At 40.3% G+C, this 115,343-nt stretch carries 89 protein-coding genes and 7 tRNA genes (1 of these 96 only partly in view); 54 read left to right on the top strand and 42 right to left on the bottom strand.

Features of this window, described 5'->3' with window-relative positions:
• Positions 1–203 precede the first annotated feature (203 nt).
• The 10 genes from ACFI4Z_RS08310 (at position 204) to ACFI4Z_RS08265 (ending at position 7,271) form a co-directional block, all read left to right on the top strand.
• Positions 204–279 (top strand) — tRNA-Phe (locus ACFI4Z_RS08310).
• A 69-nt stretch (positions 280–348) separates the two neighbouring features.
• Positions 349–424 (top strand) — tRNA-Thr (locus ACFI4Z_RS08305).
• Between the two features lie 49 nt (positions 425–473).
• Positions 474–549, top strand: a tRNA-Phe gene (locus ACFI4Z_RS08300).
• Positions 550–605: 56 nt separating this feature from the next.
• Positions 606–681: transfer RNA gene (locus ACFI4Z_RS08295), tRNA-Thr, on the top strand.
• Between the two features lie 51 nt (positions 682–732).
• Positions 733–808 (top strand) — tRNA-Phe (locus ACFI4Z_RS08290).
• 94 nt (positions 809–902) lie between these two features.
• A tRNA-Thr gene (locus ACFI4Z_RS08285) sits at positions 903–978 on the top strand.
• Positions 979–1,193: 215 nt separating this feature from the next.
• A tRNA-Phe gene (locus ACFI4Z_RS08280) sits at positions 1,194–1,269 on the top strand.
• 316 nt (positions 1,270–1,585) lie between these two features.
• Positions 1,586–2,995 carry a TolC family protein gene (locus ACFI4Z_RS08275; protein ID WP_462670172.1) on the top strand — a complete coding sequence of 470 codons (1,410 nt, stop codon included), beginning with the start codon at positions 1,586–1,588 and terminating at the stop codon, positions 2,993–2,995.
• On the top strand, positions 2,992–4,191 hold the full coding sequence (locus tag ACFI4Z_RS08270; RefSeq protein ID WP_462670171.1) for an efflux RND transporter periplasmic adaptor subunit: 1,200 nt from the start codon (positions 2,992–2,994) through the stop codon (positions 4,189–4,191). The genes ACFI4Z_RS08275 and ACFI4Z_RS08270 overlap by 4 nt, the downstream gene beginning before the upstream one ends.
• A complete protein-coding gene (locus tag ACFI4Z_RS08265; protein WP_462670170.1) occupies positions 4,188–7,271 on the top strand; it encodes an efflux RND transporter permease subunit in 3,084 nt (1,027 codons plus the stop codon). The genes ACFI4Z_RS08270 and ACFI4Z_RS08265 overlap by 4 nt, the downstream gene beginning before the upstream one ends.
• A gap of 93 nt (positions 7,272–7,364) precedes the next feature.
• On the opposite strand, the gene ACFI4Z_RS08260 is transcribed toward ACFI4Z_RS08265, so the two are convergent.
• A complete protein-coding gene (locus tag ACFI4Z_RS08260) occupies positions 7,365–9,404 on the bottom strand; it encodes an alpha/beta hydrolase family protein (protein WP_462670169.1) in 2,040 nt (679 codons plus the stop codon).
• Between the two features lie 253 nt (positions 9,405–9,657).
• On the opposite strand from ACFI4Z_RS08260, the gene ACFI4Z_RS08255 reads away from it, so the two are divergent.
• A complete protein-coding gene (locus tag ACFI4Z_RS08255; protein ID WP_462670168.1) occupies positions 9,658–11,010 on the top strand; it encodes a magnesium transporter in 1,353 nt (450 codons plus the stop codon).
• Between the two features lie 183 nt (positions 11,011–11,193).
• Positions 11,194–12,105: a tetratricopeptide repeat protein gene (locus tag ACFI4Z_RS08250; protein ID WP_462670167.1), complete on the top strand. Its 912-nt coding sequence runs from the start codon at positions 11,194–11,196 to the stop codon at positions 12,103–12,105.
• 139 nt (positions 12,106–12,244) lie between these two features.
• On the opposite strand, the gene ACFI4Z_RS08245 is transcribed toward ACFI4Z_RS08250, so the two are convergent.
• The 3 genes from ACFI4Z_RS08245 to ACFI4Z_RS08235 form a co-directional block, all read right to left on the bottom strand.
• A complete protein-coding gene (locus tag ACFI4Z_RS08245) occupies positions 12,245–13,240 on the bottom strand; it encodes a GGDEF domain-containing protein (protein ID WP_462670166.1) in 996 nt (331 codons plus the stop codon).
• Between the two features lie 180 nt (positions 13,241–13,420).
• On the bottom strand, positions 13,421–13,798 hold the full coding sequence (locus tag ACFI4Z_RS08240; RefSeq protein ID WP_462670165.1) for a DP-EP family protein: 378 nt from the start codon (positions 13,796–13,798) through the stop codon (positions 13,421–13,423).
• 22 nt (positions 13,799–13,820) lie between these two features.
• Positions 13,821–17,069: an nSTAND1 domain-containing NTPase gene (locus ACFI4Z_RS08235; RefSeq protein WP_462670164.1), complete on the bottom strand. Its 3,249-nt coding sequence runs from the start codon at positions 17,067–17,069 to the stop codon at positions 13,821–13,823.
• A gap of 225 nt (positions 17,070–17,294) precedes the next feature.
• On the opposite strand from ACFI4Z_RS08235, the gene ACFI4Z_RS08230 reads away from it, so the two are divergent.
• From ACFI4Z_RS08230 to ACFI4Z_RS08215, 4 genes are all read left to right on the top strand, one after another.
• On the top strand, positions 17,295–17,723 hold the full coding sequence (locus ACFI4Z_RS08230; protein WP_058560003.1) for a hypothetical protein: 429 nt from the start codon (positions 17,295–17,297) through the stop codon (positions 17,721–17,723).
• Entirely contained in the window at positions 17,720–17,914 is a 195-nt protein-coding gene (locus tag ACFI4Z_RS08225; protein WP_058560002.1) for a helix-turn-helix transcriptional regulator, read from the top strand. Before ACFI4Z_RS08230 ends, ACFI4Z_RS08225 begins: the two co-directional genes overlap by 4 nt.
• Positions 17,915–17,996: 82 nt before the next feature.
• Positions 17,997–18,713, top strand: coding sequence for a DUF1499 domain-containing protein (locus ACFI4Z_RS08220; protein WP_462670163.1), 717 nt, complete (start codon positions 17,997–17,999; stop codon positions 18,711–18,713).
• Positions 18,714–18,850: 137 nt separating this feature from the next.
• Positions 18,851–21,025, top strand: a complete 2,175-nt coding sequence (locus ACFI4Z_RS08215; protein ID WP_462670162.1) for a TonB-dependent receptor plug domain-containing protein — start codon at positions 18,851–18,853, stop codon at positions 21,023–21,025.
• A gap of 306 nt (positions 21,026–21,331) precedes the next feature.
• Here ACFI4Z_RS08215 and ACFI4Z_RS08210 read toward each other — a convergent pair whose 3' ends face one another.
• Positions 21,332–22,726, bottom strand: coding sequence for a pre-peptidase C-terminal domain-containing protein (locus ACFI4Z_RS08210; RefSeq protein WP_462670161.1), 1,395 nt, complete (start codon positions 22,724–22,726; stop codon positions 21,332–21,334).
• Between the two features lie 320 nt (positions 22,727–23,046).
• On the bottom strand, positions 23,047–23,205 hold the full coding sequence (locus ACFI4Z_RS08205) for a DUF2986 domain-containing protein (RefSeq protein ID WP_462670160.1): 159 nt from the start codon (positions 23,203–23,205) through the stop codon (positions 23,047–23,049).
• A gap of 184 nt (positions 23,206–23,389) precedes the next feature.
• On the opposite strand from ACFI4Z_RS08205, the gene ACFI4Z_RS08200 reads away from it, so the two are divergent.
• Positions 23,390–24,880, top strand: coding sequence for a dipeptidase (locus tag ACFI4Z_RS08200; RefSeq protein WP_462670159.1), 1,491 nt, complete (start codon positions 23,390–23,392; stop codon positions 24,878–24,880).
• 142 nt (positions 24,881–25,022) lie between these two features.
• Here the strand turns inward: ACFI4Z_RS08200 and ACFI4Z_RS08195 are convergent, their stop codons facing one another.
• Both ACFI4Z_RS08195 and ACFI4Z_RS08190 read right to left on the bottom strand, forming a co-directional pair.
• Positions 25,023–25,367 (bottom strand): energy transducer TonB, encoded by a 345-nt coding sequence (locus ACFI4Z_RS08195; protein WP_462670158.1) that lies wholly within the window; start codon positions 25,365–25,367, stop codon positions 25,023–25,025.
• Positions 25,368–25,610: 243 nt separating this feature from the next.
• Entirely contained in the window at positions 25,611–26,414 is an 804-nt protein-coding gene (locus ACFI4Z_RS08190; RefSeq protein WP_462670157.1) for a hypothetical protein, read from the bottom strand.
• A gap of 400 nt (positions 26,415–26,814) precedes the next feature.
• On the opposite strand from ACFI4Z_RS08190, the gene ACFI4Z_RS08185 reads away from it, so the two are divergent.
• The 5 genes from ACFI4Z_RS08185 to ACFI4Z_RS08165 all read left to right on the top strand — a co-directional run bounded on the left by ACFI4Z_RS08185 (position 26,815) and on the right by ACFI4Z_RS08165 (position 36,525).
• Positions 26,815–27,435 carry a DUF1449 domain-containing protein gene (locus tag ACFI4Z_RS08185; protein WP_462670156.1) on the top strand — a complete coding sequence of 207 codons (621 nt, stop codon included), beginning with the start codon at positions 26,815–26,817 and terminating at the stop codon, positions 27,433–27,435.
• 55 nt (positions 27,436–27,490) lie between these two features.
• Complete coding sequence (locus tag ACFI4Z_RS08180; protein ID WP_462670155.1) at positions 27,491–29,593, top strand: flotillin family protein; 2,103 nt, start codon at positions 27,491–27,493, stop codon at positions 29,591–29,593.
• Between the two features lie 71 nt (positions 29,594–29,664).
• Positions 29,665–35,607: a DNA repair ATPase gene (locus ACFI4Z_RS08175; protein WP_462670154.1), complete on the top strand. Its 5,943-nt coding sequence runs from the start codon at positions 29,665–29,667 to the stop codon at positions 35,605–35,607.
• Positions 35,608–35,646: 39 nt separating this feature from the next.
• Positions 35,647–36,000 (top strand): biotin/lipoyl-containing protein, encoded by a 354-nt coding sequence (locus ACFI4Z_RS08170; RefSeq protein WP_462670153.1) that lies wholly within the window; start codon positions 35,647–35,649, stop codon positions 35,998–36,000.
• A 141-nt stretch (positions 36,001–36,141) separates the two neighbouring features.
• Complete coding sequence (locus ACFI4Z_RS08165; protein WP_446887563.1) at positions 36,142–36,525, top strand: hypothetical protein; 384 nt, start codon at positions 36,142–36,144, stop codon at positions 36,523–36,525.
• Positions 36,526–36,795: 270 nt separating this feature from the next.
• On the opposite strand, the gene ACFI4Z_RS08160 is transcribed toward ACFI4Z_RS08165, so the two are convergent.
• Positions 36,796–37,884 (bottom strand): type 1 glutamine amidotransferase domain-containing protein, encoded by a 1,089-nt coding sequence (locus ACFI4Z_RS08160; protein ID WP_462670152.1) that lies wholly within the window; start codon positions 37,882–37,884, stop codon positions 36,796–36,798.
• Between the two features lie 49 nt (positions 37,885–37,933).
• Complete coding sequence (locus ACFI4Z_RS08155; RefSeq protein WP_462670151.1) at positions 37,934–38,686, bottom strand: hypothetical protein; 753 nt, start codon at positions 38,684–38,686, stop codon at positions 37,934–37,936.
• 179 nt (positions 38,687–38,865) lie between these two features.
• Between ACFI4Z_RS08155 and ACFI4Z_RS08150 the strand changes: the two genes are divergently transcribed.
• The 4 genes from ACFI4Z_RS08150 (at position 38,866) to ACFI4Z_RS08135 (ending at position 44,138) form a co-directional block, all read left to right on the top strand.
• Positions 38,866–39,585, top strand: coding sequence for an ABC transporter ATP-binding protein (locus ACFI4Z_RS08150; RefSeq protein WP_462670150.1), 720 nt, complete (start codon positions 38,866–38,868; stop codon positions 39,583–39,585).
• Complete coding sequence (locus tag ACFI4Z_RS08145) at positions 39,578–42,061, top strand: ABC transporter permease (RefSeq protein WP_462670149.1); 2,484 nt, start codon at positions 39,578–39,580, stop codon at positions 42,059–42,061. The genes ACFI4Z_RS08150 and ACFI4Z_RS08145 overlap by 8 nt, the downstream gene beginning before the upstream one ends.
• A gap of 81 nt (positions 42,062–42,142) precedes the next feature.
• Positions 42,143–42,832, top strand: coding sequence for a response regulator transcription factor (locus ACFI4Z_RS08140; protein ID WP_099296917.1), 690 nt, complete (start codon positions 42,143–42,145; stop codon positions 42,830–42,832).
• Between the two features lie 10 nt (positions 42,833–42,842).
• Positions 42,843–44,138, top strand: a complete 1,296-nt coding sequence (locus ACFI4Z_RS08135) for a sensor histidine kinase (RefSeq protein ID WP_462670148.1) — start codon at positions 42,843–42,845, stop codon at positions 44,136–44,138.
• A 220-nt stretch (positions 44,139–44,358) separates the two neighbouring features.
• Here the strand turns inward: ACFI4Z_RS08135 and ACFI4Z_RS08130 are convergent, their stop codons facing one another.
• From ACFI4Z_RS08130 to ACFI4Z_RS08105, 6 genes are all read right to left on the bottom strand, one after another.
• A complete protein-coding gene (locus tag ACFI4Z_RS08130) occupies positions 44,359–45,024 on the bottom strand; it encodes a hypothetical protein (RefSeq protein WP_462670147.1) in 666 nt (221 codons plus the stop codon).
• 120 nt (positions 45,025–45,144) lie between these two features.
• Complete coding sequence (locus ACFI4Z_RS08125; protein ID WP_462670146.1) at positions 45,145–45,282, bottom strand: DUF2256 domain-containing protein; 138 nt, start codon at positions 45,280–45,282, stop codon at positions 45,145–45,147.
• Positions 45,283–45,414: 132 nt separating this feature from the next.
• On the bottom strand, positions 45,415–45,969 hold the full coding sequence (locus ACFI4Z_RS08120) for a TFIIB-type zinc ribbon-containing protein (protein ID WP_099296913.1): 555 nt from the start codon (positions 45,967–45,969) through the stop codon (positions 45,415–45,417).
• Positions 45,970–46,151: 182 nt separating this feature from the next.
• Positions 46,152–46,310 carry a DUF2256 domain-containing protein gene (locus tag ACFI4Z_RS08115; RefSeq protein WP_462670145.1) on the bottom strand — a complete coding sequence of 53 codons (159 nt, stop codon included), beginning with the start codon at positions 46,308–46,310 and terminating at the stop codon, positions 46,152–46,154.
• Positions 46,300–47,814, bottom strand: coding sequence for a cryptochrome/deoxyribodipyrimidine photo-lyase family protein (locus ACFI4Z_RS08110; RefSeq protein WP_462670144.1), 1,515 nt, complete (start codon positions 47,812–47,814; stop codon positions 46,300–46,302). The genes ACFI4Z_RS08115 and ACFI4Z_RS08110 overlap by 11 nt, the downstream gene beginning before the upstream one ends.
• Positions 47,815–47,816: 2 nt before the next feature.
• Entirely contained in the window at positions 47,817–49,130 is a 1,314-nt protein-coding gene (locus tag ACFI4Z_RS08105; RefSeq protein WP_462670143.1) for a DASH family cryptochrome, read from the bottom strand.
• A gap of 116 nt (positions 49,131–49,246) precedes the next feature.
• Between ACFI4Z_RS08105 and ACFI4Z_RS08100 the strand changes: the two genes are divergently transcribed.
• Complete coding sequence (locus ACFI4Z_RS08100; protein ID WP_462670142.1) at positions 49,247–49,858, top strand: flavin reductase family protein; 612 nt, start codon at positions 49,247–49,249, stop codon at positions 49,856–49,858.
• 328 nt (positions 49,859–50,186) lie between these two features.
• Here the strand turns inward: ACFI4Z_RS08100 and ACFI4Z_RS08095 are convergent, their stop codons facing one another.
• The 4 genes from ACFI4Z_RS08095 to ACFI4Z_RS08080 form a co-directional block, all read right to left on the bottom strand.
• A complete protein-coding gene (locus tag ACFI4Z_RS08095; RefSeq protein WP_462670141.1) occupies positions 50,187–51,653 on the bottom strand; it encodes a hypothetical protein in 1,467 nt (488 codons plus the stop codon).
• A gap of 316 nt (positions 51,654–51,969) precedes the next feature.
• The gene (locus ACFI4Z_RS08090) at positions 51,970–52,488 is read right to left on the bottom strand and encodes a tyrosine-type recombinase/integrase (protein WP_462670140.1); all 519 of its coding nucleotides are present in this window, start codon (positions 52,486–52,488) and stop codon (positions 51,970–51,972) included.
• Between the two features lie 336 nt (positions 52,489–52,824).
• The gene (locus ACFI4Z_RS08085; RefSeq protein ID WP_462670139.1) at positions 52,825–53,967 is read right to left on the bottom strand and encodes a hypothetical protein; all 1,143 of its coding nucleotides are present in this window, start codon (positions 53,965–53,967) and stop codon (positions 52,825–52,827) included.
• Between the two features lie 10 nt (positions 53,968–53,977).
• Positions 53,978–61,162: an NBR1-Ig-like domain-containing protein gene (locus tag ACFI4Z_RS08080; RefSeq protein WP_462670138.1), complete on the bottom strand. Its 7,185-nt coding sequence runs from the start codon at positions 61,160–61,162 to the stop codon at positions 53,978–53,980.
• A gap of 294 nt (positions 61,163–61,456) precedes the next feature.
• On the opposite strand from ACFI4Z_RS08080, the gene ACFI4Z_RS08075 reads away from it, so the two are divergent.
• The 3 genes from ACFI4Z_RS08075 (at position 61,457) to ACFI4Z_RS08065 (ending at position 63,629) form a co-directional block, all read left to right on the top strand.
• Positions 61,457–61,735: a hypothetical protein gene (locus tag ACFI4Z_RS08075; RefSeq protein ID WP_462670137.1), complete on the top strand. Its 279-nt coding sequence runs from the start codon at positions 61,457–61,459 to the stop codon at positions 61,733–61,735.
• Positions 61,736–62,159: 424 nt separating this feature from the next.
• Positions 62,160–63,107, top strand: coding sequence for a Shedu anti-phage system protein SduA domain-containing protein (locus tag ACFI4Z_RS08070; RefSeq protein ID WP_462670136.1), 948 nt, complete (start codon positions 62,160–62,162; stop codon positions 63,105–63,107).
• Positions 63,108–63,158: 51 nt separating this feature from the next.
• Positions 63,159–63,629 carry a hypothetical protein gene (locus ACFI4Z_RS08065; RefSeq protein ID WP_462670135.1) on the top strand — a complete coding sequence of 157 codons (471 nt, stop codon included), beginning with the start codon at positions 63,159–63,161 and terminating at the stop codon, positions 63,627–63,629.
• Between the two features lie 197 nt (positions 63,630–63,826).
• On the opposite strand, the gene ACFI4Z_RS08060 is transcribed toward ACFI4Z_RS08065, so the two are convergent.
• Positions 63,827–64,099, bottom strand: a complete 273-nt coding sequence (locus tag ACFI4Z_RS08060) for a hypothetical protein (RefSeq protein WP_462670134.1) — start codon at positions 64,097–64,099, stop codon at positions 63,827–63,829.
• A gap of 67 nt (positions 64,100–64,166) precedes the next feature.
• On the opposite strand from ACFI4Z_RS08060, the gene ACFI4Z_RS08055 reads away from it, so the two are divergent.
• The 3 genes from ACFI4Z_RS08055 to ACFI4Z_RS08045 all read left to right on the top strand — a co-directional run bounded on the left by ACFI4Z_RS08055 (position 64,167) and on the right by ACFI4Z_RS08045 (position 68,561).
• Complete coding sequence (locus ACFI4Z_RS08055) at positions 64,167–64,820, top strand: hypothetical protein (protein WP_462670133.1); 654 nt, start codon at positions 64,167–64,169, stop codon at positions 64,818–64,820.
• 312 nt (positions 64,821–65,132) lie between these two features.
• Positions 65,133–66,848, top strand: coding sequence for a hypothetical protein (locus ACFI4Z_RS08050; RefSeq protein WP_462670132.1), 1,716 nt, complete (start codon positions 65,133–65,135; stop codon positions 66,846–66,848).
• Between the two features lie 3 nt (positions 66,849–66,851).
• Positions 66,852–68,561, top strand: coding sequence for a hypothetical protein (locus tag ACFI4Z_RS08045; RefSeq protein ID WP_462670131.1), 1,710 nt, complete (start codon positions 66,852–66,854; stop codon positions 68,559–68,561).
• Between the two features lie 310 nt (positions 68,562–68,871).
• Here ACFI4Z_RS08045 and ACFI4Z_RS08040 read toward each other — a convergent pair whose 3' ends face one another.
• Entirely contained in the window at positions 68,872–70,254 is a 1,383-nt protein-coding gene (locus ACFI4Z_RS08040; RefSeq protein WP_462670130.1) for an FG-GAP repeat domain-containing protein, read from the bottom strand.
• 196 nt (positions 70,255–70,450) lie between these two features.
• Here ACFI4Z_RS08040 and ACFI4Z_RS08035 point away from each other — a divergent pair, with 196 nt between their 5' ends.
• A complete protein-coding gene (locus tag ACFI4Z_RS08035; protein ID WP_462670129.1) occupies positions 70,451–72,373 on the top strand; it encodes an alpha/beta hydrolase family protein in 1,923 nt (640 codons plus the stop codon).
• 67 nt (positions 72,374–72,440) lie between these two features.
• On the opposite strand, the gene ACFI4Z_RS08030 is transcribed toward ACFI4Z_RS08035, so the two are convergent.
• Both ACFI4Z_RS08030 and yghU read right to left on the bottom strand, forming a co-directional pair.
• The gene (locus ACFI4Z_RS08030) at positions 72,441–73,739 is read right to left on the bottom strand and encodes an MFS transporter (RefSeq protein ID WP_462670128.1); all 1,299 of its coding nucleotides are present in this window, start codon (positions 73,737–73,739) and stop codon (positions 72,441–72,443) included.
• 53 nt (positions 73,740–73,792) lie between these two features.
• On the bottom strand, positions 73,793–74,629 hold the full coding sequence (gene yghU, locus ACFI4Z_RS08025; RefSeq protein ID WP_462670127.1) for a glutathione-dependent disulfide-bond oxidoreductase: 837 nt from the start codon (positions 74,627–74,629) through the stop codon (positions 73,793–73,795).
• Positions 74,630–75,036: 407 nt separating this feature from the next.
• On the opposite strand from yghU, the gene ACFI4Z_RS08020 reads away from it, so the two are divergent.
• Positions 75,037–76,074, top strand: a complete 1,038-nt coding sequence (locus tag ACFI4Z_RS08020; RefSeq protein ID WP_462670234.1) for an endonuclease/exonuclease/phosphatase family protein — start codon at positions 75,037–75,039, stop codon at positions 76,072–76,074.
• 73 nt (positions 76,075–76,147) lie between these two features.
• Here ACFI4Z_RS08020 and ACFI4Z_RS08015 read toward each other — a convergent pair whose 3' ends face one another.
• Positions 76,148–76,477 carry an SUI1 family translation initiation factor gene (locus ACFI4Z_RS08015; RefSeq protein WP_099296903.1) on the bottom strand — a complete coding sequence of 110 codons (330 nt, stop codon included), beginning with the start codon at positions 76,475–76,477 and terminating at the stop codon, positions 76,148–76,150.
• 143 nt (positions 76,478–76,620) lie between these two features.
• Here ACFI4Z_RS08015 and ACFI4Z_RS08010 point away from each other — a divergent pair, with 143 nt between their 5' ends.
• The 4 genes from ACFI4Z_RS08010 to ACFI4Z_RS07995 all read left to right on the top strand — a co-directional run bounded on the left by ACFI4Z_RS08010 (position 76,621) and on the right by ACFI4Z_RS07995 (position 80,571).
• Positions 76,621–76,926, top strand: a complete 306-nt coding sequence (locus ACFI4Z_RS08010; RefSeq protein ID WP_099296902.1) for an STAS domain-containing protein — start codon at positions 76,621–76,623, stop codon at positions 76,924–76,926.
• The gene (locus tag ACFI4Z_RS08005; RefSeq protein WP_462670126.1) at positions 76,926–78,572 is read left to right on the top strand and encodes an ATP-binding SpoIIE family protein phosphatase; all 1,647 of its coding nucleotides are present in this window, start codon (positions 76,926–76,928) and stop codon (positions 78,570–78,572) included. The genes ACFI4Z_RS08010 and ACFI4Z_RS08005 overlap by 1 nt, the downstream gene beginning before the upstream one ends.
• 68 nt (positions 78,573–78,640) lie before the next feature.
• Complete coding sequence (locus tag ACFI4Z_RS08000; RefSeq protein ID WP_462670125.1) at positions 78,641–79,300, top strand: GAF domain-containing protein; 660 nt, start codon at positions 78,641–78,643, stop codon at positions 79,298–79,300.
• Between the two features lie 80 nt (positions 79,301–79,380).
• Entirely contained in the window at positions 79,381–80,571 is a 1,191-nt protein-coding gene (locus tag ACFI4Z_RS07995; protein WP_462670124.1) for an amino acid aminotransferase, read from the top strand.
• A gap of 330 nt (positions 80,572–80,901) precedes the next feature.
• Here ACFI4Z_RS07995 and ACFI4Z_RS07990 read toward each other — a convergent pair whose 3' ends face one another.
• From ACFI4Z_RS07990 to ACFI4Z_RS07950, 9 genes are all read right to left on the bottom strand, one after another.
• Positions 80,902–81,735, bottom strand: a complete 834-nt coding sequence (locus tag ACFI4Z_RS07990; RefSeq protein WP_462670123.1) for a Tim44 domain-containing protein — start codon at positions 81,733–81,735, stop codon at positions 80,902–80,904.
• Positions 81,736–81,915: 180 nt separating this feature from the next.
• The gene (locus ACFI4Z_RS07985) at positions 81,916–82,695 is read right to left on the bottom strand and encodes a DUF3379 family protein (RefSeq protein ID WP_462670122.1); all 780 of its coding nucleotides are present in this window, start codon (positions 82,693–82,695) and stop codon (positions 81,916–81,918) included.
• Positions 82,695–83,252, bottom strand: coding sequence for a sigma-70 family RNA polymerase sigma factor (locus tag ACFI4Z_RS07980; protein ID WP_462670121.1), 558 nt, complete (start codon positions 83,250–83,252; stop codon positions 82,695–82,697). The genes ACFI4Z_RS07985 and ACFI4Z_RS07980 overlap by 1 nt, the downstream gene beginning before the upstream one ends.
• 63 nt (positions 83,253–83,315) lie before the next feature.
• On the bottom strand, positions 83,316–84,950 hold the full coding sequence (locus ACFI4Z_RS07975; protein ID WP_462670120.1) for a BatD family protein: 1,635 nt from the start codon (positions 84,948–84,950) through the stop codon (positions 83,316–83,318).
• Entirely contained in the window at positions 84,944–86,839 is a 1,896-nt protein-coding gene (locus tag ACFI4Z_RS07970) for a vWA domain-containing protein (RefSeq protein WP_462670119.1), read from the bottom strand. The genes ACFI4Z_RS07975 and ACFI4Z_RS07970 overlap by 7 nt, the downstream gene beginning before the upstream one ends.
• Entirely contained in the window at positions 86,839–87,822 is a 984-nt protein-coding gene (locus ACFI4Z_RS07965) for a vWA domain-containing protein (protein ID WP_462670118.1), read from the bottom strand. Before ACFI4Z_RS07965 ends, ACFI4Z_RS07970 begins: the two co-directional genes overlap by 1 nt.
• Positions 87,815–88,252 carry a DUF4381 domain-containing protein gene (locus tag ACFI4Z_RS07960; protein WP_462670117.1) on the bottom strand — a complete coding sequence of 146 codons (438 nt, stop codon included), beginning with the start codon at positions 88,250–88,252 and terminating at the stop codon, positions 87,815–87,817. The genes ACFI4Z_RS07965 and ACFI4Z_RS07960 overlap by 8 nt, the downstream gene beginning before the upstream one ends.
• Before the next feature lies 1 nt (position 88,253).
• Positions 88,254–89,198: a DUF58 domain-containing protein gene (locus ACFI4Z_RS07955; RefSeq protein WP_462670116.1), complete on the bottom strand. Its 945-nt coding sequence runs from the start codon at positions 89,196–89,198 to the stop codon at positions 88,254–88,256.
• 3 nt (positions 89,199–89,201) lie between these two features.
• On the bottom strand, positions 89,202–90,158 hold the full coding sequence (locus tag ACFI4Z_RS07950) for an AAA family ATPase (RefSeq protein ID WP_462670115.1): 957 nt from the start codon (positions 90,156–90,158) through the stop codon (positions 89,202–89,204).
• Between the two features lie 286 nt (positions 90,159–90,444).
• On the opposite strand from ACFI4Z_RS07950, the gene fadI reads away from it, so the two are divergent.
• A complete protein-coding gene (fadI, locus tag ACFI4Z_RS07945) occupies positions 90,445–91,755 on the top strand; it encodes an acetyl-CoA C-acyltransferase FadI (RefSeq protein WP_462670114.1) in 1,311 nt (436 codons plus the stop codon).
• On the top strand, positions 91,755–94,007 hold the full coding sequence (gene fadJ, locus ACFI4Z_RS07940; protein ID WP_462670113.1) for a fatty acid oxidation complex subunit alpha FadJ: 2,253 nt from the start codon (positions 91,755–91,757) through the stop codon (positions 94,005–94,007). Before fadI ends, fadJ begins: the two co-directional genes overlap by 1 nt.
• 138 nt (positions 94,008–94,145) lie before the next feature.
• Here the strand turns inward: fadJ and ACFI4Z_RS07935 are convergent, their stop codons facing one another.
• A complete protein-coding gene (locus ACFI4Z_RS07935) occupies positions 94,146–94,532 on the bottom strand; it encodes an MmcQ/YjbR family DNA-binding protein (protein ID WP_462670112.1) in 387 nt (128 codons plus the stop codon).
• A gap of 193 nt (positions 94,533–94,725) precedes the next feature.
• Here ACFI4Z_RS07935 and efpL point away from each other — a divergent pair, with 193 nt between their 5' ends.
• Positions 94,726–95,298 (top strand): elongation factor P-like protein EfpL, encoded by a 573-nt coding sequence (gene efpL / locus ACFI4Z_RS07930; protein ID WP_462670111.1) that lies wholly within the window; start codon positions 94,726–94,728, stop codon positions 95,296–95,298.
• Positions 95,299–95,645: 347 nt separating this feature from the next.
• On the opposite strand, the gene ACFI4Z_RS07925 is transcribed toward efpL, so the two are convergent.
• Together ACFI4Z_RS07925 and ACFI4Z_RS07920 are read right to left on the bottom strand one after the other, a co-directional pair.
• The gene (locus ACFI4Z_RS07925; protein WP_462670110.1) at positions 95,646–97,880 is read right to left on the bottom strand and encodes a putative bifunctional diguanylate cyclase/phosphodiesterase; all 2,235 of its coding nucleotides are present in this window, start codon (positions 97,878–97,880) and stop codon (positions 95,646–95,648) included.
• Positions 97,881–97,932: 52 nt separating this feature from the next.
• Positions 97,933–100,653 (bottom strand): insulinase family protein, encoded by a 2,721-nt coding sequence (locus ACFI4Z_RS07920; RefSeq protein WP_462670109.1) that lies wholly within the window; start codon positions 100,651–100,653, stop codon positions 97,933–97,935.
• Positions 100,654–100,826: 173 nt separating this feature from the next.
• On the opposite strand from ACFI4Z_RS07920, the gene sixA reads away from it, so the two are divergent.
• From sixA to ACFI4Z_RS07905, 3 genes are all read left to right on the top strand, one after another.
• Positions 100,827–101,303 carry a phosphohistidine phosphatase SixA gene (gene sixA / locus ACFI4Z_RS07915; protein WP_462670108.1) on the top strand — a complete coding sequence of 159 codons (477 nt, stop codon included), beginning with the start codon at positions 100,827–100,829 and terminating at the stop codon, positions 101,301–101,303.
• Positions 101,304–101,394: 91 nt separating this feature from the next.
• Entirely contained in the window at positions 101,395–101,745 is a 351-nt protein-coding gene (locus ACFI4Z_RS07910; RefSeq protein ID WP_462670107.1) for a RidA family protein, read from the top strand.
• 94 nt (positions 101,746–101,839) lie between these two features.
• Complete coding sequence (locus ACFI4Z_RS07905) at positions 101,840–102,577, top strand: SDR family oxidoreductase (RefSeq protein ID WP_462670106.1); 738 nt, start codon at positions 101,840–101,842, stop codon at positions 102,575–102,577.
• Positions 102,578–102,579: 2 nt separating this feature from the next.
• On the opposite strand, the gene ACFI4Z_RS07900 is transcribed toward ACFI4Z_RS07905, so the two are convergent.
• Positions 102,580–103,503 (bottom strand): AEC family transporter, encoded by a 924-nt coding sequence (locus ACFI4Z_RS07900; protein WP_462670105.1) that lies wholly within the window; start codon positions 103,501–103,503, stop codon positions 102,580–102,582.
• Between the two features lie 37 nt (positions 103,504–103,540).
• Entirely contained in the window at positions 103,541–104,098 is a 558-nt protein-coding gene (smrB, locus tag ACFI4Z_RS07895) for an endonuclease SmrB (protein ID WP_394193095.1), read from the bottom strand.
• Between the two features lie 126 nt (positions 104,099–104,224).
• Between smrB and prmB the strand changes: the two genes are divergently transcribed.
• Entirely contained in the window at positions 104,225–105,160 is a 936-nt protein-coding gene (gene prmB / locus ACFI4Z_RS07890) for a 50S ribosomal protein L3 N(5)-glutamine methyltransferase (protein ID WP_462670104.1), read from the top strand.
• A 65-nt stretch (positions 105,161–105,225) separates the two neighbouring features.
• Complete coding sequence (aroC, locus tag ACFI4Z_RS07885; RefSeq protein WP_462670103.1) at positions 105,226–106,323, top strand: chorismate synthase; 1,098 nt, start codon at positions 105,226–105,228, stop codon at positions 106,321–106,323.
• 59 nt (positions 106,324–106,382) lie between these two features.
• Here the strand turns inward: aroC and ACFI4Z_RS07880 are convergent, their stop codons facing one another.
• The 3 genes from ACFI4Z_RS07880 to ACFI4Z_RS07870 all read right to left on the bottom strand — a co-directional run bounded on the left by ACFI4Z_RS07880 (position 106,383) and on the right by ACFI4Z_RS07870 (position 109,488).
• Positions 106,383–107,219: a mechanosensitive ion channel family protein gene (locus ACFI4Z_RS07880; RefSeq protein ID WP_462670102.1), complete on the bottom strand. Its 837-nt coding sequence runs from the start codon at positions 107,217–107,219 to the stop codon at positions 106,383–106,385.
• Positions 107,220–107,351: 132 nt separating this feature from the next.
• Positions 107,352–108,620, bottom strand: coding sequence for an HlyC/CorC family transporter (locus tag ACFI4Z_RS07875; protein ID WP_462670101.1), 1,269 nt, complete (start codon positions 108,618–108,620; stop codon positions 107,352–107,354).
• Positions 108,621–108,681: 61 nt separating this feature from the next.
• Entirely contained in the window at positions 108,682–109,488 is an 807-nt protein-coding gene (locus tag ACFI4Z_RS07870) for a cytochrome C assembly family protein (protein WP_462670100.1), read from the bottom strand.
• A 255-nt stretch (positions 109,489–109,743) separates the two neighbouring features.
• Here ACFI4Z_RS07870 and ffh point away from each other — a divergent pair, with 255 nt between their 5' ends.
• The 7 genes from ffh to tyrA form a co-directional block, all read left to right on the top strand.
• Positions 109,744–111,123 (top strand): signal recognition particle protein, encoded by a 1,380-nt coding sequence (gene ffh / locus ACFI4Z_RS07865; RefSeq protein ID WP_462670099.1) that lies wholly within the window; start codon positions 109,744–109,746, stop codon positions 111,121–111,123.
• Between the two features lie 259 nt (positions 111,124–111,382).
• Complete coding sequence (gene rpsP, locus ACFI4Z_RS07860) at positions 111,383–111,631, top strand: 30S ribosomal protein S16 (protein ID WP_058561214.1); 249 nt, start codon at positions 111,383–111,385, stop codon at positions 111,629–111,631.
• 17 nt (positions 111,632–111,648) lie between these two features.
• Positions 111,649–112,185: a ribosome maturation factor RimM gene (gene rimM, locus ACFI4Z_RS07855; protein ID WP_135473944.1), complete on the top strand. Its 537-nt coding sequence runs from the start codon at positions 111,649–111,651 to the stop codon at positions 112,183–112,185.
• Positions 112,185–112,952, top strand: a complete 768-nt coding sequence (gene trmD, locus ACFI4Z_RS07850) for a tRNA (guanosine(37)-N1)-methyltransferase TrmD (RefSeq protein WP_462670098.1) — start codon at positions 112,185–112,187, stop codon at positions 112,950–112,952. Before rimM ends, trmD begins: the two co-directional genes overlap by 1 nt.
• A 33-nt stretch (positions 112,953–112,985) precedes the next feature.
• Entirely contained in the window at positions 112,986–113,345 is a 360-nt protein-coding gene (rplS, locus tag ACFI4Z_RS07845) for a 50S ribosomal protein L19 (protein ID WP_087530754.1), read from the top strand.
• 193 nt (positions 113,346–113,538) lie between these two features.
• Entirely contained in the window at positions 113,539–114,408 is an 870-nt protein-coding gene (locus ACFI4Z_RS07840) for an MYG1 family protein (protein WP_462670097.1), read from the top strand.
• A 278-nt stretch (positions 114,409–114,686) separates the two neighbouring features.
• On the top strand, positions 114,687–115,343 hold the 5' portion of the coding sequence (tyrA, locus tag ACFI4Z_RS07835; RefSeq protein ID WP_462670096.1) for a bifunctional chorismate mutase/prephenate dehydrogenase. 477 nt of this gene lie beyond the right edge of the window; the window shows 657 of its 1,134 coding nt (coding positions 1–657); its start codon is at positions 114,687–114,689; the stop codon falls past the right edge of the window.

The following is a 115,343-nucleotide window of genomic DNA, read 5'->3' as shown; positions in this document are numbered from 1 at the left end:
CTAAAAGCGCTCTAAAAAGCAGCATTTCTTGTGTTAATTAATCACATTGATGTAAAACTGTTCAAACAGTTTGGCTCTACAAAAAAAAAGTTGACTTGCAGGGGCAAAACCAGTTTAATACGCCGCACGCCCAAACAGCTCAGTCAGAAGAGTGCTAGGGATGTATATTAAAAATATATGTAGTTTTAGTTAAATCTGAGACTGCCTCGATAGCTCAGTTGGTAGAGCAGAGGATTGAAAATCCTCGTGTCCCTGGTTCGATTCCGGGTCGAGGCACCATTATTTAGTAATAGTGTTTAAGTGATAATATAAACGTTATTACACGTGCCAAAGCACACGATTTAGTGTGCCGACTTAGCTCAGCTGGTAGAGCAACTGACTTGTAATCAGTAGGTCAACCGTTCGACTCGGTTAGTCGGCACCATTTATTTAGTTATCTGTTCAATTGAACATTTAACAAGCACTGTTTAAGTGCCTCGATAGCTCAGTTGGTAGAGCAGAGGATTGAAAATCCTCGTGTCCCTGGTTCGATTCCGGGTCGAGGCACCATTTATTAAGTTGTCAGTCTTTAAAACTGACACGTGCCATAGCACACAGTTTAGTGTGCCGACTTAGCTCAGCTGGTAGAGCAACTGACTTGTAATCAGTAGGTCAACCGTTCGACTCGGTTAGTCGGCACCATTTATAAAAGTAGAATGTATTTTTAAATATGTTTTACAGCACTATTTAAGTGCCTCGATAGCTCAGTTGGTAGAGCAGAGGATTGAAAATCCTCGTGTCCCTGGTTCGATTCCGGGTCGAGGCACCATTTAATTAAAAGCTTCGCAATAGCGAGGCTTTTTTAATTAAGAAAGTTAATCAATCTTCAAAATTGATATGTGCCATAGCACACAGTTTAGTGTGCCGACTTAGCTCAGCTGGTAGAGCAACTGACTTGTAATCAGTAGGTCAACCGTTCGACTCGGTTAGTCGGCACCATTTATTTAGATAATTTGAACAGAGCAACTGACTTGTAATCAGTAATTCATTTAAGTTATCCGTTCAACTCGATTAGTTGGCACCATTTATTTAGATAATTTGAACAGAGCAACTGACTTGTAATCAGTAATTCATTTAAGTTATCCGTTCGACTCGGTTAGTCGGCACCATTTATTTAGTTAATAGTTTAGGCTGTTAACAAGCACTGTTTAAGTGCCTCGATAGCTCAGTTGGTAGAGCAGAGGATTGAAAATCCTCGTGTCCCTGGTTCGATTCCGGGTCGAGGCACCATTTATACTAAAGCCTTGCATCCGCAGGGCTTTTTTGTTTATTATTTTAAATCCTCTAAGCTCTTCAATTCCCCCAAACTTCCAAGCGCTTATTCTGATTATTGAAATTCAAATGTTCGAATAAACATCAGGGTTTTTCGTATTTATTGAGTTGGTTGATAAATGTAAATTATTTTGTGATCAACATGTTAATTTTTGGCGTATTGATACAACTTATAATTATATCGCTAAATATGTAATGTTATGTAAAGTGAATTGAGCGATGCTCAATAAGCTGTTTGAATAACGCTCATAAATAGCATTAACTAGGTTTAAATATGATTTGGCAACATAAGCCATCTTTATTAGCGATAAGTATTGTGCTGCTCAGCGGCTGTGCGAGTACTTTGAACCCACAAGAACGAAAGCAAGTACCTAATGCAATCCCAGTCCAGTGGCAACAAGCTACTCTTGAGTCGGTTACTCAAGTGGATCATGCATGGTTTGATGATTTAGCCACACCAGCTGTTGAGCAACTGGTTTTTAGTGCGCTTAAAAACAATCAGCAACTCATTCAAAGTCGTTATGATGTAGAAATACAAAAACAACAACTCATTGTTTCAGGCTCTGCATTATGGCCGAGCTTGGATATATCCTCTCGCGTAGGTCGTAGTAAAGGGAACCGTCCTGTTAGTTATAACAACTCAAGCTCTCTCACCTTGGAGCTTGGCTATGAGATTGATTTATGGGGCAAACTTTCTGACGCAAAACGCAGAGATAATCTAAATTACTTAGCCCAGCAAGCACGTTATGAGCAGCAGAAACAGCAATTAGTTGCTGATGTTGTCACCAGCTGGTTCAATCTTATAAGTGCTGAGCAACTACTTGAGCTATTTAAACGCAGAGAAGCCAACACACAACAGAATTTGGAGATCATTGAGTCAGGTTATCGCCAGGGTTTGAACCAAGCATTGGATGTTTATTTAGCACGAAATGAGTTAAATAATGAACGTTCGCGTATTGCCACTCAACAGGCCAATTTAACTAAAGCTGCGCGTACACTCGAGCGCTTACTTGGCGATTACCCACGCGGAGCGCTTGAAGCAAATCAACAGTTGCCTGTGATAAAAGAGAATGTCCCTTTAGGTATCCCTTCTGAGCTAATCACTCGCAAACCAGCATTACGGGCCCGCTGGTATCAATTGTTAGCCGCTGACGCCTCATTGGCTTACGCCCATAAACAGCGGTTTCCAAGCTTGAACTTATCGGCAGGGCTTAGCGACAGTACTGACAGAGTGAGTGATTTATTTTCGCCATCGAGTCTTGCATGGTCATTAATCGGTGGCATTTCAGCGCCTATTTTTGCAGGTGGTCGGTTAGAAGCTAACGAAGAGATAGCAAGATTAAACACGCAAAAGCAAGAGCAAGCTTATCTTAATACTTTATATGATGCATTCGGTGATGTTGAAAATGCCATTGCACTGCAACAATCTTTACAGGAACGTTATCAAAGTACGTTACAAGCCCAAGAGAATGCATTGGCTGCAGAGCAATTATCATTTGAGCAATACCAAAGTGGCTTAGTGAGTTACACCACAGTATTAGATGCACAAGCACGTTCGTTTGATGCACAAAGCTCACTCATAGACATAAAAAACCAGTTATTAACCAATCGAATCAATTTACATGTTGCCCTAGGTGGCGATTTTGCAAAATCAAGATCCGCACAGGATGAGCAAGCATTATGAAAATCAATAAACAAAAAATAATTATTCCAGCCGTTATCATTGTTGCGACTGTATTGTTAATGATGTTTATCAAAGGTAACCCCCCTAAAGCATCTCGCTTTTCAGCCCCGCCCAAAGCTAAAATCAATGTTGCAGTAGAGCAACTGAAACCAGTTGATTACACAGTAGAAATTGATAGCTTTGGCACGGTGAAACCGCGAACTCAAAGTATGTTAGTGGCGCAGGTAGCTGGGCAAATTACAGCGATCAATGAGCAGTTCCGTGAGGGGGGATTTTTTGCTGAAGGTGATGTGTTATTGCAGTTAGACGACCGAGATTTAAAGGCTGAAGTGAAGTCAGCTCAAGCCAACCTTCTCAATGCAGAGCAAAACTTGTTTGAAGAGCAAGCACGAGGGCGCCAAGCCCTGATTGACTGGCAGCGTTTAGGAAATGAATCTGAGCCGAGTGTGTTAGTACTCAGAAAGCCTCAACTAGCAGCAGCTCAAGCCCAAGTGCTGTCTGCACAAGCACAATTAGAAAAAGCACAGCTTAATCTTGAGCGTACAAAAGTAAAGGCTCCATACGCAGGACGGGTCTTAAGTCGTACTGTTGATCTTGGCCAAGTTGTATCTAATAACATGCAATTAGCAACTATATTTGCGACTGACAGTGTAGAAATTCGCTTGCCATTGAAAAATAAAGATCTGCCTTTTATAAACTTGCCAGAGCAATACAGTGATGGAGCGGCGGATACGCGTGGTTCAGCCGTTAATTTTACGTCTAATTTAATTGGCGAGCAAAATTGGCAAGGTCAGCTAATTCGCACTGAAGGCGCCATAGATGAAAGCGCACAGCAGCTTTACGTTGTAGCCAAGATTAACGACCCATACAAATCAACCAGTAATAATCAATATCCGGTAAAAATTGGGCAGTATGTAAAAGCTAAAATTAATGGCAAAGTTGCCGAGCAAGTATTGGTCATTCCAAACAGTGCTATATACCAAGGTACTTATGTTTATGTTGTTGAAAATGGTGTGCTACAACGTAAAGACATTGCTTTAGCATGGCAAAATGCACAACAAGGTATTGTTAGCAAAGGGCTTGAAGCGGGTAGTCAGCTTGTGCTTACGCCGCTGGGTCAGGTGAGTTCAGGTACGCCTGTGCAAATCATTGGTGAGCAGACGAAGAAAGCCCAAAAACGAGGAGAGCAGCCATGATAGCTTGGTTTACCCGTAATCATGTGGCTGCCAACTTATTACTGATAAGTATTGTGCTGGGTGGATTATTTAGCTTATCGTCCAAGTTACCGTTAGAAGTATTCCCTTCATTTGTTTCTGATCGTATTAATATCAGTGTTAGCTTACGGGGTTCAACCCCTGAAGATGCTGAAAAAGGTGTTACGATACGCATAGAAGAGGCACTTCAAGATCTTGAAGGGATAAAACAGATATCGAGTCGCTCGTCTGAGGGCTCATCGCAAGTGAGTGTCGAGGTTGATACCGGCTATGATGAGCGCGAATTACTAGCGGATATAAAAAGCCGTGTTGATGCAATCAATACCTTTCCAGCGGATGCAGAAAAGCCAGTAATTGGTTTGATACAGCGAAAACGCGAAGTCATCGCGGTGACCGTCTCAAGTGATTACAACGAAAAAGAAACACTAGAATATGCCGAGCAAGTGCGCGACGATTTACTGCGTATACCCGCCATTACACAGGTTGAATTAAGTGGTGTACGTAATTATGAACTCGCCATTGAAGTGAGCCAAGATACACTGCGCCAATATGATTTAACATTGGCACAAATCTCCAATGCTATTGCCAACTCCAGTTCTGATATCTCCGCGGGTAATTTAAAAACTGAGGGGGGAGATGTACTTATTCGTTCAAAAGGGCAGGCTTATCGTAAAGATGAATTTGCTAATATTGTTATTAAAAACCAAGCTGATGGCACAATTATTCGCTTAAGCGATATCGCAACTGTCAATGATGATTTTGAAGAAACCCCGGTGCGAACTCGTTTTAATGGTAAGCAGGCTGCGTTTATTGATGTGTATCGTATTGGCCCGCAAAGCGCGATAGAAGTCGCTGATGCGGTTAAAAGCTATATTACCAGCGAGCAAGCAAATTTACCGCAAGGGTTTTATTTAAGCTACTGGGATGATGATTCCGAAGTCGTAAAAAGCCGTATCGCTACCCTAACGAGTAATGCCTTACAGGGCGGTATTTTGGTGCTGGGCTTACTGACTTTATTTTTAAGACCCGCGATTGCTTTTTGGGTGTTTATTGGTATTCCAGTGTCGTTTATGGGCGCATTTATGGCCATGGCTGCATTTGGCGTTACCATTAACGTTATCAGTTTATTTGGCTTTATTTTAGTGCTGGGGATTGTGGTGGACGACGCCATTGTCACGGGGGAGAACGTCTATACCCACTTAAAAACAGCTAAATCGGGAGAAGAAGCTGCCATTAAAGGGACGCAGGAAGTGGCAACGCCAGTGACATTTGGTGTATTGACGACGGTTGCTGCATTTTTACCTCTGGGTTTTATTGAAGGGGCGCGAGGTGCTATTTTCGCCCAAATACCTGTGGTGGTAATTCCTGTTTTACTATTCTCACTTATAGAGTCTAAATTCGTTTTACCTGCGCATTTGAAATACATTAAATTGCGTCATCAAAAAGGTGAGGGCTCTAAGTTAGAGCGATTACAACAGCGATTTGCAGATGGGTTTGAGCACGCTATTTTAAAGTATTATCAGCCTGTACTTGGCCTAGCACTGCGCAATAAGCTGGCTACAGTGAGCTTGTTTATGGGGGTTTTCTTAATCATCCTAACCATGATCACCAGTGGGTGGACTAAGTTTATTTTCTTCCCGCGTATTCCCAGTGAAACTGTGCGGGTTAATTTAACCTTCCCAGCGGGGACACCGTTTGAAGTGACCAATAAATACATTATTGATATGTCAGATAAAGCCCGAGAGCTGCAAAGTAAATACCGAGATGAAGAAACGGGTGAAAGTATTATTCTTAATATTTTGGCCAGCACAGGTGGACGAGGTGGTGCAGCTAACTCAGGCAGTGTTCGTTTTGAAATTACCCCAGCTGAAAAACGAGAGTCTGATATTGGCTCACGAGAGTTAGTAAAAGAGTGGCGGCAACTCATCGGTGTTATCCCAGGTGCAGAAAGCCTTACGTTTAGAGCTGAAATTGGCCGAAGTTCCAGCCCAATCGATATTCAATTATCTGGTAATTCTATTACAACGTTACAAACGGTTGCAGAGCAAATAAAGCAGCGGTTGGCAACGTATCCAAGCGTATTCGATATTGCAGATAGTATGTCGGATGGGAAGGAAGAGCTGCAAATCGAGCTGACAGAGCAAGGTCTGGCGCTGGGGTTAAACAGGGTTGATGTATCAAGACAAGTGCGTAACTCATTTTTTGGTGTCCAAGTACAGCGAATTCAACGGGGTCGTGACGACGTACGTGTAATGGTGCGTTTACCGATTGATGAAAGGCGCTCCGTGGCAGACTTAAAAGATATACTAATTCAAACCCCTAGCGGCGGAAGAGTGCCGTTATCGCATGTGGCGACTTTAGTGCCGGGTCAAAGCCCATCTACAATCAGTCGAATTGACCGTTATCGCACGCTCAATGTCTCAGCCGATGTAGAAAAAACCGATACTAATATGACAGTTTTGCAAGCGGATTTAAAAACGTATTTAGATGAACTAGTACAGCAATACCCAGGTATCAGCCACTCGCTAGAGGGCGAAGCCAAAGAGCAACGTGAATCGTTTGGTTCGTTACTATGGGGCATGGTATTTGTATTTTTTGTTATCTATGGTTTGCTGGCGATTCCATTTAAATCCTACTTACAACCATTAGTCGTCATGAGCATCATTCCATTTGGCATGATTGGCGCTGTCATCGGGCATTGGATCATGGGGATGGAGCTCACCATTATGAGCCTGCTCGGTATGTTGGCATTGATTGGTGTTGTGGTGAATGACTCTTTAGTATTGGTTGATTTCATCAATAAAAAACGCAATGAAGGGCTTGAGTTAATGGAAGCAGTGAAAACAGCCGGTGTTGCACGTTTTCGCCCTGTTATGTTAACCAGTTTAACGACCTTTATTGGCTTAATGCCGTTGCTGTTTGAAAAAGCCACACAAGCACAATTTTTAATACCGATGGCAGTAAGCCTTGGTTTTGGTATTATCTTTGCGACGTTTATCACGTTGTTGCTGGTGCCTGTGAACTACATGCTTATGGATCGGTTCCAAGGTTGGTTTAAGTAAAGTGCTCAATTATTATTTAATAAAGTAGATAAATAAAATGCCGCAACTAAGCGGCATTTTGATATTAAAGTTTAAATATTTCAGTATATTGAATTATTTTTTATAGCGCTCAAACCATGCTAGCGTGTGCTCTACTTTTGAGATCATACGAGATGGGCGTCCTGCAATACCATGGGGCGAACCCGGTACACGAATAAGCACCGTGTCTACTTTTTTTAACTTCAGCGCTTGATAAAACTGCTCAGATTCTGAAATCGGCGTACGGCGGTCTTCTTCACCTGTCATCAGTAAGGCTGGTGTTGTCACATTGCCAACTAATGATAAGGGTGAACGCTGCCAATAATGATCCACATTATCCCAAGGCATGCCTGGGAATTGATTGCGGATTTGGCCTAAATAACTGTCAGCCGTTAAGGTTTTACTCAGCCAGTTAATTACCGGCTTGGTGATTGCCGCCGCGTTAAAACGGTCGGTTAAGCCAATGGCGTAAGCTGCGGCAATACCGCCTGCAGAGCCACCGGCAATAAATAAGTTTTCCTCATCAATAAACCCCTTGGCTATCATGGCATCAACCGCTGAATTATGATCGGAAAAATCTTCTTTTGAGCTATATTTTCCATCGAGTAATAAGGCAAAGTCTTTACCGTAACTGGTTGAGCCTCGATAATTGACATACACCACCACATAACCTTCACTGGCATATCGTTGTAGCTCAGCTGTAAAACTTGGACCGTAGGCAAGGTGTGGGCCGCCGTGAATTTCAAGTAATAAAGGATACTTTTTGGTTTTGTCGAAATCTGGTGGGGTAATGTACCAACCTTGAATATTTTCATTATCAAATGATGACTTAACGTTTAACTCATGGACTTCACCCAATTGCTTGTGGCCCAATAAGTCTTCATTTAAAGAGGTTAAGGTTTTGCTTTTTCCTTTGTATAAATAGGCTAAATCAGCAGGGCGCTGACTACTGCCTTGGGTATAGGCAATTGCTCCATTTTTAGCGAGACTGAAACTACCACTGATATACGGACGACCGATTGAAGTGCCTGACAGTGAATCAACGAGGTCCGTTACTTTACCGTTGAATGATAACTTTGCCAGCTTGCGCTTACCAAAATCGTCATATTGAACAACAAAATCACCTTTACCTGACCATTTGTAATCAGCAACGGAGCGGTCAAAGTCATTACTGACATTGGCAATTTTTTTACTACTTTTAGTAATGACATTAAGCGTTGAATTTATATACGGAACAGGTGCATTATCACGGGCAATAAAAGCGATTTGTTTGCCATTTGCTGAGTAAGTAGGTCTAGACTCTCGGCCAGGTATTTGAGTTAACTGAGTATAAGTGCCTTCGTTAATATTAACTTCATACAAATCAGATTCAGTGGTGCGGTACTCCCAATCAGCATGTTGATCTGATGAAAAAGCAATGTTGCTATCATTAGGAGACCATGCAAGTGGCCCATAATGCTGAAAATTGCCCGTTGTTAACTGCCTAGCTGTGCCGCCATTAGCGGGTACAATAAATACATGACGATAAGCTGGTTCTAAAAAGCCTGAACCATCCGCTTGATAGCGCGCTTTTTCATAAACCTTTACGGGGTCTGACCAAGATGCTCCTTTTGGCTTTTTAGGTAATTTAACTGACTTTACAAAGTCTGTTTTACCAGCAGCTACATTCATGGTAAATGCGATATTGTTGGCATTATTAGACCAACTTAAACTGCGAATTGACTTAGGGAGCTGCGTTAATAACGCTAATTTGTCTTGTTCTAACCAATAAACATAAAGTTGATTACTTCCGCTTCGATTAGAAGTAAACGCGATTTTTTTAGAATCAGGTGACCAAGTCGGTTGCCCGTAATTGTGTTCATCAGCGAGTAATGGGTAATGCTGATTTTGTTTTACATCGTACATCCAAATACTGCGTTTTGCAGAATCTTGCATGATGTCATAGCCACTTCTTAGGTAAAGTATTTTCTTACCATCAGGGCTTATTTGTGGATTGTTCACATACTCTAGCTGGAAAATGTCTTCGGCAGAGAAGGTGTCATTTGCGTAAAGGTTTACGCTGTAGGATGCACATAGCAGCGCCGAACTTAACGTTAGTAATGCATTTAATTTCATAGTTTTTCATTTTTGTATAATAAAACACCATCCTATGACGCCCCAATTTTTTGAACAAGATAATTGAGATTAAAGAGCACATCGTTAAGTTAAGTGGTAATGCATAATTAAATTACAATTGACGATATTTTTTAAAGTTTGGTTTTATTAAGCGTTGGACCTGCATTACGCCGAGTCAGTTAAAAATATAATAGCCAATTTTAGCCACCCTAAGTTAGACTCATGTTATTACAATTTTTTATCGAGCTTTAATATGATTGAGTATCCTGTTGATCAACTCCCTCAGCTTATTGATGAGCTATTACAGTGCGACACCACAGCACGAAAAAACAAATTATTAGCAGATGCTAAAGAAAAGCTCTCCACCGAGCATTTATCGCTATTATTCGAAGCCTTGCCAAAAGAGCAGCGCTTGGAAGTGTGGGAATTACTTGATGAAGACACCCAGCACGAAATTTTCATCAACCTAGGCGGTGATAGTTGTCGCTGGCTATTACAAACCTTAGATGAAACCCAAGGTTTTAAATTATTAGACGAAGTAAGCGTTGCTGAGTTACTTGAGCTGGAAGAGTTTATTCCTGAGCGATTTGTTGCATACGCTCGCCAGCAACTCGATGAAGTACAAACCAAGCAGTATGAATTAGCACAGCAATTTAATCCTGAGCAATTGGGTCACTGGCTTGATTTTGATGCTTTAAAAGTATCAGAAAAGCTCACCGTAGGTGGCGCACAAAAGATTTTACATAAAGGATTACCGCAATTTACCGAGGTCATTTATTTAGTCAGTCGTAAAGGCAGTTTAATAGGTGAAGTGAGCGTAAACGCTTTATTTAAAGCGGATGACGCAGATTCATTATTAGATTATGCCAACTTAGATGTAGCTTCGCTGCACGCAGATGATGACTTATACGAAGCGGCTGAAGTGGTGATCCACAGTGAAAAAATGGCCATGCCTGTGGTTAATGCCGATAATAAACTGCTTGGCCGATTAAAAGTCTCATCGGCTTACGAATTACGCCAAGAAATGACTGACGAAGCCGCAGCTAAAGCCGGTGGTTTACGCGAGGATGAAGATTTGTTCTCAAGTGTTGCAAAGTCAGCAAAAAACCGTGGCATTTGGTTAGGTATTAACTTGGCCACGGCCTTTTTAGCCTCGTGGTTTATTGGCTTGTTTGGTGCCACTATTGAGCAGGTAGTGGCCCTTGCGGTGTTAATGCCAGTGGTTGCCTCAATGGGCGGTATAGCGGGTAGTCAAACACTTACCGTAATTGTGCGTGGTTTGGCACTAGGGCAGGTGACAGATTCGAACCGTAAGGCATTACTTAAAAAAGAATTGCGAGTAGGGGCAGTTAATGGCTGTGTATGGGCCATCGTGATTGGTGTGCTGACTAACCTTTGGTTTGATGATGTGATGCTGAGTATCACAATCACAGTTGCGATACTTTTAAACTTAATTGCTGCATCGCTGTCTGGGGTAATAATCCCCTCTATACTCGATAAGATGAAAATAGATCCTGCGTTATCAGGGTCGGTAATTTTAACCACAGTAACGGATATTGTCGGGTTTGTTACCTTCTTAGGTTTAGGTAGTTTATTGCTACTTTAATGTATCAAAGTGAATAAACTTCAACGCATGTGTAAATAAAACGAGCGTAAATGGTTGGATAAAGCAGCCATTTACATCGAAATCATATTTTTTGCTGTTGTTTGAGTTTTCACTCAGCAGCTTGATTAACACACCATTAATTTATGCTATGGTAGGGCTAACTATTTACGGGCACAAAATGTAATGACTAAAGCACTTCTTTCTTTACCATTATTTTATTTATTTATATGTAAAATTGCATTTGCTTCTGAGCACTTTAGCGATCACGAACAATACTGCTTAGCCTTATCTACAGATAATTGCATAGAACACATTGAAACCGCGTTAGAAAATGAGCCGCAATATACTAAATCATGGTATAAGCTTAAAACGCTTCAAATTGATTACCTATATGACACCTTAAACTTTGATGAAATTATCGTTCAAGTTGAGCCATTAGTTGATTTAGAATCAACTCCTACGGTATTCAAAACACAGTTATATTTTTACTACGCCAAAGCAATTTCACGCACAGACAAAGAACAGGCCATAATTTATGCTAACAAGGCCATGGCGAAGCTCGAAAATATGTATAGTGCGTTTGAAAACCCCTTTAGATTACTCGAACTGGCAAATTTACATTATGTTTTTGGTGATAAGGAACGCTCGTATAACTTGCTTTTGAATATTGGTAGCCGGTTTGCAAAAAGCAGAGACCCTATTTTTCATTTTGAGCTTAATGCCAATAAAGCCAATGTGTTTCATAGCTGGGGGGATTTAGAGAAAGCACTCAAATTTCGCTTACTGGCACTTGAGGCAATTATTAATACCGATCATAAAAGTAAAATAACGTTGGCAATTGGCAATGTTGCCCGTACTCACCAATTACTAGCGAATTATGATTTAGCAATAAAATACTATGCTGACTCGTTTGCTTACATGCAATACCCTAAAAACACGGGTACTCATGCGGTTTATACATTAAGAAGTGCTGAGGCGCATTGGCAAAGTAAACGCCGCGATAAAGCGGCAGCTATGTTGAGTGAGGTAGATCAAACGCAACTAAAAGATGGGCATTTGAATCTCTACATGAAACTAAAAAAAGACTTAAACTAGCCACCCTAAAAAGCCCACTGCACTTTTTTAAATTAATAAAAAACACCCATTACACTTTGTTCTTATAGTGTAAGAGGTGTTTTTCTCAGCGTATTTAAAATTTAGGGTGTTTGCGTTTTATTATATGACAAAAACCGTATTAAGCACTGGTAATGACTTTATTTCTACCGTCTGTTTTTGCTCTGTAAAGTGCGGTGTCTGCAGCGCAGATTAATGCTTCACTGGTGCGGTATTGATTATTAAATTCGCACGCAATACCTTGGCTCACACTAATTTTTACACCAGGTGGTAGGCCAATATCATTAAATGTCATTGCATTTATTTGTTGCTGAATACTTTTAGCAACCACGTTAGCACTTTCGCGGTTGCAACGCGGTAGTATAATAGCAAATTCTTCACCGCCGTATCGCGCTGCTAAACAATCTCGAGAAGGCACACAGTTTGATATAACTTTAGCTATTTTCTGTAGGCATTTATCGCCTTTAATATGACCATAGGTATCATTAAACTTTTTAAAGTGGTCTACATCAACCAGTATACAGCTCAACGCTTGTTTACTTTGAATGCTGTCAGCCCAGTATTTTTTTAATGACTCATCGAGCGTTAATCTATTCGCTAAGCCTGTTAAATGATCGGTGGAAGCTTGTATTTTCAATTTATTATACATTGCTTTATGTGAGCTAAGATCGTGTAGTATACACACATATAATTTTTGTGCTCTAGCTATACTATTTGGCATGCTTGACAATGATAAGTCTGCTTCAATAATACTGCCATCGGCTTTATTTATTTTTACTTCGTTAGGGCCAAAGTTAAGTCGCGTGTCTTTTATGTCTAACCAGTTTAATAATGTATACATGTATTTATCGCGATCAGTATTATATAAAAAATCTAATATACTTTTACCAATCAACGCTTGTTGTGAATCCCCCAGTAATTGAGCTGCAACCGGGTTAACAAACTCAAAACTACCGTGCTGATCAATCACAAAAATACCTTCGGCAGTGCCATTAAATAATTCAATTAAGGCGCCAAATTGCAGATGAGAAAGTGAAGAACAAAGGCTACTGCCGACTTGATTTGTTTGTGCATGTGTAGACAACAGTTGGCTGTTATTATTAGTTTTGTTAGACACGTTAATTCCTTTACGCTTTGCTATACGTTTTTGGTGTCTACTAATTTATGAAAAAAACAGCAAATATACCTTCTGGTAACCTTCTGGTTTTAAGTTGTTGATTTTAAAGTTTTATAAATAGTTCACAGGTTCTTAAAAAACCTGTGAACTGTATAAACTTAGTGAGTACTAGCGCCTTAATTAAACCTCTTCTTCATTTTCCACTTGAGGATCACGGCTTTTATAGCTCTTTCCGTTGCACTCTACGATGAAAATCATACACACTACACCAGTATTTTTATCTGTATCAGCAATATGTATTGACTGGCCGTTCTCAATCAAAGAGAAACTAAAATCTTGAGCGCAGTCGCCTTCAATATTTGTAAACCTTGCCTCTGTAAATGCAAAACCTTGCTCAATTGTTGCATCATCTAACGTGTAAATCCCTAGGCTGTTTCTTTCGTTAACTTTTCCACCGCCAGATACTTTTTGACCATTTTTATAATAAGTAAATACGGCTTCATTATTACTATCTAATTTAATGCTTACCGTAAAGTTATGGATTTTATTCTCGCTCATGTTACTTCCTTTTTAATGTAGTTTATAATGTGAAATCACTAATTCCTAAATCAATAAGTTTGCTTTTTAATGTGTCTAGTTTGCTCGCTTTATTTAAGCAGGTGTATGCTTGAATGAGAGGGTAAATTTTATTTATACTTTTACTGTCATGAGTTCTTTCATTGCTCGTATTTATAATTTTATTGCATGCTGCCAGTTTCTCAAGTTTATTGCTAGCAAGTTTTGCTTTTATTATATTTATTTTTACAAAGTTTAAATAGTTTTCAGCTTTGCTGATGTCATTAATTTTCTCTTTAAAATCGGAGCTATTTTCAAGCTTGGCTAAAAGCTCTTTCGCTTCATCAAAATATTTACGATTAATAAAGTAGTGAACCAGGCTAAGTTGGATGTTGATAATACTTGTGTTTGAAAACCCCTGCTGATTGACATAACCTATAATTTCTTCGAGTCTGTTACTCGTTTTGTTGTTTTCTAATAGCATCAACTGATATGCAAGAGACCGATAGTATTTTCGTATGAAGTTTTTATTTTCTGGATCTTGAGTTATTGCTTGCTCTATTGCATCCGTTGCTTTCACTGCTTTTAAATAGGCGCTATTTTTTTGCGGGAAGTAACTTAAAAGATAGCTTTGTTGCATGTAGGTATTAGTTAATAAGTTTAGTAAGCTAGCATCCTCAGGCTTTATAGCTAATAAGGTATTTAGCTGAGCTATTGCTTGGTCAAGCATATTAAATGCTGCGTTAAAATCACCTAAATTTTCTTCAACTTTAGCAAGCCAGCTAATGGTGTCGGCTTTATCGCGCAATAAGTTTTTATTGTTTGGCTTTAGTTCAAGGGCTTTGTTTTTAAGGGCGAGCGACTCTGTAAAGCTTTGTTTTGCTGCGTTATAGTTAAATTGCTTTAAATACAAAGACCCCAGCGAGTTATGCGAATATGATAACTCCATAATCGAGTTAAAGTCATTCGGTGCTAACGAGTACATGGTTTCACTATAAGCATGGTATTTTTTAAATAATGGCTCAGTGGCGGCGTAGTCACTGTTATCATAATTAAGTTGACCCAACCAAAAGGCATTAGCCCCTGCAAGCGTGAGTAGCTCTATGTTGTTTGGTTGGGTTTTTAATAATGCCTCAAGACGAGTGCGGGCGTTTTCAAAGGCGGTAAAGGCTTCGTCTGTTTTGCCGCGGGAATAGGCCACTTCTCCCATGGCCTCAAGGGTTTGTGCATATTGAAAGCGGTTGTTAAAGTCAGCTTGGTTATCGGTGAAATTAAATAACGAGTCGTTATGCTGTTGGTTAGTAAAATATTCCAACGCTTTATTACTTATACCATCGAGTAAGTCCATACGTTTTACGCTACGTAGTTTGTCAGCAAATTCACCCACCATAAAGCCGAGTAAACTCTCTGCTTCTAAGCGTTTTTGCTGGGCTACTTGCTCAGCGTGGTAGCTGCGCACACTCATTGTAATAGCAATGACACTGATAACAAAAAACACCCCAGTGGTTAATTGTAGTAAGCGTTTATTACGTTTTGTTTTTTTGTTTGAAGCTTTAAGCAGTGCAGCTTCAGAGTTTGATATTTTAAACAGTGGGCTATTAGCAATACTTTTCGCTTCTTGTAGTGGTTTACCTTGAGCTAATAAAAAGTCAGGGTGTTTTTGCTCGTTTAGCCAGCGCTCAGCAGCGTGTTGCAATCGGCTTTTTATCGCAAGGCTTTCTTGGTGTTCATTTATCCAATCTATGGCGCGCTGCCAATGACGCAGTAATGCTTCGTGGGCTAAGCTAAAGCAGGCTTGCTCATTTTTAAGGTGTGATACAAATAAGCGGCTATCGACCATCGCCTGTACTAACTGGTTTTGCGCTGAGTTGCTTAGCTCATCCCAACGTGCTGCGCGGCTGGTGAGGGTTTCACCATCGGCGTTTAAGGTAATTAACCTTGATAGTATTAAACCCAGCTCAGCTTGTTGTGGTTTGGGTAATTGCGTAAATACTTGTTCGGCTTTTTGACCTATTGCGCCTTCAATACCGCCTAATGCTTGGTAGTGTGAAACCAATAACTCATCATTTTCACTGCGTTGTAAATATAATTGTTGCAAGGTGTATTGTAACATTGGTAGGGCGTCTGGGTTATTGGCGGTATCGTTACAGAGTATTTCATCCAGTGGTGTTTGGTGTTCAGGATCAAGCTGCCATTTAAGGCCAGCAGCTAAAGCGGGAAGGCGTATCATCTGTTTGAGTTCAGCGCGCGTTGGTGCAAGTAAATCAAAATGAGCACCGTTGGCTTTGCCCGCCATTAAGCTTGGTTGGCTGACAATATGTGGATAGAAGTCATTACGACAGGCACTAAATATAATCATGCAATCGCTGCTAGCAAACAATTCTATAAGGCTAAGAAACTGACTGCGCTCTTGCTCGCTAAATAACGCTGATGAGAGTAAGACTTCAAGGCGGTCAATAAACAAAAATAAGTACGGTTTTAAGTGGTTTGTTTTTTGTTTTAATGCGTGTTTACATTGCTCAATAACTTGCTCTGGTGACGTTATTAATAATTCGCACAACGCATCTGCACTAATATCAGCGAGCACAGGGGTATCGTTAACGTCTAAATCTAGCAAAGTCGAAGCTAAATCGAGCAGAAGTCGGCCTTTATTAATATCGGCAAAATCGAGCTGACAGTAAGATTCAACTCTAAAACCATCGTAGCCTGCGCTATTCATTAATGCTGGTAAAACACCAGCGTTGACTAATGATGACTTGCCAGAGCCACTTGAACCAAGCAATAAACAAAATGCACGGCCATAACTTATTTGCGCAGACGTACGCTGTAGTAATGTGGCGATTTGTTTAGTACGACCAAAAAATACAGTGGCTTGCTCAGGCGAAAAAGCACTTAAACCAACAAAGGGCGAGTCACCTTGCCAAGGGATGTTACTTGCTTTTTGTTCGTCATCAAGCACAAAGCGAATAGGAGCTATAACGCGATAACCTCGTTTACGAATGGTTTCAATAAACTGGGGACTGCTTGCTTTATCATCAAAGGCTTTTCGTAATTGGGTGATAATTTTATGCAGCGGGTTATCGCCTACGTCTACGTTTTGCCAACAGTGGCTAATAATTTCATCGCTAGTAAGTAGCTCACCTTGTTTTTCACATAGCAATAATAGAACGTCCATCGCTTTGGGCTCTAGTTGCTTGACCTTTTCACCTAAACGAAGGGTATTTGTAGCTGGGGTAACTTGCCAGTCACCAACAAAAAAAATAGGAGAACTCATGTATCACTCATTATTAGAAGCACTGTTAGCGTTGATAACTCTATCATGCACTGTGTATTTAGGTTAATACAATACTATGAGATTAACAGCAAGTGAGCGGCTGCTATTGCAACTAAAAAAATAGTAAAAAGTCATGTTTTATAATCTTTAAGTAAAGCTTGCTTGACTTTTTACTTGTTCTGCCTATTATTAAGTCAAGTTAACTTTACTTCTAAGGTGGAAAACATGAAAAAGTCAGCACTTACATTTGAACAGCGCAATAAAAAGAATAACCTTAACCTTGCTAAATGGACGTCGGCGTGGGTAATTACACTCGCGATTGCTTCATTTGGCCCACATATTTTATGGCAAGAAGATGCGCTTTTTAGCGTGGTCGCGATTGCTATTAATGTGGTTGTAGGAATAATGATGATCATGGCAAATAAGCGCCAAATTAAAGGAATGGACGAGCTGCAACAGCGGTTACACTTAAATGCCATGGCGATTACATTAGGCGCAAGCTTAGTTTTTGGTTTGGCTTATTCTGTGGTGCAATCGAGTGGGTTGCTGCAATTTAAGGAAGATATTTCACATTTAGTATTGTTTATGGGACTGACTTATTTGATCAGTGTACTAGTGATGAATAAGCAATTAAATGATGGAGATGAAGAATGAAAAACCGCTTGAAAGTGTTGCGAGCAGAGCATAACTACACTCAAGCGAAACTCGCCGAATTATTAGATGTGTCGCGCCAAACAATTAATGCAATAGAGAAAGGTAAGTTTGATCCTAGCTTGCCTTTAGCATTCAAAGCCGCTCGTTTATTTAATTTAACAATTGAGGACATCTTTCAAGATGAAGAATAAACTACACTTAGTTGATCCTAATCAGCATAATTAAGGTATTGTTATGATTGTGTATATTTATCGAATAGTACGGAGCAGTTAGATGAAGAAGTTAAGTAGCGTGGTGTGTCTGTTAGCCATTTTGTTAGTGGTGTTGCCAGGGCCTTTGTATAAATGGCAGTTAATTGAGTTAGGGACTGCATTTACCGGGATCCGCTATGGTGTGTTTGCTGCAATGGCAGGGGCTGTGCTACTTGTGATTCAAGCTGGCTTTTTTCGTAAGCAAACAAATTGGGCTGTGTTTGGTGTAAGCTGTGTGTTTGTGGCTGTGGCAATTGTTATGCCTCTAAGCATTATGAATAAAGCGAAAAGTGTGCCTCCAATACATGATATTTCTACCGATGTAATAACACCGCCGGAATTTATTGCTATTGCACCGTTACGTGCCGATGCGCCAAACCCTGTTGAATATGCAGGTGCAGAAACAGCAGCACAACAGTTAAAAGCCTACCCTGAACTTGCCACGCTTAATTATAAAGAAAACACCAAGCATGTGATTCGTGTTTCTATCGATACTGTAAAAAGCTTAGGCTGGGAACTTGTTAATTCTGACGTTGAGCAAGGTATTATTGAAGCTACTGATACAACAACGTGGTTTGGCTTTAAAGATGATGTAGTGATAAGAGTCGTTGCACATGGTGACTCAAGTGCGTTAGATATTCGCAGTAAATCACGCGTAGGCAAAAGCGATTTGGGTAAAAACGCCGAGCGCATTAATCAATTTATTGCCCTATTGAATAAAGAGCTGACTGCGAAGTAAATATACTCATTAGCATGCTGCCCTTAGGTAGCATGCGGTTTAATTACAAAAAGGGTGCGACAATTTGTCGCGTGTTCACATTAATAAACACGCTATATACTTTGAGCACCTTAAACCTGTTGTGATTAAAGAATAAAATGAGCAGCAAATTATCACTTTCTAACTCTCACTACCCACTCACTCCTTTAGCACTGTGTATCGCAAGTTTACTTACTCCCTCAGCCTTTGCTGATGATTCAATTGAGCACATTGAAGTGCAGGGCCAACACTTAAATTCACACGCTAATTTAGGCACTGCAGATCAGCTTTTAAATGACTTAGGTGTCGATTTTTCAGCTGCGGGTGGTGTGTCTAACTTACCTATTTTAAATGGAATGATGGGCGATAGAGTCAAAGTGTTAGTGGATGGTGCAGATTTAACTGCTGCGTGTGGTAATCAAATGAACCCGCCTTTGTCTTATATTTCAGCTAACCAGATTACGTCATACCAAGTGGTGGCGGATGTATCACCCGTAAGTGCGGGCGGTGATAATATTGCAGGTGTTATTCATGTTAATTCTATTGCTCCTCAATATAGTGAAAGCGAAGAAATTAACTGGCATTCAGGGTATGCCTCGGCACAGTATCGCAGTAGCAACAACGCAAAAGCGATTGGACTTGGTGCACGGCTGGCCAGTAATACCTTTAGTTTAAATTATCAAGGCTCTTTTGAAGATGCCAAAAGCTATGAAGATGGTAACGGCGATTTGGTACTAGATACGCTTTATAGAGTGCAAAACCACGCACTCACAGCCGCACTACGTGATAAAAAACAACAGGTTGTTGTGAAGCTAACGCATCAAAAAATACCCTTTCAGGGTTTTCCTAATCAATACATGGATATGACCGATAACACCAGTTATGGCGTTATCGCCCAATATAAACGCACCATCGATAGTGGGGATTTTCAAGCACAAGTGAATTTTAATGATGTGCAGCATGAGATGGGTTTTTTCACCGAAGAAAAAACCGGCATGATGCCAATGAATACCGATGCGCAAGATATGAGTTACCAACTTAATTGGCGCTTGGACCTTAATGCCGACAGCACATTGTTATTAGGCCAAGAATATTATGGTTACCGTATTGATGATTGGTGGCCTGCGGTTGAAGGCTCTATGATGATGGGGCCAAACGAATACGTAAATATTAATGACGGCGAGCGTGACCGCTTCACTGGATTTGTAGAGCTGCAACATCAACTTAATAAAAGGTGGTGGCTGTCAGCAGGAACACGTATTGAGCATGTGAAAACAAACGCAGGGGAGGTTCAGCCATACACTAAAATGAGTATGAATGACGACATGGATTCGATGTCAGGTATGAGTGATATGTCAGATATGGGGGGAATGCATGGTATGAACATGACTGATCCAAACCAAGAGGCCGCTAAAACTTTTAATGCTATGGACAGAGCACGCAGTGACACACTTGTTGATGCCAGCTTATTGTTGCGCTATCAATACAGTGATAATGACGAATTACAACTTGGCCTTGCGCGTAAAAATCGTGCGCCTAATTTATATGAGCGTTATAGCTGGGGTGTAAGTACCATGGCCACAAGCATGATAGGTTGGTTTGGTGATGGTAATGGTTATATTGGCAACCCGGATTTAGACGCAGAAACTGCACATACTATCAGTGCCCGTTATACTAAATCAGCGCATGACGACACGTGGCAAGTCAGTGCAAATGCATGGTATACCCAAGTAAATGATTACATTGATGTAATCGTTGTAGGCACTACGCAGCGCATGAATATGGCATCCACTGAACGCAATAAACTACAATTTACCAATATGGATGCCACGCTCTATGGCGCGAAGCTTGAAGGTGCAGTACGCATAAGCGACACCAAGTGTGCAGGCACATGGGACTTAACAGGCGCTATTACCGCAACACGCGGTGAGAGAGATACATCTAATGAGCCGCTTTATCAAATTATGCCATTACACAGTAAACTTGCGCTAGCGCAAACCATAGGTAAATGGCAAAACTCACTCACGTGGCAATGGGTCGACAGCAAAACTCGCGTAGATCCACGCCGATTAGAAAACCAAACCGATAGTTACCATTTGCTTAACATAGAAACAAAGGCAACGTGGGATAACTTAACGGCTAAGTTTGCGATTACCAACTTACTTGATGAGTACTATCAACAGCCACTAGGCGGAGTGAGTATTGCAGAATTTAAAGGCGACATGAGCAAAGGCTTTAATCAGTTAGCAGGGCAGGGCCGCTCTGTGAATATTGGAATGAGTTACGCGTTTTAAATGTGTTGTATACCCAAGCCACCTCAAGGTGCAAGTTTCAGTTGGAATTAAAAGCGATTTAGGCCAGGCATTGATTGCAAGTAATAGTGGTTCTATTGTTAAAATCAATAACGCAGTATAAATCGCGTTTAAACCAACCCGTTGGGCATTTCACAGGGACTTACTCTCAGTGTTGTTCCTTCTTAAAAGGGATGGCCATTGTTGCAAAGTAACGCCTTGATATTAAGCCCCTGTGAAACGCTGAATTCTGCATCTTGAGGTAGCTTGGGTATATATTAGGAGCCCGAGGGCTCCTAATTAAGCAGATTAATAAGGATTAATAGGTGAGTAATAGTTACTGTTATTACCATTAACGCTCACATCTAGCTGTGTACCGTTATAGCTATGAGTGTTTACATTATAGCTATCGCCCGGTAGTAGCTTCACACGGCTTACATTTTGATAATTTACCGCACTGCCACATTGCAGTGTTGCTCGGTTAGTTCGTGTTGTTTCTTTAAATATATAGACCTCAGCACTTCCATCAACAACGGCATCGCCATTTGCATTAATAAACAGTGATGTTGCTTCACTCGCTGCAATTGAAAAGTGCTGACTACTATGATGCCCAAGCGACACAATTGCACGGCCCATTCGGTCACGCTCTAGAAAGTGAGTGTCAGTGAGGCTGTTATCTAAAAATGGCACATCAACAAATCGGCTACTAAAGTTAAGTGTTTGATGGCAAAAGTCAGTGACAACTTCATCAGATACAGCGCCCGCAACTCCATCAGGATCATAAATACTGTTAGCCATCAATGCCATGCCTGCAGACGTACCACCAATAACACCGCCTCGATCAAAAACATGTTGAACAGCCGCTTGCACTTTAGTGCCTTGCCATTGATTTAAATAATCAGACTGATCACCACCAGCAACCCAAACAAATTCAGCACTGCGAATTGCCCAATCTACATAGTCGCTATTTGCTTTAGTTGTACTGTCTATAATCAAGGTTTCTACAGAGTCAGCACTCATCAGACCTAATAAATAATCATTATAACCATCACTGCCTGATGTTCTCAGTACAACAACATCAGCACCACTGCCTACATGGCTTGCAACACGGTTGCTAAAGGCTTGGTCAACATCACTGCCACCACCCATTAACAACACTGCGCCATCATTTGCAGCTAAAGTGTTGCAGCTATCAGCACTAGATCCCACTATATAAGTGCTAAGAGCACTGGGTTTGGTGGGTTTATTACCGTATCCACACTCATTGTCACCTGGGTTGGATGAGCCTCCATCAGGAAAGCTTACGTCTAAATCGTACCAACCAGTGCCAGAGTAACGTGTTAATTTAATAAAATAAGTACCTGTACTGTTTGCGTAATAACTCCCTGGCTCAGGCTGTGAGCCAGTAGTACCTTGTGCAATTGCACCACCACTTGATTGGTATAAGTGCCAGTCAAAATCATCATTATTATTATGTGCAACAGAAATATCAATATTGCCAGGCTCTGTTACTTGAAATGAAAACCAGTCGGTATCATTTCGCCTCAGTGACCCAGCCAATGTAGTATTACTACAAAGGCCTGCGTTGGCATTACTTTCTGTATCGTTTGATTCGTTTTCGCTGGTTAAACATGCATGACTTGCACCTGAGAAAAGCAGGCATGCAGCTAGTGTTCCTGTCAGAATTGAGAATTTATTTTTCATTATAATTACCTAAATCTTATAGAGCTATTACCAACATTTTTATCGGCAATAGGAGTTTCAGCAAAGCCTACGAACAACGAGGCTGAGTGTTTTATTTATAAAATTTAAGGGTTACTCGTCGAACCATTCACTTAGGTGATAGTTAACAGAGCATTCTTGAGGAGCACTAGGGGCAGCGATAAATAAGTTATTCATAAACGCCTCCTTAGTGGTTATTGACGTGTTTCAGCATAATTGCTGAATACTCAATATTGCACAGGGTTCTAGATATTACAACTTTATTTTAACTTTTTGTTTACATGATGGGTTTTAATTAGTGCTTACGTTGATTCACTTGGCTCTATTACTGCATCTTCAAGCGCTAGCTTTTCACGATCAGCTTTTGACACATACGCAGGCTTATTACTTTTGTGTAATTTAGCGTTTGCGCGCTTATCTTTCTTTTGAAATTTAGTGACGATTTTCTTTCTGCGGTTCATGCCAAGCCCTATACACATATGCTTAAAATTGGTGGCGTAGTATACAGCGTATAAGCTATGTTTAGCTATTTAAATATCCAACATTTAATTACAACAAGATACTTTGTACAAAGCTGGCGTAACGTGTCTTTACAGCGTTACAATTAGAGTGTCTTCTTTCACTTTCATTTAATAGGAATTTGCTTTGAAAAAGTTTGTTTTAGCAAGTCTTGCATTAATGGCTGCAAGTAGCCATGCGAATATTGACCAAATTAGTCAGGATGCTGCTAAGTACGCAGTAGACACCTACCAAGACACCCAAATTCATACCTTGGCTAATTTAGTTTCTTATCCAACGGTTAATAAAGAAGGGATTTCAACATTAACGAACCCTGATTTTATTGGCTTTAAAGCGTTATTAAAAATGAAAGCGGCAGCACTTGGTTTTGATTACCAAGACTTAGGGTACACAGTGTTGATTGGTATGGGTGAACAGTCGCAAAAAGTGACGATTGTAACTCACGGCGATGTGCAACCAGCGGATGCCAGTAAATGGCAACAAAGTCCGTTTAAAATAGACAGCACCTCAGAGCCAGGCAAATTAATTGCTCGCGGAACTGAAGACGATAAAGGCGCAATCGCTACAGCACTTTATGCTATGAAAGCGATTAAAGATCAAGGTATAACGCTTGAGAACCGTATAGAGTTAATGGTTTATTTAGCCGAAGAGTCGGATTGGGAACCGCTTAAAGAGTTTATGAAAACTTATCAGCAACCTAAATATGCCGTCACTATTGACGCATCCTATCCTGTGGTTGTCGCGGAGAAAGGCTGGAGTTTAGTTGCGCCAACTTTTACAGGTACATCACCTCAAACCAGTGTATATGTGAGTGACCTAAAAGGTGGTGCATTTGTTAGCCAAATTCCAGAGGACGCCAGCGTTGTGTTACATAACGCAACCGATGCGGATATTGAAACCCTTAATACGAATATTGCTACACTCAAGGATGTTAAAGTGGCGGTTACTGAGGTTAATCAAGGCATCAAAGTATCAATAAAAGGCACGTCAGCGCATTCATCTGAGCCAGAGGCGGGATTTAATGCCATTGCTCACTTAGCAGAGGTATTTAAAGGTATCGAGCTTGAGAACAACAGTGACGGTCAAGCCATAGAGTTTATTAATCAGCTTATTGGCCTTGATTTATATGGTAATAACTTTGGCGAAATTGCGTATAGCCATGACTTTATGGGCCCGATGACGGTCTCACCAACATTATTAAAACGCGATGGTAATGATATTACTTTATCTGTAAATATGCGCCGCCCTGTTGGTAAAGATGAAGCGAAATTGCAACAGCAAATAGATACAGCTCTGGCAAACTGGCAAGCGAGTAATCAAGTGCAATTAAAGAACACTAATATAGTGATAGGCACACCAATGTTGCTTGACAGCGCACCACATGCTCAAGCATTGCTTGATATATTTAAACATTTCACCGGTGACGAAGATGCAGGTTTTGTATCAATTGGTGGCGGTACGAACGCTAAGCTATTTGAAAATGCGGTATCGTTTGGTCCATCCATGCCTGGCAAAAAGTACACAGGCCATTCAGAGCATGAGTTCATTACGGTTGAGCAGCTTAAGTTAAACCTCAAAATGTATACTGCGATGATGATCAGATTGGGCAATATGTAATTTATTTAAACTCTGAATAATAAATCTATCGCTAGCTACTACTTTTAAAGCGAATTACATTGAGCACATTAGCACACCTCTTAACCAAAGAGCTGGTTAAGAGGTTAAAATGCCTAAAGAGGCAAATGTTTTTTGAGATTGGTTATTCAAAGTTCAACTTAAAGTCTAGCTGGGTGGTCAGATTTTCTTGCTTAACGGGTTTACCCGCTACTGTTTTAGGGCTATATACCCACTTGCCAAGAGTTTCTAGAGAGGTGTCTGCAAAACCGTTATTGGAACACTCAATAATCTCAGCTTCAACCACCGCGCCTTCATCATTAACTGAAAACTTTAGCTGGCACCAGCCCTCAATTCCCAAACGCGCTAATTCAATAGGATATTTAGGATGGGTCCTAACAATTGGCTGTGCATCTTGAAAGTTGCTTGGCGAATCTGCGAAGGCAGGAAGTACAAACAAACTCATAGTAATAATTAACAACAACTTCATTTTAAGCTCCATTTAATCGGTTAACAGAGTTTACCTCTGTTTAAATACCATACTAAACAATTGCATTTATGAGTAGAGTTAAACTGCAAAAATTATAAATCATGCCTGTATCATTAACGTTATCGCTTTAGCATTAGGTTTCTGGTAGACAATATAATGGGGTGGCCCAAATCACAGAAGCACCAAACCAGTTAATGAACGTTTATTCACTTTTTATAATGTAATAAATGGATAAGCCTTGTATTAAAACTTACAGGGCGGGTTTTCAATTATCGTTTGTGAAGTCACTTGGCCAAATAAGGCTTGTGTATTGTCGTCACCTGGTAGCGTATCGGCAAACGCTAATAAGTCAGCAGGTTCACTTGTAATTGTTTCATATAAAACGAGTGAAGTGAGTAGTTTACCGAGCTGTTTTGCATGGTTTCCATCTGAGCTATGAACGTCTAACCCCGGAGACAGCTTTAACGCTTTATTCCATGTTAATCCAACAGGGGCAACGCAACTGTATTGTTTTTCAGCAATGCCAGTGTGAATACCATGCACGTAAACGGCATCATCCGGCCTATTTTTTAGCGGGTGTTCTGGGAAAAGAATTGGTGTGGCTCCTATCGCTTTAGCACGCTGAATCCAAGTAACTGATGCATCAATAGGGTATAAAACAGAGTGACTTTGAGAGTATTTTTGCCCTTGTAAAATAACATGCGTCCATTGGTTATTTTGCAGTGTTTCAATAATGCTGGCGTCGTTCACTATACTATCGAGAAATGCTCCCCCACGAGTTTCAATATTTACGGTTTTATCGTCATCTGCATGAGTAAATATTTTAGTTAGTAAAACATCAATGCCTGCGACATGGCTGTTACCTAATATTAAGATGTTATAAACCTCTGACTCTTGATTGTTAGGAATAGCTAAATTTTCCGTTGTTTGGTCAGTTTGAACAGGGGGAGTAGTAACTGGTGTTGCGCTTTGTGAAGTGTTTGTTGAACCACCACCACATGCAATTAGCATGAGCACTACAGCATAAATCATAAAATTTTTGTTCATCATTCCCTCGTATTTATTGGTCTCAAGCGCAAAATAGGACTTAATATGAGCTGGTCACCTTATATACACTTTTATTTAGTATAAAAAGCACACAATATAGACAAGGGTAACCATCTTCTATAAATAAAAGGTACAACAACCCCTCTTTATGTCAATGAAATGTTTATTTTTTGTTTTTATGCTCTGCTGTTTGTGCTTTTTTGAATGGGCTATTTAAGCATGATGTATAGGAGTATGGGTTACAAGTGAGTAAGAACGAATATAATTTAGTCGTTTGAGGTGGTTAACTAGTATTTGCTAATAGAGAAAGTTGTTCTTATAAATTTCTTAACAATTGTGCCGTAAAATGGTAAAAAGATTTCATAAGGATAATAAATATAAAAACTGGATAGCAGTCATAATGGAATTTTTAAATTTAGCGCTTACCTTTCCCACGGCTATTTTTACAGCCCTTCTTTTAGTTGTCGTTCTTTTTTGGTTAATAACCTTACTCGGTTTTGCTGATATTGATATGTTTGAGGCAGATATTGATATAGATGCCGACGCTGCGCAAAGCTCAAGTATGCCGTCATGGTTTAATATGGGTTTTGGTGGTGTACCAATCACAGTATCGGTGAGTTTAATTGTCATGATCAGCTGGCTTGTGAGTATATATGCCCATAAGTTTTTTGCTTATATGCTAGGAGATGGCGTCTTATTTTATGTTTCGGGTTTAATAATGGTCGTTATTTGCATGGTAGTGAGCATGCCAGTTGCAGCGATTATTTCAAAACCACTGCAACGCTTTTTTACCAGTGCTGAAACATCATCAAGTGCCGATTTACTCGGTTTAGAATGCATTGTAGTTACAGGAAAAGTGACCCCCACATTTGGTCAGGCTCGCGTGCAGTTTCAGGGGACTGAGCAACTCATTCAAGTTCGCAGCAGCGATGATGAACAATTTACCTCAGGTGACACAGCCGTGTTGCTTGAACACCTCAAAGAGCAACACTGTTACACCATAACGAGGAAGCCGTGGTAATCGGCTTAGTAATGCTTGTAACTTATAAAAATCGATAATCACGTTAGGACATAACATGGAATTTTTAGATAACCTCATCCCTATACTAACATTTGTAGGTATAGCAATAGCGATCGTTTTTGCTATCTTACTTATCGTTGGCAAGTTTTACCGCAAGGTTGAGCAAGGCCAAGCGCTGATCATTAATAAAATGAAAAACGAGCCAGATGTCACCACTACGGGTGGCATTGTGTATCCGGTGATCCATAAAATGGAAGTAATGGATATTTCGACTAAGCGCATGGTTCTTGAGCGAAAAGACAAAGGCGGCTTAATATGTAAAGACAATATCCGTGCCGATATAGCCATTACTTTTTATATACGTGTTAATGAAAACAAAGAAGATATTTTGCGTGTAGCTAAACATGTAGGGTGTGCTCGCGCCTCAGAGCACGACACGCTGCAAGAGCTATTTGAGGCGAAGTTCTCAGAAGCGCTTAAAACCGTTGGTAAACGCATGGACTTTGTTGAGCTATTTACACATCGAAATGAATTTCGTGACAACATTAAAGAAGTGATAGGCCAAGATTTATCAGGTTATACCCTTGAAGATGTCGCGATTGATTACCTTGAACAAACCTCAATTGATAAGCTCGACCCGCAAAATATTCTGGATGCTGAAGGTATTCGCCGCATTACCGAAATGACGGCTTTGCAAAATGTATCGACCAATCAATTAAAGTGTGATGAGCGCGCTAAAATTGAGATTCAAAACCAAGAAGCCACTGAGAAAACACTCGAGATTGAACGTCAAAAGCAAGATGCCATGTCACGTCAAGTGCGTGAAATAGAGACAGTTAAAGCCCGTGAGTTTGCAGAAGCTGAAAAAGTGCGTCAAGAAGAACGCCTCAAATCAGAGCAAGCACGTTTACAGGCAGATGAGGCAATTGGAATCGCCGAACAGAACAAACAACGTGAGCTTGATATAGCAGAACAAAACCGATTGCGTGTGCTCGGTATTGAAGAAGAAAAGGTATCACGCTCGCGTGAAATCGAAGTGATCGAACGTGAAAGAGAAACCGAAATTTTACGCATCAATAAAGAAAAAGCCCTAGAGGTTGAGCGTAAAGAAATTGCTGATGTAGTGCGTGACCGCGTGATTGTTGAAAAATCAGTGGCTGAAGAAGAAGAACGTATTAAAGATGTAAAAGTATTGGCAGGTGCGGAACGTGAAAAAGAAGCAATCATTATTCGTGCCAAGGCAGAGGCCGAAGAAGCACTGGTAAAAGACATAGAAGCGGCAAAAGCACAAGAGCAAGCGGCAGAATACAAAGCGCGTGAGCTTGAAACAATGGCTAATGCTGAGCTGAGGATTGCCAACCAACAGGCTGAGTCTAAGAAGATTTTAGCGCAAGCACAGCAAGTTGAAACAGCCGCTAAAGGCCTTGCAGAAGCGGACGTAATTAAAGCGAAGGCAGAAGCAAATGCAATACAAGGCGAAACAGATGCGCGCGTACTGCAACAAAAACTTGAAGCGCAAGCACAAGGTGACCGCGAAATAGGCTTAACTCAAGCCCAAGTACAAACCGCGATGGCTGATGCAAACGAGAAACAAGGCGAAGTTGAAGCAATTAACCTTGAGCGTAAGATGCTCGCAGAGGCTAAAGGCCTTGAAGAGAAGCTGCAAGCACTCAATGCAATGGATCAAGATGCCCGTGATTACGAAAGCTTTACCCTGCAACTAAACCAACAAAAAGAGTTAGTGCTTGCTAAAATTTCAGCAAGTAAAGACATTGCAGAGCATCAGTCTCATATTATGGCAAAAGCACTGGGCGACGCTGATATTAATATCATGGGCGGAGACGGCCAGTTCTTTAACCAGTTTATGAGTGCAATTAGTTTAGGTAAATCAATTGATGGTTTAGTTGATGAAAGCCAAACAGTACAAACGGTATTTAAAGACCACTTAAACGGCGACCGTAATTTAATAGAAGACCTAAAAGGTGTATTAGCAGGGGCAAATGGCTCAGCTGAAACACTAAAAAACTTTAACATGAGTAAATTACTTAAGCAGCTAAGTAATACAACGGCAGCTGAAAAAAGCCAATTACTGAGCATGTTAGGCGGCAATTTAGGTAGCGGCTTAGATGATAAAATTAAACTAGATCCCAAAGACTAGTTTTGCCAATGCTAAGAGCCGCAACAGCAAATGTTGCGGCTTGCTTTTATTAAATATCAGGAAAGGTTTTCATGACGGACGTAACTCAACAAGCGCTAGAGCAAGGCTCTTATGATTTAATTAAGCGCCGCTTATCTAATTTTGGCACTGATTTAAAAACCCAAATAGACACAGTAAATAAGCAACGTATTGAAGAGTTTGGCAGCACAGAGTTACAAGTCAAAGGGCGCGTACGCGTTCGTACTGAACAAAACTGCACCCCTCGCGATATTGTTATTGTGGGTGATAAAGTTATTTTTGCCTATAACGTACAGTTAGGCTTAAAAAAAGAAACCGCTATTAGTGATGTATTCAGTGTTCAAAAGCTGGTTGAACAAGATGATCATTACGAAATAGAACCTTACCCTGATACCACCCGATTTTTAACCGACAGCCGGTTTATTCGTGATTTTGAAGAACTATATACCTATTACAAACAAACCAGCCTACAGCACTTATATCAGCAAAATGGCAAGCTGTTTGCGTTATTCCAAATTGGTGACAAGTTATCGGATGTGCGCGTGTTCCGCTGGGAAATTCACCCAGATAACACCATTAATTACATTGATAACCGCGGTGAGCGAGATATTCAACACGCTCATGACTACGATTTTGAATGGCTCAATACCGATCGCAACGATCACATTGAAGGGCGTTTTGCCCACATAAACATTGTCGACCAACTGTTTGTTGAAACCACCGGTGGAACACTCACCATTAAAATCGAAAACAGCACAGACACAGGCGAAGGTATTTACCAAGAAGCGGTGGATGATAAAAATCAATCCCTTGCTGACAGTGATGTTGATTACGCGCTGGTGGGTGATTTAATACTTCTTAAAATACTGCCATACCGCGAAAAAATATGGCGCTATTTTATTTATAACACCCGCACGCAACAGGTTATGCGCCAAGAAGCCATTGGTAGTGCATGTGTAACCTTACCAGAAGACCACGGGATTATTTTTCCTGGCGGTTATTATTTACAATCAGGCCAAGCCCGTTCATTTGAAGAGCAAATAGATGATTTAGAGTTTCACCGTCATGTTAAATCACCTAACGGTGAAGATGTTTTGTACGTGTTTTACGAGCCAAGTGAAGGGCGTTATGCGCTGTTTGCCTACAACATTATTGATAAAAACCTGCAAAACCCAATCTACTGCCACGGCTACGCTATTTACAACGATGGTTTAACACTGACCTTCAAAGCAGATAAAGACGAAGCGGAGCGCGTACACCCAATACAAATTTGGCAAAGCCCGTTTGTATCCAGTGAGTTTGCCGCCAATACGCCGCCTTTAACCAGTTTTTTTGGCAAAATAGGTAATCCTGATTTAGTGCGCGGTATCTCTGATTTATACAGTGTGTGCAAAGCCATTAGCGAGCAAAGCCCAAGCCTCAATCATTATGAAGACATGATAGCGTTGAGTCGTAACATTTTTGACCGCTACCATTGGCTTAACGAGAGCGAATTTGCTGAGATTGCGACAAGCCTGCACAGTATATTTGAAACTGCTGAGCAAGTGCTTGACGAGTTTGAAAAAGTCACTGAAATTCAAAACAAAGCAAAACAATCACTGGTTGATATTAATAAGCAGTACACTGAGGTTACCCGTGATGTACGCCCAGACAGCTTTAAAGCCGCCCCTGAGTTTGTGCAAGCTATTGATGCACTCAAAATATTAAAAGGGCAAATAATTAGCCTTGAAGATATTAAGTACATTGATCTCGACGCCCTCAACAATCTACAAAAGCAAGTGGATGAAAAGCTCAGCGAAGTAAGCCAAGCTACAGCCGCATTTTTACAGCAAGATAGTGCCTTGCAACCTTACCATGATAAGTTAGGCGAGCTTGAAGCACTTAGCACAAAAAGCGAAAGTGTCAGCGAGCTCAAAACCTATATTGCAGCACTGGATGAGCAAAGTGTAGAGCTTGATTTGCTTAACCACACCATGCTTGATTTAGATATTGATGACAGCCGCGTGCGCACGCAAATATTAGAAGACATCAGCGCTGTGTATGCACTGGTTAATCGTGCAAAAGCTAGTATTGAAATACGCCAAAAAAGCTTAGGCAGTGTTGAGGCAAAAGCGGAGTTTGCAGCACGGTTTAAACTGTTTTCGCAAAGCATTACTAATGCGCTGAATAACGCAAAAACCCCTGACGCCTGTGACGACCAATTATCAAGGCTGCTTATCCAGCTTGAGGAGCTTGAGTCTCAATTTAGTGAGTTTGATGAATACCTAAGCGAAATTATTGCCAAACGTGATGACGTCTACGAAAGCTTTGAAGCACACAAACAAAGCCTGATTGATGCCCGCCAACGTCGCGCTCTTAATTTAGCCAATGCCGCAGAGCGTATTTTACAAGGTGTAAATCGCCGCGCCCAAAGCTTTACTGAGCTCGATAAACTCAATACTTACTTTGCTGCCGATCCAATGATCAGCAAGTTACGCGCATTAACTGACGAGCTCAAAGAGCTAGGCGATGAAATACGCGCTGATGATATTCAATCTAAACTCAAAGCCAGTAAAGATCAGGGCATTCGTTCACTGCGTGACAAGCAAGATATTTACACCGATGGCGGTAATACGGTCAGCATTGGCAAGCATGCATTTAGTGTAAACAAGCAACTGCTTGATTTAACGCTGTTGCCGCGCGATGAACAATTAATGCTGCACCTAACAGGCACTGATTATTTTGAAGCCATTGAAGATGAGCAAAGCCTTGCCACACTTGAGCAAAGCAAGCATTTATGGCAACAAGCTCAGGTATCTGAAAATGACGCAGTTTATCGCGGTGAGTACCTTGCGGCTCAGCTATTATTGGCATGTGAGAATAGCGAGCACTCGCTTACTTTTAGCCAGTTACACGATGCGCAAGCGGATGGCAGCCTATTAACGTTAGTACAAAAATTTGCTGAACCACGCTACCAAGAGGGTTATGAAAAAGGCATACATGATCACGATGCATGCGCTATTTTAAGCACCTTACTGACACAAAAAAGTACCCTAGACTTACTTATTTACCCTGCCAGTTGCCGTATTATTGCGCAGTTGTTTTGTGCGCAATTAAGTACAGAGCAGTTAAGCAATTTTTATCATCAGGCAAGTAATGCCATATTGATGGATAAACACTTTGCAGCAACACAATTTATCACTAATTTAACTGATCAAATAAGTAAGCAAGTCAGTCATTTCTTGCCGCAAGTTGCGTTATTGTGCCAACGCTTCACTGATTTTTCATGCGATTTAACCGCCGGATATTTGATCCAACAATTAGCGCAACAAAAAGCACCTGATAAGCTTTGCTTTGTAGTGTCGCAACAGGCTAAAAAGCTTGCAGAACAGTTTACAAGTGAGGCAAAGGTAAAAGGCTTTAGTAGTGAATTAGAAAGCGCGCGTAAAAATGTAAACAGCACCGATGAGCGTGCTTTATTGTATTTAAGTTGGTTAAACGCGTATTGCTTACATTATCCTGAGATAAGCCCTGTTGTGCAGGCAGAGGCCGCTAATTATTTACATGTAAGTGCCAGCACAGAGTTAACTTACCAAGTGCTAGATGTAACCCCAGCAACGCAAGTTGAAAACCTAATGGGGCAACATAAGCGGGTAAAAGAGCAGGTTCTTAATCTTGATTACGCTGAATTTTATGCTCGTACACGGGACTATATCACCGAGCAAGTGCCTGCATTTGAGCAATATCACCGCCTGCGTACTGATATACTTGCAGAGCAAAAAGAGCGCCTACAACTCGATGAATTTAAAGCCCGGCCTTTAAGTTCATTTGTGCGTAATCAGCTTATTAATAAAGTGTACTTCCCAATTATTGGCGATAACTTAGCTAAACAAATTGGCTCTGCGGGTAAAAATAAACGCAGTGATTTAATGGGCATGTTATTGCTTATATCACCACCCGGCTACGGTAAAACAACGCTTGTTGAATACGTGGCAAATCGACTGGGGCTGACCTTTGTAAAAGTAAACTGCCCATCAATAGGGCACGACCAAGTCTCACTTGACCCAGCGCAAGCAATTAATGCAACCGCAGAAAAAGAGATTGCTAAAATTAACCAAAGCTTTGAAATGGGCAATAACGTGATGCTCTATTTGGATGATATACAGCACACTAATCCTGAGTTTTTACAAAAGTTTATTTCATTGTGTGATGGTTCGCGCCGTATTGATGGGGTGTGGAATGGTAAAAGTAAAACCTACGATTTACGTGGTAAAAAGTTTGCCGTAGTTATGGCGGGTAACCCGTACACTGAGTCTGGCGAGAGCTTTAAAATCCCTGACATGTTAGCCAACCGTGCTGATATTTATAACTTAGGTGATACTTTAGCCGGCTGCGAACAAGAGTTTGCCATGAGCTTTATTGAAAACTCGCTGACCTCAAATTCAGTACTTGCGCAGCTTGCTAATCGTAATATGGAAGATTTATACAAACTTGTGCGTATTTGCGAGGGCGAAGACATCTCATTAAATGAGCTTGAACACGGCTACTCTCAAGCCGAGGCAAACGAAATTAAAGCGGTGTTAACCCGTTTAATGACCATTCGTAACACAGTACTAAAAGTAAACGCTCAGTATATAGCCTCTGCCGCACAAGATAACAACTACCGTACCGAGCCGCCTTTTAAACTGCAAGGTAGCTACCGTAATATGAACAAAATGGCAGAGAAGGTCGTCGCTGCCATGAACGATGAAGAGCTTGAAAACTTAATACGCGATCACTATCGCGGCGAGGCGCAAACTCTCAGTAAAGGCTCAGAAGAAAACTTACTTAAATTAGGTGAACTACGCGGTACACTCAGTGATGAAGAGCAGCAGCGCTTTGCACAAATCAAACAAGACTTTGTTCGATTAAATAAGCTTGATGGCGCAGGCAGCCCCGTAATGATGGCAGTTGAGCAAATGAGTTACTTGCATGAATCACTGCAAAGTATTGCCAGCAAGTTGAGCAAAACTAACCTCAGTCACGATTACAGCGAATTATTGCAAACATTGGGGCTCAATGTACAAGGGACAGACAACAACCATGCAATACAAGCGCTTGCGCAAGCTGTTGAAAGCGGCCTTGGGCAAACACCGTACAAAGACGTGCTCAAGCAGCTAGCAGACAACACAGCTAAAAATAACACCCAAGCACAACTCAGCGCGTTAGTTAAAGCAACAACTGAAAATAATACTAATCACACGTTAAATACATTAGCTGCACAGCTAGGTGAAAGTATCGGCTCAATCAACAATAAAAGTGAAATTACAGCGCTAACGAAAGGCATTGCTGCAAATAACACGAATCAATCATTAGCTATGCTGGGGCAACAGTTAGCAGAGTATTTAGCCCCTTTAGATAATAAAGATCAGCTACAAACATTAATAAATACCATAGCGAGTAATAATACGGCTTCGCATATTGATGCACTAAGTGAGCAGCTCAACCACACACTTAAAAATAATAATATGCAACACGGTGTGCAACAGCTTATTGCTGCGTTAAATAGCCAAACCGAGCAATTAAACACCAAAGCCGAACTTAACGAGCTTTCCCAAGCGATAACCAACACTAACCCTAATACTGCCATTTTAGCATTACAGCAGGCGATACTTGCTGGTAGTGAGGTACAAATACAAACACTCAGTGAGCAATTGCTTAGCGTATTGACTACACTGGATCACAGTGAAAAATTAACCGAAATATTAACCGCGTTAAAAAGTACCAATAGCAACGAGCAAACTCAACACTTAATAAGCCAGTTGCTGAGTGAGTTAAAGACTGCGAATAATCGTGATGTGCTTGAGCTTATCGCACAGCAAAGCGTAGATAATACAAAACAACACGCTGCGCAACACAGCGAACAAAAACAGGCCTTGGAGGTATTGATAAGTGCAATAAAAAATCAGCCTAGGCAAGTGGTTACGCAGGTAAGCGAAAAAGATCAGCAAGATGGTTCTATGCCAACACTGTTATAAAAAACATCAGTTGTTTGTGAATTTAAAGGAGAAAAAGAAATGGAAATCAACGCGCCAGAATTATATGACTCAATGGGAGAGGCAAAAATTGCCGCTATTTACGTGAATGATGGACAAGAGGTTATCGCGAATCAAGCATTGTTTGATGTAGAACTTGAAAAAGCCGTGTTAGAGGTTGTGACACCACAAGCAGGCGTTATTCATAACTTTAAAGCAAAAGTAGGTGATATTGTCAGCTCAGAGCAAGTGATTATGCACCTACGTGAAAAACGCTACGGCGAGCACACCGCAGATAAAAAATTACCGCTGGAAGAAGAGCTCGCATTTTTAAGAGAAGAAAACGAGCGACTCAAAAAGCTGCTAGCACAACAGCAACTAACAGCTGCTTGTTAGTCGTTTAGAATAATTGATCAAGCCACTATTTTACCCAATGGTAAAGTTTTGGTTGAGTGTATTTATTGTTTTTGTGTTTTCCTCCCAAGTAAAAATGGGGAAAGGACTCTTTGATTAAATTGTTATATTTGAAAGGTCACTATGAAATATCTCTTTATTGTGCTTTTAACTTTTAGCTTCTCAAGCCTTGCTTGTATGCCTTCGGTGAATATCGATATCGCAGAGGTATTCGTGGAAGTGCCTAATCCAGTTTTTGAAGAAGGAACGGTTATTAACGCGAAGACAGGAAAGGTGACTGCCAAAATATCTTTTAATGAAAAAGGGAAAGTTGTTAAAATTAAAAATTTGGATTTGACGCCTTCTTCTTTGCCTTTAGCGCCAATTGAAGAGGCTTTATACTCATCAAAACGACATTTTTCTTCGCAGAAAGCTACATCACATAATATTGCAATTGATTTTCCAATTGAATTTAAAGAGAAAATAAAATTCCGTTTTAATTTAAGCCCGCCAATTATTGAAAAATAGAGTATTTCAAATATAAAAAATGCATCAAAACTGGCCCTATAAGGAAAAACTAGGGTTCGGCCAAGCAATCAGCAGGCTGTAAAAGGGCGCTAATAAAAACAGTGACCATGGCAGGTGGTGTATCTCAAGCGTGTAAAGATAACTTTTGATATAAGGTGACTGCGGCAAAAAATTTATAAAGCTTTTTGAGCATTCACCGGGCCTTGTAAATAGTGCCCTGCAAGCATTTTTGTGTTGCCAGGGCACGTGATGCTTTAGCATTATTTTAAATCATATTTTGGCGAATGAAAGCAGTCGTATCATGTCAATTGATTTACCTAGTTCCCACCTTAATGCATAAACAAACATATGAATGGCGATAATCGTCCTATCTAGCGCATATTCGTCGATTGAACGCAAAAAGGTGATGCTGTTTTTGGCTTGTTCGATGCCGTGTTCTTCGTAGTCTATCAGTACCTTTATGGTGTTTTCTTCAGGGGTGATTGGGCGCTTAACTGGCGTGTAACCAAGCTGCTTAATCATCGACTCTGCAACAGACCAGACCGACCATGGGTTTTGTCCTGTAATTAAGTTACCGTCGTGTGCGATGTTGTTAAGGTACAGATACCCCTCATCAAAGGTCGCCCCTTGTTCAACTAATTTGTTTTGTAATAAAAAGGGGAATACCTCTTTAGCATCTGGAATGAGTAGTAATTCTTCTTCGTTGGTAAATGCAGCGACGGTTTTGTTATTGATCATCGGCGTGCCGTCTGACAAAGTAACATTCACCAGTGCTGCAGGCCCATGGCACACAGCCCCAATGACTTTATTGGCCTCGTAGTATTCACGCAGCATGGCTTGGATTGCTGTATTGTTAGGAAAGTCAAACATTGCGCCTTTTCCACCAACAAAATAAACAGCACTGTATTGGAGCGTATCTACCTCTTCCAGTGCGATGCTATTGTTAACTTTGCTTTGTGCATTGGGGTCATTTAAAAACGCGTAGTCGTATTGTCCCATGTCATCATCATCGAGTACTGCGGGCGGTTTCTTCCCTTGAGGGCTGGCAATATCAACATCAAAGCCATTCGCTTGAAATACATAGTATGCACGCGCCAGCTCTGTTAACTCATACCCTGTGCTTTTGTCACTGCTGCCCATTTTGTCAGTACTTGTTACCACAGCCAGTATTTTTCCTCGTGGTTCTTTAACGCTTTGCTTTAGGTAGACTAAATCGTGCGGCGTTGTATTAATCACGTTGAGCTTATTAGGGCTAGCAGGTACAACAGCTCTGATCCAAAGAATAAAGCCAACGAGCAACGCAAATAAACTAACAATTGTGATTAGGGTAATTTTTGTCTTTCGATAGTGAGTAAACATAATTTTTCCTCTTGAGATTTGGGTTCAGTGTAGCGGTGAGTATGTGAAATCAGTGTGAAATGTCAGGGGCATGTTGTGTTGGTAACAACTGATAGTCGGTGTAGTGATCAGTCGAGGTTTCGTTTATTTGCGTAAAATATGCAAAAGTGCCTTTCATGTTCATTTTATTTTGCTTAAGTAAAATACTCCCTGCGTTATTTATAAAGTTAAACGAAAGGGCAAGGTCGGTGATATTGGCGGAGAGCATGGGTGAAAAGTCAGCCTTATTTACAATAGATAGCGTTTCGATAAAGTGCAATGATTTGTTATAAACCAAGGTGCCGCGCAGTTTTCCGATGGCGTCATCGCCTAGCTTTTTGATGTGTACATTATAATCAACCACCATGGTGCTTTCGTCCTCACAGATGAGCGTGAGGCTTTCAAGATCAACAAATTTACGCAGTGGCATGCTAATACGCTCTTTTTTATCGGGTGCGTTGTTTTGTTTACTTTTTTTGTCTGTAAAACGCTTGATTTGCGCTGAGGTGGGGGATTGGCCATTGGTTTTTATAAGCTGCCAAGGCGTTGCTGCATGTGGGTTATAGTGTTCGACAGAGCGTGTAATATCGCCCTCTTCATTTTCAAAGCGAGAAACCGTGAATGACCAGCGTTGGCTGTTTGTTTGTTCAAATTTAGTAATGGCGGCGTCGATGCTATTTTTAAGTTTATTGTACTGGGTGGCTTCATTGTCTGAGGCAATCGCCTGAGTGAACATGATTAAGTAAATGAAAGGTAGAAATAGAAGTAGGTAGCATTTTTTCATGGGTCGTCTCTTTTAGGCAATAAAAATGAGACCTTAAATCAGTTAATGTGAAAAATGAGTGAAATGAAACACCTTCATATTCCAGCGTGTTGCATAAAAAAGGGAAGGGGTGTATTTCACATTTGTTTCACACACAGTGGCATACCGTTGTATTCTAATTAAACGTTAAGGTGCATGTTATGTCCTGCAAAATAGAACTTGAAGGTGTTTCTCAGTCATTTAAAACCACTACGTCGACAATTACGTTATTTGAAAAGCTCGATATAACTGTTGAACAAGGCCAGACTTATGCCATAACAGGCCCTTCTGGGTCCGGTAAAACGAGTTTGCTTATGTTGCTTTCGGGGCTGGAAAAGCCAACAAAAGGGCAAGGGCGTTTTATAAACGCAGAGACTGTTTTACCTTTGGACAGCTTGCGGTCACATGTCGGGTTTATTTTTCAACAGTTTCACTTGTTGCCAGAACTATCAGCTCTTAACAATATTGCGCTGCCATTAAAATTACGCGGTGATAAACAGGCAGTAGCCAAAGCCGAGCATTGGTTAGCGAAGGTCGGTTTATCAAAGCGTGCTGATCATCGCCCTTCACAATTAAGCGGTGGTGAACAGCAGCGTGTTGCCATTGCCAGAGCTCTTGTTTTCTCACCTAAATTTATATTTGCTGATGAACCAACCGGTAATTTAGATCAAGGCAATGCCAGTGATATTTCAGATATGTTATTTGAGTGCAGCCAAGCGCATAACGCCGGTTTAATTATTGTGACTCACAGCAATGAACTTGCAAATAAAGCACAAAATATTTACTCATTTACTGAGGGAAGGCTCACGCTTGATTGCAAAAATATAAACTCGGGACCTGCCCGCCATTTAACTCAACATACAGGCCAACAGTATGCTTAAACTTCACTTACAGTTGGCTTGGCACTTTTTTGTTAAAGAGTACTCACAGCCTCATCAAAAGCTGTTGAGGTGGGTGCAAGTGATTCTTATGGTGTTTATCACCACGTTGACATTATCAAGTAACACCATTCAACACTACCTCAACCAAAACTTAGCTAGCTTGCTGGGGGCTGATGCCGTTTTAGCGCAAAAAAATAAATTAACGAATGAACAGGCCCTGCATTTAACACGCTCTAGCGATGCCGTTGTTGAAACCATGCAAGTTAATGCGACGCTAACATTTAATGACCAATGGCAAAGCGCCAAGCTAAAAGCGATTGCGAATGACTACCCGTTGCAAGGTGAGTTATTAACGTCACCCTCTTTGCAAAGTCCATCAGAAGTAACCCATGGCTCACCTCAATCGGGGCAGATCTGGTTAGATAGCCGATTGTTATCGAGTTTAAATATCGCCATAGGAGATACCCTTTATCTGGCGAAAAGGCCGTTTTTAGTATCACGTGTATTAGTGCATGAGCCAGATCGTTTAATGGAAAGCCACACGGTTGCCATGAGAGCAATGATAAACCTGGATGATATGACCGCATTGAATATTGATGATGGGGCAGTCCTTTATCGATACCTGATAGCGGCGACTAAATCGCAGGTTAATGGGCTTATTGATTGGCAAAAGGAGACCTTGCCCGCGGCAACACTGCACCATAAACAGGGTAAGCACCCCTTAGCGCTATTTTGGCAACGAACCGAAAATGTACTCGGTTTAAGCTCAATTATCTTGTTTTTTATGGCGGCTATTGCGATTGCACAAATTGCCCAAGTACACATAAAAAAAGAGCAATATTTTTCAGCGGTCTGTATGAGTTTGGGGGCATCTAAATCAACAGGTTTAGTATTGTCACTGCTCAAGTGGCTGATTAACCTTGTGCTATTAATACCCTTGGTGGTGGTGCTATCAAGTGCGCTGCATTGGGTTATTGTCGAATGGCTATCCTCCACTTTTGTTGGCGTAACCTGGCAATTTGAAGGCGAAGCAACCCTATATGTATTAATGGCGTGTAGCTTAATCTTTATGGCATTTCATTCGCCTATTTGGGCGAGCTTGTATCACGTGTCGGTATCAAAGTTGCTTATTCAAAATCAAACGTCATTCTCATTAGCATTTGTTAATTTAGCTGGGTTAGCAGTGATGATTATGGTCGCGGTAAATTATTCTGACAACGGGCTACTTACGCTGATGCTAGTAAGCAGCATAGGGATAACCATTATCATGATGATGTTTATCAGTTGGTTGTTTTTAACCCTAGGGGAAAAAGTATCTGAACGATTCTCGGGGTTAATTCCTTTTACTCTATTTATGATGAAGCAGCGATTAGTAAGCAAAAGCACCCAAGTTTTAGGCATTGGTTTAAGCACGTTTTTGTTGTTATTTACGCTTATGTTTTTAAGGGACTTGGGCGAGACTATTTCCTCTTATGAGCGAGTGCACAATGGTAACATGCTGGTATCGCAAGCAAATCAAACACAAATGGATGCAATTAAGGATTGGGCAGTGCAGCATGCTATTGAGTTGCGTCAGTCAAAACCGTATTTGTTTGCCAAGGTGATTGAGATTAATAGCCAAGCGCTGGATGAATTTACCGATAGACCCAGTGAAAGTTTAGCTACGTTATCGCATTCCATTCGATTGCATTGGAACAATGATATTCCACAAAACAATCGATTAGTTGATGGAACATGGTGGTCGCAAACGACTGAAGACTGGCAGCAAGTGTCTATCGAAGAAGAAGTCATGACCGATTTGGGCCTCTCGCTTGGCGACAAAATAACGTTGGTTATCAATCAGCAGCGTTTTACGTTTAGTATTAGTGCAAGCCATGCTTATAAAGCGGGGGCGGGTTCAATTACCTTTTGGGTGCAAATGCCACCAGCGGCAATCGCACACATAAACGCACCGCATTACTACATGGCGAGTTTGGAGTTAAACAGCCAGCAATGGCCTCTGCTTGGGCAGCTTTGGCAAGCACACCCAACAATTAGAATGGTTTCTTTACAAGAGCTTACCCAGCAATTTGATGATACGCTAGCGATGATTACGGCGGTTATTAGTGGCTTTTCAGTGATGATTATTCTACTCTCGATTGTTGTTATATTGTCGTCAATTCATGTGTTTGAGGCGAATGATAAAAAGAAAAACAGCATTATTATGAGTTTTGGGTTACTAAAAAGTACGTGTTTAAAACTTAATATTATTGAGTGGTTAATCACGGCACTTCTGGTTGGGGTCGGGGCTATTTTTGGTAACTATGTGGCAGGGACTTTAATTTATCAATCACAGTTTTCATTGCCTTATATCCCTAATCTAAGTGTGATGATAGCAACGCTGTGTATTATTTTAAGCTCGGTAACTCTACTGGGGGTTTACGCCAGCAGGCATAGTTTAAAAAGCTCGGTGAAAGCATTAATGAGCGATGTTTAATATTGACTAGATTAACTGACGTGTGCAAACAACGCATAAGCGTATGCATATTAATTTATTACAATCAAAAGGGTGACTCTTGTGAATGATCAGTCGTTGTATATTCTGGTTGTTGAAGATCAACAAAGCATTGCTCAAAATATTGCAAGTTACATGGAAAGCAAAGGCCATGTTTTGGATTTTGCCAGCGAAGGCAAATTAGGGTTGTCATTGGCGTTAGCGAACCCTTACGATGTGGTTATATTAGATTTGAACCTACCAGGCATGGACGGACTTGCGGTATGTGAAACGTTACGTGCGCAAGCGCAGGCCCATGTACCAATTATAATGTTAACAGCACGAGACAGTATTGACGACAAAATATCAGGGTTTAAAAAAGGCGCGGATGATTATTTAACAAAACCTTTTTCACTGGAAGAGCTGGAGGTACGTTGCTTTGCGTTGTCGCGACGACACTTATTGCAAACCAGTGATGTGCTTACATTTGATACACTTATAATTGATAGGAAAAAACAGCACGTCACACGTGCAGATAAAACGCTTGAGCTCAATAGCATGGGGTATCGGATCCTCACCATATTAGCGCAGGAATACCCTCAGGTAGTGAGCCGCTCTAAGTTGTCGCAAAAATTATGGGGGGATGAACCCACCGAATCAGATGCGTTACGATCGCATATTTACCAACTCAGAAATACAATAGACAAGCCGTTTGAATACCCAATGATCAAAACCATCCATGGTATTGGTTTTGTGTTAGACGTAAAAAAGTAGGTGTTATTTGATGAGTAAGCACACACTAAAAAATTCACACACTCGACCCATTAAACTTCATCGTTTAAGTAAAAAAATAGTGCGTCAATTTTGTTTGATTAGCCTGATAACCTCAGCTCTGTGGGGTGGGTTAAGCTTTACGCTACTGTATTTTGTTGAAGATGAATATATCGAGCGTGAGGTAAAAAAAGAAGCGCATTATTTACAGCTTAATTATACGCAAACGGGTACGTGGGTGTCACCTCGCATGAGTCATATGCAGCTGGTTTTTACACCCAATGATTTACCCAAGGATATACATGCTCAGTACATTGCCAACCCAAAAGGAAGGGAGTTTTTTGGTGAGCAAGGGCGGCATTACCATATATTTGCACTGCAAGCAGATGCCACACCATTACTTGTAGCACAGGTGAGTGATATGCTAATCATCAGGCCTTATGCCAACGGAGCACTGAGGTTGATGTTGATACTAAGCGCTGTATTAGTGGTGTTAACTTTTTTTGTTTCATGGCTACTCGGTAGAAAAACGGCACTGCCATTAAAGAAGCTAACAGATTTAGTGCATGGTGTTGAACCCGATAAAGTGCCCGCTAAATTTGCGGCGCAGTTTCCAAACAATGAGATAGGGTTGTTGGCACAGACACTCGAAGACACCATGGTGAACATTAATAAGGCGATTACTCGCGAAAAGAGCTTCACACGCGATGTAAGCCATGAGTTAAGAACCCCCATCGCGATTATAAAAAACGCAGTTGAAGTGTATCGTACAACACACCCTGACGATGTGAGTAATCCAGTGATTAGTCGTATATCGCAAGCATGCACTCAAATGGAGCAAACCGTGGTTACGTTGTTAACCTTAGCACGGCAAGAGCATACTGATGCGGATAAACACAACGTAAAGTTATTACCCTTAATTGAGCAGGCGGTTATTGAGCATAGCCACTTGATTAATAACAAGCCAATAGACGTTAAAGTGCATGATAATTGCGATATTAGTGTGATGGCGCAACCGGGTATGGTTAAAGTGTTACTGGATAATATTATTGGCAATGCATTTCAATATACAACACAAGGACAGGTGAGTATTGAAGTACGGGGTATGACATTAATTGTTGCAGATACCGGGCCTGGTATTGAACAAAGCATATCAGCAAACATAACAGACGCCTTTGTGAAAGGGGAGCAAAGCACAGGCTATGGCTTTGGTTTATCAATAGTTAAGCGATTATGTGAGCATCAAAATTGGTTATTCAAAACAGTTAATAACCAAGGGACTGAAATTCATATCACGTTAACTCAATAATGAGTGTTGCGATAAATGTAATCTAGGAGTCGTGCTTTTAAGTTTATCGCCGGCGTGTTTAATTTTGGGGGAATGTTCATATTGTCATTGTCAGTAATCACAATATCAGCGGTGATAATTGAGGAAGGTGCGGGGTTATCATTAAGGGCTAAATTTAAACCCCTTTTAACACCAAGTGTAAGCAATGGTGTTAAAAGTAGTCATTGAGAGACGACTCTCATCAATAGTCACATGCCATAGACCACTTTATATCACTATTAGTTTCTGTACTGGCACAGCGCCATTTATTGTGTATGCTAAGCATAAACGTTTCTAACAGGTTCTTATACAACAGCGTACTTTCTGTTTCATAAGGGTTTGCAGTCATTCCTACAGAAACGCCGCCATTAGGTGCTTTTGTGAAAATAATGTCGTCAATCACTTTACAACCCGTACTGTTTATTGCGCATACATCCACAGGCGAGCCGGCTTCTTTTCTAACCATCATAATAGGTGGCTTTTTTGAATCAGCAGACATTAAGTAATGTGTAATCGCCTCAGTGCGTTGAATACTGAGTGTTGAAGAGTCTTTTGTTGGTATTATGGAGTTAAGCCAAGTAAGCATTGAATACATCATGGTTGTATTTTTATACGTATAAATTTCATTGCGTTGTACTGATGCTACAAAATCATGGACGTTGTTTTTGATTGATTCTAAGTCATCACAGTTATTTAACGAACAGTCTTGTATAAAGCCAACAACACTCGGATTTTTAAAATGGCCGACCAATAATAGTTCAACTTCATTTTTATTACGGTCTTCAAAGAAGTACTTTGTAAACGCAGCATTTACAGACAGTGAGTAGGTCAGTGTAAAAACGGTTAAAAATAGACTTAGTAACTTCATAATCACTCCTTGTTAAGAATTATGTTACTCCATGTTTTTGCTTTGAAATATAGCTTTAACTGGTTGTACCTAAAATGTAACATCTTGGCGTAATAAAGCAAGGTTGATTTTTTGTTCACTTTACTTTGAATTACGCCGACACCGCTCTGAGCAATAAATTAAGTTGTCCCAGTCCCGTTGCCATTTTTTGCGCCAGGTAAAGTCACGGTTGCAAACGGGGCAGGTCTTTTTCGGTAAATGTAATTTCTTATGCGCCATGTTTACGCTGCTTTTTAGTGTTTTTTGGTCGCGGTGTAATACTTACATGAGCTTTGAGGTAACGGTAACTCTACTGCCATTATTTATTTTTAAGTATCAATAATGGCAGTATAATTTTGTTAAATTCAGATATTACTTCTCTGCAGAGTATGGATCTTCAGCCAAAAGATAGGCTCTTAAATCGGCTTTTTGCGGCTGTGCATTCAACCATTCCCTAAGTTCTTTTACTTTTGCATAAGTGTCATTGCTAAATTTATCAGCATATATGTCACTAAAGTTTTGCTTGGTACTTTGCTCGCGAATTTGGTTTTGCCATTGTTGTGTTACTACTGCGTTCAGTGTACCAGCTAAGCCTTCTTCTTTTAGTAATTCCCACTCACCCGCATCTAACCAGATACCACCTACCGGTGCGCTGTAATCTATACGGTGGTCAGTTGATGATGAAATACGAAATTTCCGCATAATGACACCTGATACCGGGCAAATTAATGCTTTTTTAGTGTCTGTAGCGTCGGCTTCGAATGAGATGTTCTCAGCAAACGCAAAGTTTGGATTACGCTCTTTCCAAGCTGCAAAGTCTTCGATTAGTATCCAGTGGCCATTACAGTGCGTGCATGTATGCGAACGAAATTGACCTTCAATAAAACTAGGTTTAAGTAACCCTTTACCACAACTTGTACAATTCATAGTGTCCCTTAATTTATATGTTACTTGAAGAGCTTATATGCTTAAAATTATTATAAGCCGCCAAAAAGCATCTCATAATTTAGTTTTTATTTGCGTTCAAGTTTGATTGCGACAACGGCCGCACTAAGAAGTTTTATGTTACCGTATTTTAAGAGGTGATAACAAAGCTTTGTTATGTTTAGTCAACTAGTTGAATTTAAAATAAGCTTGCTTGTTTTCTTACACCGCTGCGAGCAATAAATTACGTTGTCCCACTCCCGTTGCCATTTTTTGCGCCAGGTAAAGTCACGGTTGCAAATTGGGCAGGTCTTTTTCGGTAAATGTAATTTCTTATGCGCCATGTTTACGCTGCTTTTTAGTGTTTTTTGGTCGCGGTGTAATGCTTACATGAGCTTTGAGTATCGCAGGGATAGCCCGTTGCACATCAACCCGTTCACGGTATTGCCACAGCCTATCGCGCGCTTCTTTTGAGGCTTTTGTTAAATCTACCATGGGTTCGGGGTAGTCTTCGCCTATTTTAAAGTCGTTAAATAACGCTTCCATCGGCGTTTGCTGCCATGGTTCATGTAAGTATTCTATGGGCAGCTTTTCAAGTTCTGGGCACCACTTTTTTATAAACTCTCCGTTAGGGTCTTGATCTTCAGACTGCTTGATCGGATTGTAATGGCGAATGGTGTTGATACCGGTCACTGAGGCTTGCATTTGTATTTGCGGATAGTGAATGCCCGGTTCAAAGTCTAAAAAGTAATTAGCTAAGGGGAAGCTTGCTTGCTGCCAGCTAATGTTTAAGTGGTGGGTCACAAAGCTCACTAGCATGGCGCGCATTCTAAAGTTAATGTAGCCGGTGTGTTTTAAGCAGCGCATGCAGGCGTCAATAATCGGCACACCTGTTTGCCCCTCAGACCAACGCTTTATATCGCCAGCAACTTTATCGTCATCGCGATAGGGAAACTGTTGATACCCCGCATTAAGCGCTTTAAACTCCATTGAACATTCACTTTCAAACTTTTGCATAAAATGGCAATGCCAATGTAAGCGCGAGACAAATGCCGCGAGTGGGCGCTTCCAGCCTCGTTTGTCAGGGTGTTTTGAGTCATATGTGTCAATTGCTTTTTGGTACACTTGCCTAAGGCTAATATTGCCCCACGCTAAGTAAGGCGAGAGCCTTGAGCAATGGGTTTGGCTTAAACTGGGGCTTGAAATGCCTTTTTGATAGCCTTTGCCTCTACTTTCAAAAAAGCTTTGCATGACTTGCTGCGCTTCCAACGCACCGCCTATTTGAAAGTGCGGGTTTTGCTCTGTGTAGGCATCGGGTAATGCAGGCATTTGGTAATCTTTTAATGCCACCGTATTGACGTTTTTCCAGTTTGGAATAGCGATGGGGCTGTGCATGTATTGATGCCAATGTTCGTTCCAGCCTTTACGGCTTTTAGCCCCGCGTATAACACCACCGGTAGGAAATTCAAGCCAGTTTATTGCATGGTGTTTACACCATTTTTTTACTGCTTTGTCGCGATCAAATGTATTATTTAAGCCAATTTCTTGATGGCTCAATAAGCTAACAATTTCAAACTGCTTGTTTAATGAATCGAGTAGCTCATCCATAGAGCTGTTAAACAGATAAACGCGGGCATTAAAGCGCGCGAGCTGTTTATTCATTTCAATCAACGATTGATAAACAAAACGCCAATGACGCTCGTTATAGTGAGCATCATCAAGCAGCAGCGGCTCAAAATTATAAATAAGTAGGGTTGGCAGTGCGGTGTCAAACGCGTACTTAAGTGGCTGATGATCAGATAAACGTAAATCTCGTTTAAACCAGACTAAATTAACCTTTTCGCGCATTATTAACTGCTTAATGGCCAATCTGCTGCATCGGCTGAGTCTATGCTATAAACCTGATCACCTCGCCAGCGCTTAATAAAGGTATTTTCGGGGTCATAAGTGTGAGTTTGTTTAACTAGATTAAAATGCCTGCCAGAGCGAGGATCAGCACCCACCCCAGCAAGGTATTGCCAGTTGCCCCAGTTTGCTGCCACATCGTAATCAATAAGTTGTTGCTCAAAATACGCCGCACCAAAACGCCAATCCAATTTGAGCTCGTTGACTAAACAGCTGGCAACAAGTTGACGGCCACGGTTAGACATGTAGCCCGTTTTATTAAGTTGTTTCATACAGGCGTTGACAATGGGGTAGGGGGTAGTGCCCATGCACCATTGTTTAAAGCGTCCAGGATAAAAACTGGTGAGTGGCTTGTTTGCGCTTATGCCGCTAAATGCAAATAATTGATGATCATAGCGCACACTATAAAGCTGAAAATATTCACGCCAAAGTAGCTCAAAGTAAATCCAGTAAGTTGAATCATTCGCGCCGTGTTGTTGCTCATACTCTTGCAGTGCGTGCATGATTTGTCGCACCGACACATTGCCGTTGGCAAGCCAAGGCGAAAATTTAGTTGAATTTGCCATGCCATCAAGGGCATTACGAGTCAGTTTATATTCGCTTGGAGCTGAACTTGAAAAGTACTGGTTAATATGGTTTTTAGCTGCTATTTCACCCGCATCAAACTCACAGTTAACCTGTTCAATCTTAGGCAAAGATTTAGGCCAAGGTACCGGCGCAATTAACGGCGGGGGGAAATGGCTTGGTCTCTCAACAGGTGATTTTATCGAGAGGTTTGATGATTCTACCTTCTTACGAAACTTACTGAATGTTGACGGCAACTCACTTAGCTCAAAAGGTAATTGATACATGTCATACAAGGTAAATGTGTTACTTTGTTTAAGTGTAATATCGCTATATTTATTGGTGATAGCATTGAGGGATTGCCGTTCGTATAAGCCAATTTGGTCGCTGCAATAAATTACTCGAGTATTGTGATGAGAGTAATAATGATCAATCACGTCCAGCGGTGCTTGAAAGTAAACCACCAAGTGTTGGCCACGTGCATTTAGCTGGCTGTTTAGTTGGTGCAGCGATTTAACCAAAAACGCCCATCGTTGCTCGCCCAGTGTTTGGCAGTTAAAACGGTTGCTTTTAAACCACTCAGGGTCAATGCAATAAATAAAGCTAATTGATGAGCTTTGCTCGCATGCACGGCGTAATAGCGCGTTGTCAGATAAGCGTAGGTCATGAGTGAACCAATATACAGAGTGTGTCATATAATAAACTTGCCATTGGGGTTTTATTAATCCATTTTGTGTCAATACGTGACAAACGGTAAACGCGTTTAATACGTGTGACTTTTTATTTTTATCAACATTAAAGCGAGCGAGACGTGTTTGTAGATTTAACTCAACCCCTCGAAAAACCACCTATCTACAGTCAATTAGTCGGCGGCATTACGCCAAGGCCGATTGCGTGGGTAAGTACACTTAGTCGTGATGGCGTGGCAAATATTGCGCCTTATTCATTTTTTACTGTGGCGAGCGTTAACCCCCCGGTATTGAGTGTTACGCAGGTTAATCCCGGTGCAAAGCGCAACAAAGACACCCTTAGCAACCTACTCGACACCAAAGAGTGCGTTGTGAATATTGTCAGTGAACAGCAAGTGGAGCAAATGAACCAAAGCTGTGCAAACTACTCACCTGAAGTCAGTGAATTTGATGCGGCACATATTGAATCAACAGCAAGTCGGCTTGTTAAACCTATCAGCGTAAAAGCGTCAAAAGTCCGCTATGAATGCACCCTCCGCGAGGTGATCACAATCAGTGAGCAATCTGCTGGTGGGCAAATGATGTTACTTGATGTTGCGGGGGTTTATATTGACGATGAAGCACTGGTTGATGGTTATATCGACCCCGTTGCTTTAAAGAGCGTAGGTAAATTGGGCGGAGATGAGTTTGCTAAAACAACGGATATTTTTAGTTTGAAGCGGCCAAGCTTATAGCGCTGCCATTAAACGTAATAGAGGTAATGCTTTTTTAAAGTGTTAAGCGAAGAAGTGTTAACGTTGAAAGGCAGATTGGATTAACAGACGCGACCTGACAGTCGGAAAAGTGGCATTTCCGGACATTCGGCTCTAACTCACTTTTGCCCCAAACGTGTTTTGGATACCTTAGGTTTACATGTCCTCGATACGAATTTTGGGCTACTTAAAATAATCATAACTTTCAGCATGACTTACTCTATGTAATTTGAATTATTCATACAAGCCATTTAGATATCAAAGAATAGAAGTGCGAGACAGCACCTCTATACAGACAATTAAGCGGCGTCTACTTCAGGTTTTGACTATTTGTCACGACAACCGTCATGGAGTTCAACACATCATAAGGTTGGTGGTATCCAGTAAATCCTTCTTTTTCTGAGTAGAAAATATGGCTGATATCCGAGAACGCATCAGGGTTAACCTTGTGTACAGCGTTAGGGTTATGAAACATAACCAATCCATCAGACCATGATTCTTCATAGTCAGGGTCGGCCACATTTTTCGAAAATGGAATTGGCTGTAAGCCCTCTGGATTATACAAAAAGCCCTGTCTTATCATTGTTACATCTTTACTACCTAGACCTGCAATTTTACCCATACGGTTGAATTTAGGTATTGTTGCTTGGTTGCTAAATAGAACGGCACTAATATTCTCAGTACCTTCTTGATTAAAGAATCCAGACGGAACTCTTTTACCATCCCACTCATGGAACTCAATTTTTTCAATCTCTGGATTTCCGTCTACAATACGAGCTCTTGCGCCATACAAATATTCAGACAACGCTGTTCGTGACCAAGTCATTGAGTTGTCGTTGTGATAGTCGTGTATAGCAAAAATCAGAGAGTGATCTTTAACATGTTCTTGCTCCCAGTACTTGTGCTGTAGCTTCGAAAACAGTGGACTGCCGAATTTGATTGGCATGTAGTCGCTTAGTCGCTCAACAATGTCTTTGTGATCTTCTGGTGGCGGTAGATCTGGACGAGCAGGGTTGCCAGATGGATTAACGGTAACCGCTTCAATAAAGAATTTCTCATCGAAATAATTGACTTCAAAATCTGGTGCAGCATGATTGTTATGTATTTGTAGACCTTGAGTATGCAAATACACGTGTAAGTAGATCTCCCACAGACGAGCATTGAAGTTCACTGATTGGAACTCACGAACAAAGTGACCGTCATTGTCTACAAACGAGTTCGCTATTTCGTTAATGATGTTTCGTCCCGCATCAAAACGAGGTTCATTAGAGATGATTCTATATCCGTGGTGTTGTTTGTTTTCATGGATGATTGGGTTGAACAAATCCATAGTTGGATCTACTTCATCACCCTGAGGATAAATCTCTTGTGGATCTGTCGCATATTGTGAGTTGATAAGTACAGCCATGTCTTCTCGGGCTTTGGCTGGAGTAGTATGGAAGTCTTTGCTTCCGTTAATCCAGCGGAACAACTTGCGAGTATCTCGACCCATAATAGCAAAGCCGTAGTCACGATCTGTTGTATCTTTGAAGACAATGCCAAGGAGAGTGTTGTTTAAGAACGAATACCATTCGACTTCAGTAGCTTGGAATCGTACAAGCGGCATTCTTGAGTAGAAGTAAGCATCAAACTGGCGACGAGTAATTTGTCGTCCATTTACAAAAATATTTTTGAGTTTTTTATTCTTAAATGCTTCTTGCTGCTGCTGAGTGATTTTTGCTTTTTTAGCGACTTTTTTTTTCTTATCTCGTTTCTGCTGCTTTGTTAATCTAGGCATATTGCCAACGTCCTTTTTGTATATGTAGTTTGCATTATGATATCAAAATCATATTATCAGACGTTGATTTTGATATCACGAAACAGATAACGGTCACACTATTAGACAATCTATTTTAGTGAACTAGTCCAACTAAACTAATTCGAATTTCGTTATCACAAGGGTTGACTCTAACTTGTTTCTGTCCAAATATGAGTTAGATTTTGCTTTGTTAATATCAACTAATTAATAGAAAACTTCACTCAGCTTAATATATTGCTAATAAATAAAAAACCGCTAATTAGCGGGTTTTTATTAGGTTAGATTACTCCAAAACTTAAAAGTTAACAGTGAGATTTGGTACTTGTACCCACTCAGTCTCTTTTCCAAATTCTGTGTAAACCTTTGTAGATTTACTATCTGAGTGACTCAGACGGCTTTGAGGGTCATTACCTTGAGCTTTGATTAGACGCGCTGAAAGGCCACGTATTTCATGATAAGTAGGGCGCTCCTCTGACTTTAGATGGTCATATAAACCTAACTCATCACGAATTTTAGAAAACTCTTTACTGATATTTTTACTTACTATCTGGGTAGCGTGATTAACCAGAGAACTAGTAGGGTTAGAGTTTTTCTTCGGCAGCTTATGTACAACATAAGGAGATAAGATTGCATCTCGGCTGTTGTCGATAATAGTTTTTAACGTGTCATTTATAGGAATAATCACGTGCGAAGCTTTGCTTTTATGAGTTTTTTGGCGATGGATAGCCAACTCCCCATAAACCGTGCCAAATTGATCTTGCTTTGCTACTTCATACCAAATACAACCACAGCGACCTGGCTCTGCTTTAGTCAATTTGTATTCAATTCTAGTTTTCTATTTCGTTTGCATAGTCAGGAAAATGACTAAATCGCTCGTAGATTAAATTGTTAGCCAACAAGAGTTGTTATGCTATGGGATTCAGCTCCTACCGATGCAAAGGAATTTAGGTCTTGCTTGTTCATCTATTGAAGTTGAAGGCAATTTCTGATTTCAAATAATAAGTATTAACTCCACCTTCTTTGAAGGGGGCGGGGTTGTTCCGTGAGGCTCGAAATTATTTCAGATACAAAATTTGCATTGAGTAAACTGACTATTTAGCCTCAGCGTAACCTGAGGCTAAATTTACAATACTCATAATTTAAGTTGGCATCAAACTCCGCAATGCGAGCCGTACTCTCCGAATAACTTACAGACTCTGAAATTTTTCAATGAACTTCCGATTGTCTCATTACGCGTAATATTATCCAACTTTTCCATAAAATCAGAGTTTTCCCTTAACTGTGAGGCACTAATTTGCAAGATAGATTTAGAAATGCCGGACAGGTTTCCATCAAAATCCAAAGAGATATAATCAGTTTTTAAAAGGCCAGAATCATTGAACAAGTAACTGGGTAGCCCGCAATTCTCCAACTCTTCATCGTAACAAAATGAATAACTGATTGCGCAACCACTACTAAATGTAAAACTCTCACCTGCAGATAGAGCGTAATCAGTAACTGATTGCTCTGAAGGGCAACTCTCTTCGATAGAATAATAAAAGTCAGTTTCACCCACATCATTTAACAACATCTGCAGATCTTCACTTCCATTCGACTGGATAGTGAATGGTATATCTCCAACAGACGGATTTAGATTTTCTCTGACGTAACTGACAATATCTACTTCAGCAGTAGAAGCATAGTACTCATCGATATAAACCAGCAGGTCACTTTGATCGCGCTCTACATCAAATAAGCCAATATCTATATAATCTAGAAGCCCATCTAAGTTTGAGTCCGAGTAACCAAACTCAACAAAAAAGTTATTTGCCAATTCAGTAATATCGTTATGGGACTCAATCACTTCACCTTCAGCATAATTTACAAAAAAATCGGTATACTTATTTAAAAGCAAATAGCTGCCCGAAAGTGTAAAGTAGCTTCCCACCGTCATTGATTTAAAAACTTGTCCCCCGTAGGACGCTTCAAATATTACAGGTGAATTCAGGTTAAAACCTCTTTCCTCTAAATTATCTTGAAGAGAGTATACATCAAAAATATACGCACCATCTTCTGCATATTTAAAGCTATCACTCCCAGACAACACAACGTCACCTTCAAGTGTCAAAACAGAGAGACTAGCGGTTTCATAACCTTCACCTTGCACTGCCACAGTAACAAGCAATGGCTCAACTTCCTGAACTGGAGGAGGATCAATCGTCAATGGCTGCTCATCATTACTTTCAGAACCTCCCCCGCCACAACCTACCAGAAACAGCGTTAAAAAAAGCATTTTAATTTTGTTGGCTTTCATATCAATATCCCTATTCAGCATTGCCATTACCATGCAATAGTGCGTACTTACCAAAAACAACCATTATACGTTGCATTTGATTCTTTTTAGGCTTAGCTACACGCTTTTCTTTCGCATTAGCTTCATCAGATTCTTTTTTATTTAAAGATAAAACTGCTCGACCTTTAGTTAATGCCAACCTTAGGGTTTCTCTTAACTTGAATAGATCTCGTGTATTTTTAATTACATCCGCACTAGCCAAGCCAATGATAGCTTCCTTAACAATTAAATTGTAGAAACTATGACTACCTTGATGTCTTACGTTGACATCCAAATCACAAACACATCCAGCGGTTTTTAGACATTTATTTGACGGAAGAGGGAGACCATTGTTTGGTTCATCTAAAAAGTAATTGACTCCCCCATCTATTGAGAGGTCTGAAATAACAGTACTAAGCTCTTTAGGTATAATGTGATGGACTTGACACAACTCCCCAGTTAAGTACCCCTTAACACCAAACAAGTTTTTAGCTAACTTAGATGAGCTTAGACTACCTTTGTCGTCAAGGTTTTCTACATACATGTATTTAATTTTCGGCCTACTAATATATCTTATAGCCTCTTTCTTAACTGTCTTGCTGTCAGTTAATTTCGGAGAAAAACTAGGCTTAAAACAATCATGCTTAACTTGAAGACTCGCATCTTCATAACAAGGTCGCCAGATACTAAATACATTGGAAGCGCTACTTGCATCAGAGTTAAACTCAGCTTGCAAAGGGGATGATGCTGATGCTGCAGGCTCGTAATCAGGCTCTAATTTCATATTAGCAATTTCATTAAGCAACTCACGCATTCCTTTGATTTGCTCAATTACATTAATTGAATCTGTTTTTATTTTTTCAGCAGCAATACCACCTTTCAATAATCGCGAACCAATTTTGCCAATTTTGAACACACTTAAAGCAGCTTTCTTTGCGATAGCCTTTGCACCATTTTTCTTTAAAAGTGCCAATAACTTTTTCATGGAAAGCAATTCCAGATATTCATTTATAAGAATAGTGCCTTGAAAGCCTACTAAATAGGCAAACTCATTAGAATTAATAACTTCGGTACCTTCAAGATTATAATAACGTGCAAAAACCCCCTTGAAGTCGAATCGCCTCATAATATCTGCATGCCTAATCGTACCCTTCCATGTTCCCTCAACATCTAGGTTTTGGACCATGGCTAACAGTTCATTTTGAAGATTCTTTAAACTTCCGTGGTCCATACCAGTAAGTAAACTATTAATTTGCTGGATATCATAAGCAATTGCATCAATCTTAGACTGCAAACATGCATCTACACCCATAATTTGCCCATCAGAACTCTCACAATTGATCATTTCTGCAATTTCAACAGCGTCCCTTACAAAGAAATCTGAAACACTTAACTTAACTGCATACAACACTGACGTTCTTTCCTGAAGCACTGCAGATATTTGTTCATTGATGTCAGAAACCGCATCCAATGAACCCGTTGATACGTGGCTATACCAAACACTATCTTGTTTAGATTGGTTTACTAACTCTGCATCCAATTGTTTTAACTGACCAGATTTATAAAGAATTTGATCAACCCGCATCGGCTCAACAACGGTACTGAATAATTTGGCCTCTAAGTCCCATTGGCAAAATGTTAACGCCTTCTCGGATGGGTTATTAATCAAGAAAGAGGGTGTAAAATGAACCGTTTCCCTCATCTGATCAACGTAGTCCAAATAATCACTATTTCTAATGGCCTGTGTGACAGCGGATTCATCAAATGCACTATATTGAGCTGAGAGTGAATACTCGCCATTTGAAGATAGCTGAGTTAAAACCTTATAACCGAATCCTGTTACATTAACTGGAATACCAATAGGGATACTTCTTGAAGCAGTTGAGGTAGCCTCACAAATTTCTATATATTCTTCTATCGTTCTACCTGTCACACATAAGGCATGGTCCTGACCCAGAACACTGCAAACACCTTTCAACCGATCAATCGCATTCAAAGTGAGATAGAAAGTAGGGTGCCCACCAACGTGACTAACGGCATTACCTTCAGAATCAACCAATTTAAAGTAATAACTAAATGTACCCTCTTGATCAGGTGCGGTGAATTCATACTTAATTTTCGCAGTTTGAGACACTGGTGTGTAAGGGACTTCGATATCTGTCATTACACAATCAGTACCTGTAATACTATTACACTGCAGCACTTTAAAGTTTTCCCAAGCATTTGGGCCAACATTTCTAAGGTTCCACTCTTTGGTAGAACTAACACCTATGTCTACATTAGATTCGTCATCAAAATTTTCGTCAGAACCATCTTTGAAATCCCAACTATTTTTACTATCTGCGATAAATACACTTCCGGTGGAAAATTCAATCTCACCGCACGTATCTTCAACAGCAACAGTCCACGTACTATGAACGCCAACCTTAGATTGATCGGGTGGGGTAATTTGCAATGGAAGAAGGTTATTGTTTGGATCAGCCACCTCCACAACAGACTCAACATACTGAACAAAATTGAAATCCTTAGTAATAACTCCCTCATTGAAATTATTTACCAAGACAGGCTTTTTATTTGAATTTGTGAAGCTATATGCAAGCAATGATATCAAATTCCCAAAGCTATCATTTACACTCATCTCAATTGTGTCAGAAAGCTTGCATGCATCTTCTTGAGGAAAACTAAAACTATAAAAAGTATCACTAAGTTTATTCACAGAAACACTGAGGCCATCAATTTTAAATACAGAATCACCAATTAATGGCTCAGAAAAACTCACATCTATATTTGATAGAGTACCTGGCTCAAAAGAAATGTTTTCATTTACAACTTCAAAGGTCAATCCTGTAGCTAGCGCTACTGAATTAGAGTATGAATTCACAACTCTACCATCGGAGTCAACTAGTGACACACGAGCACTGATAAAGCCTGATTTGGAGTAAAGGTCACTCAATTCATCTCTTGAATAATCAACAGTCAAGAAGCCACCAGCACTTATCATCGCTGACTGACTTGAAGCCTCCATATATACGCCATCACTACCTGTATGTCCCAATTCAGATAATTGAATAACCAATTCAAGCATTTCCAGCTCAGGGTTAGTCATCTCAAAGTTCACAAGCAAGCCATCAGATGTTTTTTCTAATTTGACTTCACCTACAGAAAAATCACTCGATTCAAACGCTATAGGATTAGATAATTTAGTAACAATATCACCGTCTTCATCACTTAAAACTAATTTAGCATGGTAGGTCTCACCCTGAAGAAGGTAGTCCTCCAACTCATCCTTAGCCCACCTTATATTGAAGGTACCTGCAGAGTCGACAGACACTGATTTCTTACTAGCTTCTATATACCCAGACTCAGCATCTGCATTCGAAATCATAGCAGACACTTCATAACCAGTAGAATCAACACCAGAAACTGAATATGACAACGACAATGAATTTCCATTCATTAAATCAAAACTATTAAGTAGCAATGTAGGAATACCAGTAGAACCATCAAACTGATATTCCAGCCAACCAGTTTCGATGCCTGCAGTATTTGACGCTTCATCTGTTACTTGAATTGAAAACATGTAACTCGAACCAGCTTTTACATAAGGGAGCAACTCAATTCGCGACCAAGATAAAGCCAAATTATCGCTAGCAATTTCATGAGTAAATGTTTTACGCGCAGCGCTTATAAAACCAGAATCACCTTGCTCAATTAAATCGACGACAACATCAACGGCAGAATCATCTGAATCACCGACACTAACAACAAGCTGCAAAGAACCGTCGACACCTTCATCAAACGAAATAACACCAACACTTGGAGGCTCATTTACGAACTGACCTTCATAGTTGAGAACATCACTATAAATTGAAGTTGTATTCTCATTTTCATCAGACACGTTTAACAAAAATTTATACTCGCTGCCTCTTTGAAAGTGAGAAGCAGGCCAAGAAAATTGGTAGGAGCCAGCTTCTTTATTTATCAATTCCTGCTTTGATTCTGCAACAAATGAATCTGTGTTGTCAGGCTCAGAGTAATAAGCATCCACAGACATTAACTCATCTTCAGGGTCTGATACATTAAACGAAAGAGTCACTTGACCATCAACACCAATCATAAGTGATGTTACCGCAATACTCGGACTCTCATTTTCTGGCTCGTAGTCATAAAGGATAGTAGGTGAAATTTTAGAGGTTTTGTTATTAGCTGCATCAACCACCTCAATTAATGCCGAATAATTCTTATCACTTTCTACAAAAGCTGATAACTCTTCTCGCGACCAAGTAATGAAAACTGATTTATTATCTTCAGCTTCCACAAAACTCTTCTCGGTTCCAGATTGAAATTGAGTCGTTGAGTCACCAAAAGAAATTTTTGAACTAATAGAGGAGGGCAGTCCTTCTGGATCATTTACCTTAACTGTCAGATATATACCACCGTCATCAGTGGCAGCAAACTCTAAAATATCAATTGAAGGTGGCTGGTTCGCTTCATGATCAAACACAATACTATCGGAGACAACAGTCGTCACATTACCTTCGACATCAGACACATTCAATTGTATCGCATAAGCGCTGTTGTATTCGAATTGTTCCGGCCCCCACTCAAGGGTAAAATTACCATCACTTTTACCAGACAACTCCTTTTTACTACCAAGATTGAAAGCAGCCCTATCATTTGGCTCCGATACGTAAGCCTTCACTGACATACTTTCATCTTCAGGATCATTTATTGTGAAAGAGATAGATACTGAACCAGAAGATGCTAATTCTAGCGCTGTAATAGTAACAGACGGACTGTTGTTTACAGGGTCATAAGTATAAGGAATTAATGCAGTAATAGACGTTGATGTATTCCCACTATCATCTGTAACAACAACCTTGGCCGAATACTCCTCACCCTTTTCAACATAGGCCGCAACTTCTTCTCTCGCCCAAAGAACAAAAGTTGAACTTTTATCAGGGCTATTAACATATGATTTAGATGTAGATTCTTGAAACTGAGACGTTGAATTTGCGAAAGAAATTACAGCTTCAATATTTGAAGGATTACCCTCAGGATCATCTGGCTGAACAGTCAGATATAAACCACCATCATCCGACATTGCAAATTCACGGATAGTAATTGATGGCGGTAAGTTTTCTTTTTCAAAGGTATAAAGAAACACACCAGAAACTACTTTAGTTTGCACACCTTCTGCATCAACAACGTTCAACTGAACAGCATATTCACGACCATTTTCAAAGCTATCAGCATCCCAAGTTAAAGTATGACTCCCACTAGATATACCATTTTTACGATTGGCAGTCGCTGGGTCAAAACTTGAAGGATCATCAGGCTCTGAAGTAAAAGCAAGCACATCCATTAACCCACCTTCAGGGTCGGTAGCTGTAAATACAACCGAGACAGAACCATCCTCAGTGATATTTATAGCACCAAACGAAACACTTGGGGCATCATTGGACGGCTCAAAATTATAAGAAATGAAGGGCGCTATTTCTATTGTTTCGTTACCTGCAGAATCTGTAACCACAACCTTGGCCGAGTATTGATTTCCAACCTCTAAATACGATGAAAGCTCATCATAACTCCAAGTTATCAACTTTGATTGCTCATCTGGAACACCTGTAAAGAGCTTATCAGTACCGGAAGGAAAACTTGTGTTTGAATTCGCCTCTGAAATTGTAGCTTGAACAATAAGTGATTCATTTTCTGGGTCATCTGATTGAACAGTGAGGTAAATCCCCCCACCATCTGCCAAAGCAAATTCACGAATATCTACACTGGCAGGTGAATTGTCTACCACTCTATAAGTCAAACCATTAGTTATATAATCCGACTCATGATTTCCATACTCATCTTCAATTGAAAATTTCACATTCAAAGGTTGACCATCTTCAGCAAAACTTGAGAATTCATCATAACCCCAAACAACACGATGTTCTCCAGAATCAAGGTTTTCAAAAGCCTTACGGGTTTGAGCCTGCCAATCAGGATTCCACATAAACAATTCCGCTTCAAGGTTAACTCCATCACCTTGAGGGTCTTCAAATACAACAACAAGCTCAACCTTACCAGATTCAATTTGAGAAAAACTGTAGTCCTTCAGTATGGGGTACTCTGGCGTTGGCGGATCATATCTTAAATCGATTTCTTCGGTGGTAAATGTAGTTTTATTACCAGCACTATCAGTGACTTCAATAGTAGACGTATAAGAGAATCCTCCTGAAAACTCACTCTCTTCAAATAACCAAGTAAAGCTGTATTGGCCGTCACCTTTGCTATACAAATTCTTCTCAGAATTCTCATTTTTACTTCCTGGGGAATCTCCCCAAGAATAAAAACCAGCGATGTCCATTAATTCATTTTCTTCATCACTAATATAAAATTGAACATTAAGACTGTTATCATCAGCTTGATAGATACCGACATTTGTAATTGAAGGGGGGCTATTTGACACCTCAAAAGAGTATCGAATAGACTGAGAATAGGCGACTGTTTCATTATTCTGCTCATCAAATACATTTAATCGCACAGTATAATTATTACCAGAGCTTACATATGCCGCTATATCTTCCTGCTGCCAAGTAATTGTATGGTTACCGTTTTGACGGCTAGACAATCCTGTTTTAGTTCCGGACTGGTAAGAGGAAGTAGAGTTTGCATTCGAAATATATGCATCCACTCCCATATTTTCACCTTCATGATCATCCAATGAAAAAGTTAACACCAAATCACCGGAATCATTTTCAGTTAAGGTATTAATTGAGATAACAGGGGATTGGTTATCCACTTCATATGTATAAGCTATCTGTCCAGAATAGACTACTGTCTCATTATTTTGCTCATCAAACACATTCAATCTGACTGAATATGCGTTACCGTAAACAACATAAGACCTGATATCTTCTTGAGTCCAGGTGATAGTATGAATACCATTCCCCCTACTAGATAGGCCATTTTTAGTACCATATTCAAAGTTTGTTGTAGAGTTTGGCTTTGATATATAGGCATTGACCCCCATATTCTCACCTTCAGCATCATCCAACCTAAAAAGAAGGTAGATACCTCCATCACTCGATTCACCAAAATCAGTCACTGTTACTACTGGGGCCTCATTAGCAAACGCAACTCCAGACAAAACCATAGAAAACAGTACAAACAACAGCTTTTTCATAAACAATCCATATAAATGACAAATATACTTGCATTCAGTATAGATTCAGACTTTAGGATTACAACCGATTACACTTATTAACATGCAGAATTCACACACATTTCTATACTCATAACAGCTAAAACCCCCGAAGATTATGGGAACAAGGTGAAAAATATTTTTTCATATAATCACAAATAAATTTAGTAATTTGCATAAAATGTAATTGAGATAAAGGTGGTTTTGATTGAATCGTTGAATGGCAAATATTAAAGAGTGCTAAAACAACCTTTACTTCATGTAGAAGGCGGAAACATGATTATAAGAACAAATAAATTCCCAATGGAAAGCATTGAGAGACATCAGTCCGTTGAGCTTATTGCAGCTATTTACATGCAAACGAAACGAAAGCACGTTGTTAGGCTAATTTGGGAAGATGATGCACAAACTCATAATGAAAAGCTGGACTTACCTCACACTATAAACTCCAACAAGGCGCTCAAGCAAGAGCGCAGAAGAGCTGCACTACTAAGCTTGGCGTTACCGAATAAACAATCTAACGTAATTTTGTCCATCGATGAGTTATACATATAACTCGCCTTTGCCCCAAAATAATTCAGAGCAGATGCTCTAGAGTCGAATTTGAACGAACTACAGAAGTTACCCAAAACAGAACGACTGAGCAGCTAGGTAGCTGCTTAAAATCAATTAGTAACCTATTTAATTGCTAAGGCTAGTGGTCTACGTATAAAAATATAATTGCATATTAAGGAAAATTTAGGTGTAATGAATACATAATAAGCGCTGAGCAATGCAGGGAAAGCTTAAATAAGACCAGATACGGCAATGAAATTGGCTTATTACAGCTTAGGTCATTAAAAGCAAATTCCCATCACATAAACAACACCAATTCTGACACCTAGCCGCTAACGTCTCAGTCCAACAATCGATTATGCAACATAAACTGCATGCTGTATTAATACTAAAATGTTAGCAGTCTAATCACACGGAGAAATTTGTGGCAAAAGTCAACGGTCAAAAATTTACAGTTTTAAAAGATAAAAAAACTGTAGTCACTCGTGCTGGGCTTTGGAAAGTGCCACATAATACGCGTGAAGACGAAATTCATTTAAAAGTAGGCCGTTATAAAAAGCCTAAAGAGTGGAATGAATCTGAAATTGTAGAACTTGATAACCCTAAAAGTGAGCTTACTTTAACGGGCGATGAATTTTCAAATTTAATTGGTTTTATTCAACAAAACTATGAGCCTTTTAAAGATGGTACAAAAGCCTATATCCCTTTAGATAACCCATATGACTCAAGTGTCGCACAACAAGTTAAGCAGTTGCTAAATCTTGATGATAGAGATCGAATGCTTAATTTTTTAGTAGAAAATGAAGTTATACCTAGTGATCTTGAAGCTGGATTAGCTCATGCGAAACGTTCGAGAGCAATTGATGAATTCAATGCAATGTTGGAACTCGATCTAACGGAGAATAACTGGCAAAGCTGGTTTGAAGTTAATTCATGGGTTTTAGGTACTGACTTTGTGAAAGTACTTGATGAAAGAACCATTGATACATCTAATATCTCTGATTTCTTGATGCAAAGTTATGATGGTTTTCTTGATATAGTTGAAATTAAGCGCCCAGAAGGGGGACTTAAGTTTTGGTATCCTTCTTTGGATCATGGAAATTATGTTCCACACTCAGATTTGATCAAAGCTATTACTCAAGCATCGATTTACATCCATGAAGTAGAACGAGAAGCGGATAGTCATAAATTCTTCCAAAGAGTTGGTGGTGTAAGAACCATTAAGCCACGTTGTACGCTTATTTATGGTCGTTCAAAGAATTGGAATTCAGAGCAGCAAGAAGCATTTAGAATTCTTAACTCTAGCTACCATAATTTGTCTATTATGACTTTTGATCACGTAGTCGAACGAGCAAAAAGAATTCTTGGGTAAAACTGCTAGCAAGATCTTTAAGTCGGATTCGTAATTCATGGATATATTAATATGAGTTTAAGTGTTATTTTGGGTTCTGGCGTCGTTGCCGGTTTAGTTGCTGGATTAGTGACTTTCAGAACATCTGAGAGAAAGATTGCGATGGAACATATAACTAAGCAGCGGGAAATTTGGCGGGATAAAATTCGAACTAAATCTCTTGATGTTACAACTGCTATTGAATGTAAATCCCTTTCTAGGCTGTCTGAACTATATACTGAATTTTTTCATTTGCTAAACCCAATAGATGAAATGGATATTGCCATTTTGGGTTTACTGGAAGGATTTAAAGATAATAAACTAGCCACTGAGAAGCATATTGAATTCATAGAGCGAATTTCACTACTTCTTAAGCATGATTGGCAGAGAGCGAAACAAGAAGCCAAGCCTTGGTTTTTCTTGTCTAAAGAGCCAAAACGCATTTCTTATGAAACGTTCTTGTCTAAGCATAAAACTGCTAATAAGCAATTAAACAGAGATTAAAAACTTGCGGGCTTTTCGCTTCGGTCAAGTTTAGCCCACAATTTTTAACCCGTTAATCGAGCGTTGCCCATAAAATATTTATGAGAATTTCGCCTTATACAGCCGACGACTTAAAACGTTTTTGTCCAGCTTCGAGTCAGTCGGATCTGGGCAGGCACATTTTTATCCCATTGCGAGTTGCAACCATAGTGCCTTTCTTATGCCAGCAAGAATGTTGCTCCACCATTACGCTCCTTCCAAAGCTTGCCATCAACTACGACTCTATAGCAGTCAATACGATTGGTTTTGTATAGCTCTAATCTGTGTGCAGTGGGTACACCCTTGTCGTAATCGGTAATTTCAATTACTCTAAGTAGTTCGGAAATACGCTGAACTGCAGTATCACTTTGTTCGCATTGTACCGAGGCAACATTTACTTTATTGTATGATTTACAGTAATTTTTTTGAGTATTATTATTGCATCTATACATGCTTGGCCTCCTACTTCACAAGGTGGAGCACCTTGCAAGGTCTCGCGGCTACTCGTCAAGGAATGAGATGAATTCAAAGAGTATTCAAATATCTAGATTTCAGAATAAGTACAATACTTACCTGCAATTGCTCTTAGATCTTAGAGGGGAAATGGGGTGGTACTTTAATGACTCTGAGAAGTCAAAACTGTTTATGGTTCCTTTTGTGCTGACTCTAGCAGCTGCATTGGAGTGTTCTTTAAATGATCATCTGATTAAACATTTTAATAATCAATATGGTAAAGCCTCAAAGCAAATGTTATCAGGGCTTATGTCTATGAACTTTAAAGGGAAATTGATTAATATTGTTCCTTTGTTAACTCAATATAAATATTCATTAAATACCAGCCACAAAATCTACGCTGCCTTGGTAGAGTTAATCAAACTAAGAAACAGCCTAGTTCATAACAAGAGTGATTTTGATGAAGAAGACTTTTCTTTAGAAAAAGATGAAACAGGTAATGTCGCGGGGCTTGATTTCGATGCCTTGAAGAGTTTTGCTCTAAACGAAAAAGATTTTACTTTAGGTATTAAAGCCGACATTGGCTTCATTCACGATGCAGTTGAAGAATTTCATAAGCTCTTTCTTGAGGCTTATAGTGATGACGACTTTACAGGTAATGATCTAATTGTCCCACTTGAAGAAAGTGATCATATTAATTTAGTTCTGCAAGAAGATTAGCCATACAAGCTGTTCCAGCGGGACAAATAACAGTTGGCTGATTCCGATTTGCTTCACATTTAAGCCAACTACAATTTGCCCCATTATCATTTTGAGTCACAGTTCATCACGGGATCATAAATCTGTGTTTGACCAAAATTTTATAATGAATCAATATGTGCTTAGTTGATTAACTTCAGGGTTGAACCGTGTCTACTGATATGATTGCTACTCAATTCGCAGATGCTATTTAGCTACAAGAATTTGCAAATAAATTCATATTAATCATATGGTTGTTTGACATCAAATGATAATAACAAGGTGTAGGCTGTTGTGAAAGAGAATGAAAAAGTCGATTTTAATGAGAAATTAGAAGAAGTGTTAGCGACTGAAGATTACTATCAGCCGTTAGTGGAGCTTCTTGATGATTATCGTTTTGAATACAAAGAGGTTATCCAAAAACTAGCCAGTGCTCATAACTCAGGGAAATTGAACGTTTTAGAATTTTTAAATTCCCCTCATTTCTCAGATGAAAATATTTCTCGTATACGACAATACTTGGGTGTGATTGGTTTAATTGAAGCTCCTACTAAATCTGTATTTGAAACAAGCCGAAACATTCAAAGTAAGGGAGAATATTGCTATATACCTATAAGTGAATTTTTGGGAGAAAATAAGCCACGAATTGTAGATGCTGTTGAAATGTTGGCTAAGTCACCGACTGAGTGGGAGTTTTTTTTAAGAGCGACTTTAATCAGTCAATCGAAGATCTCTATCGAAGAAAGCTTTCAATTTGCCCTAGAACTGACTGCTCATTCAAATAAAAAAATACAAACAGAAGCAATACAAGCATTAGGTTATTTAAAATACTCAAGCAACAGTGACTTACTAGCAAAAGCCCTTGAGCATATACATTCACTATTAGAACAAAACCATACTGATGAACTTGCTAGAAGTTGTTTACAGACTATTAATGAAATATGCAAAAAAGACTCTTCACTTGCTGCTAATGCCACTAAAAGCATAACATTATGCTTACTTGACGAATCGATTATGTTGCTAGAAGAAGTATCACGAATAGTTTGGTTGGATAAAGAGCATTTACCAACAGAATGTGAGGTGCTGTTTTTAAGTTTCTTTGATAAATTTTCAATTACTGATTGGCAAAAAACTCATACTGTCGACCATGCGTTAACGGCTCTTCTAAACAGGGAACGGAGCGCTGAAGTTATAGGGTTATTAGAACAAAAGCTTATTGTCAGTGGCGATGCCAACTTCGAAATCACCAGCTTTCATGATATCTCTAGAGCGATATGGGAAAGTGAATACATAGATCATGAACAGTTATTTACTCGTTGGTTTTATTCGGGCAATCACTGCCTTTGTCAGGCTGCTTCAGACATTATTTTCGAACATGAAAACTCTCCCTCTCAAGTAAGCAAAATTGAAGAGACCAAGGACTATTTCTATATCGCAAGAAAAGCCGTTGGCTGGTTATTTCTCAAACCGAAGTTAGCTACATTCTATGTACTTTCGGTACTGGAAATTTGTGATGACTCTGATTTTGAAAAAATATCTGAGTTACTATTTTACCCATTACTTATGAATACACCCCAAGCTGTTGAGGGGGTTATTAAAGAGCATATAGCGAAGTTGGATAAACGGAAAAAGAAAACCCAAGTGTTACTCAATATATTGAAGAAAAATGATGCCTATCATGATGTTCTAAAGAAAGCATCTTTAAACAAAGAACTTCACCCTAGCACTAGGCATAGAGAGGCTATGGGTCGAAAAAAATACTTTGAAAATGAAGCTATGATGAAAGAGGCACACAAGACATCTTTCTTGGCATCATTGTTTGGTAATAACTCCAAAGTATTATTGTATGGAAATAAATCTGTTTTTAAACAGTATGATGGCAATGGAGAGTCAAAAAGGCAGGTAATGCCTCTCAGCACAATAAGTCACTCAACAGAAGTGCCTATATTTTTTTCTATAGATCCCGCTGGATTAAACCGACTAATTAATATATTTAGGTATGAGGGGTAAGTTATGAAGCTTGTTATTAAAGAATATTTATCCTCTCTTAATGAAAGAGATGAACTCGATGCAATATTGCCTGATTTATTAAGCCAGCTTGGTTTGACTGTCTTTGGCAAACCAATAAGGGGGGCAAGCGAAAGAGGCGTGGATGTTGCCGCTGTTGGCTCGTTATATGGTGGAGTTGAAAAGGTTTACCTCTTTTCAATTAAAGCGGGAGACTTAACTCGCTCTACATGGAATGGAAATGAAAACCAAGTATTAAGACCATCTCTAGATGAAATTATTGATTCCTATATTCCTCATAGGCTACCACCAGAGCACAAAGGCAAACCAATTGTTATTTGCCCTTGTTTTGGTGGCGATGTGCAAACCCCTGTTAGAGATTTATTTACTGGTTATATAGATTCTAGAACGAAGACGAATGAAAATATTGAATTCGAGGAATGGAACGGGGATAAACTTGCAAGCCTTATTAATGATAACTTTCTACATGAAAATTTTATGCCTGATGACACTCGTTCCTTGTTAAGGAAGTCTGTTTCGATGATTGACGAGCCAGATACCTCATTTAGGTACTTTGCATGCCTTGTTAGTATATTAAGAGAGGCAGCCGACAATGCGCCTCCTGAAAAAGTGTTAAAGAGCCTAAGACAAATCAACATATGTCTTTGGATCTTGTATGGCTGGTCAAGAAAAGAGAAAAACTTTGAAAGTGCTTATCTTTCTAGTGAGGTAGCATTGTTGAATGCTTGGCATGTCGGTAATGATTATTTTTCAAGAAAATCTAAAAATGCCAAACTAATTCAATCAGTCATACTCTCTATTAAGAATACGTATTTTAAAATTAATCATGATTTTATGACTAAAGTCATCACCCCATACGCACATGAATATGGTGCTATCTCTCGTGGAGTGTGCTCTTCATCTACAGTTGATATTAACCTCAAACTTTTCGATTTACTTGGCCGTATCTCTATACTAGGAATATGGCTTCTATGGGAATTAGAAATTTGTCAACAAAGTAATAGTGAATCTAAAGCTAGTGAACAGCAAGCATTATTTGTAGCTGATTGTATAATAAACTTGATAAGTAATAACCCTATCTTATTTTCGCCATTAAAAGATGAGCAAGCTATTGATATCACTCTTGCTGTATTATTTTTAGCATCACTATCTAAGATTACTCAAGTGAAAGGTTGGCTAGAAGAAATGCTATTAAGAGTGTCTGTTAACTTAAGTAATAACGGTGCTTACCCCTGTATTTTGCACGATTATATGGACTTACTCGAACACCCTAAAAATGGTACAACTGAATATTTCGAAGAATCTACAGCTGGTAGTATATTGTACTCTAATATTGGGTGTTTTTCTGCCTTATTTAACTTTGATGAGCTTTATACCAAGTTAAGTGAAATTCAAACTAACCACTTGTCGCATTGTAGTATTCAACTATGGTATCCCGATGAAGAGTCTGAGAAAGAATTGTATATTGGTGGAAAGTATCATGGGTTTTGTTTGTCTGACTTTGATTTTAAATTAACTAAAAATGAACTATTAAGTGATATTTTTAGTGAATGTCGTGAAACCCTGTATTTTGAAAACTTATCAGCTATTAAGTATGGCTTATACCCGATAGTATTGATGGCTTGTAGAGCATATAAACTTCCAGTACCTCCTCACTTTTTTCTTCCTTTTGAAAGTAAGATAAAAGCGGTTTAGTAGTTACTAATATAGAGTGTAACGGGGGGCACCTCTTGCCTTTTGTCTGTCCGAGTTTGACATATCTGAGGTAATTCATGAAGTGCTAATCTACGATTCCATGAAACTCATTTATGTCCAAAAATGAGTTTGTTCGACCGTCCGATTTACGCTGATCGATGTCTGTGAGTTGAAATCTAAATTTACTCGGTAGAAAGTCTCACAGCAGATATGAGCGACTACGTGTTGAAACGTTTACACCAAGCGAGTGGTCGTATAGCAATAGTTGCTATACGACAGATAAGTTGTAATAAGCCTAGTACGCTGGCTGTTAATTAATAATAGTTTTAATTGTGCTAGTGCCGTCTTCGTCGGTAAATTTAAATACGAAGTCTTTTTTTGCATCATTATTAATATCGAGCAGTAGAATGTTGTGGTTTTTTTCTGGTAACTTGTGTTTTATTTTTTTGCGTTTGCTGGTGAGTAAGTCGTCGCCTCCACCATAGTAAACAGAGAGCGTTTTACTGCCGCTTTTATAAATAGCATCCAGTTTATTATCGCCATTTATATCACCTAAAAGTAGTGGTTTGAGTGATGAGTTGTTAGACATTGAAAGTGGCATTTCTACTTCAAAATCGGCATTTGGGTCTTCACTGAATTGACCATTTGCCAGCTGTTTATGCACGGAGAACTCAACATCTACCTCAGTATCACCACCGCCCATTGCCATTGATGCAATGGTGCCTAGACCAAAATCGATATTAAATAGCTGTAGGTCCATCAGGCCATCGTTATCAAAATCTTCATCAAACTTTAAATCGCCTATCATACTGGTTTTAGGCAGCTTGGTCGCTTTTTGTGCAAAGCCGCCTGTGGCTAATCCCATGTGAAGTTGGTGGTGAACTGTTGCACTCATCGCATCCATACCATCAACGTCAGGTACTCTTTTGGTAATAAGATCAACAAAACCATCGTTATTTATATCCAGCAGTGATTCAATTTCGAGAGTTTCACCATTCGGTGTTTTGCCAAGTTGCATGTTGAAGTCTAAATAGGAGGTGTTTTGTGCAAAACCAGTTTCATTGGCCAATAATACTTGGGCGTTCTTTTTGTTTGAAAATACTAAGTCAGTCAGGCCATCTTGGTTTAAATCGATGACTTGTGGTGCAATACTAATATCAATATCTAATTTAAATCGGTTGGATCTAAAGTCACCCTTAAATTGAGCTTGTTTAGTAAAGGTATGCGCGTGAAATTTGCCTTGTTTATCCTGAATGTACAAGGTATTTGTTTCAATATCTGGCAAAAGAATATCGCTTAAACCATCTTTGTTGGCATCAATTATAAAGTTTACCTTAGTGAATTTATCACTTTCTAAACGGTTTAAAATGGACTCATATTTGAATAATAAAACGCTTTTATCTTTTTCACTAAGGTAGACTCCATCTGTGGTCAAAATCAATGCCTGAGGGTGCTCTTTGTTGGCAAGTATAGCCGTGTCAAAGCCCAAAGAGTGCTGTGGTAGTGTGAGCATATAATTAAGATTTTTTGCTAAATCCACTTGCGCTAATTGTTGTAACTCATCGTTGTAGGCAAATGCCATTGAAGTGTCTGTGGTTATTAATTCATTGTTTGTTTTAATAGCAAGTTGTTGGCTTGCAAGTACAAGCGACGATGCTAAGAGAGTTGACGTGGCTAAAAATGTTTTGAGCATATTTAATTCCATTTAATTTTAATCGTTGGTAATGTTTGTAAATACATTATTAACAGTTAAGCTGATTTTACAATCTTAGTTTTGTAAGCAAGTGTAATTTGAGCTGCAGTTCAATGTGTGAAAAATGAATATGTAGAAGTTCCCATTATGGCTATGCTAAAGTTGCTGTTACAACAATAATTTAAATGGACTTTCTATGAAGTTTATACTTCCTGCTTTGTTATTATTACTAAGCTTTATAGCGTTAGCTGGCCAAAAAACCGCATTGCCTGTTGAGGCATTTGCATCGCTCAAAGCCTTTAGCCAATTAAAGCTCTCTCCCAATGGCGAAAACCTTGCTTTTGTTCGTAACGTCAATGGTGAATTGGTGTTAATGGTTTATGACCGAAAAAAGAAAGATTTCACACCAATAATTCGCTCTGATAACCACACTATTTTCTTTGATTGGTACACTTGGGCTAATGACGAGGTTTTGTTGCTAGGGGCACGTTACATAAAGCGTGAGTTTGGTGGTCCAAAATACTCATCAACACGCATGTATGCCTACAACATAAAAGAGAAAGAAGGCGTAAAACTTGCCATAAAGCCCAACTTTAATCGTGATGAGCGCCAGCCTCAATTTGGCGATCAAGTGATTAGTTTTTTACCCGAACGAAAAGACACTATTTTAGTTCAGGGTGATTACGATATAGCAAACACGCCCGCGGTGTATGAGCTTAATTTAAATACCTCCCGCAAGAAAAAAGTGCAGCGTGCACGAAGCCAAGTAACCAGCTGGATTGCTGATCGGCAAGGCAATGTGCGCATTGCAATGAAAATGGATGAAGATCAATTTGAATATATTTTATATACCGAAGACAGAGCAAAGCGTAAAACGTTATTTAGTTTTAGTGCATTTAGCAAAGAGAGTGTGAGTATTTTAGGGTTTGATAAAAACCCTAACGTTATTTATTACACCGCGCTAAAAGATGGTCGTGACGCTTTGTATAAAATGGATTTAACCACCAATAAAAAAGAGTTGATTTTTAGTGATGACAATTACGATTTTGATGGCTCTATTTTCTATTCGTCACTGACGAATAATGTGGCTGGATTTACCCATTCCCAACTTAAAGATGGTGTACGCTATTGGGATGAAGACTTAAATAAACTTCACAGCTCTCTTCGTTCAGTGTTACCCAGCGAAAAATTTGATTTGGATATTATCGATACCAGCCATGACCAGCGCCAATATGTTATTTATTTAACCGGTGATGACAGTGCCGGCACTTACATGTTAGGTAACCGCGACAGTGGCGAGCTGGTGGTATTTGCCAATGCTTACCCAGATATTGATAGCACGGTTTACACTGATAAAAAACACATTAGTTACAAAGCCAGAGATGGACTGACCATTGAGGGCTACTTAAGCTTACCTGTGGGTTATAAAGCAGGAGATAAGTTGCCGACCATCGTGTTTCCGCATGGTGGGCCTATGGCACGTGATTATGCCGGGTTTGATTACTGGACTGCACTATTAACTTACAATGGGTATGCGGTGTTGCAACCAAACTTTAGGGGCTCAAGTGGTTATGGGCATGACTTTATGATGGCCTCGGTGCAAGGATTTGGTAAAGAAATGCAAGACGACCTCCAAGATGCCGCGCTTTGGTTAGTTGATGAAGGGATTGCTGATAAAGACAAAATTTGTATCGGTGGCGCAAGCTATGGTGGTTATGCAGCATTGATGGCCGTCGTTAAGCACCCTGAAACGTTTAAATGCGCAGCAAGCTTTGCGGGTGTAACAGACTTGGAATACATTGTTTCAAAAGCGCGTTATTTCACTAATAAAGAAATTGTGCGCAAGCAATTTGGTACCGACGATGACGAGCTGGAAAAATATTCCCCGGTTAATTTTGCAAAACAAATTAACCGTCCAGTGCTATTGGTGCATGGTTCAGATGACAATATCGTTTCTGTGTATCATAGCCGTGAAATGGAAGACGAGCTCAGTGATGAGGGGAAAGACGTGACCTACATTGAACTTGAAGATGGCGATCACTATTTGTCACACCAGCCTTACCGAATTAAAACGTTGCAGGCGTTTCTTGATTTTTTTGATAAACACTTAAAAAATTAGCACAAAGGCGACCTCGGTCGCCTTTTTTATTTTAGTAAGTTAATACAGCGAAGTTTTATTGTCAGCGTTAGGTATTGGGTAATCGCCAGGCACTTATAGCACCTGCTAAACCAAGTAAGCTGTAAAATAAAATGAGTTCAGCAGTTGATAAATAAGCATTAAGAAGGCCCACGCTTCCTAATATAAGTAATACAAGCCCGATCACCGTATTACTGACAGAAACATAATCAGTACGCTTATTGCCTTGTGCCATATCGACCAAGTAGGTTTTACGGCCAAGCCTGACACCTTGATGAGCAACCGTCAGGAAAAAGTAACACAGGGGTAATAGCCAAAACTCATCTAACATCGATGGGCTAAAATGAGCGATGGCGTACACTAAAAATCCGTTTAACGTGACTAAAAGGGCAGCAAACACCAACACCCGTTGACTGGATAAGTCACTTAGCCTTCCCCAAATAGGTGCCGAAACTAGGCTTGCAAGTCCCGATAAAGCCATAAAGGTGGCAAGCAATGAAAAATCGAACGCTTGTTCGCTTGCTAGCACAATATAAAAAGGCGCGCTCAAAGCTGAGCAAAGCAGCAATGCGCGAGTAAAAACAAAATGAGCAAATTGCTTATCTTCAACCAGCAACGTCAATTTTGATAACGCATGCAATAAACCATTTTTAGCGCCTTCAGTAGCACCAGCATATTCTTTAATTTGGCTGTAGGACAGTGCTGCAAATAGCCACATAACAACGGCGAGCATAAGCGCAATGTACACGCCATTTTCAAAGCCTAATGTTTGTAAATACCATAAGCCTAGTCCAAACGTTAGGGTGGCAAAGCCTGCAAAGCTGGCAGCAAGACCACTTATATTACCTCTTTGTTGTTTTGGGATCACCTTGCCGAGTACATCTTTGGAGGCAATCGAATTAAACCCACGAGCAAGGCTAAATACGATAAGAGAGGCAATGATTGCGTATCCTGCAGCATTCCCAGTTAAGGTTAAAGCACTGATGAGCATAGCAACAATACAAAGCGCTTGAACGAGTGCACCAGCAACCCAGACCCATTTTCTGACTTTGCATTGCCTAATTAAGTTGGCAATTGCAAGTTGCGGTAGCATGGAGCCGGACTCTCGTATTGGCACTAGCCAAGCGATGAAGCTGCTGGGTACGTTTAGACTTTGTAATAGCCAAGGCAACGTAACTTTTGGGTTGAGTAAAGCGTCAGCAAACTTACTAAACAGCTGACTGACCAAGAGTGTAATAAAATTGCCAGGTACAACTTTGCAGGCATTATCGTCAATGGCTTTACATGCTCTGGCGTCTTCGTTGTTACTAAGTCTTTGGTAGACTTCTTCTTTACTGAGCTTTTTCATACAAGAATTTACTTACACAATGTTAAAATAACTATGTCCAACGAAAGATGATTTTAAAAATCATCTTTACTGTGTCGTTCTGCGAGTTGATCTTCTTCTGGGCCCCATGTACGGTTTACGCGAATGCCTCGTTTTACTGCTGGGCGGCGTTCTACTTGTTTGGCCCAACGAAGAACGTGAGTGTATGACTCAACGTCTAAAAATTCGGCTGCATCGTATAAATTACCTAATACTAAGTTGCCATACCAAGGCCAAATAGCAATATCCGCAATTGAGTATTCACTGCCTGCCATGTAGTCGTGATCGCTTAAGTGACGGTTGAGCACATCTAGTTGGCGCTTAACTTCCATGGTGAAACGGTCAATTGGGTATTGCATTTTAAAAGGTGCGTACGCATAGAAGTGACCGAACCCGCCGCCTAAATAGGGTGCAGATCCCATTTGCCAAAATAACCAGTTGCGACATTCTGTTTTACTCGTATGGTCGCGAGGTACAAGCACATCAAACTTTTCAGCTAAGTACTGTAAAATTGCACCTGACTCAAAAACGCGCGTGATTGGTGAAGTACTGTGGTCCATTAATGCAGGTATTTTTGAGTTAGGGTTTGCGCTGACAAACCCCGATGAGAATTGATCTCCATCACCTATTTTTATTAAATGAGCGTCGTACTCAGCCTCGTTAAATCCGCGCTCTAAAAGTTCTTCGAGCATTATTGTTACTTTTTGGCCGTTAGGAGTGGCTAGCGAGTATAGTTGCAAAGGGTGTTCACCTATGGGTAAGTCTTGTTGGTGAGTTGCGCCAGCGACCGGGCGGTTTGTTTTAGCCCACTCGCCACCATTGTTTGCATCCCATTGCCATACTTGAGGCGGGGTATAATCGTTATCACTCATCAGGAATCCTTAATCGTTGCTAATAAATTTTAGGTATTAGTTCTATTACGCGTTATTTATACTAAATGATCAACTTGACCAAATAAAGCAGGGTTAAAGTAGCCAGCACATAATTTAGCTTTAACTTTAGATAACAAAGTTATTTAAACTACCTTGGATTTACATGAGTAAAGCAAGCTATTGGCACGTAAATCCATGTTATTAAGATGCAAAAACTTCGTCTTGAGTATTCAGGTTACTGACTGTAATGAATCAGTATTGCATTTTGATGTTGTCCATTTAGCATTAAACTTTGATTTTTCAACTAGTAGGCGTTTATTATCCAGTGTCATTCAATACAACAGGGCTGTAAATCTGTGCAAACCAGAGAAAATGCATCAAGTGATATTGGGCACAACCAACTGAAGGTGGCAACGTTCAATTTATTTAATTATCTTGAGCCGCCTAATGCTTTTTATGAGTTTGAGCGAATTTATACTGCGCAGCAATGGGCTAAAAAACAGAGTTGGATTACTGATTATTTAAAGCAATATCAACCCGATGTAATTGGTTTTCAAGAGGTGTTTAGTATTGAATCACTCAAAACCCTTTTATACGAAGCGGGTTATACCTATTTTGCTACAGTGGATGAACCGCAGATAATTGATGATTTTATTTATAAACGGCCGGTTGTTGCGATTGCCTCCCGTTACCCTATTACCGACATCAAGGCTGTGCAGCATGATCGCAATTTAGCTCTTATGCTAGGTTTAGATGCTAATTTTGAATACAGCCGTAAAGTGCTTCGGGCAACGGTGGATTTACCACACCTAGGTGAAACGGATTGCTATGTTGTTCATTTAAAGTCGAAACGCTCAACAATCGACATTGCAGAGCTTAATGATGTTACGCCAGAAAAATGCATTATTGAGCATTTACGTGCGCAAATTGTAGGAGGCTGGGGAGCAACGGTGCAACGTGGCAGCGAAGCTACACTGTTAATGTCAGAAATAATCACTCGACGGGAGAGTTCACAAAACCCAGTTATTTTAATGGGAGACTTCAATAATAGCCTTACTGATGGCGTGTTGAGTAATTTACTGACTAACAGTTTACGGTTTGCGCCAGTCATTGACGCTAAAGCTTTCCTTGCAAAATACTGTCTTTATGATGCATGGAGTTTGTATGTTAACTCTTTGACTAATAATGCTTTAGTGCAAGTAGCTGCTTCCAGGGTTGATGAATCACAACCAACACGCACACCCACACACTATTTTGGCGCAAACAGCTCGGTGCTCGATTATGTTTTATTATCATGCGAATTTGATGCAAGCTACGATGATAGTTTTTATGACGTCGCAGCATACAATACATACGATAGGCATTTAATAAACCCAGATTTCGATATTGATGATCAAAGCACAGACCATGCTGTTGTGATGGTTACTTTTGCTCTAAGAAGCTAGTTGGAATGGCGCTCATGGTTTAGTAGAGATGTTCTCTTTATTTTATAAAACCTTAATTGAGCGCCTTTAAACCCTAGCCTCCAGCGATTTTGACCTTAAACTTTAAGGCTTCTAAAATGGCTTTTAGCTTTTCACGGTCATCGCCTTGCACTTCGATCACTCCATCTTTCACAGCACCGCCTTGACCCATTTTACTTTTGATAGTTTTCGCTAATTTTTTAAGGTCATGTTGTTCACTATCAAGACCAACTACAAGCATAACACCTTTACCTTTGCGGCCTTTGGTTTGACGCTCGATGCGTAAAGCACCGTCTTTAAATACCTTAGAGGCAATTTCTTTACTTGCTTTAGGTTGGTTAATACGACCTGTTTCTGTTGAATAAACGAGATTGTTATCACTCATGCTAAACCTGTTATGAAAAAATAGACTTCTGTGGCATGCATGATAACAAATTTCTGCTAACCTGCTTTTATTTTTGGCGTATATGGACGTATGAGTTTATATTAACAATTAGAACGGATTATGTTTTCAATATGGAGTAAACAATGAGTTTAAGTAAAGCACTATCGAGTGACGGAAAAATATTAACAATTCAAATAAAAGGTAAATTCGATTTTAATCTAGTGCAATTGTTTCGCCAAGCCTATGCCGACATTGGCAATAGTACTGATAAAGTGGAAATTGATTTGCGCGAAACAGATTATATGGATAGTTCAGCTTTAGGGATGCTACTGAATATGAAAAAAACACTGGGTAGTTCTGTAGACTCAATCCGTATTAGCAACTGCCAACCACAACTAAAGAAAATTTTACAAATATCACGGTTTGATAAAAAGTTTGATATTGACTAATGCGCATCCTCGTTGTTGATGATCAAAAGCTTAATCGGGATTTGCTCAAGATCATGCTTGAGCAACAACATTTTGATGTAGTAACAGCTTGCAATGGTATTGAAGCACTTGAGGTGCTCGATAGTAGCTCAGTTGATATCGTGCTATTAGATGTAATAATGCCAGAAATGGATGGCTACGAAACAGCCCCCAAAATAAAGCAGCGCAGCAAAGATGTATACCTTCCTATAATATTCATTACTTCTTTGGATGATAAAAAAAGCTTTGAGCGTTGCTTGGCAGTCGGCGGTGATGACTTCATTCATAAACCTTTTGATAAAATAACTTTAACAGCAAAAATAAAAGCCCACAGTAGAACTCGCCAGCTCAGCCTTGAAGCGCAAAAACAAAATAGATTATTAGAATACCACAACAATCAAACAGAGCGTGAGCACGATATTGTTGAGCATATTTTTAATAATGCACTTGAAAACCAATATGATTTTCCAGATAACATCGATTTTCATTTATCGCCAGCCTCTATGTTTAATGGGGATGTGTTTTTAGTTGCTCAAAGCCCAATAGGCAGCCTGTATTGCATGCTGGGAGATTTTACTGGGCACGGTCTTGCGGCTGCAGTTGGGGCCCTGCCAACCTCAAAAGTGTTCTACACTATGGTTAATCAAGGGATGGTTGTTAGTGATATAGCTAATGAAATAAACACATTATTGGCTAAATTGCTGCCAGGTAACATGTTTTGTGCTGCCACTATTATCGAGCTTAGTAGCTCTGGGAAAAGTGTTTCTGCTTGGCTAGGAGGGTTACCTGATGCTTATGTTATAAATCAACAAGGTAAAGTGCTTAAAACCTTAGAATCGCAACATATGGCGTTGGGTATATTAGAAACGTATGAGTTTGAACGTGAGCTGATTCATTTTGAAGTAGACAGTACGATGAGAGTTGTATTAGCCACAGACGGAATTATTGAAACAACAAATAATCAAGAAGAGTATTTTGGAGAGCATCGCTTTATAGACTTACTGGCGAAGAAACCATGCATTTCGTGCGATGACATCATTCACCATGTCACGCATTTTGCACAAGGCGAAAAGCAACAAGATGATTTAAGTATTGTGTTGTTTAATTGTCTACAAGTGCCGCAGCAAGAAGGCGAACTAGAAAGTTACTCACCACTGCCATTTAATATGTCTTTAAGTTTGAATTCGACGCAAATAAAAAGCACTGATCCAGTTCTTGAGATAGTAGATGTATTAACTCGAATAAGTGGCTTGAGATCACATCGCTCGGATATATTTTTGCTTTTGTCTGAGGCCTACAACAATGCGGTTGATCATGGGTTACTCGGCTTAGATTCTGATATAAAAAACCAAGAAGATGGCTTTTTAGAATTTTACCAACAACGCGAAGTGGCCCTAAAAAGTTTGCAAGGAGCGATGATCATCGTAGATATTCGCTACTGCCCACAAAACTTACGTCTTTATTTTACTATTTGTGACTCGGGAAATGGCCATCAAAGTACTGCTAATGACGGATTGAGCTTATCGAGAGAACATGGTCGTGGTATTTCTTTACTAGAAGAAATAGCAGAGCAGGTGACTTATAACGCCTCCGGAAACCAAATAGAAATGTGTTATAAACTAACTTAGGTACAAAGCTGGTCTACAAATAAACGGCATGTTACTATTTTGCTTTATTTAGATATTTGGACGGCTAGATGGTTTCTTCTTATTTATCTCATGCACAACTTAATGTGCCGCAACAGTTAGTGTCTTTGGAGCTTGCAAAGCTAGAAGACTTTTTGGTTACTAGCCAACCTCCTGCCGTTCGCTGGCAGTATCAAATACCTGAACTTGGCGAAGGTGGAGCATGTAGTTTATTTGGTCACCTACAGGATGAACCATTTAAGCTCACCGATTATCTAGCTGAAGATACTCAAACTGAGCAAAGACTGGCTCAGTTACAAAGCGTAGTTGATTATGTTGTTGAGAAAACGGGTATTGACTGGTTCGGGATATATCAAAATACCCAAACCGAAGAGGGAGCGCAATTACTTAAACTTGCTTATTTTGGCGCGCCCAGCCGACCTCTTTTTCCGTTAACAGAACAGTTTGCTAGTGGTAGTAATAATGTTCAAGTTGCTATGAGCAGTGAAGGTCGGGTGATCAATAACGTGGAGCAGTATTTAGCGAGCGGCGGAGAATATTACACATGTGATCCTAAAGTGAAATCAGAAGCCTGTTTACCGCTTTTTGATGCGCAAAATAACTGTGTAGGGATTGTAGATGGTGAAGCATTTAATAATGATTTTTTCACTGAGCAAACGCTTGCACTATTAATTGCATGCTGTATTAAAATTCCTCACTTTTTAGTGTAAATAACACTAGTCATTCTAGTGAGCTTTTATGTTAAGCTAAGTACAACAGCTAACCCCTAAATAACGATAAGAGATAGTCAATGTTCTCAGTACTAAAACCATTACCAACAGATCCTATTCTTGGCCTTATGGCGGCCTATAAGCAAGATACTAACCCAAATAAGATTGACTTAGGGGTTGGTGTTTATAAAGACGAGCAAGGTAATACACCCGTATTAACGGCCGTCAAAAAAGCAGAAGCATTTCGTTTAGAAAATGAGACGAGTAAATCGTACATTGGTTTGGCTGGCAACTTAGATTACTGCCAAAAAATGGAAAGCCTTTTATTAGGCGAGCACCAAGCATTACTTGCAAATCGCGTACGTACAGCGCAAGCGCCAGGTGGAACCGGTGCATTACGTGTTGCTGCTGAATTTGTTGCACGTTGTAACCCTGAAGCAACTATTTGGGTTACTAATCCTACTTGGGCTAATCATATTAGTTTATTTGAAGCGGCGGGTTTGACTGTAAAAGAATACCCTTACTACGATTACGAAAATAAAGACTTACTGTTCAATGAAATGATGGACACACTTAAGCAAGTACCAAAAGGTGATGTGGTACTTGTGCATGCTTGCTGTCATAACCCAAGTGGTATGGACTTAAACGAAACACAATGGAAAGCTGTTGCAGAACTTGCGAAAGAAGTAGGCTTTACGCCACTTGTTGATATTGCATACCAAGGTTTTGGTGCAAGTCTTGAGCAAGATGCAAATGGCTTACGTATCTTGGCTGATGCAGTGGATGAGTTGATAATTTGTTCTTCATGTTCTAAAAACTTTGGTTTATACCGTGAGCGTATTGGCGCATGTTCAATCATCGCTAAAGATAGCAAATCTGCTGATATATCAAACTCAGTCATGCTGAGTGTTGTACGCAGCATTTACTCAATGCCGCCAGCGCACGGTGCAGATATTGTTAACACTATTTTAGGAAGCACAGAGCTTACTCAAGAATGGCACAGCGAGCTTGATGAAATGCGTAACCGTATTAATGGTCTTCGTACGTTGATCAAAGATAGCTTAGCGGCAAAAGATATTGACCAAGACTTCTCATTTATTGACCGTCAGAATGGTATGTTCTCATTCTTAGGTATTAATAAAGAGCAAATAGAGCGTTTACAAAAAGAGTACGGTATTTATATTGTTGGCTCTAGCCGAGTCAATGTCGCTGGTATAAGCCAAGCAAATATTGACTACTTTGCTAACGCTGTAGCTGACGTTTGTAAGTAATACCATGTAGGTAATACAATAAAAAACCGCACTTCATAGTATGAAGTGCGGTTTTTTTATCTACACCCAAGCGACCTCAAGATGCGAGCGTCGTTGGAATTAAACGCGATTTAGGCAAGGCATTGATTGCAGGTAATAGTGGTTCTATTATTAAAATCAATAACGCAGTATAAATCGCTTTTAAACCAACCCGTAGAGCGTTTCACAAAGACTTAGTCCCATCGTTGTTCCTTCTTCAAAGGGACTGCCATGCTTGCAAAGTAACGCTTTGATATTAAGCCCCTGTGAAATGCTGAATTTTGCCCCTAGATGTTGTTTGGGTATACTAAATTATGCGTCGATTAAATCTTCAACACCGACGATCAACCAAGGTGAATCATCGCTAGTTGCACGTTCTAAGTGCCAAATCTCTAAAATTGCATGCTCTTCTTTATCATCTAGGTCGCGGTACTTACCCTTAAAGCGAACACTTACTTGCCATTTCTGCGCGTTAGTGTCAGCGCGTACGAGCTCTGCATCAATAAACATCACTTCTGTTGCTACGCTCTCAATCGCTTCCCGTTCTGCTTTAAATTCTTCAACAAGCTCTGGGCTTAGGTATTCTGCCATTGTGCTAAAGTCAGCATTGTTCCACGCTGTTTGTAGGGTGTGGTAATGGCTACGAGCACCTTGTAGAAAGCCACTAGTGTCAAAGTTAGGTGGAAGGTTAAATGGCACATTGCTTGTTTGACCAAAACCAGTTGAACTGACTTGAGCAGTATCGTTTTGCTTCATTTGTGGGGTATTTTGCCCAGCGTGAGCATAAGCCGGGGTATTTTTACGGCGTATAATACCTATCACTATTTTAAAAATAATAAACCCAATCGCTGCGAGTAACAATATTTCAAATAGTTGCATACCTTCAAAGTCACCGCCCAGCATCGCGGCAATCAAACCGCCCGCTAATAGCCCACCAAAAATACCGGCCATGATCCCTTTTTTGTTTGATTTAGGCTTTGTGGCGGGGGCAATTGTCTTTGTATCGGTTTGTTGTTTTTGCGCTGTTTGTTGAGTTTCTGGGGTTTTACCACGCTTTTTACTGCCAAATTTTTTACGTGCTTCTACATCAAAGCTGGTAGTAAATAACAATGTCAGTAAAGACAAAATAACAATCAGGTTTTTCATGAATATCCTCAAAAAATTTAGAAAGCAGATTCTAAATCAGTTCATTGATTGGATAAATAGGAACAAGTAGAAACGGTATAAAAACTAAACGGATAGGGTGCGTTTGTTGATATTTAAACCATTTGTAGAATGAAAAATATTTTGCTGCCACTTTAAATAAGTGGCAGCAATGTTGGTTTTTTAATGCAACCAGCGGATGGCACTATTAATACGGCTAGTATATTGGTCAACAGGCGCGCCGAGACTTGCAACGAGTATCGTGTCAGCATCAGGGCCGCGATCAATGTGACCTGCAAAACGCTGATCGCTAAAATCACTGTCGCCAATACCGAAAGACTGCGACTTGGACGGTACAATAAACACGGTCATTGGCCCGTAGTCAGATTCGAATACTAAGTGCAAACCACGTTGCCCTTTAAAATCACAAAACATTAAATACGTCACTTTACCGGGCAACTCATCTAGCTTTCCACCGAGCTCGGCAAATTTTTCGTTTACTGTTTGTAGGCTTATTTCGTTACTTTTTTCCAATGAGTTAATCTCATGGTATATATGCGTTAGTGCATGTTCGCCAGCACCATAAGCCACGCTATGCTCGTTACTGGTAAAAAAGAAAGCACCAATAGCAACAAGTAATGATGCCGCCATAGCGAGTGGCGTACCACCAAGTTTAAACCGTGATTGTGCGTTAATAACGTTATCTTCAGCGGCTTCACTTTTGTGAGTTATGTTGTCAGATGCGCTTTGCTCATCACTATACTCAGGCGTATTAGCTAAAATACGATCTGCAAGCCCTTTCGGCACAGGAATATCCAATGCTTGAGTTAATGAATCATCAAGTTCTTGCATTTGCTCGATGAACTGTTGGTGTTCAAGATCTTGTTTTGCATAATCAGCAATATCCTGCTCCTCATTATGAGGTTGTGCGATTACTCGGCGACGAAACTCGAGATCATCCATTATTTTGATGCCCCTTTAAGTTGTTCATCATTACGGCTAAGTGCCTCTTTCAGTTGGTTTCTAGCACGGAAGAGGCGAGTCATAACCGTGTTTTTATTTAAATCTAATATATTAGCTATTTCTTCTCCTGAGCAGCCCATTACCACTTGAAGAAGTAACGGTTCTTTGTATTCATCAGGTAGCTTAGCTATATGGCGTTGAACGATTGTTTGCTCTACTTCATCATCTAGCGTTACGCTTTTTTCATCGACCAGCGTATCATTTTCTACATCGCTGTAATCAAACTGTTTTCGTTCAAAACGTCGTGCATTTTCACGGCGCAAAATCGTTAATAGCCATGGCTTAGCTGCTTTTTGATCTAATAATGAGTCAAGCGCACGCCAAGCACGTAAAAACGTTTCTTGGACAAGGTCTTCAGCAATATTAGGGTCGCGACATAACCAATAGGCAAAGCGATATAATTCGCTATGATAAACGTGAACAAGTTTTTCATAGCGTGCTTTTTTCTCTGTCATATCAACTAAGACCTGACTTTTAGAATTATTATTTCCCGGCATAAGCTCTTTTTTATATTAAGGAGTCTTTAGTTTGTATATTAAATATGCAAACAATTGATTAAATTAATAAAGTCCTTTTAATGTTGCGTGCTGATTTGTCCGTTTATTATTTTTATTTGCCTCTAATGCTTTTAATATTACAGTCAATTCAACAGTGCTTTCAGTTGAACTATAGAGCGCTGCTCTTAATTTAGCTACTTGTAGTGTAAGTTGTTGGTCATTAATTTGCTGTGTCAGCACATCTATGGCGTTGTGTGGTTGTTGAGTTACAAGCTTGGCATAACAGTTTAGCTCATGGTGAAATGCAGATAAATCTGCTTTTTTACTCTGTGTTTTTAACCGTGCTAACGAGGCGGCTGAACTATCATCCTTTGCTGTTTTGGTATGTACTTTGTCTGCTTTAGGTGTGGCTCTGTTGTACCACCATAAAACAAGCGTGATTAACCACAGTAAATAACCAATGGCGCATGCAATAATAAGCCAAAGTGGGGTGTTATTAATTTTAACAGTCTGAACGCGTTCTGCTAAAGGTTGTTCAGTTACTGATTGTGTTTGCGCAGGAGTAGGTACTGTTGCGTTTAGACTACTTGCTGTAACAGTAATTGTGCGTGCAGGTAAAGTTGCGTAACTAATACGTTTAATTTTTGTGTTGTACCAAGGTACGCTGACTTCAGGCAAAGTATAAGTTCCTGGCGTTTGTGGTAACAGCGCATAGGAAGCTGTTTGCTGCGAAATAACACGGCCATCACGCACAAGGTGGTTGTTTTCTTTTTCATCTGGGTAGCTACGAATACCTTGCACTTCGGCCAACTCAATATCAGGGAGCTGCTCTTTAGTTATACCCAGGGCGGTAAGTGTTAAAGTACGCGTGATTGGCGTACCAACTTCGACAGTATCGTTATCTGGCTGCCATTGTTCATCTAAATTAACTAATTCACTGGGTAACCATGCACCTTTGTAGTCACTTGGAATAGGCTTAATCTCAACCGTGCTACTGTCACCCATAGCCGAGACTTCTAATTGGCGATAATTTTGACGTATACGGCCTTGAAAAACCGGCGCATCTATTGTGTAAACACCACTTTTCTGCGGTTGTACTAAGTACTCACGAGTGATCACCAAATAGCGTTTGCCGTCAACTAATTCATATTCTTCTTGCTGTTTACCTATTTGGCTAAGCTGTGCATCCGGCATAGTCGGTGCGGTCAAATTACCATCAAGTAGCTCTTTGGCAAGGTAGAGTTTAACAGTGTAAACTCCAGCTTCTTGCACAAACAAAGAGTCTGATGACATAGATGACTTTATAAAAATATCATTATTTTGTTCTGTTTCTTTACTTCGCTCTGCCACTTTTAATGCGATAGGCTCAGAGCTAATGCCTGCAACATTAAACGACGGGATTGTATAGTCGCCTGCATCTCGGGTCATAAGCTTAACAGACCAATTGGTTTGTTTTGAAATGCTGCCATTAACAATATTTGTGCGTGTACTCACGCTCATTGGGCCGACAACGAAGTCTTTGAGTAAAGCCGAGGTATCTGGCTGATCGTTCTTTATTGTGTCATCAGCACTGATTGTGAGCATAAAAAATTCACCTGCTAATACAGGGTTTTTGTCAACACTGGCTTGCAGTTGGGTCATAGCCCACAGGGGCATAGCGCTGATAAGCAATAAACAGCAAAATAATCGCATTACCATGATTTTTCGACTCCTTGTGGACGACGTTGATAGTTTCGTTTTTGTGCTTCTAATTGCATTTTGTTACGTAACAAAATAGCAGGATCGTCGGGTACTTTACGCAGCAATTGGTTAAGTTGCTGGGCTTTCTCTTTTTCTTCATTTGTCAGCTGAGCGCTTTGTGCTTGCATTGCTTGTTGCTTTGCAGATTCTTCAGCCTGTTTTTGTTGCTCTGGGCTCATTTGTGGCTGAGCTTGCTCACTTGGTTCAGGCTGTTCTTCATTTGCTGTTTGTTGTGAATCATTTGATTCGCTTTGCTGTGCTTGCTCAGGCTCGGCTTGCATGTCAGGTTTGTTTTGCTCATCACTTTGCTGTCCAGAAGGTTCACCGTCTTGTGACTTATCTTGCTGGTCAGATTGCTCACTTTGCTCTGATTGTGAGTCTTGCTTTGATTGTTCACCTTGCTGTGAATCGTCTTTATTTTGTTGATTCTGGCCTTGCTCGTTTTGCTGCTGTTGATTATCGCCTTGCTCACCGTCTTGCGAGTCTTGATTTTGTTGTTGCTGTTGATTTTTCAGCTGCTCCACTAAAGCTTGGTTTTCCTTAGCTTGTGGAAAGTCGGGTTTTAGACTTTGTGCTTGTTTATACGCGTCAATCGCTTCATCTAATTTGCCTGCTTTAGCTAAGGCATTACCATAGTTATATAAACCTGTAGCACTGCTATCTTGGCTAAATGCGTTTAATGCGCCCTCAAAGTTGCCTTGCTGATACAACGCCGCCCCTTTGAGTTGGTGTGAATCAGCACCGGTTGCGGCTTGTTCATATTCGCCTTGCTGATAGGCCTCTAATGCGCGTTGGTCTTGGTTTTTAAATAAGCTGGGAAGCTCAACGGCGTATACGGTATCTGTTGGTAGAAAACTAAGCAGTGCAAATACGCCTACAAGGGCACCCTTTCTAAATATCCAGAACATCATGGGTAGTAACATGACAAGTCCATAAATACCCGCATCAATCCGCCAAAGGGCTTTACTTTGCTTTTCATTTTTAAGTAATTCAGTATTTGCGCTGGGTGCAAATACGGCGATATCAGTGTTGCTTGGCTGGTAAAGTGCAAAGTGTCCGCCACTATCGCGTGCTATTGCTGACAATTGTGACACATTGAGTGTAGGCACAACAATTTGGCCATAGTTGTCTTTAATAAATCCACCTTCAGGTAACTTAATGGGGGCTCCTTGCTCAGTGCCTACACCGTAAACATTTAGCCGATAACGGTTAGAGCTACTAAACTTGTTAATGTCAGAAAGTTCATTTTGTTCGACACCATCTGTGATTAAAATAATATCGCCTTCTAGGTAACCTGCTTGAGTTAATAACTCGTTTGCTTCATCTAGGCCTGCAAGCACGTTTGAACCTTTGTCAGGCATAATATCGGGGCTTAGGCTCGGGATTAAATTCTCAAGCGTTGTAGCATCATTCGTTAACGGTGAAATTGTAAAGGCAGAGCCTGCATAAGCGACCAGTGCTGTATCACCTTCTTTGAATAATTGGACCATATCAAGAGCTTTAAAACGCGCTTGAACAAGGCGATTTGGTGCAATGTCGGTGCTGTACATGGATAACGACATATCCATCACAATAACGCGGGCATTTTTGCTCTGAAATACTGGCACCTGCTTTTCTTCAAAGCTAGGCCCTGCACTAAAAATTACAGCTAAAGTGCAAAAGAGGGCGATAAACCACATAGGCTGCTCTGTGGTTTGGCTTTTTTTGTTCATCACAAAATGAGCTAAATGCGGGGCTATTAACTCGCCTTGGCTAGTTTTTTTATGTTTAATTAATGCAACCATAAAAAGTACAATAACAGGGATTAGTAGCCATAAAACAGTGGGGCGTATAAATTCAAAGTCCATTAGACCTCCTGCCTAAAAGCGCGGCCAGTGATCAGCATAACACGAAGGCTAATAATCAGTAGCGCGGCTAATAATGGTATATAAAAGAGTGAATTCTGTGGCCTAAAAGTTTGTTCATCAGCGCTAATGGGTTCGAGTTTATCGAGCTCTTGGTAAATCTGTTGTAGGCCTGCCACATCTTTAGCACGAAAATATAACCCACCTGTTTGTTCTGCAATGCGTGTAAGTAAACTTTCATCTAAGCTGCTACCACTGCTTCCCATGTTAAATAAACTAAACCCACGAGGGTTATCTGAGCCAACACCTATGGTATAGACTTTTATGCCTTCTTCGCGAGCTAAAAGTAGCGCTTCGTCAGGGTCTAAATTACCAGCAGTGTTTTGGCCGTCGGTCAGTAGCACAACAATTCGGTTACTTTCATCTTTATTGGCAAAGCGTTTAACAGATAGACCTAACGCATCACCAATGGCGGTTGCGCGACCAACTAAACCAATTTGCGCTTCGGATAGCATTTGGCTCACGGTTTTAACATCTCGCGTAAGGGGAGTTTGTAAAAAGGCGGTGTCACCAAATAATATAAGTCCTAATCTATCACCTTGACGTTGCTCTATAAACTCGCTTAATACGGCTTTAACCATCGTTAAGCGGTCTACATATTGACCTTGATAAGCCATATCTTGCTCTTTCATTGAGCCTGACAAATCCACCGCGAGCATAATATCACGTCCTTCATTTGGCAAAGTGATTGGGTCATCAAGCCATGTCGGGTTTGCAACCGCGCAGACTAAGAGTGCCCAAATCAGCCATTCAGTAAAACTAATATTACGGGCATGCTTTATAGTCCCTTGGCTTGTTAAGTTATGTTTTGCAAAACCAGGTATACGTAGCCGGGCCTGAGATTCATCAGTAGCGGGTTGTAAAAATCGAATTAAAAAAGGCAGTGGCAGCAATAGGAATAGCCATGGCCAACTAAACTCAAACATTTAGCGACTCCTTTAGCTTAAACTGTTTTATACCCGCTTTTAACTTGGCGGCTAATTCAGGTTGCGCTTTATTTGCTTGATATAAACTCATTATTTCTTGTTCACTAAATTGCTGTTCGGTGAGTTTATTTAATGTCTTACACCAGTTTTTGGTTGATAAACTTGCATGTTCAGCACTGTAATAATGTAAAACAAGGCGTTTGATCAGTATATGTAACGCTGCGCTGTCGTCTGAAATGGTATCACTTTGTGCAATGGCGTAACGTTTTGCTTTTTTAAACTGACTGTTACGGTATAACTTTATTACCGCTAAAATAGCGGCTATTACTGTAACTGCGATAATAACCCACCAAATAGGGGCGAGTGGCCACCAAGCAACTTGGTCTGGCACAATGACATCGTGAAGGCCATCTAAAGGAGATGCTTGCATATTACTTTCTCACTAATTGCAGCTCGAGTGGGGAGGCTGCATCAAATGATATTAAATTTAAGCCTGACTTGGTCAGTCTATCCATTCGTGTTGTAAAGGCTTGCTGAGCTGTTTTTGCAAAGCTATCGCGAAAGCCTTTGTCCATTAATGGCAACGCAAATTCGCTGCCATTGGCACTTACTGTTACTGTTTGTTTAAATGCTGGAAGTTGATGTTCAAATGGGTCGCTAATGTGGCAACCAATCAGCTCACAGTGGCGACTCAGTATTTCAAGTTGCTTAAAGCTGGCATCGTCTAATGCACTAAAATCTGAAATTAAATAAACTAGGCTGCCGGGTTTGGCTAAATGATTAAGGCGTTTTAAATTATCGCTAAAGTTATTTTTTGCTGGTTGATCAATATTCGTAAGTGCTTGTTGGTGGCTATCACATAGGTTATGGCATAGCTTTAATACTGCTTTTTCACGGGCACTGGGTTTTAGCTCTAAATGACCATGTTGATTAAACACGATGCCACCAATACGGTCACCACGTTGACAGGCTGACCACGCAACTAATGCACTAATGTGTGCGGCTTGTATTGATTTTAATAATAACTTTGAGCCAAACAGCATTGAGTTAGAAAAATCAGTAAAAACAAAAACAGGGCGCTCTTTTTCTTCTTGAAACAGCTTAGTGTGGGTTTCGCCTGTGCGTGCTGTAACGCGCCAGTCAATTGAGCGAATATCATCACCTTGTTGATAATGGCGTACTTCGGCAAACTCCATACCGCGGCCTTTATGCGGTGCAAGGTATTGCCCCGCTAGGCTGTTTTTAATTTTTACTTTGGGTGCAAGCTCCAAAAGCCGGGCCTTCGCTTTGTAATACATTAGCTCTTTTAACGCTAAGTTTACGCCATGACTATGGCTGGTTTTGAGCCAGCTTTGATTATCTAATTCGCTTTGCATAATTTAGGGTACGGCAACAAGTTCTAAAATACGGCTGATCACCTGATCTTTTGTTACACCATCTGCTTGGGCTTCATAACTTAAAATAATTCGGTGACGTAATACATTGTGAAGCACAGCTTGAATATCATCAGGTGCTACAAAGTCACGACCATTGAGCCATGCATGTGCGCGTGCACATTTATCAAGTGCAATTGTTGCACGTGGGCTTGCGCCATATTCAATCCAGCGGCCTAGTTGTTCATCTAGCTCAGTACCTTCACGAGTGGCGATAATAAGCTGTACTAAATATTGCTCAAGGGGTTCAGCAAGGTATAGCCCTAAAATCTCTTTACGAGCGGCAAATAAATCAGCTTGGCTTATTTGTTGTGCTGGCGCTTGGTGTTCGCTTAATGCCTCGCCACGGGTTAGGCGTAAAATATCACGCTCATGTTCAGCCCCAGGGTAATTAATGCTTAAGTGTAATAAAAAGCGATCAAGTTGGGCTTCTGGTAATGGGTAAGTGCCTTCTTGCTCAAGCGGATTTTGTGTGGCCATTACCATAAACAAATCTGACAGTGGGTAGGTATTTTTGCCTACAGTAACTTGGCGCTCGGCCATGGCTTCTAGCAAAGCTGATTGTACTTTTGCAGGCGCGCGGTTAATTTCATCGGCTAATATTAGGTTATGAAACAACGGACCTTTTTCGAACACAAACTCACTAGTTTGTTGACGATAAATATCAGTTCCGGTGACATCGGCAGGTAATAAGTCAGGTGTAAATTGTACGCGTTGAAATGAGCCTTCAACACCTTTTGCTAATGCATTAACGGCACGTGTTTTTGCAAGTCCTGGTGGGCCTTCTACTAATAGATGGCCATCGGCTAAAATGGCAATCAGCAATGCTTGAGTTAATTCTGGCTGACCAATAATTTGGCTATCTAAGTAAGTTTTTAGTTGTGAAAAAGCGTTAGCGGCCATAATAAAAAGAGTATCCTCGTTAGCACGGGTTTAAAAAAGCTTAATAAGTAATATGGGCTAGGATGCCATAACCCAAGTGTTAGACTGTCATTTTTAAAATAGTTCGTTATTTTTTAACGATTTTTACCCTAACATATAAATAAAGGATAATTTTGTAAACAGGTTAAAAAAAGCCTATGGTTGATAACTAATTATACTATTTTCAAATTCTCTATTGGCTTTAGTACACGGGTTGTTTAGAATCGAGGAAAACAAACAGGTCAGACCTGTCAGCGGGAGAGCATAAATGTCTGAGCAAAACATACTTAAAACAGCAAAGGGCGATCGTATCGCCATCGTTAGTGGCTTACGTACACCGTTCGCAAAACAAGCAACTGCATTTCACCACGTTCCAGCTTTGGATATGGGAAAGTTAGTCGTTAATGAAATGCTAGAGCGATTAAATTTTGATAAGTCAGAAATTGATCAACTTGTATTTGGCCAAGTAGTTCAAATGCCTGAAGCGCCAAACATTGCCCGCGAAATTGTATTAGGTACTGGTATGCCGGTATCGGTTGATGCTTACTCTGTATCTCGTGCATGTGCGACTAGTTTTCAGGCTATTGCGAATGTTGCTGAGTCAATTATGGCAGGCTCTGTACAGGTTGGTGTTGCTGGTGGTGCTGATTCTTCATCAGTATTACCGATTGGGGTTAGCAAAAAACTAGCTGGCAGCTTAGTTGATTTAAACAAAGCGCGTACCTTTAGCCAGCGCTTAAAAATATTCTCAAAATTGCGCTTAAAAGATTTAATGCCAGTACCGCCAGCAGTAGCTGAATACTCAACGGGTCTTTCAATGGGCCAAACTGCTGAGCAAATGGCGAAAACTCATAATATTAGCCGTGCTGATCAAGATGCATTGGCGCATCGTTCACATAGCCTTGCTAGCCAGTCATGGGCTGAAGGTAAATTAGCTGAAGAAGTAATGACGGCGCATTTACCCCCGTATAAAAGCTTTATCGAGCAAGACAACAACATTCGCCATAACTCTACCGTTGAAGGTTATGCTAAATTAAAACCCGCATTTGACCGTCAACATGGTTCAGTAACCGCTGCAAACTCTACACCATTAACTGATGGTGCAGCAGCTGTACTGATGATGAGCGAAAGCAAAGCAAAAGCGTTAGGCTACAATATTTTAGGTTATGTACGTAGTTTTGCCTTCTCAGCTATTGGTGTGCACGAAGACATGCTAATGGGGCCAGCCCACTCAACACCTATCGCTCTTGATAGAGCGGGTATTACACTGGCTGATTTAGATCTAATCGAAATGCACGAAGCATTTGCAGCGCAAACACTTGCTAACATGAAAATGTTTGCCTCAGATAAGTTTGCCCAAGAAAAACTTGGCCGTAGTAAAGCCATTGGTGAAATTAACATGGATAAGTTTAACGTGATGGGCGGATCGCTTGCATATGGACACCCATTTGCAGCAACCGGCGCACGACTTATCACTCAAAGCTTACACGAACTTAACCGCCGTGGCGGTGGTTTAGCCCTGACTACAGCCTGTGCGGCAGGTGGTTTAGGTGCAGCCTTTGTATTGGAGAGTGCGTAATGACAGACTCAGTATTTAGTTTAGAAATTGAAGACGGCTTAGCCGTTGTGACTATTGATGTGCCGGGTGAGAAAATGAATACCCTGCGCGATACCTTTGCCGATGATTTAAAAACATTGCTTGATGATGCAAAACAACAAGCTGTAAAAGGTATGGTATTTATCAGCGGTAAGAGCGATAACTTTATTGCCGGTGCTGATGTGAAAATGCTTGATAACGTTGAAAAACGTGAAGATGCACTCGCTATCAGCGAGCTGTGTCATCGTGCGTTTTTTGATATGAAAAAACTACCATTCCCAACGGTCAGTGCTATTCATGGTGCTGCGCTTGGTGGTGGATTGGAATTTGCGCTAGCGTGCGATTATCGCGTGTGTTCAAACAGCGATATTACTAAATTAGGCTTGCCGGAAGTACAGCTTGGCTTACTACCAGGTGGCGGTGGCACACAACGTTTACCAAAATTAGTTGGCCTACAAAAAGCCCTTGAGTGGATGCTAACTGGTAAGCAGGTGCGTGCTAAACAAGCTAAAAAAGCCGGTTTAGTTGATGACTGCGTACCGCAGACAGTTTTATTACGTGTGGCGAAAGAGTTTGCGTTAAAAGGAAAAGCAAAAGCGCCAAAACCAAAGCTTGACCGTGTTAGTCAATTGCTTGAGTCAAACCCATTTGGCCGTAATATCATCTTTAAAAAAGCCCAAGAAAACGTACTGAAGAAAACCGGTGGTCATTACCCAGCGCCATTGGCAATCATTAAAGCTGTGCGCGCAAGTGTTGAGCTTGATGAATTAAAAGCATACAAAACAGAAGCTGAAGGTTTTGCAACCTTGGTGATGAGTGATGAGTCAAAATCATTGCGTGGGATCTTTTTCGCGACCACTGAAATGAAAAAAGAATGGCGCAACGATGATGCCCCAGCTATTGAAAAAGCCGCTGTATTAGGTGGTGGTTTAATGGGCGCGGGTATTACCCATGTCAGTGCTGTTAAGGCGGGTGTGCCTGTTCGTATTAAAGATGTAGCAGAGCAGGGCATTAGTAATGCCATGAACTACAGCTACAAAATTTTAGATAAAAAGCAAAAGCGCCGTATTTTGTCTAAAGCTGATTTACAGCAAACCATGAGCAAAATAACCGGTACGACTAATTACAGCGGTTTTAAGCACATTGATATTGTTATTGAAGCGGTATTTGAAGATTTAAGCTTAAAGCAAGGTATGGTCGCCGATGTAGAGCGTGAGTGCCAAGATAACACTATTTTTGCTAGCAATACTTCATCACTACCCATTTCGCAAATAGCGGCTGAGGCTACGCGCCCTGAAAATGTGATTGGCTTACATTATTTCTCACCAGTTGAAAAAATGCCATTGGTAGAGATAATCCCACACGAAGGCACGTCTCAAGAAACCATTGCTCGCGTAGTAAACTTTGCCCGTAAGCAAGGTAAAACACCGATTGTTGTCAAAGACATGGCTGGGTTTTATGTAAACCGTATTTTAGCGCCTTATGTAAACGAAGCGGCTAATTTACTGCTAGCGGGTGAGCCAATTGATAAAATTGATGCTGCACTTGTTGAGTTTGGTTTCCCTGTTGGGCCGTTGGCGTTATTGGATGAAGTGGGTATTGATATCGGCTCTAAAATAGCCCCAATTCTTGAAAAAGAACTGGGTGAGCGCTTTAAAGCCCCTGATGCATTTAGCCGTTTAATTGATGCAAAACGCTTAGGTCGTAAAACTGGCCGTGGTTTTTATATTTATGATAAAAAAGCCAAAAAAGTGGACGAGTCAATCTACGAGTTATTAGGTGTCAGCCCATCGCCGCGCTTAAATAAAAGCGAAATCGCAAAGCGTTGTGTAGCCCAAATGCTTAACGAAGCAGTGCGTTGTTTAGATGATGGCATTATTGCAAGCCCTCGTGATGGCGATATTGGTGCCATATTTGGCATTGGCTTCCCACCATTCTTAGGCGGCCCATTTAGTTACATGGATAAACTGGGCGCGAGTAAAGTGAGCTCAGAAATGGCGACGTTTGCTAACTACAACCCTGTATTTACACCATGTGATACATTGGTTGATATGGCAGATAAAGGCGCAAGTTTTTATCAGATTAAGCCTGCGACCTCAGTAAATGAAGAGCAAAACGTAACGGAAGATACAGCAGTTAAAGAAGTGGTTGTTGAAGGCGTTGAAACGGCTGAAACACCTAAGCCAGAAGAGATAGAAACAGACGAAAAGCCAAAAGACGAAAAAACGTCTTAGGGTTATTTATCTAAAGAAAAAACGCACCTGAGGTGCGTTTTTTTATGTTTAAAATAAAGTTTAGTAAAAATGGGGTAATTGAGACGACATATCAAAATAAAAATTGCACTGAGCTTTTCACTCAGCACAATACTCGTTTTAAAGGTGGACTTCGATAGCTTTACGGTCTTTTTCTGGCATATTAGAAACAACCAGATCAAAAGAATTGTCTATCATCCGTTCAATTTCACCCTGAGGAATTGAACCATCTAGAATAACAGTATTCCATAACCGTTTATTCATATGGTAGCCAGGTATCACTGAAGGAAAAATATCACGTAATGCTTGTGCCTCATCAGGGTCGCATTTTAAGTTCATCCACCAAACAGGGTTGCCATCTTCATCTGTTTGTCCTTCATTACCAACAGATAATGTGGCAAACATTTTATGATTTACTTTGTAAACGTCAACTTCTTGGCCAAAAGGTTGGGTAACCATAACCAAGGGTTTTTTAGTTAAATACTCATGTGCTGTGTGTTGATCCATGATCCAGTCCTTGAAGTCATTTTAAGATAAATTAACAATAGCAGCTTTTTCCTAGTTTAGTCATGAAAAAGCGATCAATAGGTATAATTTATTATAAACATCAAAAACAAAGCGTTTTGAATGTGATTTGTTGTTGCAGAAAATTAACTTCGTGGTATGTTTCTGTGGATTAATAAATTATAGGAATACACCAATGCCTAAGGCAAGTGAAGTTAAAAAGGGTACTGCTATTGAGTTCAATAACCGCGTATTAGTGGTTAAAGATATTGTTCGTTCAGTGCCTCAGGGACGTGCTGGCGGGAGCTTATATCGTATGCGTTTGTATGATGTAGTTACAGGCGGTAAAGTTGACGAAACATTCAAAGATAGCGATATGCTTAAACTGGCTGATTTAATTCGTCGTGAATCTATGTTTTCTTACATTGATGGTGACGAGTATGTGTTCATGGATAACGAAGACTACACACCGTACAATTTAAATAAAGACGCAATCAGTGAAGAGATTTTATTCGTAAACGAAGAAACTCAAGGTGTTCACGTTATCGTTATTGATGGCGCACCTGTGGGCTTAGATTTACCATCAAGCGTTGAATTAGTTGTTGAAGAAACAGACCCTTCAATTAAAGGCGCATCTGCGAGTGCTCGCTCAAAGCCTGCAAAATTATCAACAGGTTTGACTATTCAAGTACCAGAACATATTTCTACGGGCGATCGCATTCGTATTAATACCGCAGAGCAAAAGTTTATGGGTCGTGCTGATAAATAAATTAGCCTTTCGATAAATGTTTAAAAAGCCGACTAAATGTCGGTTTTTTGTTTCACTATCATTTTAGAAATGACAGCTATTTAGAATCAAAACTTTTAATCAGCCAAGGGATTGGGTAAACTACGCGCTTATTTATTGACCGCCAGCAAGAGGCCTGCTTTGTATATTGTGATCAGCATCGTGTTTATCGCCATTATGTATTTAGATGTGAATAAAAAGGGCATGCCTGTTAAACGTTGGGTTGTACTGGCTGGGTTACTAGGGCCCCTAGCATGGTATTTGTTTAACGTTCACTATCGTAGGGCCTTGCTTCGCACTATTGGCGCTAATGCGTGCGTATGGCGCCCTTAAGCTTGGTGAATCAAACTCGGTTGTGAGTTGCTGTACTGCTTTTTCAAAAACTCAGTAAATTCAGTTTTTGATAATGGTTTTGAGTAATAATACCCTTGCATAGTTTCGCAATTAAGCTGCTCTAAAATCGTTATTTGTTTGGCTTGTTCTACCCCTTCAGCAACAACATGCAAATCAAGGTTGTGAGCGATTGTGACAATTGAATCAACCATATTGCGACCACGCTCTGTTTCCATATCATCAATAAACGCTTTATCTACTTTTAACGTGTTAAGAGGGAATTGCTTTAAGTACGCCAGTGATGAATACCCAGTACCAAAGTCATCCATAGCTAAATGAATGCCACGGGCGCTGAGTGAGCGCATAATCGATATGGCATCTTGTGGGTCATCCATTACCGTACCTTCCGTTATTTCCAGTTCTAAGAAGTACGAAGGAAGCTCATTTTTTTGCAAAATGATATCAATACGTGTGGTTAAATCAGGTAAGCTAAACTGTTTTGCAGAGAGATTAACTGCTACTCGGCCATTAAATAAGCCAGCATCGAGCCACTCCTTTACATCTCTACAGGCTTTGTTAAGTACAACTTCACCAATTTCAATTATTTGCCCAGTTTCTTCTGCTATTGGGATGAATACCCCTGGACTAATAATACCTTTTTTAGGTGTAATAAAACGAACGAGTGCTTCCATACCGGTAAATTTACCGGTGCGAATATTCATTTTAGGTTGGTAATACACTTCAAAGTGATCTTCTTTTAAACCAAAACGCATTAGGTTTTCGATTTGTAAGCGTTTTACAGCTTGGCGATTCATGGTGTCATTAAAGAATAAGTAGCTATTGCCTTTCTTTTTAGCATGATACATCGCGGTATCAGCATTTTTGAGGAGTAGTTCAGGGGTATTGCCATCCTCAGGGTAAAGCACAATGCCTAAGCTTGATGTGATAACTAATTCGTGTCCTGCCATTTTAAAAGGGGTCGCAATGGCTGCTAAAAATTGTTTAGCCATACGTGTGATAGTGTGAATATCGTTAGTTCCTGACATCACTAATGCAAACTCATCACCACCTAACCGGTAAAATACATCTTTTTCTCGAGTGAGTTTATTTAATCGCATGGCTAGCTTGGCGAGCAGACTGTCACCTAATTGGTGCCCTAATGAATCATTTATTTTCTTAAAGTTGTCTAAGTCAAAGACCAGTAAAGCATGATGGTCATCTTTTTTAGCTAACTTTTTAAGGTCTGTAAAGAACAAGTTTCGATTGGGCAAGCCGGTTGTTCGGTCTCTATTTGATAAGTTATGTAGTTGAGACTCAGCTTTTTTGCGCTCTGTTAAATCAGAATACACAACAACGTAGTTGCAAACTTGGTTGTACTCATTTTTAATTTCGTCAATAGAAATTTCAAATGGTAGCATTTTGCGCTCACTGTTACGTAATTTTACTTCTTGTTGCCAGTGCTCAGTGCGTCTTACTGTATCTTTTATTTCTTCTATATAGCTATCTTCATAGCCCACAAGAGAAAATGATTTATTCAAGTAATGCTCTCGAGTGCCGCCAAATTGGCTTAAAAAGCTGGGGTTTAGATCTACAAGATTAAAATTTCTATCATAAATTGCTAGCGCATCAGTGAGTGATTCTACACATTTTGCGAATAAATTAAGGCGAGCTTCTGTGGACTTTAAGCGAGTAATATCGCGAACTGTTCCCGTCATTCTTAAGGGTTTTAAGTTGGCGTCCTTTTCAATTATTTTTCCGCGGTCGAGAACCCAACGCCATCGATCAAAGCTATCTTTTATGCGATAGCTGGCTTCAAAAAAGGCGCTTTGTTCAGCAAAATGTTGCTTTAAAAGTAGCTCTACACTGGGTAAGTCATTTGGGTGGATGAGTGATTTATTGGGGGGGAAACTTTTTTGAGTGTCACTGTTCATCATATATTTGTCGTTTATACGCAGCATTTCTCCCGTTTTGACGTTCCAATCCCAAAGCGTATCACCACTGCCTTCAACAGTACTTTTTAAGCGGTGTTCAGAAAGTCGCAATTGTTTACGTGAGCGGCGTAGTCTGTGTATGGTAAATAACAGGTACGGTAAAACCAGTGCAACAAATGCACTGGGTATGTATAGTTGTAAGGTTTTTTGATCAAACATTTGATCGTTATTAGCTAGAGCACTAAAGCTTAAAGCAAGGCTTACAAGTAATGTTAGTTTGAGCGTTATTTTTATTATCATTATGCACTTCTTTTATTTGCACCTGATAATCTAATTGAACGCCTTGGTTGTGTCAAAGGGAATGCGAGGAAACTGAATCTTTTACAAGTTCCTTGGCCTTAGGATGACTGAGTAGTTCATATCTTGCGCGATCATCGTTAAAGGTTTCGCGGGTATACGCTTTAATTTCATCTATTGTGAGTGCTTCCAGTGCGCTTAGCAGTTTTTTCTGCATATTAAATGTATGATCTTGATTGCCAATGGCCAACCATAAGCGTTGTGAACGAAGCCGTAGATTTTTGTCTTTTTCAGCAATATGTGTTTTGAGGCCGTGTTTCTGAAGCTGCCACTGCTCTTCGTCCAGCTGGTTTAGACTTTCAACAGCACGAGTTATAAATTCTTTGTGGCGCTCAAGCAGAGTATATGGGCAATACTCTGGCGATTGCACATAAAATGCAATGCCTGCACGTGTATTAAAAGGGGCGTACCCTGCACCAACGAGATAGCCTAACTGCTGTTTCGTACGTAGCTCATTGAAGTAATCTTGATTGATAAGGTGATTAAGTGCCATCATTTTTATTTTTTCATCTACATCATCACTCATTGCTTGATAATAAATGACCATTGCGTTGTCGTTGCAGTTTAGTTCAAGCTCTATACGAGTCACTTTATCTAGTAAGTATAATGGGCGGGTTAAATCTTCAATAGTTGCTGATTTAGCAAGGTGGTTAGCAACTTCTTTTTGGAACTCAATTGCATCATTTTCTTGCCAGTTCCCGTGTAAAAATGATTCTACATGTAGCGCATTAAAAAACTCTTTTCTAAAGCAGTTGAATTGATGAAAGCTGGTATCTTTTAGTGCATTGGCAAGCTTGTCTGGCTGCGGATTCCACGGCATAATTTTAGCCCCAAGAACACTAAAGAGCTCACCCACAGGTTTATTGTGATTGCTATTACGCCAATGTCTCACTAACTGTTTTTTATACTCAGCAAAGCGCTTAGCGCATATATCAACATTAAATAATGCGTTTAGCAATTCATCTACTAAGGCGAGTTGGCTTGAGGATAAACCAGCGGTATGGAGGGTTAAACCACCTTGATGTGACGTCAAGTGATAACTCAGTCCTGCTAATTCTGCGGGGTAAAATTGTTCAGCGACGCTATCCATAAATAAGTCAGCAAATAAGCGTGTAAGTGCCATGTGCTTAATATCTTTTACTGCAAAATGAGAGTCCATGGCTAAGTAAAAATGACCTTTGGCAACCCGAAATGTATTGTCTTGCTTAAACCAAAAATCAAACCCTGGCTCTTTGACCAATAAAGTGGGTTGGGTTTTAGGGTGCTCAACATCGAGTAAGGTTACGTCTTTTGTTAAATACGGATTTGCTGTGGGCAATAGCATCTGTGGTAGAGGCGTATTTATTTCAGTCAGTGCATCAAGCCAAGAGTTCGAGAGCGCTTCAACACGATAGGGCGTATGGTACCACTTTGTTTTATGCTCAGGCTCTACATCAGGGTGAATCAGCACTAAACGCATATTACGCGGGGTGAGCCATTGCATAGCCATATCATGCGCATGCTGGTTGAACCCCTCCATCAAATAATCACCTTGCACGTAATTAGCTTCATCGTAGTGCTGCATATTAATACTTAAGTTACTAACCCAATCTATTAAACGCGCTTTTTCTTGATTATCAAATGCAATGCTGAGTAAATTTTTCTTGTCCTGATAAAGTCGAGGAAGTTTGTCAGTATTTTGATTGATGAGACAAATATATTCGAAGACCATTTCAACAATGTCTTCATAATATTCAATGCCCTCATCGGTCAGGGCCATACTGATATTAAAGTCTTTAAAGTTGCTGCCATTAATGCCGCCACCGGCAGATAAGGCATTTATCCAACCTTGTTCTTTTAAAATAGAGTACAGCGACCCTTCCCCTTCATAGCCAAGTAAGTGGGCAATAAAACTCACTGTTTTATGGCGATAAAACGCGTCTATGTTCGGCATAGCAAAACTCACAATCAACTTTTGCATATGCTTATGTGGCTCAATGTGCAGTACTTTACAAAGATCTTGTTGACGATAGAGGTCAGCTTCAATAGCTGGCTTTTCTTTGCCAGTGCCTTTTATATCGCAAAATAAGTCAGTAACCCAACGCTCCATAGTGGTGATATCGGCATCGGAGCAAAGCACTAAGCTCATCCATTGTGCTTGATAATAGCTATTAAAAAACTGACGTAATTCATCGCTAATACATGTTTCACGATCAGCTAATGTTTGTTGGCTACCAACAGAAAATTTAGCGAATGGATGATCAGGGTTGACCGTTTCTTTGTGGGCTTGGTAAATCCGACGGCTATCATCTTTTATTTTTAATTTAAACTCCGCATCTATCGCGTTGCGCTCTTTTTCTGTTTCAGTGGGACTTAATAAAGGCGCAATGAAAAAACGGCTAAACTGTTTAAGCGCATGTTCAAATTTTTGGTTGTTTATATCAAAGAAATAGCAGGTATGTTCAGTTCCAGTCCATGCATTGGTATTACCGCCTGCTTGAGAAACAAAATTACTAAAACTATTGGATTCTGGATATTGGTCAGTACCCAAAAAAAGCATGTGCTCTAAAAAGTGGGCAAGGCCTTGTCTATCAAGTGGATCATCGAAATGACCAGCATTGATAGCCATGGAAGCAGCAGCCTTCGTTGAATCTTTATCTTGCACCAACAATACTTTTAGACCATTGTCCAGTGTTAGGGCGTGGTATGTTCTGTTATCATTGCGGCTGATATTCAAATGATGCTCCTAAAACGTCGCGTTTACCTATTTTCAATATGTGATATCTTCAGAGATTTTTACAATGCTTTTAATTCTGAATATCAAGCGAGATAGATGTTACTTTGTTTTAATATAGCGGACAAATTGGCAAACTGGCTACTGTTTTATATTCTTTAATCGGTTGATTTTTTATGAAAACAATTCTAATAATGCGCCACGGCGAAGCTACACCGATGCAAGCTGACGACACAAGCAGAAACCTGACGTTAGTTGGCCAGCAACAAGCCGAAAAAATGGGAATATGGCTGCACGCAACTCATAAACCAACGGCTTTGTTAGTTAGCCCTTATGTTCGTGCTCAACAAACTGCGCAAGGTGTTAAAAAGAACAATGTGTTTACGTTTGAAGAAACATGCAGCGACATCACCCCCGATGGAAATCCTCAAATTGCCGCAGATTACCTCGAAACATTAATTGCTATGCACCCTGAGTGTGATACTTGGTTGATTGTGGCCCACATGCCTATAGTGAGTTATTTAGTCGATCAGCTAAGCCCTGGCAATATGCCAATTTTTAACACCGGTGGGGTTGCTGTAATTAGCTATAATGACATGACGCAAAAAAGCCACTACCTTAGTATTAACGCACCAGCTAACGTCGTTATTTAGGTGAATACTTCAGCCTAAAAATGTATTAATAAATTCAATTTAAAAAATGGCCTATCGGACCTATTTTGCTAAATAAAAGTAGAGATTAATAATGACTATTGAACGTCTTCAAACCGGTGCGCGTATGAGCCGCATTGTTAAACATAACGGCACAGTATACTTATGCGGACAAGTTTGCGCAGATGCCGAACAAGGTATTAAAGAGCAAACACAAACAATGCTGAATAAAGTAGAAGCGTTACTAGACGAGGCTGGAAGCTCTAAAGAGCATATGCTTAGTGCGACAATTTATGTAAAAAGCATGGATTACTTTGCTGATATGAATGCTGTATGGGATGCATGGGTACCCGAAGGGCATGCGCCAGCACGCGCGTGTGTTGAAGCTAAAATGGCTCGCGATGCATTGTTAGTAGAAGTGTCAGTCGTCGCAGCTGTAAAATAATAGCCTATAGCAGCTTGTTCGATATATATTCTCCAATAAGTCGCTTATCCAGATCCACTAATAAATTTAACTCCACAAAGCTTCAGGATAGACAATGAGTGCAAATCCAGTCGTATTAATAACCGGCGCCAGCCGAGGGATAGGGGCTGCGACCGCAATTTATTTCGCTCGCCACGGCTACGATATTTGCCTAAATTATAAAACAAATGATGAACAAGCTAAACTAGTAGCGCAGCAAGTTCAGAGCCTTGGGGTTAAGGTTGCAATGCTGCAAGCTGATGTATCTAGTGAGACTGACGTAGTTGCTATGTTTTATAAGATAGATGAGCTATTTGGTAAAGTAGATATTCTTATCAATAACGCGGGTATTTTAAAGCCTCAAATGTGCTTGCTTGATATGGATGCTGCACGAATTAACGAAGTATTAAGCACAAACGTAACCAGTGCTTTTTTATGCTCTCGCGAGGCGATTAAGCGCATGAAAGCAGGCGGCAGTATTGTTAATGTTTCATCAGCTGCATCACGCACTGGCTCTCCAAATGAATACATTGATTATGCAGCATCAAAAGGAGCCATGGATACTTTAACGATTGGCCTTGCTAAAGAGGTTGCGAAGCAAAATATTCGTGTGAATGGCGTGCGACCCGGACTTATTTATACTGATATGCATCGTGATGGTGGTGAGACTGAACGTGTAGAACGTTTAAAACATAATTTGCCATTGGGCAGAGGTGGTAACCCTGAAGAAGTTGCCGCTGCAATTTATTTTTTAGCCTCAGCGCAAGCTTCATTTACAACAGGCGGATTTATTGATGTAAGTGGTGGATTGTGAAGTTACAACAACACTGAAAGCCAAAAAGTAAAACTTATCACACTTAAAACGGTTGATAGAACGACCGTGCTGGCAAGTGTTGCTTGATGTTGTTTGATTTGGCAGGCGATGAGGTACGCGTTTACACCCAAAGGCGATGCACTCAATAAAACCAGTACGTTTAATAATTGTGTATCGAGCTCAAATACATAATAACCCATTAAAAGTACTAAACAGGGCAATAAAAATAGCTTTATTAAGGTGGCTACTAACGCAGCTTGCCAATTATCTGAGACTTTATAAAAAGCTAAGTTTGCCCCCAGTACAAATAATGCACACGGCAGGGCGGGTTGTCCCAGTAATGATAGCCCAGATTTAAGATCGGCAAATAAAGAGAGGCCACTTAAGTTCACCGCGATTCCACAACTGATACTTAATACGACCGGGTTCAATAACATGTTTTTACCAAATTGGGGCCATGAAAACACCTTATTATTGCCTTTAGCGCTAATTAAAAATGTTAATGTGAAAAGTAACGCGCTGTGAAAGGTAATTATCATAAACACAATCCCCATCATTTGCTCACCAAGTGCGGCAATTATAATAGGTAAGCCAACCAACACCGTATTTGAGTAACTACTGCCTAAAGCAAACACACTATGGCGCTCATAGCTTTTATTTCTAGATAAGTAAAAACGGTCAATCGATAAGGCAAATGAAAAGGTGAATAAAACGGGTAGGTAAAAACTTAGAAACCCACCTAAACTGACGCTGCCCTGCAAATTAGCATTCGACATGTTGAGAAATAAAAATGCTGGGACACTGATATAAAACGTAAATTTACTAAGCCCAGCGACATGCAGTTGTGATAAAAACGCACTTCGGCTTGATAGGTAACCACATAAAACAATAAAGACCAATGGAAAAATAATCGAAAAAATATGCACTTTCTTTTGGCCTTTAACAGCAAATGTTTACCAAGGGTTAACGCCTGAACTCATCGCTTTGTGGTAGATTAATTAGTATTAATACCGCGCCTTTACCACCGTACTCAAGTGGTGCTTGGTGCATTGCAATCACATCAGGGTGCTGAACTAAATACTGTGGTACTTTGTGTCTAAGTATATGCCCACCAATGCCATGAACTACACAGGCGCAATAATAATGCTTTTTCTTGCACTCATGAATTAAGGCTGCCAGTTCATCTTTTGCAATTTCTTTATTTAGACCGTGCAAGTCTAGGGTTAAATCAGGGATAAAATCTCCACGGCGCAACTGTTTAGCTAAAAAACGGTCTTGGCCATCTTGTACATAATTTACCGTACCATTCGTATCTATATCTGGAACATATTCGTCCGAGAAGAAAAATTCTGACTGTTGTTGCTTTTTTTGCTGGGCAAATTGCTTCGCTTGTGACACTTTAGGTTTATTAGCAAAACGGTGAGTGTCTTGTTTAAAAACACGCGCACCAGAAATGCTTTGACGAAATAAGTCTATATCGTCAGTGCTAATTGGGCTGTTTGAGTGAGAATCTTTTTTCATTGCCGCAGTCTAAACAAAAAAATGCTAAAAATCGAGTAAATAGCGTTACAATAGGGCAATCATGGGGCCTTAATTGTGCCTCGATTGAGTTCATATTTTGAAAGTATAAGCAGGCAGATAACACACATGAGCGAATTACTAATAGAAGAAGCAACCTTAGATGAAGCTGTTGCAGAACTTTCAACATTGCACGATTGGTTACGTTGGACAACAAGCCAATTTGCCAGCAGTGGTATTTTCTTTGGTCACGGGACTGATAATGCATGGGATGAAGCGGTTAGCTTGTTACTTCCAGCGCTGAGCTTACCTGTTGATGCACCAAAAGAATTGATGCATGCAAGGTTAACCAGTACTGAAAAAAATCGGTTGGCAGGATTAATTTCAGACCGAATTAACGATTTCACACCCGTTCCTTATTTAACTAATATTGCATGGTTTGCCAACATGCCATTTTATGTAGATGAGCGTGTATTGATCCCTCGTTCGCCATTTGCAGAGCTAATTCACAATCGTTTTACGCCATGGTTAGAGGAGCCTGAATCAGTAGGGCGAATCTTAGATTTATGTACTGGCTCTGGTTGTATTGCAATTGCACTGGCACAAGCGTTTGAAACTGCCCAAGTCGATGCGGTTGATATTTCGTATGAAGCACTTGAAGTGGCAGATATCAATATTACTGATTACATGCTAAATGACCGTGTATTACCAATTCAATCAGATGTATTTAGTGGTGTTCCTGGGCAAAAATACGATCTTATTGTAGCTAACCCACCGTATGTTGACGCCGAGGATATGGCTGACTTACCACGTGAATTTCACCATGAGCCAGAACTAGGCCTTGCATCAGGCCATGATGGCTTAGATGTTACTCGTACAATTTTAAGTGAAGCAGCAGAACATCTAACCGATAACGGTTTGTTATTTGTCGAAGTAGGTAACTCTATGGTACACATGGATGCACTTTATCCTGGTGCACCGTTTGAATGGATTGAATTCGAACAAGGCGGCCTAGGTGTATTTGTTATCAGCAAAAAACAATTGGTTGATTACTTTGTTGACTGAACAGGTAAAATTTAAAGCCGAGCCTTAGGCTCGGTGCTCAGTAGTCATTAGGAATGAGGAAAGCAATGGCAGGTAATAGCATAGGACAACTATTTAAAGTGTCCACCTTTGGTGAAAGCCATGGCGTCGCGTTAGGCGGCGTTGTGGATGGTACGCCCGCAGGTCTTGAAATCACAGAGGCCGATTTACAAATAGATTTGGACCGTCGTAAACCGGGGCAAAGTCGTTATACCACGCAGCGCCGAGAAGATGATCAAATTAAAATTCTATCAGGTGTATTTGAAGGTAAAACCACAGGTACTAGCATTGGTTTACTGATTGAAAATACCGATCAGCGTTCAAAAGATTACGGTAAAATTAAAGACGTCTTTCGTCCTGGCCACGGTGATTACACTTATTGGCACAAATACGGTCTGCGCGATTATCGTGGTGGCGGCCGTTCATCAGCACGTGAGACTGCAATTCGTGTGGCTGCTGGCAGTATTGCCAAAAAATACTTAAAGCAATTTCATGGTATTGAAGTGCGAGCATGTTTAAGTCAGCTTGGTCCAATTAAAGCTGAGAACTATGATTGGGATGAAGTAGAAAACAACCTGTTCTTCTTTCCTGACGCCAGTAAAATTGAAGCATTAGACGAGTATATGCGTGACCTTAAAAAACAAGGTGATTCAGTAGGCGCTAAAGTCAAAGTAGTCGCTAAAAACGTACCTGTAGGCTTAGGCGAGCCGGTTTTTGATAGACTTGATGCAGAGCTTGCACATTCACTCATGAGCATCAATGCCGTTAAGGGCGTTGAGATTGGTGATGGCTTTGATGTGGTAGAGCAAAAAGGCTCTGAGCACCGTGATGAACTAACACCTGAGGGTTTCACGTCAAATCACGCAGGTGGTGTTTTGGCAGGTATATCTACTGGGCAAGACATTATTGCCTCAATAGCGCTTAAACCAACCTCAAGTATTACAATACCTGGCAACAGTATCAACACTGAAAACGAAGCCGTTGAGATGATCACAAAAGGTCGTCACGACCCTTGCGTTGGGATTCGTGCAATCCCAATAGCAGAAGCCATGATGGCCATCACGCTAATGGATCACTTACTGCGCCAACGTGGGCAAAACCCGCATGTTAAACATGAGCATGGGCCTATTAACGGCGCTGTATAATGAGCATTAAAATTTAAAAAACCACCCTCAGATGGGTGGTTTTTTTGTGCTACCTGATATTATTTACCAGGAAATTGATGTATGTGAACATCGCGTTGTGGGAAAGGAATTGTGATATTTTCCTTATCAAAAGCAATTTTAACACGTTCGAATAAACCAAAATAAACAGGCCAATAGTTCTCAGAGTCAACCCATGCCCAAACTAGCATACCAATGTGGCTATCGCCGTGTTGGCTTACATGTACAACGGGTTGCTTTGCATCGTCTTTTAGCACAAGGTCGTACTCATTTAACACACTCATTAATACTTCTCTTGCTCTGAGTACGTCATCGTCATAGCTTATACCAAATTCTATGTCGATACGGCGTGTTGGCTCTGAAAACTTATTTTTAACACAGCCGTTAGACAGCGTACCATTTGGAATAATAATCTTCTCATTATCGTATGTAAGCAGTACCGTGACGAATATTTGAATTTCAGTGACTTTACCCATGTAGCCTTGTGCTTCAATGACGTCGCCTACTTTAAATGGTTTAAAAAATAGAATAAGTACACCACCTGCAAAATTAGCGAGGCTGCCTTGCAAAGCCATACCAATCGCTAACCCTGCGGCACCGAGCATGGCAATAAATGATGTGGTTTCTATGCCTATCATTGATGCCACTGAGATCAGTAAGAGCACCTTTAAGATAACGGAAATAAATGACACTAAAAAGTGGGTCAGTCCGGCTTCCAGTTTTACACGATTCATTGAAGTTTCGGTCATAGTTGAAACTCGGCCAATAAACCACCAACCTATTATTAAGACAAATATGGCCAGAAGAAACTTGGGTCCATAAAGCATAATCATCTCTATGGCTTGGTTATAGATCCTTTCAATTGAAATATCTTCCATTTTACTCTCCGTTAAGTATGCATAAGCGTTTAGATAATAGCTTAGTATTGATAACTTAAAGGATAAATAACAGCAGAAAATTCAGAAATGTAAGTATAAAAGTGAGCAGCGAGTGCTGCTCACGAAGGTTTTTTAGGTTTTTCTCTTATTTGTTTGAATACGTACTAGTTTGATCATATTTTCTTTTACTTCAACTACTTCAATAGGGTAGCCAGAGATACGTAAACTTAAGTTAGCATCAGGGATATCTTCTAGGTATTCAATTATTAAGCCGCTTAGTGTTTTAGGTCCATCCAAAGGAAATTCCCACTCCATTTCTTTATTAAGATCGCGCACATTGGCACCACCATCAACTAAAAATGAGCCATCTTCCTGAGGCATTACTTCTTCACTTGGAGTACGTGTTTGGGTTGTTGTAAAGTCACCAACAACTTCTTCAAGAATATCTTCAAGTGTTACTAAACCTTGTATATCGCCATATTCATCAACTACTAAGCCAATCCGCTCTTTTGATTGCTGGAACTTAAACAACTGAGTATTAAGCGATGTGCCTTCTGGGATAAAATATATCTCACGTACAGCACGCAACAGTGACGGTTTATCGAATTGTTCTTTAGTTAACAGGCGTAATGCATCACGTGAATGTATAAAGCCTACAGCGTCGTCTATTTGGTCACGATATAAAAGTACGCGGGTATGCTGAGCATGGGTGAGTTGTTTGCTTATTAGTTTCCAGTCATCGTTGATATCAATCGCAACTATTTCGTTGCGCGGGATCATAATATCTTCAACAGTGACTTGTTCTAAATCTAAAATGGAAGTCAACATACTTTGGTGGCGAGCAGGAATAAGCGCGCCAGATTCGTTTAGCACAGATTTTAGTTCTTCTTTACTCATGCTGTGCTCATCTATTTGCGCAGCACTAATACCAAATAAACGTAACATACCGTTGGTCATCCAGTTAACTACGACAACAAACGGGAACAAAATTTTAAGTAATCCTTTTAATACCACTGAACTTGGAAAAGCAACTTTTTCAGGGTAAAGGGCAGCAAGGGTTTTAGGCGTAACTTCGGCAAAAATAAGTACCACAAGGGTAAGTACACCTGTAGCAATAGCAATACCTAAATCACCGTACAAACGGATACCAATGATAGTTGCAACCTGAGCGGCAGCAATATTAACCAGATTATTACCAATTAGGATCAAGCCGATGAGTCTGTCAGGACGGCTCAAGAGCTTATTAACGCGTTTGGCAGCGCGATGGTTTTCTTTAGCGAGGTGGCGCAGACGAATTCTGTTTATTGACATTATGCCCGTTTCAGAGCCAGAAAAGTATGCAGAACATAAAATTAGAATACCGAGTATTATAAATAAAACACTCGTCGATATGCTGTCCAAAGAAGGATCCTTTTATTATAAATCAATGCGTATTAAGCGGTAGTGAGCAGCCTGAGTCAAGTTAAAACTTATTCAGAATAACTTCTTGTATAAAACGGCTACCAAAATAGGCGAGCGTTAAGGTAAATGCCGCGACCATTATTGCCAATACAATTGGTTTGCCACGCCAGCCTTTAACTATATGCCCTACAGTCACAATAGCAAATATGGCCCATGCGACTAATGATAAAATAGTCTTATGAATAAATTCACTATCAAACATGCCATCTAAAAATACAAAGCCAGATAGTAAGGCGGCTGTAAGCAAACTAGTTCCTAACGTAAGTAGATGATAAAGCTGGCGCTCAACCACCATCAAAGGGGGTAAATGGCTATGGACAATAGCAAGATCTTTGCGTTTTAATCGTTTATCTATAAAGTAAAATTGGACGCCATATAAGGTGGCGATTATAAGAACGCAGTAAGCAAGCAGTGACAACGAGATATGTGTAACTAGAGCAATTTCTACATCAATACTTTGCAACAAAATATGGTGTGGAATAAATAAGCTGGAAAACGTTAAAATAGCGGCAAAACCATATACGACAGGCAGTAAAAGTGTGGCTGGAAACTTAAGCGACACAGTTGTAACCGACACAACAATGACCCAGCATGTCAGCAATGCAACATTTACAATACTGAGGTCTTGGCCATCAGCCCGAAACACTGAATTAACTAACAATAACATATGGGCTAATATTGCAACTGTACTAAGTACGATAGTGAGTTTTTGGCTTGGACCTTGTTGATGGAACAAACGAGACAACACATGCGAAGTCGCTAATACGTAAAATAAACTGGCAATAATAGTTAAACTAATAATCAGCATAATGCTTTGGCCACTCAATTTGAGTCAAATAATCCTTGTTAAGTTAGCCCCATTGTATTTTATAGTAAGGAAAAAACCTAGGCTTTGTAAAAAGAAACTCAAACTGCATACTTGAATACTGTATTGTGCGCCTAGATTTACGGTATACTGTTTTTAATTAAAATTTAAATTAATACTGATAAGTATAAATTTTGGCTCATAATTTGGGCTGAATGATTCAAATGCTATCGGTATCACGTTTATCGGACCCTTTATATGTTTGAGAATCTCCAAGAACGATTAGGTAAAACCTTAAAAAATATTAGCGGCCGCGGACGCCTAACAGAAGACAATATAAAAGATACGCTGCGTGAAGTACGCATGGCTTTTTTAGAAGCAGACGTTGCGTTGCCTGTTGTTCGTGAGTTTGTAAAACAAGTAAAAGAACGTGCTGTCGGTGTTGAAGTTACCAAAAGCTTAAGCCCAGGCCAAGTTTTCGTAAAAATAGTACGAGAAGAACTTGAAAAAGCCATGGGTGAAGCAAACGAAGAGCTGAGCTTAAATGCGCAGCCGCCAGCTGTTGTGATGATGGCAGGCTTGCAAGGTGCGGGTAAAACTACCAGTGTTGGTAAACTTGCAAAGTTTTTAAAAGAGCGTAAGAAAAAATCAGTCCTGGTCGTTAGTGCCGATGTGTATCGTCCTGCGGCGATTAAACAGCTAGAAACATTAGCGAGCGAAGTTGATGTAGATTTTTTCCCAAGTGATATTTCTCAAAAACCGGTGGATATTGCCCAAGCAGCTATTTCTCACGCCAAGAAAAAATTTATTGATGTGGTATTAGTCGATACCGCAGGCCGTTTGCATGTTGATAATGACATGATGGATGAAATTAAAGCGCTTCATGGTGCAATTAACCCCATCGAGACTTTATTTGTTGTCGATGCAATGACAGGTCAAGATGCGGCAAATACGGCTAAAGCATTTGATGAAGCATTACCACTAACAGGTGTGATCTTAACCAAAACAGATGGTGATGCACGCGGTGGTGCTGCTTTATCTATTCGCCATATTACTGGTAAACCAATTAAGTTTATGGGTGTGGGTGAGCGCACTGATGCACTTGAACCTTTCCACCCTGACCGTATCGCGTCGCGTATATTAGGTATGGGTGACGTACTTTCATTAATCGAAGAAGTCGAAATGAAAGTCGATAAGGAAAAAGCAGCCAAGGTTGCTGAAAAAGTATTTAAAGGTAATGGCTTCACCTTGGATGATTTTGCAGAGCAATTAAAGCAGATGAAAAACATGGGTGGCATGATGTCGATGCTTGATAAGCTACCTGGTATGTCAAACTTACCGGATGCTGTAAAAGGCCAAATGGGTGATAAAACCTTTATTCAAATGGAAGCCATCATCAGCTCAATGACTAAACAAGAGCGTGCGCGTCCAGAAATTATTAAAGGCTCGCGGAAAAAACGTATTGCTGCGGGTTCTGGTACGCAGGTACAAGAAATCAATAAATTGCTAAAACAGTTTACCCAAATGCAGAAAATGATGAAAAAGATGAAAGGTAAAGGCGGCATGCAAAAAATGATGCGCGGTATGAAAGGCATGATGCCACCGGGTATGATGGGCGGCGGCGGGCCTAAATTTTAATATCGCAATCAACTTTGTATATTAAACAGTCAAAATAATTTTAAAAAGAGGCAAAACGCCTCTTTTTTTGTGGATAATTTATGCATTCAATTGCTTACGCTACCTTATTTGACGCACAGATCAGTGTTTAATCTACTTAACTGGGATTTTAGATCACTTCTTACTTGCATTGTTGCTAAAAACTCGTACAATTCCCCAGCTCCCCATACTGGGGAGTAAATCTTATTAATGAAAACAGTCAATCTATTTAGAGGACGGTATGGTAACTATTCGTTTGCAACGTGGTGGCGCTAAAAAACGCCCTTTCTATCAAATTGTGGTTGCGGATAGCCGTTTCTCGCGTGACGGTCGCTTCATCGAGAAAGTAGGTTTCTTTAACCCAATTGCTTCAGGTCAGGAAGAAAAAGTTCGTTTAGATTTATCTCGTGTTGATCACTGGGTAGGTCAAGGCGCAGGTCTTTCAGATCGTGTAGCTAAGTTAGTTAAAGACGCTCGTAAAGCGGCTTAATAGGCGTAAGTGTAACCATGAGTCAAGAGAACACCTCATCAATAATTGTCGTAGGAAAGCTCGGTGCCCCATATGGTATAAAGGGCTGGCTTAAGGTACATTCATTTACTGATGATCCCCAAGGGATCTTCGATTTCAGCCCGTGGTTGATAGGGCAGCAAGGTAAATGGCAATCCTTAGAAGTGGTCGACTGGCGTCGCCACAACAAAGGCTTTATCGCTAAGTTTGCGCAAGTAAACGACAGAGACCAAGCAATGGCTTATACCAATGTTGAAATTTCTGTGGATTCAGCGCAGCTACCAGAATTACCGCAAGGTGAATTCTATTGGCGAGATCTCATTGGCATGTCGGTTGTAACTGATAAAGGTTATAACTTAGGCACTGTTGATGACCTGATGGAGACAGGCTCAAATGACGTATTAGTTGTGAAAGCAAATAATAAAGATGCATTTGGCCAAGCTGAGCGTTTAATTCCATTTTTAACTGATTCAGTTATTAAAGAAGTTAAACACGAAGCGAGAGAAATTACCGTAGACTGGGATCCTGGCTTTTAATGAGTCAAACGAGTTCGTTGTGGGTAGGGGTTATCAGCCTTTTCCCGGACATGTTTGATGCCATTACACAGCAAGGTGTAACAGGTCGCGCAGTAAAAAGTGGTTTAATCGACTTTAACTGCTGGAATCCGCGAGACTATGCAACTGATAAGCATAGAACCGTTGATGACCGTCCTTACGGGGGCGGACCGGGTATGTTAATGATGGTTGAACCATTGAAACAAGCCATTCTTGACGCAAAAAAAGCGGCAGGTGATGGTGCAAAAGTAATTTATATGTCCCCGCAAGGGCGCAAATTAGATCAGCAAGGGGCAAGCGAACTCGCAAACTCTGACAAGCTGATTTTGATTGCCGGTCGCTATGAAGGTATAGACGAGAGAATAATAGAGTCATACGTTGACGAAGAATGGTCAATTGGTGATTTTATTTTGAGTGGTGGTGAACTACCTGCCATGACATTAATTGACGCAGTAGCGCGATTAGTGCCAGGCGTGTTAGGGCATAACCAGTCAGCAGAGCAAGATTCATTTTCGGATGGCTTGCTAGATTGTCCTCACTATACACGGCCAGAAACATTGGACGACAAACAGGTTCCTGCTGTATTACTCAGTGGAAACCACCAAGAGATAGCTAAATGGCGGCAAATGCAGTCACTAGGCAGAACTTGGCTACGACGTCCTGACTTGTTGCATAACCTAGCTCTGACTGAGGAGCAAGCGGTATTACTCGCAAAGTTTCAGCAAGAGTACCAAAAAGCTTGTGGCTAGAAGACAGTTACACCTAGGAAAGTGAGAAACATAATGGCAAAAGTAAACCAAAATATTATTAAAGCGCTTGAAAATGAGCAGCTTAAAACAGACGTACCAGCATTCGGCCCTGGTGATACAGTAGTTGTACAGGTACGTGTAAAAGAAGGTGCTAAAGAGCGTCTACAGGCCTTTGAAGGTGTTGTAATCGCTAAGCGTAATCGTGGTCTTCACTCAGCATTCACAGTTCGTAAAATCTCGAGCGGTGAAGGTGTTGAGCGTGTATTCCAAACGCACAGCCCTCTTATCGATAGCGTAGCAGTTAAGCGTCGCGGTGCAGTTCGCCGTGCTAAGCTTTACTATCTACGTGAGCGTTCTGGTAAATCTGCACGTATTAGAGAAAAACTTAACTAATACGCGCTGTTTATCAACGCAGATAAAACAGGTTGTAGCCCTCGGGTTACAACCTGTTTTGGTTTCTAAGGGCGCTAATTTTTCAATAGTGGCTTTCACACACCTCTTCCTTACTGCATTTAACTGTGAGCTTCGTTATACTTAACTAGCAGCTATTAACTTCTTTTCCCTCTTTATTAAAAATGATGATCCAATGACCGATATGACAGTGGTTACCCACGATGGTAACTTTCATGCTGATGATGTATTCAGTATTGCAGTACTTAAAACTATTTTCCCGACGCTTACGCTAGTTAGAACACGAGACAAGCAACTCATTAGCCAAGCTAATATTGTCATTGATGTAGGTAACGAGTATGACCCTGATACAGGGCGTTTTGATCACCACCAACGTGGTGGTGCAGGTGCACGAGAAAATGGGATTCCTTTTTCATCGTTTGGGCTAGTGTGGAAAAAGTATGGCCTAGATCTTTGTGCTGGCAATCAAACTGTTGCAGATTCTGTTGACGCAGGATTAGTATCAACAATTGACGCAATAGATTGCGGCTATGTTGAAGGGGTAGAGACAGGTATCAGCCTAAGTCAGACAATCTCGATGTTTAATCCTACATGGCAAGAAGAAGGTAATTTTGACGAGTGCTTTAATGAAGCTGTGGAATTTGCACAGCGATTATTAAAGCGCTTTATTGCTAGTGCCAGTGGTAGTGCAGCTGCTAAAAAAATAGTCGCCAAAGCAATTACTGATGCAGATGATCCTCGCGTGATAGTGCTTGAAAAATATACACCGTGGAAAAAAACGGTTCACAGTTTGTCAGATCAAGCTTTATATATGATTTACCCATCTCACTCGGGTAAGTGGATCATCCAAACTGTGCCAGTAGAGCCTGGCTCATTTGAAGATAGGAAGCCGTTACCTAAAGAGTGGGCTGGTTTATCAGGCGAAGAACTTCAAACTGTCACAGGGATTAAGGATGCTAATTTTTGCCATAATGGGTTATTCATCGCGGGTGCTGACTCATTTACAAGCGTAATGAATATGGCGTCTCTTGCGCTGAAAAACTAAGTACCGATATATACCCAAATTACCTCAAGATACAGAACACAGCGTTTAGTGGCTTAATATCAAGGCATTACTTTGCAACAATGGTGGTTTGGGGATAAGGCCTCGCTGAGTCATTTGTGCAGCTTATTCCTTATTGCTTTTTCAAGTATTTATGTACCAATCTTTCTTTGTTTTCGCTTTTAACGACTGAGCGATCCTGTTAGTATTTATCGTATTGATTAGTTTACTTTAACGTAATTTAAAGTTTACATTTTGGCGTTTTATAGGTGGTAGGGTACGTGGCAGAGAAAGAAGAGTTAAATCAGCTTAGAACAGAGATTGATAAGTGCGATGCGCAATTAGTTGCTCTACTTGCCCGACGCAATAAAATTACCGGACGCATCGGTGCTATAAAACAGCAAACCGGAGCACCTCTACATGCTCCAGAACGTGAAGCAACTCTTCTCGCCGCGCGACGCCAAGAAGCAATAAACCAAGGCGTAAACCCAGAGCTTGTTGAAGACATTCTTAGACGCATGATGCGTGAAGCTTATCAAAATCAGCAAGCCAAACTAGCGTGCGCTGCACCTGAATTATCACCCATTGTTATTGTCGGGGGAGAAGGGGCAATGGGCCAGCTGTTTGCAAATCAATTTAAACGCTCTGGCTATGAAGTTAAAATACTTGATAAGTCACAACAGCATCAAGCAAAAGAGATATTAACAGGCGCGAAGTTGGTGATGGTAAGTGTACCCATAAATGCACTCGAGTCCGTAGTCAATTCGTTACCTAAGTTGGATGATGATTGTTTGCTGGTTGATATAACATCAGTTAAGCAATCACCTATAACGGTATTAAAAAAAGCACACAGTGGGCCTGTAGTCGGTTTGCACCCGATGTTTGGACCAGATATATCACACTGGGTAAAACAAACCGTTGTGGTATGTGAAGGTCGT

Source organism: Pseudoalteromonas sp. RWi3 (assembly GCF_054960735.1).
Note: the sequence above shows the minus strand (reverse complement) of the source record. Positions and strands in the feature narration are given on the sequence as shown.

Coding starts and splice junctions, on each gene's coding strand:
- ACFI4Z_RS08145 (WP_462670149.1), top strand. CDS start 39,578: ATGCTTAAACTTCACTTACAGTTGGCTTGGCACTTTTTTGTTAAAGAG.
- ACFI4Z_RS08060 (WP_462670134.1), bottom strand. CDS start 64,099: ATGTATAGATGCAATAATAATACTCAAAAAAATTACTGTAAATCATAC.
- ACFI4Z_RS08150 (WP_462670150.1), top strand. CDS start 38,866: ATGTCCTGCAAAATAGAACTTGAAGGTGTTTCTCAGTCATTTAAAACC.
- ACFI4Z_RS08175 (WP_462670154.1), top strand. CDS start 29,665: ATGACGGACGTAACTCAACAAGCGCTAGAGCAAGGCTCTTATGATTTA.
- ACFI4Z_RS08115 (WP_462670145.1), bottom strand. CDS start 46,310: ATGGCGCATAAGAAATTACATTTACCGAAAAAGACCTGCCCAATTTGC.
- ffh (WP_462670099.1), top strand. CDS start 109,744: ATGTTTGAGAATCTCCAAGAACGATTAGGTAAAACCTTAAAAAATATT.
- fadJ (WP_462670113.1), top strand. CDS start 91,755: ATGACAGACTCAGTATTTAGTTTAGAAATTGAAGACGGCTTAGCCGTT.
- ACFI4Z_RS07880 (WP_462670102.1), bottom strand. CDS start 107,219: ATGGAAGATATTTCAATTGAAAGGATCTATAACCAAGCCATAGAGATG.
- ACFI4Z_RS08215 (WP_462670162.1), top strand. CDS start 18,851: ATGAGCAGCAAATTATCACTTTCTAACTCTCACTACCCACTCACTCCT.
- ACFI4Z_RS08275 (WP_462670172.1), top strand. CDS start 1,586: ATGATTTGGCAACATAAGCCATCTTTATTAGCGATAAGTATTGTGCTG.
- ACFI4Z_RS08195 (WP_462670158.1), bottom strand. CDS start 25,367: ATGAAGTTGTTGTTAATTATTACTATGAGTTTGTTTGTACTTCCTGCC.
- ACFI4Z_RS08065 (WP_462670135.1), top strand. CDS start 63,159: ATGAGTTTAAGTGTTATTTTGGGTTCTGGCGTCGTTGCCGGTTTAGTT.
- ACFI4Z_RS08270 (WP_462670171.1), top strand. CDS start 2,992: ATGAAAATCAATAAACAAAAAATAATTATTCCAGCCGTTATCATTGTT.
- ACFI4Z_RS08225 (WP_058560002.1), top strand. CDS start 17,720: ATGAAAAACCGCTTGAAAGTGTTGCGAGCAGAGCATAACTACACTCAA.
- ACFI4Z_RS08165 (WP_446887563.1), top strand. CDS start 36,142: ATGAAATATCTCTTTATTGTGCTTTTAACTTTTAGCTTCTCAAGCCTT.
- ACFI4Z_RS08155 (WP_462670151.1), bottom strand. CDS start 38,686: ATGAAAAAATGCTACCTACTTCTATTTCTACCTTTCATTTACTTAATC.
- ACFI4Z_RS07950 (WP_462670115.1), bottom strand. CDS start 90,158: ATGGCCGCTAACGCTTTTTCACAACTAAAAACTTACTTAGATAGCCAA.
- ACFI4Z_RS08045 (WP_462670131.1), top strand. CDS start 66,852: ATGAAGCTTGTTATTAAAGAATATTTATCCTCTCTTAATGAAAGAGAT.
- ACFI4Z_RS08125 (WP_462670146.1), bottom strand. CDS start 45,282: ATGGCGCATAAGAAATTACATTTACCGAAAAAGACCTGCCCCGTTTGC.
- fadI (WP_462670114.1), top strand. CDS start 90,445: ATGTCTGAGCAAAACATACTTAAAACAGCAAAGGGCGATCGTATCGCC.
- ACFI4Z_RS07980 (WP_462670121.1), bottom strand. CDS start 83,252: ATGCCGGGAAATAATAATTCTAAAAGTCAGGTCTTAGTTGATATGACA.
- ACFI4Z_RS07935 (WP_462670112.1), bottom strand. CDS start 94,532: ATGGATCAACACACAGCACATGAGTATTTAACTAAAAAACCCTTGGTT.
- ACFI4Z_RS08265 (WP_462670170.1), top strand. CDS start 4,188: ATGATAGCTTGGTTTACCCGTAATCATGTGGCTGCCAACTTATTACTG.
- ACFI4Z_RS08130 (WP_462670147.1), bottom strand. CDS start 45,024: ATGAAGTTACTAAGTCTATTTTTAACCGTTTTTACACTGACCTACTCA.
- ACFI4Z_RS07985 (WP_462670122.1), bottom strand. CDS start 82,695: ATGGATGATCTCGAGTTTCGTCGCCGAGTAATCGCACAACCTCATAAT.
- ACFI4Z_RS08110 (WP_462670144.1), bottom strand. CDS start 47,814: ATGCGCGAAAAGGTTAATTTAGTCTGGTTTAAACGAGATTTACGTTTA.
- ACFI4Z_RS08170 (WP_462670153.1), top strand. CDS start 35,647: ATGGAAATCAACGCGCCAGAATTATATGACTCAATGGGAGAGGCAAAA.
- trmD (WP_462670098.1), top strand. CDS start 112,185: ATGAGTCAAACGAGTTCGTTGTGGGTAGGGGTTATCAGCCTTTTCCCG.
- ACFI4Z_RS08235 (WP_462670164.1), bottom strand. CDS start 17,069: ATGAGTTCTCCTATTTTTTTTGTTGGTGACTGGCAAGTTACCCCAGCT.
- rpsP (WP_058561214.1), top strand. CDS start 111,383: ATGGTAACTATTCGTTTGCAACGTGGTGGCGCTAAAAAACGCCCTTTC.
- ACFI4Z_RS07975 (WP_462670120.1), bottom strand. CDS start 84,950: ATGGTAATGCGATTATTTTGCTGTTTATTGCTTATCAGCGCTATGCCC.
- ACFI4Z_RS08095 (WP_462670141.1), bottom strand. CDS start 51,653: ATGCCTAGATTAACAAAGCAGCAGAAACGAGATAAGAAAAAAAAAGTC.
- ACFI4Z_RS08105 (WP_462670143.1), bottom strand. CDS start 49,130: ATGACACACTCTGTATATTGGTTCACTCATGACCTACGCTTATCTGAC.
- ACFI4Z_RS07960 (WP_462670117.1), bottom strand. CDS start 88,252: ATGCAAGCATCTCCTTTAGATGGCCTTCACGATGTCATTGTGCCAGAC.
- smrB (WP_394193095.1), bottom strand. CDS start 104,098: ATGAAAAAAGATTCTCACTCAAACAGCCCAATTAGCACTGACGATATA.
- ACFI4Z_RS08055 (WP_462670133.1), top strand. CDS start 64,167: ATGAATTCAAAGAGTATTCAAATATCTAGATTTCAGAATAAGTACAAT.
- ACFI4Z_RS08205 (WP_462670160.1), bottom strand. CDS start 23,205: ATGAACCGCAGAAAGAAAATCGTCACTAAATTTCAAAAGAAAGATAAG.
- ACFI4Z_RS08135 (WP_462670148.1), top strand. CDS start 42,843: ATGAGTAAGCACACACTAAAAAATTCACACACTCGACCCATTAAACTT.
- ACFI4Z_RS08250 (WP_462670167.1), top strand. CDS start 11,194: ATGACTAAAGCACTTCTTTCTTTACCATTATTTTATTTATTTATATGT.
- ACFI4Z_RS08190 (WP_462670157.1), bottom strand. CDS start 26,414: ATGAACAAAAATTTTATGATTTATGCTGTAGTGCTCATGCTAATTGCA.
- ACFI4Z_RS07990 (WP_462670123.1), bottom strand. CDS start 81,735: ATGAAAAACCTGATTGTTATTTTGTCTTTACTGACATTGTTATTTACT.
- ACFI4Z_RS07840 (WP_462670097.1), top strand. CDS start 113,539: ATGACCGATATGACAGTGGTTACCCACGATGGTAACTTTCATGCTGAT.
- prmB (WP_462670104.1), top strand. CDS start 104,225: ATGAGCGAATTACTAATAGAAGAAGCAACCTTAGATGAAGCTGTTGCA.
- sixA (WP_462670108.1), top strand. CDS start 100,827: ATGAAAACAATTCTAATAATGCGCCACGGCGAAGCTACACCGATGCAA.
- ACFI4Z_RS08000 (WP_462670125.1), top strand. CDS start 78,641: ATGGTTTCTTCTTATTTATCTCATGCACAACTTAATGTGCCGCAACAG.
- ACFI4Z_RS08210 (WP_462670161.1), bottom strand. CDS start 22,726: ATGAAAAATAAATTCTCAATTCTGACAGGAACACTAGCTGCATGCCTG.
- ACFI4Z_RS08160 (WP_462670152.1), bottom strand. CDS start 37,884: ATGTTTACTCACTATCGAAAGACAAAAATTACCCTAATCACAATTGTT.
- ACFI4Z_RS08220 (WP_462670163.1), top strand. CDS start 17,997: ATGAAGAAGTTAAGTAGCGTGGTGTGTCTGTTAGCCATTTTGTTAGTG.
- ACFI4Z_RS08230 (WP_058560003.1), top strand. CDS start 17,295: ATGAAAAAGTCAGCACTTACATTTGAACAGCGCAATAAAAAGAATAAC.
- ACFI4Z_RS07910 (WP_462670107.1), top strand. CDS start 101,395: ATGACTATTGAACGTCTTCAAACCGGTGCGCGTATGAGCCGCATTGTT.
- ACFI4Z_RS08035 (WP_462670129.1), top strand. CDS start 70,451: ATGAAGTTTATACTTCCTGCTTTGTTATTATTACTAAGCTTTATAGCG.
- ACFI4Z_RS08260 (WP_462670169.1), bottom strand. CDS start 9,404: ATGAAATTAAATGCATTACTAACGTTAAGTTCGGCGCTGCTATGTGCA.
- ACFI4Z_RS07965 (WP_462670118.1), bottom strand. CDS start 87,822: ATGTTTGAGTTTAGTTGGCCATGGCTATTCCTATTGCTGCCACTGCCT.
- ACFI4Z_RS08040 (WP_462670130.1), bottom strand. CDS start 70,254: ATGCTCAAAACATTTTTAGCCACGTCAACTCTCTTAGCATCGTCGCTT.
- rimM (WP_135473944.1), top strand. CDS start 111,649: ATGAGTCAAGAGAACACCTCATCAATAATTGTCGTAGGAAAGCTCGGT.
- ACFI4Z_RS08185 (WP_462670156.1), top strand. CDS start 26,815: ATGGAATTTTTAAATTTAGCGCTTACCTTTCCCACGGCTATTTTTACA.
- ACFI4Z_RS07995 (WP_462670124.1), top strand. CDS start 79,381: ATGTTCTCAGTACTAAAACCATTACCAACAGATCCTATTCTTGGCCTT.
- rplS (WP_087530754.1), top strand. CDS start 112,986: ATGGCAAAAGTAAACCAAAATATTATTAAAGCGCTTGAAAATGAGCAG.
- ACFI4Z_RS07925 (WP_462670110.1), bottom strand. CDS start 97,880: ATGATAATAAAAATAACGCTCAAACTAACATTACTTGTAAGCCTTGCT.
- ACFI4Z_RS08085 (WP_462670139.1), bottom strand. CDS start 53,967: ATGAAAGCCAACAAAATTAAAATGCTTTTTTTAACGCTGTTTCTGGTA.
- yghU (WP_462670127.1), bottom strand. CDS start 74,629: ATGAGTGATAACGATTATACCCCGCCTCAAGTATGGCAATGGGATGCA.
- ACFI4Z_RS07970 (WP_462670119.1), bottom strand. CDS start 86,839: ATGGACTTTGAATTTATACGCCCCACTGTTTTATGGCTACTAATCCCT.
- ACFI4Z_RS08080 (WP_462670138.1), bottom strand. CDS start 61,162: ATGAAAAAGCTGTTGTTTGTACTGTTTTCTATGGTTTTGTCTGGAGTT.
- ACFI4Z_RS08015 (WP_099296903.1), bottom strand. CDS start 76,477: ATGAGTGATAACAATCTCGTTTATTCAACAGAAACAGGTCGTATTAAC.
- ACFI4Z_RS07870 (WP_462670100.1), bottom strand. CDS start 109,488: ATGCTGATTATTAGTTTAACTATTATTGCCAGTTTATTTTACGTATTA.
- ACFI4Z_RS08255 (WP_462670168.1), top strand. CDS start 9,658: ATGATTGAGTATCCTGTTGATCAACTCCCTCAGCTTATTGATGAGCTA.
- ACFI4Z_RS08120 (WP_099296913.1), bottom strand. CDS start 45,969: ATGAATTGTACAAGTTGTGGTAAAGGGTTACTTAAACCTAGTTTTATT.
- ACFI4Z_RS07905 (WP_462670106.1), top strand. CDS start 101,840: ATGAGTGCAAATCCAGTCGTATTAATAACCGGCGCCAGCCGAGGGATA.
- ACFI4Z_RS08030 (WP_462670128.1), bottom strand. CDS start 73,739: ATGAAAAAGCTCAGTAAAGAAGAAGTCTACCAAAGACTTAGTAACAAC.
- ACFI4Z_RS08005 (WP_462670126.1), top strand. CDS start 76,926: ATGCGCATCCTCGTTGTTGATGATCAAAAGCTTAATCGGGATTTGCTC.
- ACFI4Z_RS08240 (WP_462670165.1), bottom strand. CDS start 13,798: ATGAGCGAGAATAAAATCCATAACTTTACGGTAAGCATTAAATTAGAT.
- ACFI4Z_RS08010 (WP_099296902.1), top strand. CDS start 76,621: ATGAGTTTAAGTAAAGCACTATCGAGTGACGGAAAAATATTAACAATT.
- ACFI4Z_RS08075 (WP_462670137.1), top strand. CDS start 61,457: ATGATTATAAGAACAAATAAATTCCCAATGGAAAGCATTGAGAGACAT.
- ACFI4Z_RS07955 (WP_462670116.1), bottom strand. CDS start 89,198: ATGCAAAGCGAATTAGATAATCAAAGCTGGCTCAAAACCAGCCATAGT.
- ACFI4Z_RS08180 (WP_462670155.1), top strand. CDS start 27,491: ATGGAATTTTTAGATAACCTCATCCCTATACTAACATTTGTAGGTATA.
- efpL (WP_462670111.1), top strand. CDS start 94,726: ATGCCTAAGGCAAGTGAAGTTAAAAAGGGTACTGCTATTGAGTTCAAT.
- aroC (WP_462670103.1), top strand. CDS start 105,226: ATGGCAGGTAATAGCATAGGACAACTATTTAAAGTGTCCACCTTTGGT.